General features: G+C 43.2%; 109 protein-coding genes (1 of these 109 running past the window's edge). 53 read left to right on the forward strand and 56 right to left on the reverse strand.

The genetic code is table 11. The annotated features are described in order from the left end of the window. The first annotated feature begins 33 nt into the window (after window positions 1-33). A complete protein-coding gene (locus tag VIC_RS15320) occupies window positions 34-453 on the forward strand; it encodes a RidA family protein (protein WP_006960918.1) in 420 nt (139 codons plus the stop codon). Window positions 454-516: 63 nt separating this feature from the next. On the opposite strand, the gene VIC_RS15325 is transcribed toward VIC_RS15320, so the two are convergent. The 4 genes from VIC_RS15325 to moeA form a co-directional block, all read right to left on the reverse strand. After that, window positions 517-1,347, reverse strand: coding sequence for a sulfurtransferase (locus VIC_RS15325; protein ID WP_413788336.1), 831 nt, complete (start codon window positions 1,345-1,347; stop codon window positions 517-519). Window positions 1,348-1,420: 73 nt separating this feature from the next. Beyond that, a complete protein-coding gene (locus VIC_RS26755; protein WP_039952088.1) occupies window positions 1,421-1,741 on the reverse strand; it encodes a hypothetical protein in 321 nt (106 codons plus the stop codon). A 301-nt stretch (window positions 1,742-2,042) separates the two neighbouring features. Continuing rightward, window positions 2,043-2,792 carry a molybdopterin-synthase adenylyltransferase MoeB gene (gene moeB, locus VIC_RS15335; RefSeq protein WP_006960920.1) on the reverse strand — a complete coding sequence of 250 codons (750 nt, stop codon included), beginning with the start codon at window positions 2,790-2,792 and terminating at the stop codon, window positions 2,043-2,045. 11 nt (window positions 2,793-2,803) lie between these two features. Next, window positions 2,804-4,039, reverse strand: a complete 1,236-nt coding sequence (gene moeA / locus VIC_RS15340; protein WP_006960921.1) for a molybdopterin molybdotransferase MoeA — start codon at window positions 4,037-4,039, stop codon at window positions 2,804-2,806. Between the two features lie 263 nt (window positions 4,040-4,302). Here moeA and folE point away from each other — a divergent pair, with 263 nt between their 5' ends. Together folE and dbpA are read left to right on the forward strand one after the other, a co-directional pair. Then, window positions 4,303-4,956, forward strand: coding sequence for a GTP cyclohydrolase I FolE (gene folE / locus VIC_RS15345; protein ID WP_006960922.1), 654 nt, complete (start codon window positions 4,303-4,305; stop codon window positions 4,954-4,956). A 112-nt stretch (window positions 4,957-5,068) separates the two neighbouring features. Next, on the forward strand, window positions 5,069-6,445 hold the full coding sequence (gene dbpA, locus VIC_RS15350) for an ATP-dependent RNA helicase DbpA (RefSeq protein WP_006960923.1): 1,377 nt from the start codon (window positions 5,069-5,071) through the stop codon (window positions 6,443-6,445). 51 nt (window positions 6,446-6,496) lie between these two features. Here dbpA and VIC_RS15355 read toward each other — a convergent pair whose 3' ends face one another. From VIC_RS15355 to VIC_RS15365, 3 genes are all read right to left on the reverse strand, one after another. Continuing rightward, window positions 6,497-7,234 carry a MipA/OmpV family protein gene (locus tag VIC_RS15355; RefSeq protein WP_006960924.1) on the reverse strand — a complete coding sequence of 246 codons (738 nt, stop codon included), beginning with the start codon at window positions 7,232-7,234 and terminating at the stop codon, window positions 6,497-6,499. Between the two features lie 161 nt (window positions 7,235-7,395). Then, window positions 7,396-8,532: a peptide-methionine (R)-S-oxide reductase MsrB gene (gene msrB / locus VIC_RS15360; protein WP_039952218.1), complete on the reverse strand. Its 1,137-nt coding sequence runs from the start codon at window positions 8,530-8,532 to the stop codon at window positions 7,396-7,398. A gap of 146 nt (window positions 8,533-8,678) precedes the next feature. Then, window positions 8,679-9,884 carry an aromatic amino acid transport family protein gene (locus VIC_RS15365; RefSeq protein ID WP_006960926.1) on the reverse strand — a complete coding sequence of 402 codons (1,206 nt, stop codon included), beginning with the start codon at window positions 9,882-9,884 and terminating at the stop codon, window positions 8,679-8,681. Between the two features lie 355 nt (window positions 9,885-10,239). Here VIC_RS15365 and VIC_RS27145 point away from each other — a divergent pair, with 355 nt between their 5' ends. From VIC_RS27145 to VIC_RS15395, 7 genes are all read left to right on the forward strand, one after another. Beyond that, on the forward strand, window positions 10,240-10,362 hold the full coding sequence (locus VIC_RS27145; RefSeq protein WP_006960927.1) for a hypothetical protein: 123 nt from the start codon (window positions 10,240-10,242) through the stop codon (window positions 10,360-10,362). Between the two features lie 102 nt (window positions 10,363-10,464). Beyond that, window positions 10,465-11,040, forward strand: coding sequence for an acyl carrier protein phosphodiesterase (locus VIC_RS15370; RefSeq protein ID WP_039952091.1), 576 nt, complete (start codon window positions 10,465-10,467; stop codon window positions 11,038-11,040). 36 nt (window positions 11,041-11,076) lie between these two features. After that, a complete protein-coding gene (locus tag VIC_RS15375; protein WP_006960929.1) occupies window positions 11,077-12,339 on the forward strand; it encodes a DEAD/DEAH box helicase in 1,263 nt (420 codons plus the stop codon). A 132-nt stretch (window positions 12,340-12,471) separates the two neighbouring features. Then, window positions 12,472-12,978 carry a GNAT family N-acetyltransferase gene (locus tag VIC_RS15380; RefSeq protein WP_006960930.1) on the forward strand — a complete coding sequence of 169 codons (507 nt, stop codon included), beginning with the start codon at window positions 12,472-12,474 and terminating at the stop codon, window positions 12,976-12,978. A gap of 10 nt (window positions 12,979-12,988) precedes the next feature. Further along, a complete protein-coding gene (locus VIC_RS15385) occupies window positions 12,989-13,384 on the forward strand; it encodes a GFA family protein (protein WP_006960931.1) in 396 nt (131 codons plus the stop codon). A 19-nt stretch (window positions 13,385-13,403) separates the two neighbouring features. Next, complete coding sequence (locus tag VIC_RS15390; protein ID WP_006960932.1) at window positions 13,404-13,817, forward strand: GFA family protein; 414 nt, start codon at window positions 13,404-13,406, stop codon at window positions 13,815-13,817. Between the two features lie 210 nt (window positions 13,818-14,027). Further along, window positions 14,028-14,801: a substrate-binding periplasmic protein gene (locus VIC_RS15395; RefSeq protein WP_006960933.1), complete on the forward strand. Its 774-nt coding sequence runs from the start codon at window positions 14,028-14,030 to the stop codon at window positions 14,799-14,801. Window positions 14,802-15,406: 605 nt separating this feature from the next. Here the strand turns inward: VIC_RS15395 and VIC_RS15400 are convergent. Beyond that, window positions 15,407-16,534, reverse strand: coding sequence for an acyl-CoA desaturase (locus tag VIC_RS15400; protein ID WP_006960935.1), 1,128 nt, complete (start codon window positions 16,532-16,534; stop codon window positions 15,407-15,409). 266 nt (window positions 16,535-16,800) lie between these two features. Here VIC_RS15400 and VIC_RS15405 point away from each other — a divergent pair, with 266 nt between their 5' ends. From VIC_RS15405 to VIC_RS15425, 5 genes are all read left to right on the forward strand, one after another. Beyond that, the gene (locus tag VIC_RS15405; protein WP_006960936.1) at window positions 16,801-17,361 is read left to right on the forward strand and encodes a GNAT family N-acetyltransferase; all 561 of its coding nucleotides are present in this window, start codon (window positions 16,801-16,803) and stop codon (window positions 17,359-17,361) included. 102 nt (window positions 17,362-17,463) lie between these two features. Further along, window positions 17,464-18,582, forward strand: a complete 1,119-nt coding sequence (locus VIC_RS15410; RefSeq protein ID WP_006960937.1) for an efflux RND transporter periplasmic adaptor subunit — start codon at window positions 17,464-17,466, stop codon at window positions 18,580-18,582. 10 nt (window positions 18,583-18,592) lie between these two features. Then, entirely contained in the window at window positions 18,593-21,745 is a 3,153-nt protein-coding gene (locus tag VIC_RS15415) for an efflux RND transporter permease subunit (protein ID WP_006960938.1), read from the forward strand. A gap of 60 nt (window positions 21,746-21,805) precedes the next feature. Continuing rightward, window positions 21,806-22,201 carry a VOC family protein gene (locus VIC_RS15420; protein WP_006960939.1) on the forward strand — a complete coding sequence of 132 codons (396 nt, stop codon included), beginning with the start codon at window positions 21,806-21,808 and terminating at the stop codon, window positions 22,199-22,201. Window positions 22,202-22,210: 9 nt separating this feature from the next. Continuing rightward, window positions 22,211-22,429, forward strand: coding sequence for a DUF7661 family protein (locus tag VIC_RS15425; RefSeq protein ID WP_006960940.1), 219 nt, complete (start codon window positions 22,211-22,213; stop codon window positions 22,427-22,429). A gap of 34 nt (window positions 22,430-22,463) precedes the next feature. Here the strand turns inward: VIC_RS15425 and VIC_RS15430 are convergent, their stop codons facing one another. After that, entirely contained in the window at window positions 22,464-23,771 is a 1,308-nt protein-coding gene (locus VIC_RS15430) for a D-serine ammonia-lyase (RefSeq protein WP_006960941.1), read from the reverse strand. Window positions 23,772-23,944: 173 nt separating this feature from the next. Here VIC_RS15430 and dsdC point away from each other — a divergent pair, with 173 nt between their 5' ends. After that, window positions 23,945-24,886, forward strand: a complete 942-nt coding sequence (dsdC, locus tag VIC_RS15435) for a DNA-binding transcriptional regulator DsdC (protein WP_006960942.1) — start codon at window positions 23,945-23,947, stop codon at window positions 24,884-24,886. 43 nt (window positions 24,887-24,929) lie between these two features. On the opposite strand, the gene VIC_RS15440 is transcribed toward dsdC, so the two are convergent. Further along, window positions 24,930-26,693, reverse strand: coding sequence for a methyl-accepting chemotaxis protein (locus VIC_RS15440; protein WP_031342383.1), 1,764 nt, complete (start codon window positions 26,691-26,693; stop codon window positions 24,930-24,932). A 139-nt stretch (window positions 26,694-26,832) separates the two neighbouring features. On the opposite strand from VIC_RS15440, the gene VIC_RS15445 reads away from it, so the two are divergent. Further along, a complete protein-coding gene (locus VIC_RS15445) occupies window positions 26,833-27,438 on the forward strand; it encodes a beta-phosphoglucomutase family hydrolase (RefSeq protein ID WP_006960944.1) in 606 nt (201 codons plus the stop codon). 36 nt (window positions 27,439-27,474) lie between these two features. Here VIC_RS15445 and VIC_RS15450 read toward each other — a convergent pair whose 3' ends face one another. Together VIC_RS15450 and VIC_RS15455 are read right to left on the reverse strand one after the other, a co-directional pair. Beyond that, on the reverse strand, window positions 27,475-28,779 hold the full coding sequence (locus VIC_RS15450; protein ID WP_006960945.1) for an inosine/guanosine kinase: 1,305 nt from the start codon (window positions 28,777-28,779) through the stop codon (window positions 27,475-27,477). A gap of 111 nt (window positions 28,780-28,890) precedes the next feature. Further along, entirely contained in the window at window positions 28,891-29,361 is a 471-nt protein-coding gene (locus tag VIC_RS15455; protein WP_039952093.1) for a CreA family protein, read from the reverse strand. Window positions 29,362-29,508: 147 nt separating this feature from the next. On the opposite strand from VIC_RS15455, the gene VIC_RS15460 reads away from it, so the two are divergent. After that, the gene (locus VIC_RS15460) at window positions 29,509-30,009 is read left to right on the forward strand and encodes a hypothetical protein (protein WP_006960947.1); all 501 of its coding nucleotides are present in this window, start codon (window positions 29,509-29,511) and stop codon (window positions 30,007-30,009) included. Between the two features lie 256 nt (window positions 30,010-30,265). Continuing rightward, a complete protein-coding gene (locus VIC_RS15465) occupies window positions 30,266-30,913 on the forward strand; it encodes an HAD-IA family hydrolase (RefSeq protein WP_006960948.1) in 648 nt (215 codons plus the stop codon). 3 nt (window positions 30,914-30,916) lie between these two features. Here VIC_RS15465 and VIC_RS15470 read toward each other — a convergent pair whose 3' ends face one another. The 4 genes from VIC_RS15470 to VIC_RS15485 all read right to left on the reverse strand — a co-directional run bounded on the left by VIC_RS15470 (window position 30,917) and on the right by VIC_RS15485 (window position 34,493). After that, window positions 30,917-31,114 (reverse strand): hypothetical protein, encoded by a 198-nt coding sequence (locus VIC_RS15470; RefSeq protein ID WP_006960949.1) that lies wholly within the window; start codon window positions 31,112-31,114, stop codon window positions 30,917-30,919. A gap of 277 nt (window positions 31,115-31,391) precedes the next feature. Continuing rightward, window positions 31,392-32,018: a bifunctional 4-hydroxy-2-oxoglutarate aldolase/2-dehydro-3-deoxy-phosphogluconate aldolase gene (locus VIC_RS15475; RefSeq protein ID WP_006960950.1), complete on the reverse strand. Its 627-nt coding sequence runs from the start codon at window positions 32,016-32,018 to the stop codon at window positions 31,392-31,394. Between the two features lie 12 nt (window positions 32,019-32,030). Continuing rightward, window positions 32,031-32,981 carry a sugar kinase gene (locus tag VIC_RS15480; RefSeq protein WP_006960951.1) on the reverse strand — a complete coding sequence of 317 codons (951 nt, stop codon included), beginning with the start codon at window positions 32,979-32,981 and terminating at the stop codon, window positions 32,031-32,033. A gap of 72 nt (window positions 32,982-33,053) precedes the next feature. Next, entirely contained in the window at window positions 33,054-34,493 is a 1,440-nt protein-coding gene (locus tag VIC_RS15485) for a PTS transporter subunit EIIC (protein ID WP_006960952.1), read from the reverse strand. Window positions 34,494-34,757: 264 nt separating this feature from the next. On the opposite strand from VIC_RS15485, the gene VIC_RS15490 reads away from it, so the two are divergent. Continuing rightward, the gene (locus VIC_RS15490; protein ID WP_006960953.1) at window positions 34,758-35,957 is read left to right on the forward strand and encodes an enolase C-terminal domain-like protein; all 1,200 of its coding nucleotides are present in this window, start codon (window positions 34,758-34,760) and stop codon (window positions 35,955-35,957) included. A gap of 13 nt (window positions 35,958-35,970) precedes the next feature. Here VIC_RS15490 and VIC_RS15495 read toward each other — a convergent pair whose 3' ends face one another. From VIC_RS15495 to torT, 3 genes are all read right to left on the reverse strand, one after another. Then, window positions 35,971-36,684, reverse strand: coding sequence for a GntR family transcriptional regulator (locus VIC_RS15495; protein ID WP_006960954.1), 714 nt, complete (start codon window positions 36,682-36,684; stop codon window positions 35,971-35,973). 112 nt (window positions 36,685-36,796) lie between these two features. Continuing rightward, window positions 36,797-37,252: a methylglyoxal synthase gene (locus VIC_RS15500; protein ID WP_006960955.1), complete on the reverse strand. Its 456-nt coding sequence runs from the start codon at window positions 37,250-37,252 to the stop codon at window positions 36,797-36,799. Between the two features lie 22 nt (window positions 37,253-37,274). Further along, window positions 37,275-38,276: a TMAO reductase system periplasmic protein TorT gene (gene torT / locus VIC_RS15505; protein ID WP_006960963.1), complete on the reverse strand. Its 1,002-nt coding sequence runs from the start codon at window positions 38,274-38,276 to the stop codon at window positions 37,275-37,277. 80 nt (window positions 38,277-38,356) lie between these two features. Here torT and torS point away from each other — a divergent pair, with 80 nt between their 5' ends. Further along, a complete protein-coding gene (gene torS, locus VIC_RS15510; protein WP_006960964.1) occupies window positions 38,357-41,233 on the forward strand; it encodes a TMAO reductase system sensor histidine kinase/response regulator TorS in 2,877 nt (958 codons plus the stop codon). 8 nt (window positions 41,234-41,241) lie between these two features. Further along, on the forward strand, window positions 41,242-41,766 hold the full coding sequence (locus tag VIC_RS15515; RefSeq protein ID WP_039952094.1) for a GNAT family N-acetyltransferase: 525 nt from the start codon (window positions 41,242-41,244) through the stop codon (window positions 41,764-41,766). A gap of 3 nt (window positions 41,767-41,769) precedes the next feature. Here the strand turns inward: VIC_RS15515 and VIC_RS15520 are convergent, their stop codons facing one another. Continuing rightward, window positions 41,770-42,399: a lysoplasmalogenase gene (locus VIC_RS15520; protein ID WP_006960966.1), complete on the reverse strand. Its 630-nt coding sequence runs from the start codon at window positions 42,397-42,399 to the stop codon at window positions 41,770-41,772. A 67-nt stretch (window positions 42,400-42,466) separates the two neighbouring features. Further along, the gene (locus VIC_RS15525) at window positions 42,467-43,615 is read right to left on the reverse strand and encodes an iron-containing alcohol dehydrogenase (RefSeq protein WP_006960967.1); all 1,149 of its coding nucleotides are present in this window, start codon (window positions 43,613-43,615) and stop codon (window positions 42,467-42,469) included. Between the two features lie 187 nt (window positions 43,616-43,802). On the opposite strand from VIC_RS15525, the gene VIC_RS15530 reads away from it, so the two are divergent. Then, window positions 43,803-44,690 (forward strand): AraC family transcriptional regulator, encoded by an 888-nt coding sequence (locus tag VIC_RS15530; protein WP_006960968.1) that lies wholly within the window; start codon window positions 43,803-43,805, stop codon window positions 44,688-44,690. A 186-nt stretch (window positions 44,691-44,876) separates the two neighbouring features. Here the strand turns inward: VIC_RS15530 and glgC are convergent, their stop codons facing one another. The 5 genes from glgC to fruB all read right to left on the reverse strand — a co-directional run bounded on the left by glgC (window position 44,877) and on the right by fruB (window position 52,228). Continuing rightward, window positions 44,877-46,094 (reverse strand): glucose-1-phosphate adenylyltransferase, encoded by a 1,218-nt coding sequence (glgC, locus tag VIC_RS15535; RefSeq protein WP_006960969.1) that lies wholly within the window; start codon window positions 46,092-46,094, stop codon window positions 44,877-44,879. A gap of 155 nt (window positions 46,095-46,249) precedes the next feature. Beyond that, on the reverse strand, window positions 46,250-48,151 hold the full coding sequence (locus tag VIC_RS15540; protein WP_039952095.1) for a sensor domain-containing diguanylate cyclase: 1,902 nt from the start codon (window positions 48,149-48,151) through the stop codon (window positions 46,250-46,252). A gap of 226 nt (window positions 48,152-48,377) precedes the next feature. Next, a complete protein-coding gene (gene fruA, locus VIC_RS15545; RefSeq protein ID WP_006960971.1) occupies window positions 48,378-50,114 on the reverse strand; it encodes a PTS fructose transporter subunit IIBC in 1,737 nt (578 codons plus the stop codon). Window positions 50,115-50,131: 17 nt separating this feature from the next. Continuing rightward, window positions 50,132-51,082, reverse strand: coding sequence for a 1-phosphofructokinase (pfkB, locus tag VIC_RS15550; protein ID WP_006960972.1), 951 nt, complete (start codon window positions 51,080-51,082; stop codon window positions 50,132-50,134). Window positions 51,083-51,091: 9 nt separating this feature from the next. After that, on the reverse strand, window positions 51,092-52,228 hold the full coding sequence (gene fruB, locus VIC_RS15555; protein ID WP_006960973.1) for a fused PTS fructose transporter subunit IIA/HPr protein: 1,137 nt from the start codon (window positions 52,226-52,228) through the stop codon (window positions 51,092-51,094). A 264-nt stretch (window positions 52,229-52,492) separates the two neighbouring features. Here fruB and cra point away from each other — a divergent pair, with 264 nt between their 5' ends. Continuing rightward, window positions 52,493-53,473, forward strand: coding sequence for a catabolite repressor/activator (gene cra, locus VIC_RS15560; RefSeq protein ID WP_006960974.1), 981 nt, complete (start codon window positions 52,493-52,495; stop codon window positions 53,471-53,473). Window positions 53,474-53,518: 45 nt separating this feature from the next. On the opposite strand, the gene VIC_RS15565 is transcribed toward cra, so the two are convergent. Both VIC_RS15565 and VIC_RS15570 read right to left on the reverse strand, forming a co-directional pair. After that, the gene (locus VIC_RS15565) at window positions 53,519-54,058 is read right to left on the reverse strand and encodes a hypothetical protein (protein WP_409459197.1); all 540 of its coding nucleotides are present in this window, start codon (window positions 54,056-54,058) and stop codon (window positions 53,519-53,521) included. Between the two features lie 76 nt (window positions 54,059-54,134). Beyond that, window positions 54,135-54,503: a YgiW/YdeI family stress tolerance OB fold protein gene (locus tag VIC_RS15570; protein ID WP_006960977.1), complete on the reverse strand. Its 369-nt coding sequence runs from the start codon at window positions 54,501-54,503 to the stop codon at window positions 54,135-54,137. Between the two features lie 170 nt (window positions 54,504-54,673). Here VIC_RS15570 and VIC_RS15575 point away from each other — a divergent pair, with 170 nt between their 5' ends. From VIC_RS15575 to modC, 4 genes are read left to right on the forward strand one after another with little or no spacing between them, the layout of a single operon-like run. Next, window positions 54,674-56,137 (forward strand): cobyric acid synthase, encoded by a 1,464-nt coding sequence (locus VIC_RS15575; protein WP_006960979.1) that lies wholly within the window; start codon window positions 54,674-54,676, stop codon window positions 56,135-56,137. A gap of 5 nt (window positions 56,138-56,142) precedes the next feature. After that, window positions 56,143-56,889: a molybdate ABC transporter substrate-binding protein gene (gene modA / locus VIC_RS15580; RefSeq protein ID WP_039952096.1), complete on the forward strand. Its 747-nt coding sequence runs from the start codon at window positions 56,143-56,145 to the stop codon at window positions 56,887-56,889. An 11-nt stretch (window positions 56,890-56,900) separates the two neighbouring features. Next, complete coding sequence (gene modB / locus VIC_RS15585; RefSeq protein WP_039952097.1) at window positions 56,901-57,593, forward strand: molybdate ABC transporter permease subunit; 693 nt, start codon at window positions 56,901-56,903, stop codon at window positions 57,591-57,593. Next, window positions 57,590-58,696, forward strand: coding sequence for a molybdenum ABC transporter ATP-binding protein ModC (modC, locus tag VIC_RS15590; protein ID WP_006960985.1), 1,107 nt, complete (start codon window positions 57,590-57,592; stop codon window positions 58,694-58,696). The genes modB and modC overlap by 4 nt, the downstream gene beginning before the upstream one ends. Before the next feature lie 39 nt (window positions 58,697-58,735). On the opposite strand, the gene VIC_RS15595 is transcribed toward modC, so the two are convergent. Then, window positions 58,736-59,173: a DUF3069 domain-containing protein gene (locus VIC_RS15595; RefSeq protein ID WP_006960986.1), complete on the reverse strand. Its 438-nt coding sequence runs from the start codon at window positions 59,171-59,173 to the stop codon at window positions 58,736-58,738. A 175-nt stretch (window positions 59,174-59,348) separates the two neighbouring features. Here VIC_RS15595 and VIC_RS15600 point away from each other — a divergent pair, with 175 nt between their 5' ends. After that, window positions 59,349-60,281: a GGDEF domain-containing response regulator gene (locus VIC_RS15600; protein WP_006960988.1), complete on the forward strand. Its 933-nt coding sequence runs from the start codon at window positions 59,349-59,351 to the stop codon at window positions 60,279-60,281. A gap of 67 nt (window positions 60,282-60,348) precedes the next feature. Here VIC_RS15600 and VIC_RS15605 read toward each other — a convergent pair whose 3' ends face one another. Further along, complete coding sequence (locus tag VIC_RS15605) at window positions 60,349-61,584, reverse strand: GGDEF domain-containing protein (RefSeq protein WP_006960990.1); 1,236 nt, start codon at window positions 61,582-61,584, stop codon at window positions 60,349-60,351. A gap of 221 nt (window positions 61,585-61,805) precedes the next feature. Between VIC_RS15605 and VIC_RS15610 the strand changes: the two genes are divergently transcribed. From VIC_RS15610 to VIC_RS15650, 10 genes are all read left to right on the forward strand, one after another. Beyond that, complete coding sequence (locus VIC_RS15610) at window positions 61,806-62,177, forward strand: late competence development ComFB family protein (RefSeq protein ID WP_006960991.1); 372 nt, start codon at window positions 61,806-61,808, stop codon at window positions 62,175-62,177. 11 nt (window positions 62,178-62,188) lie between these two features. Continuing rightward, on the forward strand, window positions 62,189-62,470 hold the full coding sequence (locus VIC_RS15615; RefSeq protein ID WP_006960992.1) for an HlyU family transcriptional regulator: 282 nt from the start codon (window positions 62,189-62,191) through the stop codon (window positions 62,468-62,470). 295 nt (window positions 62,471-62,765) lie between these two features. Continuing rightward, window positions 62,766-64,301, forward strand: a complete 1,536-nt coding sequence (gene pntA, locus VIC_RS15620; RefSeq protein ID WP_006960993.1) for a Re/Si-specific NAD(P)(+) transhydrogenase subunit alpha — start codon at window positions 62,766-62,768, stop codon at window positions 64,299-64,301. A 12-nt stretch (window positions 64,302-64,313) separates the two neighbouring features. Further along, a complete protein-coding gene (gene pntB / locus VIC_RS15625) occupies window positions 64,314-65,690 on the forward strand; it encodes a Re/Si-specific NAD(P)(+) transhydrogenase subunit beta (protein WP_006960994.1) in 1,377 nt (458 codons plus the stop codon). A 103-nt stretch (window positions 65,691-65,793) separates the two neighbouring features. Continuing rightward, window positions 65,794-67,293 (forward strand): sensor histidine kinase VxrA, encoded by a 1,500-nt coding sequence (vxrA, locus tag VIC_RS15630; protein ID WP_006960995.1) that lies wholly within the window; start codon window positions 65,794-65,796, stop codon window positions 67,291-67,293. Beyond that, entirely contained in the window at window positions 67,268-67,927 is a 660-nt protein-coding gene (gene vxrB, locus VIC_RS15635) for a response regulator transcription factor VxrB (RefSeq protein ID WP_006960996.1), read from the forward strand. Before vxrA ends, vxrB begins: the two co-directional genes overlap by 26 nt. Next, window positions 67,927-68,799, forward strand: a complete 873-nt coding sequence (locus VIC_RS15640) for a DUF2861 family protein (protein ID WP_006960997.1) — start codon at window positions 67,927-67,929, stop codon at window positions 68,797-68,799. Before vxrB ends, VIC_RS15640 begins: the two co-directional genes overlap by 1 nt. Window positions 68,800-68,858: 59 nt before the next feature. Beyond that, on the forward strand, window positions 68,859-70,073 hold the full coding sequence (locus VIC_RS15645) for a conjugal transfer protein TraF (RefSeq protein ID WP_019274601.1): 1,215 nt from the start codon (window positions 68,859-68,861) through the stop codon (window positions 70,071-70,073). A 66-nt stretch (window positions 70,074-70,139) separates the two neighbouring features. Then, window positions 70,140-70,289 carry a YoaH family protein gene (locus VIC_RS26335; RefSeq protein ID WP_006960999.1) on the forward strand — a complete coding sequence of 50 codons (150 nt, stop codon included), beginning with the start codon at window positions 70,140-70,142 and terminating at the stop codon, window positions 70,287-70,289. 554 nt (window positions 70,290-70,843) lie between these two features. After that, window positions 70,844-71,317: a GNAT family N-acetyltransferase gene (locus VIC_RS15650; RefSeq protein WP_050778631.1), complete on the forward strand. Its 474-nt coding sequence runs from the start codon at window positions 70,844-70,846 to the stop codon at window positions 71,315-71,317. Between the two features lie 34 nt (window positions 71,318-71,351). Here VIC_RS15650 and VIC_RS15655 read toward each other — a convergent pair whose 3' ends face one another. The 3 genes from VIC_RS15655 to VIC_RS15665 all read right to left on the reverse strand — a co-directional run bounded on the left by VIC_RS15655 (window position 71,352) and on the right by VIC_RS15665 (window position 72,909). Next, window positions 71,352-71,888: a hypothetical protein gene (locus VIC_RS15655; RefSeq protein WP_080555939.1), complete on the reverse strand. Its 537-nt coding sequence runs from the start codon at window positions 71,886-71,888 to the stop codon at window positions 71,352-71,354. A 331-nt stretch (window positions 71,889-72,219) separates the two neighbouring features. Next, a complete protein-coding gene (gene yciH / locus VIC_RS15660) occupies window positions 72,220-72,531 on the reverse strand; it encodes a stress response translation initiation inhibitor YciH (protein WP_006961002.1) in 312 nt (103 codons plus the stop codon). Between the two features lie 6 nt (window positions 72,532-72,537). Beyond that, window positions 72,538-72,909 (reverse strand): DUF3319 domain-containing protein, encoded by a 372-nt coding sequence (locus VIC_RS15665; protein ID WP_019277817.1) that lies wholly within the window; start codon window positions 72,907-72,909, stop codon window positions 72,538-72,540. A 99-nt stretch (window positions 72,910-73,008) separates the two neighbouring features. Between VIC_RS15665 and VIC_RS15670 the strand changes: the two genes are divergently transcribed. After that, window positions 73,009-73,965: a tyrosine-type recombinase/integrase gene (locus VIC_RS15670; RefSeq protein ID WP_006961004.1), complete on the forward strand. Its 957-nt coding sequence runs from the start codon at window positions 73,009-73,011 to the stop codon at window positions 73,963-73,965. Here the strand turns inward: VIC_RS15670 and VIC_RS15675 are convergent. Both VIC_RS15675 and VIC_RS15680 read right to left on the reverse strand, forming a co-directional pair. Continuing rightward, the gene (locus VIC_RS15675) at window positions 73,962-74,951 is read right to left on the reverse strand and encodes a D-alanine--D-alanine ligase (protein ID WP_006961005.1); all 990 of its coding nucleotides are present in this window, start codon (window positions 74,949-74,951) and stop codon (window positions 73,962-73,964) included. The genes VIC_RS15670 and VIC_RS15675 overlap by 4 nt on opposite strands. A 158-nt stretch (window positions 74,952-75,109) precedes the next feature. Continuing rightward, window positions 75,110-75,679, reverse strand: a complete 570-nt coding sequence (locus VIC_RS15680; protein ID WP_006961006.1) for an SPOR domain-containing protein — start codon at window positions 75,677-75,679, stop codon at window positions 75,110-75,112. A 219-nt stretch (window positions 75,680-75,898) separates the two neighbouring features. Here VIC_RS15680 and VIC_RS15685 point away from each other — a divergent pair, with 219 nt between their 5' ends. Further along, a complete protein-coding gene (locus tag VIC_RS15685; protein ID WP_006961007.1) occupies window positions 75,899-78,598 on the forward strand; it encodes a bifunctional acetate--CoA ligase family protein/GNAT family N-acetyltransferase in 2,700 nt (899 codons plus the stop codon). A gap of 19 nt (window positions 78,599-78,617) precedes the next feature. On the opposite strand, the gene VIC_RS15690 is transcribed toward VIC_RS15685, so the two are convergent. After that, the gene (locus VIC_RS15690; protein ID WP_006961008.1) at window positions 78,618-79,508 is read right to left on the reverse strand and encodes a LysR family transcriptional regulator; all 891 of its coding nucleotides are present in this window, start codon (window positions 79,506-79,508) and stop codon (window positions 78,618-78,620) included. A 257-nt stretch (window positions 79,509-79,765) separates the two neighbouring features. Between VIC_RS15690 and VIC_RS15695 the strand changes: the two genes are divergently transcribed. After that, window positions 79,766-81,895, forward strand: coding sequence for a TonB-dependent hemoglobin/transferrin/lactoferrin family receptor (locus VIC_RS15695; protein ID WP_006961009.1), 2,130 nt, complete (start codon window positions 79,766-79,768; stop codon window positions 81,893-81,895). Between the two features lie 453 nt (window positions 81,896-82,348). Here the strand turns inward: VIC_RS15695 and VIC_RS15700 are convergent, their stop codons facing one another. The 4 genes from VIC_RS15700 to VIC_RS15715 all read right to left on the reverse strand — a co-directional run bounded on the left by VIC_RS15700 (window position 82,349) and on the right by VIC_RS15715 (window position 85,072). Next, window positions 82,349-82,600, reverse strand: coding sequence for a hypothetical protein (locus tag VIC_RS15700; RefSeq protein WP_006961010.1), 252 nt, complete (start codon window positions 82,598-82,600; stop codon window positions 82,349-82,351). Continuing rightward, complete coding sequence (locus VIC_RS15705) at window positions 82,584-84,311, reverse strand: SgrR family transcriptional regulator (RefSeq protein WP_006961011.1); 1,728 nt, start codon at window positions 84,309-84,311, stop codon at window positions 82,584-82,586. The genes VIC_RS15700 and VIC_RS15705 overlap by 17 nt, the downstream gene beginning before the upstream one ends. Before the next feature lie 75 nt (window positions 84,312-84,386). Next, window positions 84,387-84,620 (reverse strand): DUF3389 domain-containing protein, encoded by a 234-nt coding sequence (locus VIC_RS15710; RefSeq protein ID WP_006961012.1) that lies wholly within the window; start codon window positions 84,618-84,620, stop codon window positions 84,387-84,389. Further along, window positions 84,620-85,072, reverse strand: a complete 453-nt coding sequence (locus VIC_RS15715; protein WP_006961013.1) for a hotdog fold thioesterase — start codon at window positions 85,070-85,072, stop codon at window positions 84,620-84,622. Before VIC_RS15715 ends, VIC_RS15710 begins: the two co-directional genes overlap by 1 nt. Window positions 85,073-85,156: 84 nt before the next feature. On the opposite strand from VIC_RS15715, the gene VIC_RS15720 reads away from it, so the two are divergent. Then, on the forward strand, window positions 85,157-85,945 hold the full coding sequence (locus tag VIC_RS15720; protein ID WP_006961014.1) for a M48 family metallopeptidase: 789 nt from the start codon (window positions 85,157-85,159) through the stop codon (window positions 85,943-85,945). A gap of 29 nt (window positions 85,946-85,974) precedes the next feature. Here VIC_RS15720 and VIC_RS15725 read toward each other — a convergent pair whose 3' ends face one another. Continuing rightward, window positions 85,975-87,057, reverse strand: a complete 1,083-nt coding sequence (locus tag VIC_RS15725) for a site-2 protease family protein (protein WP_006961015.1) — start codon at window positions 87,055-87,057, stop codon at window positions 85,975-85,977. Window positions 87,058-87,292: 235 nt separating this feature from the next. Here VIC_RS15725 and VIC_RS15730 point away from each other — a divergent pair, with 235 nt between their 5' ends. From VIC_RS15730 to VIC_RS15740, 3 genes are all read left to right on the forward strand, one after another. Then, a complete protein-coding gene (locus tag VIC_RS15730; RefSeq protein ID WP_006961016.1) occupies window positions 87,293-87,850 on the forward strand; it encodes a PhnA domain-containing protein in 558 nt (185 codons plus the stop codon). A 194-nt stretch (window positions 87,851-88,044) separates the two neighbouring features. Beyond that, window positions 88,045-89,151, forward strand: a complete 1,107-nt coding sequence (locus tag VIC_RS15735; protein WP_006961017.1) for an alpha/beta fold hydrolase — start codon at window positions 88,045-88,047, stop codon at window positions 89,149-89,151. Between the two features lie 254 nt (window positions 89,152-89,405). After that, complete coding sequence (locus VIC_RS15740) at window positions 89,406-89,990, forward strand: TfoX/Sxy family DNA transformation protein (RefSeq protein WP_006961018.1); 585 nt, start codon at window positions 89,406-89,408, stop codon at window positions 89,988-89,990. Window positions 89,991-90,136: 146 nt separating this feature from the next. Here VIC_RS15740 and VIC_RS15745 read toward each other — a convergent pair whose 3' ends face one another. After that, window positions 90,137-92,011, reverse strand: coding sequence for a methyl-accepting chemotaxis protein (locus VIC_RS15745; protein WP_006961019.1), 1,875 nt, complete (start codon window positions 92,009-92,011; stop codon window positions 90,137-90,139). 268 nt (window positions 92,012-92,279) lie between these two features. Between VIC_RS15745 and VIC_RS15750 the strand changes: the two genes are divergently transcribed. After that, the gene (locus VIC_RS15750) at window positions 92,280-94,175 is read left to right on the forward strand and encodes a response regulator (RefSeq protein ID WP_006961020.1); all 1,896 of its coding nucleotides are present in this window, start codon (window positions 92,280-92,282) and stop codon (window positions 94,173-94,175) included. On the opposite strand, the gene VIC_RS15755 is transcribed toward VIC_RS15750, so the two are convergent. The 3 genes from VIC_RS15755 to VIC_RS15765 form a co-directional block, all read right to left on the reverse strand. Beyond that, window positions 94,172-94,876, reverse strand: a complete 705-nt coding sequence (locus tag VIC_RS15755) for a response regulator transcription factor (RefSeq protein WP_006961021.1) — start codon at window positions 94,874-94,876, stop codon at window positions 94,172-94,174. The genes VIC_RS15750 and VIC_RS15755 overlap by 4 nt on opposite strands. Window positions 94,877-94,897: 21 nt before the next feature. After that, entirely contained in the window at window positions 94,898-95,224 is a 327-nt protein-coding gene (locus VIC_RS15760; RefSeq protein WP_039952100.1) for an Hpt domain-containing protein, read from the reverse strand. Between the two features lie 339 nt (window positions 95,225-95,563). After that, window positions 95,564-96,961: an RCC1 domain-containing protein gene (locus VIC_RS15765; protein ID WP_157622142.1), complete on the reverse strand. Its 1,398-nt coding sequence runs from the start codon at window positions 96,959-96,961 to the stop codon at window positions 95,564-95,566. Between the two features lie 392 nt (window positions 96,962-97,353). Here VIC_RS15765 and aroQ point away from each other — a divergent pair, with 392 nt between their 5' ends. Beyond that, window positions 97,354-97,884: a gamma subclass chorismate mutase AroQ gene (aroQ, locus tag VIC_RS15770; protein WP_039952102.1), complete on the forward strand. Its 531-nt coding sequence runs from the start codon at window positions 97,354-97,356 to the stop codon at window positions 97,882-97,884. A gap of 28 nt (window positions 97,885-97,912) precedes the next feature. Here aroQ and VIC_RS15775 read toward each other — a convergent pair whose 3' ends face one another. The 6 genes from VIC_RS15775 to VIC_RS15800 all read right to left on the reverse strand — a co-directional run bounded on the left by VIC_RS15775 (window position 97,913) and on the right by VIC_RS15800 (window position 105,808). Then, window positions 97,913-100,390, reverse strand: coding sequence for a bifunctional diguanylate cyclase/phosphodiesterase (locus VIC_RS15775; protein ID WP_006961024.1), 2,478 nt, complete (start codon window positions 100,388-100,390; stop codon window positions 97,913-97,915). A 75-nt stretch (window positions 100,391-100,465) separates the two neighbouring features. Then, window positions 100,466-101,257 (reverse strand): substrate-binding periplasmic protein, encoded by a 792-nt coding sequence (locus tag VIC_RS15780; RefSeq protein WP_006961025.1) that lies wholly within the window; start codon window positions 101,255-101,257, stop codon window positions 100,466-100,468. A gap of 93 nt (window positions 101,258-101,350) precedes the next feature. Continuing rightward, window positions 101,351-102,049 carry a DUF1223 domain-containing protein gene (locus tag VIC_RS15785; RefSeq protein WP_006961026.1) on the reverse strand — a complete coding sequence of 233 codons (699 nt, stop codon included), beginning with the start codon at window positions 102,047-102,049 and terminating at the stop codon, window positions 101,351-101,353. A 123-nt stretch (window positions 102,050-102,172) separates the two neighbouring features. Further along, window positions 102,173-102,361: a hypothetical protein gene (locus VIC_RS15790; RefSeq protein ID WP_006961027.1), complete on the reverse strand. Its 189-nt coding sequence runs from the start codon at window positions 102,359-102,361 to the stop codon at window positions 102,173-102,175. A gap of 286 nt (window positions 102,362-102,647) precedes the next feature. After that, on the reverse strand, window positions 102,648-103,607 hold the full coding sequence (locus tag VIC_RS15795) for a TerC/Alx family metal homeostasis membrane protein (RefSeq protein WP_006961028.1): 960 nt from the start codon (window positions 103,605-103,607) through the stop codon (window positions 102,648-102,650). 455 nt (window positions 103,608-104,062) lie between these two features. Next, window positions 104,063-105,808: a bifunctional metallophosphatase/5'-nucleotidase gene (locus tag VIC_RS15800; protein ID WP_006961029.1), complete on the reverse strand. Its 1,746-nt coding sequence runs from the start codon at window positions 105,806-105,808 to the stop codon at window positions 104,063-104,065. Window positions 105,809-106,041: 233 nt separating this feature from the next. Here VIC_RS15800 and VIC_RS15805 point away from each other — a divergent pair, with 233 nt between their 5' ends. After that, entirely contained in the window at window positions 106,042-107,673 is a 1,632-nt protein-coding gene (locus VIC_RS15805; protein WP_006961030.1) for an ATP-dependent endonuclease, read from the forward strand. A gap of 80 nt (window positions 107,674-107,753) precedes the next feature. Here the strand turns inward: VIC_RS15805 and VIC_RS15810 are convergent, their stop codons facing one another. Together VIC_RS15810 and VIC_RS15815 are read right to left on the reverse strand one after the other, a co-directional pair. After that, entirely contained in the window at window positions 107,754-108,239 is a 486-nt protein-coding gene (locus tag VIC_RS15810) for a DUF1097 domain-containing protein (protein ID WP_006961031.1), read from the reverse strand. 164 nt (window positions 108,240-108,403) lie between these two features. Further along, entirely contained in the window at window positions 108,404-109,309 is a 906-nt protein-coding gene (locus VIC_RS15815; RefSeq protein ID WP_006961032.1) for a LysR substrate-binding domain-containing protein, read from the reverse strand. Window positions 109,310-109,534: 225 nt separating this feature from the next. On the opposite strand from VIC_RS15815, the gene focA reads away from it, so the two are divergent. Beyond that, window positions 109,535-110,989, forward strand: a complete 1,455-nt coding sequence (gene focA / locus VIC_RS15820) for a formate transporter FocA (protein ID WP_006961033.1) — start codon at window positions 109,535-109,537, stop codon at window positions 110,987-110,989. Between the two features lie 86 nt (window positions 110,990-111,075). On the opposite strand, the gene VIC_RS15825 is transcribed toward focA, so the two are convergent. From VIC_RS15825 to VIC_RS15835, 3 genes are all read right to left on the reverse strand, one after another. Next, the gene (locus VIC_RS15825; RefSeq protein ID WP_039952104.1) at window positions 111,076-111,645 is read right to left on the reverse strand and encodes a YceI family protein; all 570 of its coding nucleotides are present in this window, start codon (window positions 111,643-111,645) and stop codon (window positions 111,076-111,078) included. Further along, window positions 111,642-112,181: a cytochrome b gene (locus VIC_RS15830; RefSeq protein ID WP_006961035.1), complete on the reverse strand. Its 540-nt coding sequence runs from the start codon at window positions 112,179-112,181 to the stop codon at window positions 111,642-111,644. Before VIC_RS15830 ends, VIC_RS15825 begins: the two co-directional genes overlap by 4 nt. Before the next feature lie 162 nt (window positions 112,182-112,343). Further along, window positions 112,344-112,592, reverse strand: coding sequence for a DUF2164 domain-containing protein (locus tag VIC_RS15835; RefSeq protein WP_006961036.1), 249 nt, complete (start codon window positions 112,590-112,592; stop codon window positions 112,344-112,346). Between the two features lie 102 nt (window positions 112,593-112,694). Between VIC_RS15835 and VIC_RS15840 the strand changes: the two genes are divergently transcribed. From VIC_RS15840 to dcuC, 3 genes are all read left to right on the forward strand, one after another. Next, the gene (locus tag VIC_RS15840) at window positions 112,695-113,330 is read left to right on the forward strand and encodes a hypothetical protein (protein ID WP_006961037.1); all 636 of its coding nucleotides are present in this window, start codon (window positions 112,695-112,697) and stop codon (window positions 113,328-113,330) included. A 91-nt stretch (window positions 113,331-113,421) separates the two neighbouring features. After that, window positions 113,422-114,210, forward strand: coding sequence for a lipase family protein (locus VIC_RS15845; RefSeq protein WP_031342936.1), 789 nt, complete (start codon window positions 113,422-113,424; stop codon window positions 114,208-114,210). 410 nt (window positions 114,211-114,620) lie between these two features. Then, window positions 114,621-115,343: the 5' portion of an anaerobic C4-dicarboxylate transporter DcuC gene (gene dcuC / locus VIC_RS15850; protein ID WP_006961040.1), read on the forward strand. 645 nt of this gene lie beyond the right edge of the window; only the first 723 of its 1,368 coding nucleotides appear in the window; its start codon is at window positions 114,621-114,623; its stop codon lies beyond the right edge, outside the window.

Here is a 115,343-nt window from a genome sequence, read left to right on the forward strand (position 1 = left end):
GCCTAAAATTGTGATGTTATCTAAGGAAGTCTAATGAATATTATCTGGAGCCCTGCAACGGTTCCACCGCCAGCGGCTAACTACCACCAATGTGCGATGATTCCATCAGGTTCGACACGACTTCATATTGCAGGGCAATTGGGTATCAATGAGCTTATCGAAGTACCGGAGAGTGCTGAGGATCAGATTGTACTGGCTTGGCAAAATGTACGTGGAGTGTTGCAAGCCAATAGAATGGACATACAGGACCTGATTAGCGTTCGGATTTACATGGTAAATCGTGAAGATCTTGAAGGTTATCAGAGAGCTAAGGAGCGCATTCCATTTGATGTTGGCGCTTTACCTACGACGTTTTTATTCGTAAATGGCCTGTTTGACAAAAATTGGAAAGTAGAGATAGAAGCTGAAGCGGCCAAACGCTTTCAAGGCAGCGACATACTGAGGCATTTTTGATTATATGTTCAGTAGAAAAAAGAAAAGGCAGCCGTTATTGGCTGCCTTTGTGGGAAACAACCTTTAGCTGATGGGTAAACTGTCGTCTGCGCCCCATTCGGTCCAAGAACCGTCATACACTGACAAGTTTTGATATCCGGAAAGTTGTGCAGCGAGAAGAACAATAGCCGCCGTCACCCCTGAACCACAGCTGAAAATGTGTTGAGATTTATTGCTATCCATTGAGCTTTCCAAAATCGACTTTAGATCGCTAGCAGGTTTGAGCTTGTGACCTTCCATCAATTCAGCGAATGGCTGGCATACTGAATTTGGAATGTGGCCAGCTCGCACGCCTGGTCTTGGCTCGGCGACTTCTGCATTGAAACGAGCATGAGAGCGTGCATCAACGGTTTGATTAGACGCATTCTCGATTTGGTTAAGTACGTATTGCGCATCAACAAAGAAAGAAGGGTCGAGTTTGCCGTTAAAGTTACCTTCAGTATCGGCCTTTTTGTAAGAAGTGACAGTGTCATATCCAGCTAGCTTCCACTCGGTCAGGCCACCATTCAAGATATAGACCTCTTTATGTCCCATTGCTCTTAGCATCCACCATGCACGCGGAGAGGCAAAAGTTCCGCTGTTGTCGTAGACCACAATAATGGAATCTTGATTGAGTCCAATGCTTTTTGCTAGCTGGTTGAAGCGTTCTTCTGAAGGCATCATATGAGGAAGCGAAGCGTCAGGATCGCAAAATACAGAGTCGTAATCAAAGCGAATAGTATTTGGAATTAAGTTCTCATTGTCTTTTTCCGGCTCTGATGGGATCTGAAATTCAATGCTTGTATCTAGTACAACCAACTTTCCCGTTTGTTGTAGTTCAGTGAGCTCTTTTGGAGTGATCAACGGTGACATAATACTTCCTTATATAAGTTTATGAATTTTATGCAACTAATTTACAACAGGGCTGTAGAGGTCACAACAGAGACAGTTAATGTTTATTTGTATAGGTGTTGCACTGTATATAGCGATAGCTGATAGCGTCAGAAAAGAGTGAGGATTTCTTGTCAAGTTCCACGATGGAATTGGCAGGGCATTCAGTTTGAGGCGGGATGCTAATCATAGTTTGGTCACCATCGCTAAATTCAATATTCAGAAAGCGTCTGTTTCCATCAAGTGACTGGGTGAGAGTTTGAGTTAAGACGAGCGCTTGAACTCTAGTGGTTTGCTTTGGCTTGTTGAGCGCTATCAGTCCAAGCAGGACCAGTGATAAGAGGAGCAGGGCGGCCAGAAATATTTTGGGGTTGTTCATGGGGTCTGTTGACCTTTTGCGGTTAAATTTTGTTCGAGATAAAAGCGTTTTAGTCGCGGCGAGAGGTTTGTCGCCTAGTGACCTAAGCAAAACACCTCTCAACAAAGAGTAAAACGCTTTTAGCCGAACCCTCTGGGCAGCGTTTGTGGTTCCTTTCTACTGCGTTATCGGCTTATCAGGTAGGGCAACTACATTTCAAACCCTCTGCCTTGTATAAAGAACCCACAAACTGCTGCAAAAATCAGCTCAAAAGGTCAACAGATCCTAATAACCTTTGTACTCCTGACCGTTTATGGTGAGTTTAGCTACAAACGGGGCAATTCGGCATTTTCATCAGATTCATTTCTCGCCATGACATGGTTATCGCATCGAGGATCAAAACCTTACCTTCTTTCGCCTGTCCATAATTGGCGATAACTTTGATGGCTTCCATGGCTTGTACCGCGCCGATGATGCCGACAACTGGCGCCATGACTCCGGCTTCAACACAGCTTAATGCTGCTGAGCCAAATAGCGAGCTTAAACACTGGTAGCAAGGTTGTGCTTTATCCTGATAAGTGAAGACACTGACTTGGCCTTCCATTCTGATCGCTGCACCAGAAACAAGCGGTGTTTTTAACTCATAGCAGAGGCGGTTAAGCTGATTTCGAGTCTCTACGTTATCCGATGCGTCGAGCACTAGCGTATGCTGCTCAATTTCTGTTTTTAAATCCTCATCACTCAAACGTTGATCTATCGTTCGCACTTCTAGGTGAGGGTTCAGTTGTTGCAGAGATTCAGACGCAGAGAGGACTTTCTTCTTACCAACGTCAGCATCATAATGAAGTACTTGGCGTTGCAGATTAGACAGTTCGACAACGTCATCATCAATTAAGGTCAGAGAGCCGACCCCCGCTGTTGCAAGGTATTGGCTTGACGCACAGCCAAGGCCACCAGCACCAAGAATCAAAATAGAGCTTTGCTTTAGTGCTTCTTGGCCATCAAAATCAAATTGCTTCAATATGATTTGACGGTTGTAGCGAAGCATCTCTTGATCGGAAAGGATCTCCAATGTGCTCACTCCTAATAGAGGGTTGAATTGAACAACTGGATATTCACGGTTTCACCGACTTCAACACGGCCTCGCTCACGTTCCAAAACGACAAAACAATTTGCCAAGCTCATAGAGCGGAAAGCCCCAGAACTTTGGTTTCCTGTCGTTTCTACAACAAACTTGCCATCTTCAATGGTGTAAACACCGCGTTGGTAATCTGTGCGTCCTGGCGCTTTCTTAAATGCAGTTCGAGTTGTGGCCGGTATAGACTCAGGCGCTTTCCACTCAGCGTGTCCAGCGAGTTTCGCTAACATTGGCTGAACCAAAACGTACATTGTAAGTACTGCTGAAACAGGGTTACCTGGAAGTCCACAGAACCAAGCGGTCGATAACTTACCAAATGCAAATGGCTTACCCGGCTTGATGGCAAGCTTCCAGAAGCCGATTTGGCCGAGTTCTTCCAATATATCTTTGGTGTAGTCAGCTTCACCGACACTCACACCACCCGATGTCACAACGACGTCAGCTAAAGTCTGCGCTTTTTCAAACGTTGCTTTTAGTTCTTCCGGGCAATCAGGAATAATACCGAGATCGACAGGTTCGCAGCCGAAGTTTTCAATCAGAGGTTTTATGCCGTAACGATTACTGTCGTATATCTGGCCAGCTTCGAGAGGCTCACCAAGAGGCTTCAGCTCATCACCTGTTGAGAAGAAGGCAACGCGAGGCTTACGAACGACAGTGACATGACTGATGCCCAAAGTAGCAATCATCGGGATATCTCGAGCGGTAAGGCGTGCACCTTTGGGCAGCACGACATCATCTTTGCAAATGTCATCACCTGTAGGGCGAATGTTATTCTGCGGCTTCACATCGGTCTGATTGAACTGCACGCCTTGTTCTGTCTGCTCAGTGTTTTCCTGCATGATGACGGCATCACAGCCTTCAGGAATTTGAGCGCCAGTCATAATGCGAACGCATGTACCTTTGGGCCATTCGCCCTCAAAAGGTTGGCCTGCAAAAGATTTACCCGCCAAAGGCAGAACATTATTGTTGGTTAAATCGGCAATACGAATCGCGTATCCGTCCATTGCTGAGTTATCAAAAGGCGGAACGAAAATAGGGGAAAGTATATCTTCAGCAAGAACATAGCCAATGGCTTCGGCAAGAGGCAGTTGTAAGGTGGTTTGGATTGGTTTAATTGGCGACAGCATTTGTTCCATCGCATCTTCGATTGGCATCAAGCCAGGAGCATCACAGCAACCCATAATAGTGTCCTAAATCGTTATTATATTAGCTTTTAATAAAAATCACTTTATCACAGAAATCGTAGCCAGAATAATGACCACGGATAAAATATGGGTGTAATTATTCAAAAATCCGAGTATCCTTGTCAGCCATCCGAAAGGGGTAAATCCCTTTATTTACGGGTATGTTAAGTTGCTCAGTGGTGAGCCAAGAGTTTGTCTGTGGCCTCAATCAAATCAAGTGGTTGAAGTTTAAATGGCAAGGTTATGTAAGAGGAAGTGGAATGTCAGGTCTTAGCGAATCCGCGAAGTTGGTAAAAGATGCGCTAGAAAGCCGCGGTTTGGAGACACCAATGTCACCGAACCAAATCAGTCGAGAAGAGAAAAAAGAAAAGATTCAGCATCACATGCGTGAAATTCTTTCTCTACTTGAGCTGGACCTTACCGATGACAGTCTTGAAGAAACGCCGCATCGTATTGCGAAGATGTACGTTGACGAGATTTTCTCTGGCCTTGATTACGCCAACTTCCCAAAAATTACGGTGATTGAAAACAAGATGGATGTGAGTGAAATGGTGCGCGTAAAAGGCATAACGCTGACAAGCACTTGTGAGCATCACCTAGTAACGATTGATGGCCGTGCGACTGTGGCGTATATTCCTCGCGGAAAAATCATTGGCTTGTCTAAGATTAACCGCATCGTCCGTTTCTTCGCGCAGCGCCCTCAAGTGCAAGAGCGCATGACTCAACAAATTCTAGTCGCATTACAAACTCTCTTAGAGTCTGATGATGTTGCAGTAACCATTGATGCCACTCACTATTGCGTGAAATCTCGTGGAGTGATGGATGCAACAAGCGAAACCACCACCACTGCGTTAGGTGGTATTTTTAAGAGCAACCCGGCTACGCGCCACGAGTTCCTACACGGAATTCGTTAGAGCAGCCGATACGCTTTACGGATTATTCAAAACCGCTTCCTTGTTGAAGCGGTTTTTACTTTTTAACTGCTTACGGATCTACATTCGTTAGCCATCCTTGAAGGATACACTTGTGACAACCTCATTTAAGAGCCTGAATCTTAGAAGTGAACTGATAGAGACACTGAACAGCCTTAACTACACGGAAATGACGCCGATACAACAACAGGCGTTGCCGATTGTTCTTGAAGGTAAAGACGTGATTGGACAGGGCAAGACAGGATCGGGTAAAACAGCGGCGTTTACACTTGGGTTACTAAGTAATTTGAGCGTTAAACGCTTCCGTGTTCAGACCTTGGTACTGTGTCCAACTCGCGAGCTCGCCGATCAGGTAGCGAAAGAGGTTCGTACGCTGGCAAGAGGTATTCACAACATCAAAGTGCTCACGTTGTGTGGTGGCATGCCGATGGGGCCTCAAATTGGCTCGTTAGAGCATGGCGCGCATATCTTGGTGGGTACGCCTGGGCGTATTTTGGATCACCTTTCTAAAGGTCGTATCAATCTAGCTGAGATGAACACTTTGGTTCTGGATGAAGCTGATCGAATGTTGGAAATGGGCTTTGAAGAGGCTATTGACGCCATCATTGACGAAGCACCTCAAGACAGACAAACCTTATTGTTTAGTGCGACGTTCCCGAAAAACATTGAGTCATTAGCATCTAAAGTGATGCGTGATCCTCAAATGATCAAAGTGGAATCAACGCATCAGACAACCACCATCGAGCAGCGATTCTACAAGTTAAACGCAACAGAAGAGCGTGATGATGCTCTGGAAGCGCTATTATTGACACACAAACCTGAGTCGTCAGTTGTGTTCTGTAATACCAAGAAAGAAGTCCAGAAGGTGACCGATGAGCTAAGCCACCGTGGGTTCAGCGTTGTTGAGATTCATGGTGATATGGAGCAGCGTGAACGCGAACAGGCATTAACCATGTTTGCTAACAAAAGTGTCTCGATTCTTGTAGCGACCGACGTTGCTGCACGTGGCCTTGATGTAGATAACCTAGATGCGGTGTTCAATTTTGAATTGTCACGTGACCCTGAAGTGCACGTCCACCGAATTGGCCGTACTGGTCGTGCAGGTTCTAAAGGTGTTGCGTTCAGCTTCTACAGTGAGAAAGAAGAATATCGTGTCGCACGTATTGATGAATACATGGATATCGCTATCTCTCCAGCTGTACTACCAGAAAAACCAGTTGAGAGACCTTTCTACCCTAAGATGCAGACGATTCAAATCCTTGGCGGTAAGAAGCAGAAAGTTCGTGCTGGAGACATATTAGGTGCTCTAACGAAACAGGCTGGGCTGGATGGTAAGAAAATCGGCAAGATCAACATTCTTCCAATGGTTTCGTATGTGGCTGTTGAACACGAGATTGTAAAGCCAGCATTGAAGCAGCTTCAAAACGGTAAAATGAAAGGGCGTAACTTTAAAGCTCGTGTGATGAAGTAACGCTCCCACTAATTCTTTTAAAGCCTCCGCACCGGAGGCTTTTTTCGTTTGCTACTCCGTAAATTTGTAAGTAACCCCAAGGCTTACAGACCAGCCGAGATCTCTTTGAATTAACGGGCTGTCCGAGTCATGATGTTCCAACTCAAACTTTGCGAGCGTTAACCAATCTGGAGTTATGCTGTAGATGCCAATCAGACCTGTTTGATAAACCCAACTGCTACCAGAGCTGTATGTGTTCAGACCTGACGCAGCGGATTCTTGAGCTGAGATATCATAGAGATGCTGCGAGAGCTTTTTATCGCGAAAATCGACTTCAACGTAAGGTGTTAGCGTAAATTGCTCAAAAGGGAGATCAAGGGTTCGTCCTAAATGCAGTTGAATTTCGTATCCATCATGTTCGTTAGTTACATCATGTAAGTAAGTGAGCCGCGCGCCGACGGTACCTATGGTTATACCTAGGTCACCGTTACCATCGCGTTCGTTTATCCCGTTGGGAATATCATCAAAATCATCCGAAACTTCAGCGAATCGCCACTGACCTGAAATCCCTACATACGGGAGAACAGAGATGTTCACTAGGCTACCATCAACGAATCCGTACTCGCCGTTGTAAAAAAGGTTGGGTTCAAGGGAAAGTGAGCCACCACCATTGTCAGAGTACACCGACTGGCCATAGGCGCCACTCGCGCCGATAAAGCCGAAATCATAATATTGTTCTTGGGCTGACGCGCTAAAAGCGGTTAATGCTGCACATACGGCAAGTAGGGTGGTCGTTTGCTGTAAGTTCATAAAGGTTCTCCTTATCCACACAAAAGAAGAACGAACTTTTGATGATTGCGTTGCAGCAACGATTAGAGAAAAAGCGCATAAGATATGCATTTAGTGACGATATAAGAAAGAAAAGCCAACCCTTTGTTTAGGTTGGCTTTGGTCTCGACTGTTTGGATGGATTAACTGTCGAATAGATACATGTACTCACCGTAGCCTTGTTCTTCCAGTTCCTCGACCGGAATAAACCTCATGGCAGCTGAATTCATGCAATAGCGCAGGCCCGTTGGTGCGGGACCATCTTTAAAAACGTGGCCCAAGTGAGAGTCAGCAAATCGACTTCTAACTTCTGTTCTTGGGTAGACCAAATGGAAATCCGTTTTAGTAACGATGTACGCCTCATTAATAGGTTTGGTAAAACTAGGCCATCCTGTCCCCGACTTGTACTTATCAGTAGAAGAAAACAGAGGCTCACCCGACACGATGTCTACGTAAATGCCGTGTTGTTTGTTATCCCAATACTCGTTGCTGAAAGCTCGCTCGGTTCCTTCTTCCTGAGTAACGTAATACTGGAGATCCGTTAACTTAGCTTTAATCTGTTTTTCAGAAGGCTTGCTGTAAGGTTTTACGTTTGAAACGGCCTTGTGATCATCAATCAGCTGGCGCAGTGTCTTAGGATTCTTTTCTCGATCATCACCAAAAATGTCATCCAGGTACTGATCGCGGCCTGATGCGTAACGATAGTAGTTGTAACGGATCTTGTTACGTTTGTAGTAATCCTGATGATAGTTCTCTGCTGGCCAGAACTTGGTGAACTGAATCAGCTCGGTTTTGAGCGGCTTTTTGAAAATTCCAAGCGCTTCGATTTCTGCCATAAAGTTTTCTGCGATCTGCTTTTGCTCATCGTTATGGTAGAAAATTGCAGGGCGGTACTGAGGACCACGGTCAACAAAGGATCCTTTGTTGTCTGTTGGGTCTATATGACGGAAGAATTGGTCAAGGACTTGTTCGTAACTCACGGCTTCTGGGTCATATTTTACTTCGATCACTTCAATATGACCGGACTTACCAGATGAGACCTGCTTGTAGGTCGGGTTTTCTAGCTCGCCACCAGCATAACCAGAAACGACATCGATAACACCATGCAGTTTTTCCAAGTCGGATTCTGTACACCAGAAGCAGCCACCCGCTAATGTAGCGACCTGGTAGTCGCCGTAAGCCGAGCTTCTTGTTACGTCGCTATTTGCTGTGCCAAAAAACGACGCTAGTACGGCTGTTAGGGCAATAGCGGAAAACACTATCTTCGACTTCACTTTCATATCAACCTCTTCGATTGCTTTGTCTTTGATTAATAAGAAAGGCAAGTCGTAAGAAAAATTGCATTAGATCTCATTTTTCTAGAGATTTTTGGTTTAGAAAGTAAAAAGGGCAGCTTTCAAGCTGCCCTTTAAGTGAAGAAGTGAAATTAGCCTAGTGACGGCAAAACGCCCATAGTGATGAGCAGCTGGGCCGCGATGATTACAAAGCCAACTGTACCGCTGATCATCAAGCCTGCTGTACCACCAAACACTTGGTAGCCACCTTGAGTTTCCTCAGCAACACGAGCTTTCTTCACCATCATAATAGGCAGGAATATGGCTAGAATCGCTAGCGCAATCGCTGCGTATCCAAGAGCCATAATAAAGCCCTGTGGGTAGAACAGTGCGAAGCCCATTGGCGGGACAAAGGTAATAGCACCAACGACGATGCGGCTAGAAGCGGCTTTCTTCTTGTTGAAGCTATCGCCTAGGAATTCAAACAAACCCAAACTCACGCCTAAGAAAGAAGTCAGCAGTGCTAAGTCAGCAAAAACACCGATTGTCTGACCAAGGCCTGACTGGTGAACTTTGGTCGAAAGCGTGGAAATTAGCCCGCTTAGACCTTGGTTATCAACCAACGCATCCTGGCTTACCACACCTAGGGTTACAACTTGCCAGAAAACATAAATGATCAAAGGGATAGAGGAGCCAACAATAATTGCTTTACGTAGAGATGGTGTATTGCCATCTAGGTAGTTCACGATAGCAGGGATACTGCCGTGGAATCCGAAAGACGTAAAGATGACCGGAATAGCTGCGACGACAAGGCCTTGTTCAACAGGCATGCTCAGCAGGTACGACTCAGTCACATTCGGTGCAAGGAACGTTAGAACCATCGCCATCGCGATAAGTTTGATAGCGAATAGTACACGATTCACTTTGTCGACCGTACCAGTGCCGATGGTCACCACAGCGGCTACAACTATCGTAAAGATGACTGTTGAGGTCATTCCCGAGATTTCGACACCAGTAAATTGCGAAATTCGCTCACCGAACTGTGCACCACCGCCGGCGATGTACGCAGCACAAAGTGAGTAGAACAAAAACAACATAGAAAAGCTGGCAACCCATTTGCCTTTTTTCCCTAGAAATTGCTTGGCGAGAGTATGCAATGTTGCACTCGCGTCTGCGTGTTGGTGGAGTTCAACCATCAGTAGAGCGGTATACGCCATTAGTGCCCAAAGCGCGACCATGATGATGAGTGAAGTAGTGAAGCCAATTCCGGCAGAAGCAAGAGGTAGAGCGAGCATACCTGCACCGATAGTAGTGCCGGCGATGATCAAAGTACTACCCAGAACCTTTGATTTAGTCATGTATATATTTCTTTACGGTTTTTGTTTGATTTGGATTTTATAGCTGGAATAAATGCATATTCCGATGCAAAAAATCTACTATTTGGGCATTTTGTGGAATTAAAACGATAATTTCAAGCTAAATGTACATATAAATAACCATTAGTGTATTTAATTGTTTACGATTGGTCCGATTTTAGATGAGATTCAGTAATGCAAACGTTTACTTGCGATAAAAATCATATCGCATTGATTATTTACTTTGTTCTTTCAAAAAACTGTCATATAAGTGGTTTAAAAAGGAGCAATAGACCTTATATTCATGTTGAGACTTGAAAACAGGTCTATAAAGTTGTTTGTAATTAAGGAGGTCAGAATGAGTGACCAAACATTGAACGAAGAATGCCTTGAATTGCTAGATGCTATGGAGATTGGTTTTGAACTGTCAGATTATGAACAGTCAATCGAAGAGCTAGCAGAAGAAATCTTCAATAAATAATCGTTCGTTGAAATCAACAATCACGTTGATACCAGAAAGAGCCAGTGCAAATGCGCTGGCTTTGTGCTTTTATGAAACTAATGTTTTGTACTAGTTAGCACTATGAATTACCTCGCCCACCTTCACATAGCACAGCACTGCGAATCGAGCATGCTGGGAAATTTACTCGGGGACTTTGTAAAAGGTAACCCTGAACACCAATATTCAGCCGATATCGTCCAAGGAATAAAGCTGCATCGGTTTGTCGACAGTACGATCGACAGCCATGCACTGATGTTACAAGCCAGAGAATACTTTCCCGGAAAGAGTCGGCGTTTTTCAGGAATAGCATTGGATATGTTCTGGGATCACTGTCTGGCGTCTGAGTGGCGAAAGTACCATGCCACTAGCTTGCGAGATTTTTGTCTTGATGCCGAAAGTAAAGTCCTTGCTGAATACCCAGAAACACTTCCCGAGCGTTTTACGGCTGTCAGCGGGGCGATGTGGAAAGGTCGGTGGCTGGAATCTTATAAGGAAATTGAGAATATCGAGTACGCGCTGCAAAGAATGTCGACTCGTTCGCCAAGAATGGGGGAGCTATCGCGTTGTTTTTATACGTTAGAGCAGCGTTATCAACCATTGAAAGAAATATTCCATACCTTGTACCCAGAGATACTAAACGCTGCGAAAAGATTCTGATAGAATCGGCGACCCTGTTTCATTCGGAAAGTTACCATGTCTTCATTTCAACATCTGGGCCTGTCTCAAGCACTTGCATCTACTGTAGAAAAATTAGGTTTTGACACGCCAACGCCTATTCAGGAGCAAGCCATTCCTCACGTACTTGAAGGAAAAGATGTGCTGGCGGGAGCTCAGACAGGAACAGGGAAAACTGCTGCCTTTGGCTTGCCACTACTCAACAAGCTACTTGATCAGGAAGCGTCGAGAGATCCTCAATCAAATGATGTCTTAGCCTTGGTGGTCGTTCCTACACGTGAGTTGGCGCAGCAAGTTTTTGACAGCTTAACGGCTTATGCGAGTGCGGCTGAGATTAAAATTGTGACCGCTTATGGCGGTACCAGTATGAATGTTCAGACACAAAATCTGAGGCAGGGTTGTGACGTATTGATCGCCACACCAGGACGTTTACTGGATCACCTCTACTGCAAAAATATCAACCTTAGAAAAACCAGCTATTTGGTACTGGATGAAGCCGATCGCATGTTAGATATGGGATTCATGCCAGATATCCAACGCATATTGAAAAAGCTCAACCCTGAGCGTCAGACTCTGTTTTTCTCGGCGACATTTGATAAGCGTATTAAGACTATTGCTCATAAATTGATGAATGAGCCAGTCGAGGTTCAGGTAACGCCATCAAATAGTACAGCTGAGAAGGTTAAACAGATGGTTTATCCTGTCGACAAAAAGCGTAAAGCTGAACTTCTTGCCTATTTAATTGGTTCACGAAACTGGCAGCAGGTGCTCGTGTTCACGAAGACTAAGCAGGGCAGCGATGCGCTTGCGAAAGAGCTTAAACTTGACGGAATCAAAGCTGCGTCGATCAATGGGGATAAAAGCCAAGGTGCACGTCAGAAAGCATTAGACGATTTTAAATCGGGCACAATTAGGGCATTGATTGCAACCGATGTAGCGGCGAGAGGGTTGGATATTAATCAGCTAGAGCAAGTGGTTAACTTTGATATGCCTTACAAAGCCGAAGACTATGTTCATCGTATTGGTCGTACTGGTCGAGCTGGTCAGGAAGGTCTGGCGGTATCGCTGATGAGTAAAGACGAAGAATACTTGCTTGAAGCGATAGAGCGGCTTCTTGATGCGCGTTTACCACAAGAGTGGCTACAGGGCTTTGAACCAAGTATTGAAGAGCCAACTGAAAATGAACGCGAGCGTGGTGGAAGACGAAAAAGCCGCTCTTCGGAAAAACGAAAGATGAAAGCGAAGCTCAAGATTCATGCGAACAGAGGCAAGAAGAAGTAGTTAGCCAAATTATTAAGAGCCGCAGAGATGCGGCTTTTTTTATGCCTGATTAACAAATCATCAATATAAACATAGGATTAACTGCTTTTGAGCGATATATTGATCGTGGGCATTATTCATAAAGGACTTGATATGCAGCTTGAGTTACTCAAAGAAGGTGATGCTGAGAAACTTCTTGAGTTTGAGATTCAAAACAGAGAATGGTTTGAAGCCAATATTCCCCCGCGTGAGACAGATTTCTATTCACTCGAAGGTGTAAAAGAACACATTCAGGTATTCCTACTGGAGTTTGCCGCGAAAACTTTGGTTCCAATGTTAATCGTTGACGAGAGCGGATCCATTCTTGGCCGCGTAAATGTATCTAACATTAGCCGTCGCAGGAAAATTGCCCATATTGGCTATCGAGTTGGGAAGTCCTTCACCAACCGTGGTGTTGCGAAGTTTGCCGTCTCCAACATTATTCGAGTTGTTGAAAAAATGGGCGTTGAAAAGTTGGTAGCTTACGCATCTACTGAAAACTTGGCGTCACAGAAGGTATTAACTGCTAACGGATTTCGGCCAATGAAGGTAGTAAACAATTACGCGGAAATGCACGGAAAGCTGATTGACTGTATTGAGTATCAATTACGAATCAATTGAGGAGCAATGGATGATTAAGCAAGTAGGTACTACACAAATCAAAGAATACCACAAGGCAACTTGCCACTGTGGAAGTGTTGAATTGGAGCTGCACCTTCCACACGGGATCGATAAACCCAGGCGGTGCGACTGTTCGATTTGCCGAAGAAAAGGTGCTATTGTCGCTTCGGTAAAACTGGATGGAATTCGTATACTTAAAGGCCAAGAGTTGCTTAAGCTTTACCAATTTAATACAGGAACGGCTAAGCACTACTTTTGCTCTGAATGCGGTATTTACACGCACCACCAACGACGCTCAGACCCAACGGAATATGGCTACAATGTAGGGTGTTTAGAAGGGGTAAATCCTTTTGATTTGGGTGACGTTGTCACTAATGATGGTGTCAATCATCCAGCAGATCGTTGAGTCTCAGTAAGGAGTTATCATGGAATTTCCAATCAAAGCGTCTTGCCAGTGTGGGCAGCTTTCCTATCAACTCAAAGCTGCACCTTTAAAAGTCATTGCATGCCACTGTCAAGAATGTCAGAAATTGTCGACTAGCCCGTATAGCGTAACAGCTATTGTTAAGACTGAAGATATTGAATTTCAGGGGAAGTTGAATGAGTGGCAGCGTATAGCGGAAAGTGGCAATAAAAACTTTGCTAAATTCTGTGGCGACTGTGGCAACCGTGTTTATCATTACAATCCAGATGACACGGCAACCATTAAGCTTAAACTCAAGCCTGCAGGGGTTGAGTATAGCGCCCTCTTTGAGCCACAAATGCATGTTTGGCTGAGTGAGAAGCAAAGCTGGGTCGAAATACCAAAAGACATCCCATGCTTTGATAAGCAACCTTAAGAAGAGGAGCCTGTAGGCTCCTTTTTTGCTGCGAAACACTTGGCTTTTTATATTGATTATAAAGTCATTAAAAGCAAAGGGTTGGGTTGTTTTTTTGAACAGGAAGCCTTTTCTGCCTAGCTTCAGCCGCCTTGACTTAGTCATTTCATGCACTATTACTTACCGATAGCACCACGTAATGCTGATGGAACAGTATTTGGAGTTATCACTATGAAAAAAACCTTAACTTTGCTTTGTGCGGTTATGGCCTCGACTTCGGTCTTTGCAGCAAGCGATGTCACTGTTTACGGTGACGATTCATACCCTCCTTATTCCTACGTTGAAAGCGGTAGAGTAACGGGGATTTACACCGTTATCTTGGAACGTATTTTTTCTAAAATGCCAGACTACAGTGTGACCATCAAAGGAGTACCTTGGAAACGAGGCTTGTCCGAAGTAGAAGGCGGTAAAATTTTTGCCCTTTATCCACCGTATAAACGCCCTGATCAACGTCCTTACATGGAATACGACATGCCAATACTCGATGAAAAACTGGTTGTGGTTTGTCAGAAGTCAGTATTAAGTAGCCCAAAACCTAATTGGCCTGGAGACTACATGGGCTTAACGATAGGTAACAATGCTGGGTTTTCTGCAGGTGGCGATGAGTTCAGAGCGGCAGTCAAAGCCGGAAAGATCAAACTGAATGAAACGAAAGGCACACCTAAAAATCTGCTCAAATTGATCGCTGGGCGTGTTGACTGCTATATGAATGATGCACTTTCCATTCAATGGGAGCTTAAAAAGCTTCAAAATGAAGGCAAGTACGATGGTCAAAGCGTTGTAGAGGGTGCCACCATCAGTTCAGAGCAGGGTTTCTTAGGCTTTGCGACCAATGGCGGGAAATTCCCATTTAAAGATGATTTCAAAGCGCAATATCATAAAATTTTGTCTGAAATGAAAGAAAGCGGAGAAGTTGATCAGATAGTGAACGACTTTATTAAATAAGCGACTATTGACATAATAATAAAACGGAAGCAACAAGCTTCCGTTTTTCTTTTCCGATAAAATCTATTGTATGTATTTTGACCGCTTGAGAAACAAATAATCATTTAGGTATATTCAGAAAGAGAGATAATGCATTGATTTGTTAAATGCGTGTCACCTTGTAATATTCAGTAAATCTCATTTCGCTAACAAAAATGACATAAGCTGTGATTGTTGTATAAGTAAAGTTCAATAAATATCAATGATATATGCAACGAGGAGAGGTGAAAGCGCACAGTGATATTTTCTTCTCAAAACGAGTGATTTATTTCTATAATCTATCCCATTTTTAAGACACGCTGTTTATAATACTCATCAACTATTTATAATTGATGAATAAAAGCGCTGGGCAAAAGCGTTATTTATTGTGTGTAAAATATGAGCGCTAAGCATTTGTTGGTAACGACAGTGGTTCTGTCTATTTGCAGTAGTATTTTATGGTGGTGTGTTTATCAGCTCGCTAGCCAAGCGTAGTACAGCTTTCGACAAATAAGGATCCCGAATGGAACACTGGCGATTTTCGGTGTTACAAATGAAAAAGCCACCTAATCAGGTGGCTTTGATGTTTATGCGTAGCGGGCGACGAGTAATTCCCAGCTCCGTCGTTGCGCTTTGAAGTCTTGCTTCATCTGCTGGTAACGGACTTTTAGAACGGAATGCTCATACTTCTTTGCTAAATCACTTTTCTTGCTCTCAAGGACTTCTTTCTTCAGTGCGTAATAGTCTGACATCTTACTCATCAGCACATCGAACTCCTTGTTTAACGTTTCATTAAGCAATGATGCATTTGGAAGCTTACTGACATTCTGAGAGGCTTTCGCTAAGGCTTGCTTTGCCATCGCTTTTTCAATCTTCATCTTTGGAGTCACACGTAGCTTTTTCGTTAGCCCAAGCCACGAACAAGATTTGATCAACCACTTAGTTGGATCGTATTGCCACCAGTGAATACCGTTACGGTAATCGTTCTCAAAGATATGATGGTAGTTGTGGTAACCCTCACCAAAAGTGAATACTGCTAGGACGGCATTGTCACGCGCTGTATTTTTATCAGTGTAAGGTTGAGAACCCCAGATATGGGCAAGCGAGTTGATAAAAAATGTCGAATGGTGACTCAATACTAAACGAACCACACACACCATAAGTAGCATTCCCCAGATGTCTTGGTAAATCACACCAAGCAGTAGTGGTACGCCAATGTTCATCAAAATGGCTAGTAGCAAGTAGTGCTTATGTTGCCACATAACAATTTTGTCTTTCTGCAGATCGCGGCAGTTGCCGTAATCTGAATAAGTCGCAGGGTTGTAGTGTCTTAGCATCCAACCAATGTGGGAGAACCAGAAACCACGCTTCGCAGAATAAGGGTCCTTATCATTGTTATCGACATGCTTGTGATGAACACGGTGATCAGAGCTCCAGTGCAACGCACTATTTTGCAGAGCGAATGCACCGCCAAGAGCAAAAAGTAATCTTAAAGACCAATGAGCATCGTATGTTTTGTGGGACCACAGGCGGTGATAGCCCGCTGTGATTGAAAGGTTACAAAAAGAAAAGGTGATCAGCAGCCAAAGCCAATGCTCTGCCTCGTATCCGAATTCAAAGCCATACCAAGGAGCAACGACAACAGCCACGATAAAACTAGAGAGAAAAAGCGTAACATTTAGCCATATTAGCGGTGGCTTTTCCTTTACAGACATTTCAATTATCCATTCAGCTAACAGTTGTGCGCCAGAATATCAGCGTACATGTGTAAGTCAAATGAAAGTTAAGTGTCGTGTGAGCTCAATGAAGGATTAATTTGTTAGAACTTATAAACCGAATGCTCAATAAGAATCATTGCGAGGAAATCGAAGTAGCCGTGGCAAATAATGTTGGATTTTCTCTAGTATGATTGGCTTTTAGTTAAATGTTTTATAGTATGAAGAGATAAACAATCCTTACAGGAAGTAATAAGGAACTATAAATGGAATTAAAAGTAGCTGAATATAGCGACTACGAACGTATAGCCTCTCTACACACTCAAAGCTGGAAGAAATTCTATCAAGGCTTACTTGCCGCTGACTATCTTAAGCACGATGTTCAGGATGAACGACTAGCCATTTGGCAAACACGATTGATCAACCCTCCTTTTAATCAGCACGTTCTTTTGCTTGAAGAAGGTGGTCTGTTGTGTGGCTTTATCTGCGCTTTTGGCAATCACGACTTCGAAAAGGGCACCATCATCGATGCTTTACACATTGACGAGGCCTATCGTGGTAGAGGGTTGGGCGTCAAGCTAATTGCTGAAATGGCAAAGTGGATTGCACAGCATTTCCCCGACAATGGCGTATATTTGGAAGTAATTAAAGATAACCAGCAAGCGGTGAAGTTCTATGATCACATCGGTGGTCAACTTTTGCAGGAGCGAATGTGGAAAGCACCTTGCGGCAGTCAGGTTCCTGAATTGGTTTACGCTTGGAAATCTGGCGCTGATCTGCTCAAACGTATTAGCATTCACACTCAGACAGAAGTCGTAACAGATTGATACACTTAAGTCCGTTCTTCTGATAATTCTCGGACAATACCCACAAGATCGTTAGGTAGTTTGGCGTCAGCCTCTTTCTCAATTTACCTAACGGTCTATTTAATGAAAAAAACGTTATTATTCACCGCGTTATCTGGCGCGTTATTTCTTTCAGGATGTGGAGAGCAAAGTCAGGGACAGAAGAACATACCAGCGTCACTCGTTGTCGCTGAACAAGCCATCGTTATTCCTCATCAACAGAGTAAGTCTTACATTGGACGCGTTGAAGCTGTTGAAGACACGAACATCACCGCTCAGGTCACCGGTTATCTAAAATCGCGACATTTCGAAGAAGGACAGATGGTCGAGAAAGGCCAACTTCTATTCACTATCGAGCCTTCGTCTTTTGAAGCTCAAGTTGCCAGCGCTAAAGCGACATTAGCACAAGCGAAAGCCGAGCTGAAAAAAGCAGAGCTCGATTTCGAACGTGGCAAAAACTTGCTTCCTAAAGGTAGCATTTCTCAATCTGAATTCGACAATCTCAATGCTGCATTACTCGGAGCTCAAGCACAAGTTGAAGCAGGTAATGCTCAACTTAACCTAGCTGAAGTCAACTTATCTTACACCCAAATTCGCGCGCCTTTTGCAGGACGAATCAGTGAAAGCAAGCTGAGCACAGGTGATCTTGTCTCTCCTCAGTCAGGCGTTCTCACCACGTTGGTTAGCTTAGATCCTGTACATACCAGTTTCAGTGTCAGTGAGCGAGAGCGATTAGAAATGGGCATCGACAGAATTAAGGGAGATGGTTCAGCCGGTTCCGTAGAAGTTCAGGTTGTATTAGAAAACGGTCAGCCCTTTGAACATCTGGGGCGTCTCGACTTTCTTGGTAATCGCATAGATTTGAATACAGGCACCATAGCCATGCGTGCAGAAGTACCCAACCCAGAGTACCGACTGCTTCCAGGTCAGCATATTCGCGTTGAACTGAGGGAGAAGCAGTCTACTGACGTTGTCGTTATTCCTCGTCGCGCAGTTCAGACCGATCTGGAAGGTAACTTTGTCATGATCGTTGCCGAAGGCAATATCGCAGAGCGCCGTAATGTCGAATTAGGGCGTCAGATTGAAGAAGGCATCATTGTAACTAGTGGTGTGAACTCTGACGAGCAGGTCATCACGCAGGGACTGCAACGAGTGAGAAATGGTGTTCCAGTACGTTTCAACGAAAAAACAGACGTTGAGTAAAGGAGCTTAAATGTTAAGTCGTTTCTTTATCCAGCGCCCTAAGTTTGCGCTGGTCATCTCCATTATATTAACGCTTGCAGGGGCAATTTCACTTGCCGTTTTACCTGTGGCAGAGTATCCAAGAATCAGTCCTCCTTCTGTCAGTGTTTCCGCTTTTTATACTGGTGCGAGTGCAGAAGCGGTCGAACAGGCCATTGCTGACCCCATAGAAACGTCCGTCAACGGTGTCGAAGATATGATCTATATGTCGTCGAAAAGCGCCAATGATGGATCTTACAACCTAAATGTAACGTTTGACGTTGGTACCGATCCTGATATGGCTCAGGTCAACGTACAAAACCGAGTGGCTCAGATTGAGTCTAAACTTCCACAAGAAGTTCGTATGGTAGGCGTCACGGTCAAAAAACGTTCTCCGGACCTACTGATGGTTCTGAACTTCTATTCACCAAACGGGAAGTATAACGACCAGTTCCTCATTAACTACGTAAACCTGAATCTGAAAGACCAGCTGGCTCGTGTTAAGGGCATCAGTGAAGTAAACGTGCTGGGTGGCGGTGAGTTCGCGATGCGCGTCTGGCTTGATCCTGAAAAGATGGCGAACCTAAACCTGACAACCAGCGATGTTCATTCTGCCCTTGCGGAGCAGAACGTTCAGGTAGCGGCGGGGCGTGTGGGCTCAGCTCCATACAGCAGTGCGCAGGAAGTTCAGTTTAACCTTGTCACTAAAGGCAGGCTAGAAAGTGTCGATGAATTTGAAAACGTTGTACTTCGTGCTAACAGCGATGGCTCGACCATTTACCTCAAAGATGTTGCCCGCGTTGAACTAGGTAAGAAGTTTTACGACGGAACGGGTAAATTCCGAAGCCAAGATGCCTCTATCGTGACATTGTCACTTCAATCTGGCGCTAATGCGTTGGAAAGTGGTAAAGAAGTGATGGAACTGCTTGAAGATCTCAGTGTGAATTTCCCTGAAGGCCTGGCTTATGAAACTAGCTATGACACAACGGTCTTTGTTGCTGAATCCATTAAGGGCGTTGTTAAAACACTGGTAGAAGCGATATTGCTGGTTATTGCGGTCACCTATCTTTTCCTTGGTAGTGCCCGTGCGACGCTGATTCCTGTTATAGCTATCCCGGTATCTTTGATTGGTACATTTGCTTTCATGCAGCTGACCGGTTTTACGATAAATACAGTGACGCTGTTTGGTTTGATACTGGCAATTGGTATCGTGGTGGATGACGCTATTCTTGTCATCGAGAACGTCGATACGACAATGGCCAAAGATCCTTCGATAAGTCCGCGCAAAGCAACTCTGATTGCAATGAAAGAAGTGACGGGGCCTATCATTACCTCGACTCTGGTGCTACTTGCAGTGTTCTTGCCTGTTGCGATGTTGCCTGGGATCACTGGCATCATGTATCGCCAGTTTGCATTGACGATCTGTATTTCTGTGGTCATCTCGTCTATCAACGCCTTAACGCTTTCACCAGCACTTTGTTCGTTAGTGCTGAAGCAAGGAGGTGGAAACACCGCACGTTGGTTCAAGGCGTTTAACGGAGGGCTTGAGCGCGTCACGAATCGCTATGGCCAAGTGGCGGGATATTTGGTTAAGAAATCCCTGTTGCTAGTCGTATTCTTCGTTGTCGCTGTGGCGGCGGTGAGTTTTTTCGCAAAAACAACTTCTACAGCTTTTGTACCTCAAGAAGATAAAGGCATCTTGCTGGTTAACGTCCAATTACCTGACTCTGCGTCTTTATCACGTACAGAAGCAACGACTGCCCAACTGGCTAAGATGATTGAGCAAGAGCCGGGTATTGATGGCATCACAGTAGCAAATGGCTATTCGCTTCTAACCGGCGCGGCTTCGTCGAATGGTGCGACTCTATTTATCAAACTCCATGACTGGGAAACCCGAAACGGATTTGAAGGAGAACACTCAGCATCGGCGATTGCCAACCGAATCAACGGTCGGTCGATGATGCAACTGCCCCAAGCTGTCGTATTCGCGATGGGCCCTCCAGCTGTTCCAGGTATGGGCGCCGCATCGGGTTTCGAGTTTGTACTGGAAGATACATTGGGCCGAAGCCGTAGCGATTTAGCTGTAGTGATGAATCAAGTCATCGAAGAAGCGAACAAGCAACCGGAAATTGCCCGTAGCTTTAGTACGTTCCGAGCGAACGTGCCTCACTACTATGTCGATATTGATCGTGAGAAAGCGCAGCAGTTAGGCATACCACTATCTAGCATCTTCCAAACGCTACAGGGTAACTTGGGCTCCTTGTACGTCAACGACTTTACCATGTTTGGTAAGAACTTCCGTGTAACAATGCAGGCTGATGCTGAACATCGCACCGGAATGGAAGATCTTGAACGTTTCCATGTGCGTTCGTCGGCAGGAGAGATGATTCCCCTCAGTACTTTGGTTAGTTACGAACAGATCTTCGAACCTGACGTAGCTTGGCGATACAATATGTACCGCAGTGCAATTATTCAGGGGCAGCCTGCACCTGGCTATTCAAGTGGTGATGCGCTCGAAGCAATGGAGCGTGTAGCTGCAGAAATATTGCCGCAAGGTTATCAGTATGAATGGACTGGTATGGCATATCAGGAAGTGCTTGCAGGCAACCAAGCGATTTTCGCTTTCGCCTTGGCATTAATATTTATCTACCTGTTCATGGTAGCGCAGTATGAAAGTTGGAGTATTCCACTAGCGATCATTCTTGTAGTTCCGATAGCAACATTGGGCTCATTTTTAGCCTTGAACCTAACAGGAACGCCACTCAACTTGTACGCGCAGATTGGTTTAGTGCTCTTGATAGCTCTCGCAGCCAAGAACGCGATCCTCATTGTTGAGTTTGCGAAAGTTGAGCGTGAGGATAAAGATGCCGCTATTAATGATGCCGCTGTAAAAGGGGGTAAGCTGCGCTTCCGTGCCGTAAATATGACTTCTTGGTCGTTTATTTTGGGTATCTTCCCATTGATATTTGCAGCAGGAGCTGGGCACGTAAGCCAGAACTCATTGGGTATTTCACTGATTGGCGGTTTACTGTGTGTGCTACTTGCAGGAACATTCCTGATTCCTGGCTTCTACGCACTGGTGCAGCGTCAACGTGAGAAAATTCATGGCGGTAGCACTAAACTGATTCCGTTAGATGACGACTAATCGAACTTAATGCGATAATCCCCTCAGCTCTTTAAGCGAGGGGATTTTTTCTAGGACGATATGAAAAGTCAGAAAATTGGTTACATGGCATTGGTGGTGGATGAGTATGATGAAGCCATCGAGTTTTATACTAAAAGGCTTGGTTTTGAGTTAGTTGAAGACACAAATCTAGGCGTAGGTAAGCGGTGGGTCTTGGTTTCTCCACCTGGTTCCGACGGTAGCTGTTTGCTGTTGGCTAAAGCAAGCAATGAAAAGCAACTTTCTAGGGTTGGGAATCAAACGGGTGGGCGAGTCTTCCTATTTCTTCATACCGATGACTTCTGGCGCGACTACAAGGATATGCAGAAAAATGGCATAGAGTTTTGCGAGGAGCCACGAGTAGAAGAATACGGCACTGTCGTTGTGTTTAAAGACCTATATGGAAACAAATGGGATCTTCTTCAATTGAAGAAGTAGGGAGAGGTAATGCGAATTCTATTTGACGTTTTTGGAACCAAGATGTCCGTTGAACGTCGTAATGATGAGTGGATTCTGTATCGAGAATCTGAAACAGGAATGCGAGTAAAAATTTACGACGTTTATATTCCTTCAGAGCTAGCTGAGAATGAGCTGCTCACGTTTCTTGACGACATGTACCATGAACATGCAACCGCTACCCAGACCAAAGTGCTTCGGCTCAAGTAAAAAGCTCTGTTTAACAGAGCTTTTTATGGGTAGTTTATTTAGCCAGATATTTGTCCATTTCCTCAGTCGGCACCATTCCGCCTCCCGTTGCCCAGACCAGATGAGTCGAGTTTTCAAGCTGTTTGTCGGAAAGGTCAAGCCGAGTTAAATATTCTTTATCTTCTGAGACGATAACCGGCCCTTTCATCCCAGCCAATGCAGAGGGCTCAAGCTTAATGTCTTCTGTCTGGTTCAGCCTTCTAAGGTGGGAAAACAAGGTTTCATCTGAAACCGTGTAATAGCCGTCGATCATGCGCTCCATCGCTCTACCTACAAAGCCAGATGCTCTACCAACTGCCAAACCGTCCGCTGCCGTGAAATTATCCAGCCCAATTTCCTGAACTGAAATTTCATCATGTAAGCCGGTATGGACACCTAACATCATGCAAGGTGAGTGTGTGGGCTCGGCAAAAAGACAATGTACGTGATCCCCAAATGCTAGTTTCAGTCCAAAAGCAACACCTCCCGGACCGCCTCCTACGCCACAAGGTAGGTAAACAAACAGGGGGTGGTCTTCATCAACCTGGATGTTCATTTCTTCAAACTGCGCTTTGACCCTCTCGCCAGCAACCGAATATCCGAGAAAAAGTGTTTTTGAGTTTTCATCATCAATAAAAAAGCAGTTCGGGTCTTGTTCTGCTTCAAGGCGCCCCTGCTCAACGGCAACACCATAATCACTATCATATTCTTGAACGATGACACCATGCTCCCGGAGTTTGGCTTTTTTCCACTCCCTAGCATCGGATGACATATGTACAGTGACGTTAAACCCAAGTTTTGCGCTCATAATACCAATGGATAATCCAAGATTACCCGTTGACCCAACTGCGATGCTAAATTGGGAGAAGAACGTTCTTAGCTCAGGAGTATTGAGCTTTTGATAGTTGTCGGCTTTGTTTAACAGCCCATGTTCAAACGCAATTTTTTCCGCGTGGGTCAGAACTTCATAAATCCCACCACGCGCTTTAATAGAACCGGAAATAGGTAGTTGACTGTCCATCTTAAGTAGCAACTGGCCCGCAATTTTGGTGTCGTATTCGGCCTCTAAAGCTGATTTCATCGAAGAAATCTCACAAATTGGTGATTCAATGATGCCTTTGCTGGCTTTGGTCTGAGGGAATACGTGTGCCACAAATGGTGCAAAACGGTTTAAGCGTGAGGACGCATCATCGACATCTGATTTATCCAATCCTACGTACGGAAGGGCAATTTCAGTCGTTGTAACGGAAGGATTGAACCAACTCGTTTCTTTTAGCTTAGTGAGCGTATCAATTAGTGGGTACTGCTCTATAAGATGGCGCATAATCTGTTATTGGCTTAAGAGTGATGGTTTGATTAAACCTTTGTTCAACAAGACTAGCAAATGATCAATAATCACTTATGGTTGAATTTATTTCACTCAAAATAAGAAAGAGTTATCGGTTTAGTTAGTTTAAGATAAAATTATTCACTTTAAGCAAAGCCAACATTAACAGAATGAAGATTGATACAAGCACGCGCATCAATACCCAATTGAACGGAATTCAGCTTTCTAAGCTTTATACATTCGAAGTCGCCGCACGTTTGGGCTCTTTCGCTTTGGCTGCGCATGAGCTTTGTTTAACACCTAGTGCAGTCTCTCATCAGATAAGCAAATTGGAGAATGAGCTAAAGCTTCAGTTGTTTGAACGTCAGCATCGTAAGGTCACGCTGACTGCTGATGGTGAGCAATTATTTACGTCTGTGACGTTAGCCTTGTCTCAATTGAATAGCAGTATTGAACAGGTAAAAAGTGGTCATATTTCGGGTGGTTTGACTATTTATGCTAGACCTTCCTTTGCACATGACTGGTTGGCTCCAAGGTTGCACGATTTCTGCGAACAGTACCCGTCAATCGACATCAAACTAATCACGGGAAACGACACGCTTGATTTAAATCGGCATGGTATTGATCTCGCTATCTACTATAGCAATGTGACCCCAGACGCCAGTTGGAGCTTAAAGCTAAATGAAGAGCATGTGATCCCAGTTTGCTCGCCACATTATGCTAATCAATACGCTCTAAACGATGAGACTCGTGATCTCTCACATTGCACGCTATTGCATGACAATCAGGCATGGCACATTCACTCTCAGCTCGATGAATGGAAATATTGGCATGAACATTACGCTGAGTTTGATATACAAAATTGTCGGTCAGTCGGATTTGATCAGTCGACTCTTGCAGTAAGTGCAGCAAAACATGGGGCAGGGATTGCGATGGGGAGATGGAGTTTGGTGAAGGAAGACATAGAGCGAGGAGACCTTGTGATGCCTTTTCCTAACCGATTGATTAAATCAGGTTATTATTATTACCTTATTGGAGTGCAAAGAACGATATCTGCCAAGCAGAAGTGTTTTGCGGATTGGATCTCCCGCCAGCTACAAATATGCAAATAAAAAAGCGCTTTGTTTAAAAGCGCTTTTTACCTGTTGTCTAATTCTACTTTGATGTTTGGAATTCTGCTACGGCTTGGTCCATCTCACTCGCTTGCAAAGAAACTTTGTCGACTTCATTCAGGCAGTTTTGAGCAGAGTGCATGTTCCCTTCGGAGATGCTATTAAGCTCTGTAATCGACTCACTTACTTGGTTCATAACGATGCCTTGCTCTTCAATCGCAGAAGCTATTCTTTCCGAGTTAGCTTGAATATTGGTCATGTCAGTAATGATCTGACCTAAGCTTTCATCCAATGTTTCTGAAGCTCCTAGTGTTTGTTGTCCTTGCTCGTTACATTGATCTATATTGGTCACAACTGTTGCCATTTGGGTCTGGATAGCGGTGACGACTTTTGTAATTTCTTCAGTAGATTGATGTGTTCTACTTGCAAGCGCGCGAACCTCGTCGGCAACAACCGCAAAGCCTCGTCCTTGTTCACCAGCACGCGCCGCCTCGATAGCAGCATTAAGCGCTAATAAGTTGGTTTGCTCTGCAATACCTTGGATGATATTAACCGCATCACCAATTTTATCTACATGATCGTTTAAGGAGCTGATTGAACCTTGGCTATCAGACAGAATCGACGATAACTGGCCGATGTTTTTAACCGTTTCTTCTACAACTTCTCGGCCATGTTGAGCGTTGACAGAAGCCTGTTGAACGCCTTCGACCGCCACTGCAGTGCTTTCTGAAATTTCATTAATGGTCGATACCATTTCTTGTACAGAAGTCGCCATTGTCGATGTGTGATCAGCTTGTACGTGGAACTGCTCAATAACACTCTGTAACTCGTTGTGCATACTTTGAGTACTTTGTGAAAGTTCAGAAGACTTGGATTGCGTACCAGAAATAAGTGCTTCTAGTTTGTCCAGTAATCGGTTGAAGTAATTACCAATGGATACGAGTTCATTTTTTCCTGAAAGTTGAGAGCGAAGGGCAACATTATTTGAGCGAGCGATTTCCTGAATTATGGAAAGTAGGGCTGCGACTTGTAGGTTAATCGAACGAGAAATTTGGAAGATAAAGCCGAGAATAAACACCACGACAGCAATACTGACGCCTTGTTTGATTAACGTTAGCTCTTTTCTGGTAATTTCACTTTGTTCATCGAGTGCTGCTGCGAATGTTTTAAACTGTGTTTCTACTGCATGGGACAACCCGCGAGCATCTCCGAGTAAACCTTCGTTATATTTGAGACCGATAGTTTTCTTCTGAGCAACAACTTGATTAGCTGCAGCGATTAACTGGCTCGCATTGCCCGGTAATAATTGGGCTTGGACTTCACCCTTAGCAACGTTTTTGTCGAATTCGAACAGGTTAACTAATTGTTCGCTGGATAGTGAAGGTTTGAGTTCTTTCAATTCTGTGTTGTATTTTCCAAGGAGCTTCTCTTCTGGTTTTAGTCCAAGTGCATCAAAAGCATTAACGAGGTTGGTAAACCCACTTTGATACTTCAAGATATCTTGCCTGACCTGGGAGCTTGAAGGCAGATCATTATCATCCAAAACAGGAGCTAGTTCAGACTCGAGATCAAGAAAGATATCCATATTCTTGTTGAACTTATCAAGGTACTTCATGTCCTTCCTAAGAAGGAAATCCTTTTCATTTCTCCTTAGATTAAGAAGGCGAATTTCCAGCTTCGCTACAAGTAGATTAGCGTTATTAAGTTGATTGGTGGTTTGGGCGAAATGAGAGGTTGTTAAGAGTAATGATACAACCCCTAAAATGGCGACTGCACCTAATGAATACAGTTTATTCTTGATATTCATGAGACTACCTGAGTTAATTGAGCGGTTAGTTTTATTTACTTCTTTTTGAAGAGTAGTTGCTATTTATAGATATATCAATTGATCTGGTCTGGCCAGAAAAATATGGATACTAACAATGTTAAAGGTGGGAAATATCAGAATGTTGAAACAATTGGAGCGATATCAAGGTTTAATCTTTGATATGGACGGAACCTTAATAGATACCATGCCGTCACACCTAAAAGCATGGGAGATAACGGCCACTGAATTTGGATTTCCTTTTACACAAGAATGGCTTCATAGCTTAGGTGGTATGCCAAGCTATAAAATAGCGGCGGAAGTCAATAAGAAGCATGGTTTAGCACTGGACCCTATGGCTGTTTCTGCTTTCAAGATGAAGGCGTTCAGTGAGCTGGAGAATTTTGGATTACCTATTGAGTCTACTAACGAAGTTCTCGAGCATTTTTATGGTAAAAAGAAAATCGCGGTAGGAACGGGGAGCCAACGCGAAAGCGCAATGCGGTTACTGTCAGAAAGCCAAATCCTCGATAAGCTGGATACTGTCGTGACGGCGACAGATGTTAAACACCACAAACCGAATCCAGATACGTTTTTGATTGCAGCTCAAGAGCTTAACTTATTGCCAAGTGAATGCGTGGTTTTTGAAGATACAGAGCTAGGTAAACAAGCCGCACACGCAGCGAAAATGGACTGCGTCATGGTAGAAAGCAGTGGGTTGGTTTTCTATCCGTGCCCACAAGAATAAGGAAAGAGCCGCATAAATGCGGCTCTTTTTCGTTTGTTATCTGTCCCAATACGTTTCTTCGAGGCTGTCTTCACGTTCAGGCAGTGCACGTGTTAAACGAGGTGAATGCTGGGTCAACACTTCGTAGCTTACGCGGTTCGCGTACTTACAGATCTGAGACAAAGAAGAATATGTCAGATAAGGCTGATCATGCTTCGATGAGTTTGGCACGTTTACTTGGTGGTGGCTATTAGCCGCCATATCATGTAAAAGTGCCGACAGTGCCGCGTCTCCAGCGCCGTTGGTATTCTTGATTTCTAGTGGTCCACCTAGGTATGGGCCAATATGAGAATATACTTTTACAGGTTTCGCACAGTCGCTTTTACGCATCGCTCGGCTAAATTCGTACTTATTGAACTCTGGAATGTTACCTGGTAGTAGAGGGAGCTCAGTGGTACGCTTGACGGAATCTTCTGTATAGCCCGCCATATATAAACCTACTGGGCCAGACGTACACAATACAAGATCAACCCATTCCAGTGCTTTATCTGCTGCAAGGAGAGGATCTTTTTCACCGGTGAGGGCTTCACCTTCTTCTTCGTTCATTGCAACGATAGAAATGTTTTCTTTAATGTAGTTTTGCCACCATTCCGCATTGCCTTCAATGACCCACTTTGTACCAAGAGTCAGTACAACAGGTACGTTTTTAGATTTAGCAATTTCGATCGCTCGCGCAACGGCTTGCGGCATTGGATCTTCTGGGTTACCACGCATCAGGTATGAAGACACAACTAAAGCGGATGCTTTATCAAATACGTCTTCAGGAATACTATCCGGACGCAGTTTGTTCATGTGACCTTCATTAATAGCAAACGTGCGCTCGCCATTTTCTGATATTAGTGTGTAACAGCGACCGATAGAGCCTTCTACCATTTGGAGATGGTTTAGGTTCATACGAGAAGAAGTACGGCATAGATAGCGGTATGCAAAAGAGCCTACTTCAATATTCTTAGACATTACGCCCAGCAACACAGATTTGCTGTCAGCTAATACTGAGTAGTTGTGAAGTGTGTTACCAATCGTATCACCAGGGTATTGGTGAGTAATGAGTTCACGCTTTACCAGCTCTTCATACAATGCGTCCGCTTTGCTCTCTTCTAAGACCAGAGAATGTCCCTTACTCAAGTCGTACTTAGCTAGGAAGTCATCGTCTACGCGAGCTTCGATATCAACAATTGTTTGGCCAACGCCGACAATGATAGGTCGGTAAAGCTTTGGAGTTTGCTTCATTTGGTTGACAAGTGGATCACGAGCGTGAGTAGGGAAGTAGTGCTTAGATTTGCGCTGTCCAGGAAACTTCATTTTTAGAATGGGGTTGGAAATTTTCGCGCATCATATCACATCAATGTAAGATTGCTTTCATTTTTATTACATAAAAAAGAGCCAAACTGGTACGTTTGGCTCTTTTTTCAACTACTTTTCAGCGGTATGGATGCCATAGGCTTTAGTACCCCATAGTGGCACCGTCGAAAGGCTGTGTTTGAAGCTACCCGATGTCTCTTTAGTAGAATAAGACAGGTACATCAGAGTTTGGTTTTCCGAGTCGAAAATCCGACGAACTTTCATACTTTTAAAGAAAATACTTTTAGACTTTTTAAATACAACTTCGCCATTTTTTGACTTATCAATTGCCGCGATCATTTCCGGTGTGATTTCACCCGTTTGACGACAAGAAATAGAGCTATCACTTGGGTCTGCCAAGCTGAAGTCAGCCTCAATGGAAGCGATATGGCATGTAACCCCCGTAACAACGGGATCTTTGAGGTGATTGAGCTTGATGTCTTTCATGGTGAATAAACCCAGGCTGACATCGCCAACTTCGTTATTGTCACAGGCGGTTAAGCCGAGAGCTAAAAGAGATATGGTCGCAACTTTCCTTAACATGGTGTTATTTGTCCCAATGATGAAATTCCGTTAGTCAATTGAGCTAGTTTGACACAGAAATCGCCAGATATCCTTAAAATACTTGAGACATCAGATCGTTATCGCTAAGCTTCACGGTAATCCCGTTAGAAAGCAGCGTTTACTGATATGAGCAATAGTGCGATTTCGATTGTTGAAACTAAAAACCAATGGCTAAGCCAGCATATTGATGTTGAGTTTCCAACTAAAGAAAGCTTAGCGGGTCGACAGCTATATTTAGCGAAAAGCCAAGATAGTCAGTTTGAAAGATTGGTAGGCCTTCCTGAGCCAAGTACAATATTTTCAGAGCAAGACATCTTTAAAGTCGATTTTCATCGCCTCACCGTCATGTTCTCTCTGCTTCAGTCTAAAAGGTGGGAAGAACAGAATGAGCAAGAGTTAATCGTTGAGTTTTTAAGTCAGATAATTTTCTCTGAACCTTGTGATCTTTATGTCGGTTTTCAAAATGGAGAACCGTCCGCCGCTGCAATCATTACTAAAAATGGCAAAGAGCTCTTAGTTTCTGACGTTGTCAACTTATCTGGTAACAACGATGAGTTTGTAGCTTCCTTGTTAACGCATTCAACGTTAGAAGCAACAAATTGCGAAGCGATATATATTGAGTCTTAACTTCACTTTCCTGTAGCCTCTAGTGTTTTCTAAAAATCTATAATAGCTAACCAGTGTTGCGCCATCTCGCCTAGTCCAGTTCTGAAGCTATTTATGTCATTAGTATTAAATTCATGTAATTAGGGCATAAATTAGTGACAAGCTCGGGGTTTTTACCATGAATTAAGTTACATTTATTTGAAGTGTTAACCCCATCATTTCAATCTCTATAGCGTGGAATAGTATTTTACTTAGTACGTTAAGAAAGGAAGGCGGAATGGGTAAACCTCAAACTCAATGTGTGATATTTGATTGCGACGGTACTCTAGTCGATAGCGAACGGTTGTGCTGTCAGGCTTTATGCGATGTCTTTAATCGTTATGATGTCCACCTGTCGTTAGATATGGCGATAGAGCACTTTGAGGGAGGTAAGCTTGCCGATATTCTTACCGATATGCGAGACCGGCTTGGTCTTTCAGTTTCTCTTGATGAACTTGAGCCAGTTTACCGCGAAGTGCTCGAGCAACTGTTTGAAGCTCACTTGAAGCCAATGGACGGCGTGTTTGATGTCATTAAATACCTTGAAGCAAGGGGAATCGAGTATTGCGTTGCGTCTAATGGCCCAAAAAACAAAATAGAAAAAACATTACGAATCACCGGATTACTGCCTTACTTCAAAGGCAAAATTTTCTCAGCATTTGATACCAATAGTTGGAAACCTGAACCTGATTTAGTGAAGTACAGTGCAATGAATATGGGCTTTACACTTAACGAATGCATCTATGTAGACGATACACCAAAAGGTCTCGAAGCGGGAGTTCGCGCTGGTGTTAAAACCGTCCATTTAGTTGGTCTTAACGATAAAATACATTCGGAAAAAGTTGTGAGGATTAAAGGTCTGAGAGATCTAGAAGCTCTAATCTAACCGTTAAATTGCATATTGATTAACACTGATGTGTTTGGTCAATTTTGGAGTCACAATAGGCTGTGTGACTACTACCTGCTTAATATCTTCGAAAAATGTACCACATTGAGCACATAACATACTGTCTGTTTCTGACAGAAGGTATTCCTCACTACCACATAGCGGGCAACACAGTACTTGTTCGTCTTGGTTTGATTCCATGAATGCTCCCGCAGCAAAAAGGACCAAAATTCTGAGCCCTATTAAGTCTTTTTAGTTATTGTTAATCAGCTTAATAGCTAGATTATCTGTATGCAATGCTATTCTAGTTGAACAATCTCTTGAATATGCTCGGTTTAAGAGATTTTCATTAACTATGAGAGTGAATTCATAAAATTGACCGCGTTGGTCAGCGAATATGGGTAGAACAGGGTTGAAGCTATAGGTATTTGGAAATGGCACGCTCCATAATTGGAGCGTGCAAATGAGTATCAATGCTCTATTTAACTAATTGAACTGCCTCACGTGTAAGTCTGGCGAGCTCATCCCAGTTTTTCTCTTCAACAAGCTTTTTGTCGACCATCCATGTACCACCACAAGCTAAGACCCTTGGAATCGAAAGATAGTCTTGGATATTGTTAGTATTAATACCACCTGTAGGCATAAGGCTTACATCAGAATACGGAGCAAGCAAAGCTTTCACCATGTTCACGCCACCTGAAGCTTCCGCTGGGAAAAACTTCAGTGTCGTAAGGCCCATTTCTAGAGCCGCTTCAATGGTACTTGGGTTATTTACACCCGGTATAATATCGATTCCAATTTCCTGGCAAGCCTTTACGGTATTAGGATTAAATCCTGGTGAGACAATAAAAGTTGCACCTGCTTCCTTAGCGGCAATAGCCTGTTCTCTATTTAATACGGTGCCTGCGCCGATCAGCATCTCGGGTTGAGATTCTCTTAGTAAACGTATTGCTTCAATAGCGGCGTCTGATCGAAACGTAATTTCAGCTGCTGGTAACCCGTTGTCTGCCAGTACTTTTCCTAGAGGGACAATATCTTTTGCATCTTCAATAGCGATTACTGGAATGACTTTGAGTTTTTTTAATTGTTCGTTGATAAGTGACATCGTTTTACCTTATTAAATGAGTGCGAGCTGGGTGTGCTTAGGGTCAATAATAGCTCCCCGATGCTGGATAACAATGCTCGCCAATTTGTTACCCATTTTACATGCTTGTTCTAATTTTGAACCATTTAAATAAGCCGCTAAGAACGCGCCATTGAATGAGTCGCCTGCTGACGTTGTATCAACAACATTCTTAACTGGTGTAGTTGTGATACTCTGGGTTTTCTTACCGTTTTGAGACAAAAGACAGCCTTCGCTCCCAAGTTTTACGACTACGTTTTTAATGCCTTGATCTTTTAATCGCATCATTGTTTCTTCAGAGTTTTTGTCGCCCCACAGAGCTTGTTCATCTTCATAAGTAACAATCGCCGTATCGGTAATAGAATACATCGCGTTATAAGCTGACATTACTGATTGGTTTTGGTCATTTGGCCAAAGTGCAGGGCGGAAATTACTGTCAAAACATAATTCAACGCCCTTTACTTTCAACTCCTTGAGTAAGCAGAGTAATTTATGCCTGTCTTGCTCCGGTAGTATCGCAAGTGTTATACCACTGATATATACCATGTCGACATCAACAAGCTGCGACGCGATAGATTCAAAGTGAGGGTGCTGAATCAGCCAACGCGCCGCAGAGTCATTACGCCAATACATAAATGTACGTTCGCCTTCTTCGTCTAGTTGGATCAAGTAAAGGCCGGGTGTTTTGTTTTCACAGGTCAACACATACTCAGTATTAATCCCTTCTTTCTTCCATGCGTCTACCATACCTTGGCTGATGGAATCGGTACCTACAGCGGTAACGTAAGATACTTTCGCCGATTCGCCTGATGTAAAAGCTCTCTGAGCGCGATTTAGATAGATAGCTGTGTTAAGCGTATCTCCACCATAGGCTTGTTGCATGTTTCCAAATGGTGATCCGTTAAGCTCAATCATACATTCCCCGATAATGGCGATATGTTTCATGTAGGAGTCCTCATATTGAGATAAAGAAAGCCGCAAGTGAGGGACAAGCGGCTTGTTTTCAGGAGATAACGCTTATTTAGCTTCTATTTTCACGAATGCCATCGTTAACGCAAAAGACAGAATAAACACGCCACATACACCGAGAATGGCTTGGATGAAGTTCTGTGTTCCGCCAGACAAGTATGCCGGAAGACTGAAAACAGACGACAAGATATAGCTAGTTAGGTGGGTATCAAGAGTTACTGATATTGCACCAAAGATGCCAGCAGCTAAGCTCGCCATAAACAGGGCCTTAGTATAATTCGTCAATACACCAAACAGAGCTGGCTCGGTGATACCAAGAATAGCGGTTACCCCGGAACTAGCTGTAATTGAAGAGTTTTCTTTAGAAACGAACTTACGCTGCTTGTACCACACCGCAAACGTAGCACCAGCAATAGCAAGGTTACCAAGACACATGATCGGCATGAGCAGGTCTTTACCATAAAGTGCGAAGTTGTTTAAGCTGATTGGCGTCATGCTATGGTGGATACCAAATACTATGGTAATTGGACGCGTAATCCCAAAAACAAAGCCAGTTAAAGTCGGTGAAATTTCTAGTAATGAACTCACGATCCACCCAGCTCCATTGCTCAACCAAATACCTAGAGGTCCAACAAAAGAGAGTGTGAGTGTTGATGTGATAGCAAACGCTAATAGGGGGGTGATAACAGGCTTAGCCGCTGATGGAACAATACTGTCAACAAGTGGTGTAACTTTTGAAAGCAACCATACTGCCAAGATCACAGGAACTATCGCTCCGCCATAGTTTAGCAATTCAATAGGGACAGCCCCTAAAACCGTTAATTCAGCTGGTATGTTTGCTTCTTTTAACGCAGCGGCTTTTTCTATTAGCTTCGGTGACAGCATTGCAGCTGCCACAGCAACAGCGATGTATTCGTTAACACGAAACATTTTCGCGGCCGAGAAAGAGACCAAAATAGGTAGAAAGAAGAATACGGCTACAGAAATAGATCGAAAGAAGAAAACGGTATCGGAGTTTTCTGAGATCACCTCAGTCGCTATAAGGCCTGAAAGTAAACCCATAAGCATACCAGCCCCCGCAATTGCAGGAACAATCGGACCAAAGATGCCTGCTACTATACGCATTGCGCCTTGGAAAAGTTTGCCATCTTCTTTAGTAGAACCAGCGCTATTAGAGTCCGAACTAGGTTGGCTTGTGGGAAGGGCTTTAAACCATTTCTCAACGTCTACGCCAATAATAACCTGAACTTGGCCTTGCTTAATTACTACGCCTTTGACGCCTTGCAGCGACTTCAGTGTGTTTTCCTTCACTAGAGACTCGTCTTTTAGCTTAAAACGCAGGCGAGTCATACAGTGTGTAGAATCAGTTATGTTGGTTGTTCCACCAAGGGATTCAATCAGATACTGTACTTTCTCTTTGATACTACTCGTTTTATTAGGGCCAATATTGCTTGGATCTAATGCACCTACAGATTCATCTATCTTCATATACGACTACCGCTATTAATTAATCTACTTGATTGGGACTCATACTATAGATATTAGTCTGTCTTCCAAATGGCTGAAACTGAGAGTTTTGTCACAATTAAAGTCAAGTTGAATCAAATTCTAATTATTTTTTCCAATTGGTCTGTTTTTCATTGAAAACTATAACAATTAACGAACCAATTATTTTTTTAATAATATTAGGGCTTGAAAACGAAAAATTTAAATTGTTATATAAGGAAAATTCTGAGTAAGAGTCGTTTAATCGTGAACACAACAATTATCACTGATGTAGAATGCATCATTACAAAACCAGATAGACATAATTTAATTACCGTTATAGTTCATACTAATAATGGTACAGTAGGTTATGGGTGTGCAACATTTCAGCAACGTCCTTTAGCTGTTAAGACTATGGTTGATGAATATTTAAAACCATTACTTATAGGTAAAGATGCTAACAATATTGAAGACTTGTGGCAGATGATGATGGTAAATGCATATTGGCGGAATGGCCCTGTGATTAATAACGCGGTATCAGGAGTTGATATGGCCTTATGGGACATTAAAGCCAAGCAAGCAAAAATGCCACTTCACCAATTGTTCGGTGGAAAATCACGTGATGCGATTGCGGTGTACACACATGCAACCAGTGACTCTATGGAAGGTTTATACGAGTCGATCGATAACTATTTGAAACAGGGTTATCGACACATACGTTGCCAGTTAGGCTTTTATGGCGGTGTTCCTGAGGCATTACATACCACACAAAACCCAACTGTTGGTTCATACTATGATCAAGACCAATACGTAGAGAACACTGTCACCATGTTTAAATTACTTCGTGAAAAATATGGAAACCAATTCCATATTCTTCATGATGTGCACGAACGATTATTTCCCAACCAAGCGGTTCAGTTTGCTAAAGACGTAGAAAAATACAAACCCTATTTTATAGAAGATATCCTTCCACCTAATCAAACCGAATGGCTGGATAATATCCGTAGCCAAACATCAGTTTCTCTTGGCCTAGGCGAGTTATTTAACAATCCTGAAGAGTGGAAATCTCTAATTATTAATCGTCGGATAGATTTTATTCGCTGCCACGTATCTCAAATTGGTGGTATTACTCCAGCGTTGAAACTTGGTCACCTATGTCAGACATTTGGAGTAAGGATTGCGTGGCACTGCCCGCCAGACATGACACCTATAGGCGCTGCAGTCAATACGCATCTAAACGTTCATCTACACAATGCTGCTATTCAGGAACATGTCGAATATAAAGAAAATACGCGCAAAGTTTTTCCTGGTGCGAGTGAACCTAAAAATGGCTACCTTTATGCATCTGAGTTGAGCGGCATAGGCGTTGAAATCGATACAGAAGTTGCTGCCGATTTCCCAGTGACTTATAGGCCCCATGAGTGGACGCAGAGCCGTCTACCAGATGGTACTATCCACACACCTTAAAAAAATAGCCGCTTTAGCGGCTATTTTTTTCTCTAAATTCAATGTCTTCAGTATTGAAAGGGGTATGGTAAGTACATTGGTAATCGATATCGATAACATTGCTGACAATAAACACTTCACCGGACTTTAAAAAACCGCGATTGGTAATGTTCATTGCAGCAGTGGATCGTTTACAGCCAAATAGTTTGGCGTCCTCAGCAGAGATGTTTATCGCTCGATAAGTGGTGAGATACTTTTCAATCTTTAGCCCAAGCTCTATGGCATGCTTTTGTAGAGAATGTTCTACAATCTCATCACTCATTTTGGGGAACATTTTCACAGGTATTTTAGTTTCTTCAATCTGAGTGACTTTACCATCAATTAACCTTAGCCTTTTTAAATTCCATATATAATCATTGTCATCAAGTAGAAATGCTTGTTTTTCTTGGCTGTCGGTTAATCTTTTGTTTATCTTTATTTTCTTATAAGAAATTTCATTGAAACGTTTTTCAGTAATAGAGTTATATATTAGCGGGCTGCTGTCCAAGTTTTTGTATATGTAAATTCCTGAACCAGATTTTATATATATAATACCAATTGATTGAAGCTTTTCTAAAGCCTTTCTAATGGTAAATCTAGATACGTTATAAGATTCAGATAATTCTCTTTCAGTAGGTAATTTCTCGGATATTAATTTTTGAGAAATTTTACTAATAATATCTTGAACAACAAATTCATATTTCTTCATCGATTACATTTCCGGAATATGAAGCCAACGAATACTGTTAATTTTAACACAACTGGGCAGGCTTTTATTTGAGTGGGAGGACTTAATGATACAAAGCCCTCCTAAGAAAACTTTATGTTCGATCTGCAAGATAAGCTTCGTAATCTGGGATTTCGATGTCGACTTCGGATTCAATTAAGTCAGACTCGATTAGGAAGTTTGCCGTTGCGCGGTTAGTGGCGACTGGGATGTTCCATACACTGGCGATACGGAGTAGGGCTTTTACATCAGGGTCATGCGGTACAGCATTGAGTGGATCCCAGAAGAAGATAAGCATATCGATTTTTCCTTCCGAAATCAGAGCGCCAAGTTGTTGGTCACCGCCCATCGGTCCGGAAATCATGCTCTTTATCGCTAGGCCTGTTTCTTTACTCAGCATGGAGCCTGTTGTGCCGGTCGCGTACAGAAAATGGCGCTGAAGCTTTTCTTTGTGCTCAGTAACCCAGCGAAGTAGCTCTGGTTTACAGTTGTCATGCGCAACAAGAGCAACATGTTTGTGTGCAGGCATAGTGCGAGTTGTTTTCTGCATTCTAGATTGTTCCCTAATATTTCTAATTATTTACGTAAAATGTTGGTCGATACTCTGATGGAGACAAAGAATCCGATATCACCTGAGGTTTTAAGTTTTCAGGTGTCAATGCCTCAATGATTGGAGCTTCACTTTTCTCGTAAGGTTCACCTTTCAGATAGCTTACCGCTTGTTTTACAGATAATCGACCTTGTTTAACCATTTTGTCAGTAGGCGCAAATTCTACGCGATTTCTCAGCAGGCCGCGGTAAACGCCGTGACTGAGGTAAGTTGAAATTAGTCCTATCTGATCCGTTTTTCCTGCTGTCCTTAATTCGCTGATCGCCGCTTCAATCGCTACAGCACTGCCAACTATATAATCTAGGTCTTCACGCTCGATTGATTGCTGTACAAGGTTTCGCTGAAGCTCTTTGTCATTATCTGCCCAGTAGGTTTCAACAATCTGAATATCACTGTCTTCAATAGCACTGAGAAAGCCACGGATAACAGGCTTAGTTCCACCACTAGAATCCGGACCTGGGAGTAAAACAATATTTTTAGTCCCAGAACCTCGGGGGTGTTTATCCTTCAAATACTGCCCCGTGTAATAACCCATCCAATACCAATCGACGCCAACTTCGCCTTTGAGCTGTTCTCTTGAATGGCTACCCAAAATCAGTTCATTAACACTCGCAAAAACAGGAATATCAACTGCGAATTGGCGCAAATTGTTCATGTATAGATCAGGGGCGACTGTGCCCAAGATAATGGCGTCCGCTTTCCATCGCTGGCAGTTCTGAAGTTGTTCTTTTTGTTTAATCTGATTTGGGTATCCGCCGGCTTCAAACACTTTTAAATCAACCCCTAGCTTTTTAGCCTCGTCTACCATGCCATAGTTAACAGAAAGCCAATAAGAGTCTTTAAGGTGGGGGTAAAGCGCGCACAGTCTTAGAGGTGCTTCAGCGGCAGACAAAGAAGTCGGTAAGAAGGAGTATACCGCAATGGCCATTACAAACAGTCGTTTTAGGGAGAAAGCTGGAAGCATGATGTATATCGTTGGTATTCGTTACATAAACACTGCAAAATATAGCGTATTCCCACAGTGCAAAGAAGTGTATTTACTTAATGTTACTTGCTAAAGCCAGTATTGGTCGGAAGTTGTTGTTTGCTTTTCTCGCAATGGCGCTGTTAGTACTCATTTCCGCGTTGATTGGTGTGTTCGGCTTCTCCTCGGTCGCCAAGACCGAAAGGAATGTTGTGAATTCCGCAATCCCTTCAATGATTGAAGCTAGACAAGTGTCTGAACTGAGTTCACGAATCATAGCTTCTGTGCAAACTCTCTCAAATTCTAAATCCGAACTTCAGCGCCAAAAGGCGGGTAAAGAGTTGTTTTCTCAGCTGGAAAGTTTACTTCAACATATCAAACAGCTCGGTTCAGATTCTTTTGATTCCAAACTATTAAGCACACTGGAAGCTGACGTTCAAACCGTAATCGATACTTTGGTCGAGCTGGGTATCGTTGTAGAGAAGAAACTGGTTCTTGAAAAAGAATTAAGCACGCGGACAGTGGAACTTCGTGAGCAAGCATCTGAACTAGAAGAGTTGACGCGTACGCAGGTTTCCAATACTAGTACTATTGCCATTGCGAATGTCACCCATATTTACGATTTGATAGAAAATGCCCAAACGTCCCAAGCATACCAAGCTTTAGACACGCTCGTTGAAGTGGATTTAGATCTAGCAGAAAGGCTGCACGAATTACACTTACTTGCATTTAAAATGCTTAACCACATTGAAGAAGCGCGCACAATTTCGGATATCGATCGTATCCATACGGTTAGAGAAGAGTTTGTCAGTAACCTTGAGATCATGAAACGCCGAGTGCGAGCGGTAGAAGATCCAACACGTTCGATACAAATGGCTGAACTATTAACGCAATTGGAAAAAGGTGAGGTCGTCTTTGACGTTTTGCATCAACGCTACCAAAACGAACGAGCATCACAACAGCTAATGCAGGACACACTGATACAATTTTCAGCTTTGAATACGACCGTAAACAAATTGGTCGATGATTCAAACCAAGCTACGACACGAGCAGTGGACAAGCTCAAAACGACATTAAATTATGCTCAACTCAGTCTGACGATCATTACGGTATTGGGTATGCTGATCGTCATTTTGATCGTTTGGAAAGTGGTTTATGTATCTGTACTTAAACGCTTAGCAGAATATTCGTCGGCTTTGTCGTCTATTGCGCAGGGGCAACTGAATGTCGATATCACAGTGAAAGGCAATGATGAATTAGCCCATATGGGCCAAGCTATCATTACAGCAAGAAACACGGCTCAATCATTAAAAGTGGTCGCAGAAAGTGAAGCAAAAGCGAAGCGAGAGTTGCAAGAGCATAAAGAACATCTTGAAGAGCTTGTTACAGAGCGTACCCACCAATTGCAAGATACTAACAAACGCCTAAATCACGAAGTACTCAACCATGCGAAAGCGCGCCGACAAGCAGAGCAAGCGAGCCGAGCAAAAACTGCGTTCTTAGCAACAATGAGCCATGAAATTCGCACACCAATGAACGGGGTGCTTGGTACAGCTAGATTGCTTAAAGAGACTGGGTTGAACTCGAAACAAGGCCATTTTGTGGATGTGATCAATCGTAGCGGTACCACATTACTTGCGATCCTGAATGATGTGCTTGATTATTCGAAGATTGAAGCGGGCCACCTAGAAATACGGCCAGTGGACTTCAACCTTTTTGACATGGTGAAAGACGTTCAGCAGTTGCTTGATGGCAGAGCTAAAGAAAAAAACATCGAAATCAGTACCTTGATAGAAAGCGATGTCAGTCAGTTTTTATATGGTGACGTAACTCGTATTAGCCAAGTGTTAACCAATCTAGTCGGCAATGCTGTTAAATTTACAGAGCAAGGCCACGTTGATATTTACGTAACCTATGATCCTGGCCAAGACGGTCAGGTGTTGTTCGAAGTTTCTGATACTGGCATAGGTATCAGTCAGGAAGAGCAAGAGACTTTGTTCGATGCGTTTACTCAGGCTTCTGGTGGTATGAGTAGCAAAGGTGGCACGGGCCTTGGTCTCGCTATTAGCAAACGTATTGTCGAAGCCATGGGAGGATTCCTGCAGCTCGAATCTGAAGTAGGACAGGGGAGCCGATTCAGTTTTAGTGTTCCTTTGTCCCAAGGCAGCAAGGTTCAATCTAAAGATCTTAATGTTGGCTCAACGCTAAAAGCGAAAGTACTGCTGGTGGAAGATAACCCAGTTAATTGCCTAGTAGCGGAAGGATTTTTAGAAAGTCTAGGTCACGAAGTCACGACGGCGAATGATGGCAATTCCGCTGAGGAGATTTATTCTCAGCATGATTTTGATATCGCTTTGCTTGATATCAACCTCCCTGACTGCAATGGCGTAGAGCTGTTAGATAAATTGAAACGAATTAAAAGTGACAATGTCACTCCAGTGATTGCAATTTCAGCTCACGTTTACGATGAAGAAGTGCAAAGCTACCTTGCTGCAGGGTTCGATGGCTACCTGCCTAAACCTTTAGATAAAGATGCACTTTGTCATATGATTAACTCCAGTCTGCAAGGTCACTCGCTGTTACTTGAGCAATCGGATCTTGCGCCAAGTTACCCGCCCGTGACCTCACGCATCATCGATATAAGCGTTGTCAGTAAAGATTCTCTCATTCTTGGGAACGAAAAAATGAAAGAAATCATCACCCTGTTTGATAAGAGTGCTGACGAAACATTGAATCTTATGCAAACAGCCGCTGAGCAAGATGACCCGAATCAAATAAAACAACTCGCACACAAGTTGAAAGGTTCAGCAGGAAGCTTGGGTCTGCTAGCATTGTTTGACGCTTGTTTGGGTATAGAGAAATCTCAGCAGCCAGTTAGTGATTATTTGGCGGATAAAGATCAGCTTTTATCGCTGATAGAAAGCTCAAAACAAGCGTTGAATCAATTGGTTGACTAGGTAGAACTATGATAGAAATTTCATCTCCTCGACTTTCGATGCGTCAGATTACAGAAACAGATTGGCCACTTTTCTTACGCTTACACCAAGAAGAAGAAGTGATTCGTTACGCGTTTGACCAACCTGAACTTGATGACATTCGCCAACGATTTGAATCGAGATTACCTGTGTGGGAGTGGGGAAGCGGACATTGGCTATGCCTTGTTATTAGAGATAGCCAAAACAATCAGCCCATAGGCGTAACAGGTTTGTGCATTGAAGATGAATCTGATGATTCTGTAGAAATAGGCTATTTACTGCTTCCAGAGTTTCATGGAAAAGGTATAGGGACAGAGTCTTTACTGGCATTAATCGCTCACGTAAAGAGCTCTCTACCTGCGGTAAAGAATATTAACGCTATCGTGACTGATGGTAACGTAGCTTCGTGCAAAGTGCTTGAAAAGGCAGGATTTGAGTTAGTAGAAAGGGAAGAAAACGCGTATCGAATTGGTGGCAAACTCTATGATGATTTGATTTATCGTTTCCACTTATAATTCTTAAGCTCTGTAGGCAACGACAGATAATGTCAGCAACAATTGTGCGGTGTAGTAGGTAATCATAATCACATGACGCGAGAAAGCTGAACTGGATCGGAATCGGTCTACGGCTAACACAATGTCTGAGGTTATAAAAATCAACGCGCCCATGACAGCAAACGCTGCTGACTGTGCATGATCCACTCGCCAATACTCAATCGCAGCCCAAGCCATCCCGAGAATACCTAATGAATAGAAGGCTACAGGAAGCTTCATGTTTCCGAGCGTGGGGAGCAGTAGTAAGAAAACAATAATACCAACCGATAAAAGTAGTAGTGGTAGCCACCAATTTATCAATCCATCGAGTTGAGTATAAAAAGCGAGAGAGTAGATAAAGTGTACCAGTAGGAAAACCGTTAACCCTTGGACAAATCTATCTTTCGGTTGCATGAGTAGTAGGTCGCCAACAACAGAAACAAGTAATCCTACTGCCATCCATAAAGCGTATTGACCAACCACCTCATACAGTGAGATTGACACAATAGCCATGAGTAAAATTGGTAAAGTTTTGGTGGCATAAAACAGCCACCGAGGGCCACGCTCAATACTCCAGACATGTACAGCACACAGTGTTAGGATCAGCAGCCACATTTCTCTTTTCACCCATATAAAAAAAGCAGCAATATTGCTGCTTTTTAGCGTACTAACAGGGTGTTAACTAAGCAATAGCCTGAGTCAATATTTCGCGGCTTTCCTTTAGAGTGATCGCTTGATTTTCACCTAATGCTTTCATGCCATGAAGTTCTAACTGACTCACTACCGAGTCAATCGCGCTTTGTTTATCACTGCCATGCTCAGTTAACTGTGTTGAGACTGTCATTGTCTGGTAGAAACTTTCTATTGCATCGATGGTACGCTCGGCTAGGTCATCCCCCAGTTCTAGACCAAATACATTCACGCCCATTTGTTCCAGTTTGGCACGTTTGTGAACCAATTGGTTGCGAAGAAGAGAAGGCTGTACGATGGCCAGAGAGCGAGCGTGGTCCACACCCCAAAGCGCAGTCAGCTCGTGGCCGATCATGTGAGTCGCCCAGTCTTGCGGTACACCGCTGCCGATGAGACCATTCAGAGCCTGGTTTGCTGACCACATTAGATTTGCACGCCATGCGTCATCGTCACGATTGTCAAAGTCTTCACCGAGCTTCTTAAGAGTGCGAAGTAGAGTCTCTGCATATCCATCTTGAACCATTGCGCCATGTTTTGTAGTCAGGTATTGCTCACATACGTGTACCCAAGCATCAACAATACCGTTGATTAGTTGCTTTTCAGGCAGAGTCTTCATCACATCCGGGTCCATAACCGCAAATTTTGGCTGTACAAATGGGCTAAGGAACGCGAGCTTATCCTGCGTTTCAGCTTTTGTAATCACAGCACCCATATTGGATTCGGAGCCAGTTGCTGGAAGTGTTAATACTGCGCCAAGTGGTGTTGCTTCAGAAACTTGATGCTTGCCCGTTAGGATATCCCAGCCGTCACCATCATACTTGGCAGCCGCCGCAATGTATTTAGAGCCATCAATAACAGAACCGCCACCAACAGCAAGGATGAAGTTAATGCCTTGCTCTTTAACAATCGCGACCGCTTTATCAAGTGTTTCTTTTGTTGGGTTTGGTTCAACGCCTGAAAACTCAACCCATTGATGACCGTTCAGTGCCTCAGAAACCTGATCATAAACGCCGTTACGTTTAATAGAACCTCCGCCGTAAATGACAAGAACTTTATCTTGCGGTTGAATCGATGATTGAATGGCACTGATTTGACCTTGACCAAACAGAATCTGGGTAGGGTTAGCGTAAGTAAATTGCATTGTCATTCCTCTTGCTTCAGTTGAACGCCTGATAGGGCAGACTGATCTTGTGTCCCGAGCTTGGAAACACTTCATTGTTTGAATGCATAATAGTACTGAAAAGTCGTTTTAAAAATATCGAATCCTCTGTTTATGTTGCCTATTCCTACTTTTTGTATATTCTTATTGAAAATTGACAGGAGGTGATATGACACTCGCCCGATTAATGCAGCAGTATGTTGATACCCATAATCTGAATGACCTCGAAGGGGTAAGAAAGACCGATCTTGATGGAGTTTGGTTTTATCGCAGTAGCACTGGAAACACTCGCCAGCCTTTTATTTATCAGTCTGGTGTGATTGTGTTGGGGCAAGGAAACAAGATTATTCATATTGGCAGTGAGCCGGTAAAGTATGGGCCAAATGACTACTTAGTCGTTGGTGTGCCTATGCCTTTAGAGTGTGAGGCGTTCCCAACAAATGGCGAGCCGCTTCTTGGGTTAACTGTCGATATTGACCCTCAGATGTTACATCGTCACGTTAATAAGCTTGAATCACTTGGATATGCTCCTCACAAAGAGCAACCACATTACACCTGTGGTTTGCGTTCTGTCAGTATGGAAGATTCTATGCTGGATACCTGCAAACGAATCATGCGCGCGTTGTGTAATCCAATTGAGCTATCACTGTTAGGTGAATCTCTCAAAGAAGAGTTGGCCTATCGTGCCTTGACTAGTAGTGAAGGGCATGTGTTGTTTGATTTAGCCCACCATGAAGGTCAATATGCTCGCGTCGCCAAAGCTTTGGATAAAGTCCATAGAAGCTATAGCGAAACACTCTCTGTACAACACCTTGCTGAAGAGGCCAACATGAGTATGTCTGCCTTCCACAGCGCTTTTCGTCAGATCACACTTGAATCACCTATTCAGTACATTAAAAAGGTGCGTTTAAACAAAGCGAAAGAACTCATCCAGCTAGAAGGTAAGAAAGTGAATGATGCAGCAAGACTAGTTGGTTATAACAGTGTTTCTCAATTCTCGCGTGAGTACAAAAGACACTTTAATGAAACACCGACAGGATTAAAGCTGGTGAGTTGAAAACACAAAAGAGGAAAAGGACAGTTAAATAATTACTGTTTTTTTATCAAACCAGTAACAGCATAATTCCTCGAGTAAACAAAACAACATACAAGTTTTTGATTTACATACCCCTATAGGAGATCTAGTCAGTCTCTTAAATCAGCCCTCTTAAACTCGATGAGATTAAGAGGGCTATTTTTTAACTTAAGAAAATTGATAGTTCTCAGGAACAACGACAACACCTTTTTCCGAAACATGGAACCGTTTGGCGTCTTCAATTTTGTTAATTCCAATTTGAGTGTATGGTGGAACCTTAACGTGTTTATCAATAATACAGTTGACTAACTGGCTTCCTTCTCCAACTTCAACATCATCAAAAAGAATACTGTCGACCACAGTAGCGCTGTCGTTAATTCGAACATTGGGTGATACCACGGAATGCTGAACAGACCCACCCGAATTAATTACGCCATTCGCAATGATTGAATTAATAAAAATCCCTTCATTTCCAGTTGCAGAAGAAACAGTGCGGGCAGGAGGGCATTGCGCTTCATAAGTTCTTACTGCCCAATCAGGCTGATAAAGGTTCATGGGCGGAACCGGCTCAAGCAAATCCATATTGGCTTCATAAAACGAATCTAGTGTTCCAACGTCTCGCCAGTAGCAATCTTTCGCTACTCGACCTTTATCATTACAAAAATCGTAAGCGTAAACCGACTCTGTCTTGATAAGTTTAGGAATAATGTCTTTACCAAAGTCATGACTTGAGTCAGGACATTCAGCATCGTCATCGAGTGCGGCTCTTAATACATCCATATCAAAGATGTAGATTCCCATGGATGCCAAACTGCGATCAGGTTTGCCAGGAATCGATGGTGGGTCGAGAGGCTTTTCAACAAATGAAGTAATTAGGCCGTTGTCATCAGTATCCATGACACCAAATTGAGTGGCCTCATCACGGCTTACATCCATGCAAGCGATGGTGAGCTTGGCATTATTTTGCTTATGTTCTTCGAGCATTGCAGCGTAATCCATTCGATAGATGTGATCGCCAGACAAAACAACAACATACTTTGCATCACTGCGGGAAAGTAGCCATAAATTGTGGTAGATGGCATCGGCAGTACCTTCATACCATTTACCGCCTCCTCTCATTTGCGGCGGAACTACAGAAATGAACTCGCCAAGTTCCGGATTGAATATCGACCAACCATCACGTAAATGCTTTTGAAGTGAGTGGGATTTGTATTGGGTAAGAACGAGAATTTTTCTAAGGCCGGAGTGTAGGCAATTGGTGAGTGTAAAATCTATGATTCGATACTTGCCTCCAAATGGAACGGCTGGCTTTGCTCTATCGTCAGTCAAAGGGCTCAATCTCGAACCCATCCCACCTGCTAGGACTACCGCTAGTGTATCTTGCATGCCTTTCTCCCTGAAATAGTGCGTTTATGTGCTTTCAGAAAGACTACTTCAAGTTTCAAGCCAATATTCAACTTGTTGAGTTTTCGCGCTCTGCCAACGATTCGTATTAAAAAAATGCACCACCCATTGCACCAACAAAATGCATTGCACCAAAGTTAGGCAACAGTACCCATCTCTTCAGAGTCAAGAATCGATACACAATTTCTACCCAATGACTTAGATTCATACAATGCCACGTCAGCACGCTTGTAGGTATTTTCGACAGAACCATCCATATCAGTTACCCCAACACTGACCGTAATTTGCTCGTCGTGTTGAAGCGATACCGATGTGCGCAGGCGGTTTGTGACGATTTCCGCTTCTTGAATGCGAGTGTGGGGCATAATGATCGCAAACTCTTCGCCACCGATTCGTGCAATGAAGTCTGTTTCTCGAAGATGATCACTTAAGACTGTTCCGACAGATTTAATAATTTTATCGCCTTCATCGTGACCCAATCTATCATTTACACGCTTGAAGTGGTCGATATCGACAATAGCAAAACAAGTAGGTTCAGCATGGCTATAGCGCTTACTTTTTGCACATTGCGCCGCCATTTCTTGATCAAACTTACGTCTATTCCATAAACCAGTCATAGAGTCTTTCTCACTCATCTCTCTCAGGCGATTTTCGAGTTCTTTACGGTGAGAGATGTCGACAAAAGAGGCAACATAAAACTGAATTACCCCATTGTTGTCGGTCACTGTCTGAATACGCAGTATCTCGGTAATATGAGAACCATCGCGACGCTTGTTAACGACTTCGCCTTCCCACAAGCCTTCTTTTTCTAAAATCTTCCACATATTAATGTAGAACTCTTGTTCATGTTTATTAGCAGCAAAGAAAGAAGGCTGCTTTCCTTTGACCTCTTCAAAGGTATAACCACTGACTCGAGTAAACTCTTCATTCGTCTTAATAATTCGGTTCTGACGATCGGTGATCAGCATAGCTGACATACCATTCATTGCAGCACGGGCAATTTGGCTTTCCAGACTATTTTTGGTGTGATTGTAATTCCACGTAACAAAACTGAACGCGATGAGTAAAATGATCATGTATACAGAAGCGGCTTGAATTGAGAGTTCAGTCTTACGCTCAAGGTAAAGCTGAGCCGCGTCGTACTGAGAGACTTCAGCGACGAGGATAAAGTGCAGTGGTCTATCAAGGGTATTGAGTTCTGCTTTAACGTAAGATAACCATTTGCCTTGTTCAAATAGGGTCCCATGCTCATTGAATTGAAGTTGGCGCCACAACTTAGGGTAGAGCTTACTTAATTTAAACTCTGAGTTTTCTTTCGCAATGTGGCCCATTATGTTTGTCATGTTTTTAGCCATGACGTAATAGCCATCAGAATTGAAGACATCCGGTAAATCGTCATTCACTTTGTTATACGCTAAGCGTTGATACAAATAGTCAAAGTCAAGATTTGCAATAAAGTAGCCACGACGCTCTGAATGAATGTCGATGGGGACGATTACCCTTAAACTGGGTGTAAGCGGCTGGGCAATTTGATTATTTTCTCGCTCTAAATCAATACCAAAAGTTCCGACCGTATTTACAGGCAGGTTTTGAGCGAACTTGAAATAATCCCGATGGAATTTGTTTTGTAAGAACTCTTCAGGAACAACAACACTCGCGCGTTGACCATGATTAATTCGCACCAACTCTTGGCCATGGTTGTCCAAATAGCGAAGTTGCGAAAAGTAGCCTTGAGTACGGGCTACTAACAGCCAAAAGTCCTGTAATGCCCCGCGATTCATATCGTTTGGCTCCAACACCGCACGATGGAAGATGCCATTACTCGAAAGGAATTTTACGGATTTAAGAATTTTAGAAGAGTGCGATTTTAATTCAGAGCGCGCATATTCTAGTTTTGTTTGTGTCAGGCGATCGACTTGTTGACGAGCATCTTCTTCGACCTTAGAAAGCTCGTTCGCAAAATAAAGTGTTGGCACGAAGGCTAGGGTGATGAATACAAGCATGAACTGCAGGAGAATGCGGGAATTTATCTTGAACATTTCGCCCCAATGACGCCACAAATTTACTTAATAATACTGTGAATAATTATATGAGCTTTTATTGATTTTACTGTGAGCAGTGTGGAATATCCCACGATATTGATTCAGATGCTGGGCAATATGATGCATTGATTAATGGTAAGTATTTAAAAATTCGGGAATAAAAAAGCCCTACTCAATGAGTAGGGCTTGAGCCAAGTCGATTGGGGGAGACTGGCTTACAAGTTTAAGCGGCAGCGGTTTCTGCTTTACCTTGATTTGAACGATTCTTCAAAAATGCATAACCAAAGCCAGTGAGTGCAGTACCTGCCGTAATGGCAACTAGATACATCAGAACAGGAGTTATAGCGTTAGGAATAAGCAATACAAACAAACCACCATGAGGAGCCATCAGTTTTGCGCCAAACAACATTGAAAGGGCACCTGTTAATGCGCCACCTGCCATACAGGCTGGGATAACACGCATCGGATCTTTCGCTGCAAAAGGAATAGCGCCTTCAGAGATAAAGCAAAGCCCTAATACGAAGGAAGCTTTACCTGCTTCACGTTCACTCGGCTCAAACTTATCTCGCGCTAAGAATGTGGCCAGCCCCATACCCAAGGCAGGTACCATACCAGCCGCCATGATCGCTGCCATAGGAGCGTAAGTTTGAGATGCAAGCAAGCCAACACCAAACGTGTACGCGGCTTTGTTTATCGGACCACCAAGGTCAAAACACATCATTGCACCTAAGATAACGCCAAGTAGTACCGCGTTAGCAGAACCCATGTTATTCAAGAACTCTGTCATCGCAGCCATAATGCCAGAAACCGGACCACCAACGATGTAGATCATTACTAGGCCAGTGAACAAACTTGCAACAAAAGGAATGATCAGAATCGGCTTCAGTGCTTCCATCGATTGAGGAAGTTGGACTTTGTCGGCGATGAGCTTCGCTGAGTAACCAGCAATAAAACCAGCTGCGATCCCGCCAAGGAAGCCGGCACCCGTTGAACTGGCAAGCATGCCACCAATTAAGCCTGGTGCAAGACCTGGGCGATCGGCAATTGAGAATGCAATAAAACCAGCAAGCACTGGAATCATCAGAGCAAAGGCAGAACCTCCACCAATGGTCATGAGCGCCGCGGCAAGCGTACCTTCTTCTTTAAATGCTTCAATACCAAATACGAATGAAAGCGCGATGATCAAACCGCCAGCAACAACGACAGGCAACATATGCGAAACACCTGTCATCAGATGCTTATAGACACCTTTTTTCTCTTCAACTGTCGCAGACTCGCCAGAACCTGTATGCTGGTAAATAGTGGCTTCAGAGAAGGCTTTATTTAGCTCTTGCTCAGTCTTTTTAAGTGCTGGCCCCGTCTTAGTGCGGTACATAGGTTTGCCATTGAAGCGATCAAGTGGCACTTCAATATCCGCAGCGATGATAACCAGATCAGCGTCAGAAATGTCAGCCTCAGTCAGTTGGTTTTTCGCACCGACTGAGCCGCGAGTTTCGACTTTGATTTGGTGGCCCTGACGTTTAGCTTCATCTTCTAGTGCTTCGGCAGCCATGAAGGTGTGAGCCACGCCTGTAGGGCAGGCAGTAATAGCGACAATCTTCTTAGTGGAAACGTTTGTAGACAATGCTACAGACTGAACACTCTCAACATTTAACTCGGTTGCATTGCTAACCGCGTGTTGAAGAAAATCCGCCGGGTTTTCGGTGACTTCATTGATAGAGGCTTGATACACCTTTTTACCAACAAAACGCGACGTGTCGACAGGAGTATTGGTTGCAATGACCACTACATCTGCTTTAGCAATATCTTCCGCGTTTAGTGTGTAACCAGCTAATACGCTGGACTGGCATTCTATTTTGGCGCTGAACTTGAGTTGATTAGCGGCTTTTTCTAAAAGCCCGGCAGCTATGATGCTATTTGCAACCCCGCTAGGGCAAGCTGTAATAATTGCAATATTCATAATCTCGACCTTTGTCCTTAAGCTTTCTGATCAGAGAGCAGGTTGATTTTGATTTGTTCTTGTAGGGTATGTACTTGTTTAATATCTGGGACGCCAACGCCGACTTGGCTCACAGCCAAGGCTGAAAGTGCGGTAGCGAAAGACAAGAGTTCAGTTTTCGTCATCGATTTCATGTGGCCCCAGCACAAACCGGCAACCAGCGTATCGCCTGCACCCACGGTGCTGACGACGTCCATTCTAGGCGGCTGAGCTTGAATCCATTGATTCTGGTTTAACCACATTACGCCTTCAGCGCCCATGGAAACGACCACGTTTTCTATTCCGCGCTGACTTAGGTTTTCAGCAACTTCCTGACACTCAAAGGCAGAAGTTAATGTTTTTCCAGCATAGTCAGACAGCTCTTCATCATTAGGCTTAATCAACCAAGGGGCGGATTCGATACCAGCTTTTAGCGCCTCTCGGCTCGAATCAAACAAGACTTTTTTGCCTTTTTTCTCAAGGAAGGAAACCCATGAAGCGCAACGCTGTGGAGTGACGCCTTTTGGCAGACTTCCTGCCAGCACAAAGTAGTCGTGGTGCTCAGCAAGTTCTTCTAGTTTGGCTTCAAATTGACTCAGTGCCGCTTCGTCGATGCTGATACCTGGAAAATTGATGTCACTTACGCTGCCATTCTCTTCGACAAGTTTGACGTTGATACGTGTAGCACCGCAGACTCTAATGAACTGGTCATTAGCGCCCATCTCTTCAAACAGCTGACAGAACATTTCCTGATTGTCTTTGCCAAGAAAGCCAGTCACTGTAACTTCTGCACCTAAATCGGATAGCACTCTAGCAACGTTTACACCTTTGCCTGCGGCGTGGAGTGAACTCTGATTAACTAAGCTAACGGAACCCTGTTTAAGAGTTGATAAACTGCCTGTAAGGTCAAGTGCCGGATTCAACGTGATGGTAACGACTTTGTTCGTCATAATGATTCCTTAGCTCTCGCCCAGGCCAGCGTCGATGGCTGCACCAATAGACGCAAGAGCTTGCTGTGCATCTGCACCATCCGCAGTAAACTGAAGTTGATGACCCTTTTTGACACCTAAAGCGATCACCTTCATCAAGCTTTTAGCGTTAACCGTAGAACCATCACCATCAAGGTTGGCAACTTTGATGGTTGATTCGAATTTTTTGGCTTCAGCGACAAGCATTGCGCCAGGTCTTGCATGCAAGCCATGGGCATTTCGAATAACAAAGACAGCGCTGTTATCGCTCCCTTCACTGGAAGGGAGCTCGGTTTCATTTGACTTAAATAAGTTGAGCAATTGATCTGTCGTCGCGTCGGTGAGTACGTTTTGCTTACCTTCGAAAACAATTTGGCTAAGAGTATCCAACTGGGATTTATGACTATCGTTACACGCAGCAAACGCGATAAGTGCTTTGACTTCTTTGCCTTCATACTCACAATGGTTGGCTGTTGAAACAAAAGCCATTCCAGTGCGCATAACGGCTTTATCTGAACTTGCGAGCCAAACTCCACGGCCAAGATGGGTTGGGGCAGTAGTGACTAGGCTGGCAACAAACTCGCTATCAGCACAACCAGTATTTTTGAGCAATCCACCCGCAACTGCTGACATCTGAACCATATCGCTGGCAGGGAAGTTGAGTTGAATGAGAGACGGATCAAAATCAATCTCCAATTGCGTTTCTCCATTCAGAAGCGCAATAATTTCATCTTCAGTTTTTGCTTGTTTAAGCTTGGCTTCAATGCCATCTGCAGATAGCACTTTTGTGAGTTGCTTCAATATCCCCAAGTGCTCATCAGACTTGGCGGCGATTCCAATCGCAACGTAAGCAGTGTTGCCATCCCCCCAATCAACACCTTCAGGAAAGTGGGCAATAGACACGCCCGTTGTTTTAACCAATGCACGGGTATCGGTAGTACCGTGAGGAATAGCAATACCGTTGCCTAGGAAAGTAGAGTTTTGGTTTTCTCTGTTCAGCATACCCTCGACGTAGCCATTCTCGACCAAACCCTTACTCGTCAGTGCTTCAGCAAGAAATGTAATTGCACTTTTCTTATCAGAGAAAGATTGCTGCAGCGAAATATCTTTTGTTGTTAACTTGAGCATAAGCGCCTCAATTCGTTTATTTATCCAATTCAGTAGCATTCAATGCATAGCTGAATCGTTTCAGCAAATTATTAAAAAAATTCAGCAAACCAAAAACAATAGATTTTCATTTGCTGTGTTATTCAAAATTCGAATCGTTATCAAATTTTCAATTTTGCTGAATCCTTTCAGCTTTTATGCTGAATCGTTTCAGTTTATAATGCAAATATTGTCAGGATCATCATTAAGGATTTTTGATCCAATGCACAGAATATGTAGGTTCATATGACACTAGATGAAATAGCCAAACTGGCTGGAGTATCCAAAACGACCGCCAGTTATGTCATCAACGGCAAGGCGCAAAAGTATCGAATCAGTGAGAAAACACAGAAGAAGGTGATGGCAGTTGTAGATGAGCACAATTACCGTCCTGATCTTGCTGCAAGTACTTTGAGAGCGGGGCAGAGCCGTTCGTTTGGTTTAATTATTCCTGACTTAGAAAACACCAGTTATGCTCGGTTAGCCAAACTGCTAGAACAGAACTCCCGCGCGGCCGGATACCAAATATTGATTGCATGCTCGGATGATGAGCCCTCAACAGAAAAAAGCGTTGTTCAAGCTTTAGTAAGCCGCAAAGTTGATGCGCTTTTTGTTGCGAGTGCCATTCCTGAAGCCAGTGACTTTTATCGAGATTTACAAAAGAAAGGCACACCCGTTATCGCAATTGACCGTCCGTTGGATGATGAACACTTTTCTTGTGTCATCAGTGAAGATTTTGGCGCGGCATTTGAACTTACGTCCTCAATAATTAGTGACGGCGTAACTAAAGTGGGTCTAATCGGTGCTTTGCCTGAACTAAACATTTCCCGAGAGCGTGAGCTTGGCTTTCGTTCAGTTGCACAGAGAGGTGACTTAGAAACGGTAGTGGGTTATGGCGAACACTTCAATAGAGAAGATGGCCGCAAAGTGTTGGAAGGTTGGATCGCTGATGGAAATCTTCCTCAAGCAATCATCACGACATCATACACCTTGCTAGAGGGTGTACTTGACGTTTTATTGGATAAGCCTGAAGTAATGGAACAAGTTAAGTTATCCACCTTTGGTGACAATCGCCTGCTGGACTTCTTACCTGTTAAAATCAACTCATTACCTCAACAGTTTGAGCTAATAGCCGATAGTGCTCTCGCACTGGCACTAAATGCAACGGCTAAGCGTTATCAACCAGGTGTTGAGCTTGTGCCTAGAAAGATTATTGTCAGGCAATAAAAAGCCCGGCTACTCGCTGGGCTTTGGGAATTGAAAGTCGTGGTGTTAGTACTGGAAGCGTACTGACATAGTAATCTGAGGACCATATAGGCCATTGTTACGTGTTTCAGCAGATAGTGACAGTTGCTCCGTTGAGTGGAAGCGTACACCTGCATGGAACACAGAGCTGTCATCATTGCGGCCAATTCTACCTGTTGCCTCAATCTGATCGGCAAGCCACATGCGGAAGCCAATGTTTACTTCTGCCACAGTATCTGTTTCACCGCCTGCTTCCTCAGTAAATTTCGTCTGATGTACAAGTAATTGACCATAAACGTCAGCAAACTGACTAATTGGTCCATTAAAGCCGATACCACCTGCCAAATCGTAGTCGTTGTCGAACTGCGTGTCTGCTCTCAGAATAAAGTGAGAGTTATCAGTGAAGAGTGTGCTGAATTCAACGCCGCTCATTTCAGGGTTCACCGCTGTACGCACTTCAAAGAAATTATAATTAAAGTTGTTCGCATTTGCCGCGCCAGCGAAACCAGCACAAATTAGCGCACTGGTTAGGATGATCTTTTTCAAGGGTAGTACTCCGACTAGCATCAAGTTTTTGACTATAAAAAAGGCTTGCAATAAGCAAGCCAAATATTAACGCAGTGGGAGTTAAATTACTTTATCTTTAAAGTAGTTGAATACGATCAACTTCAATTTCTGGAGTATTTCCGCCTTCAAACTCACCGAAGATACGCAGGTTTGTTGTTGCATCTATGGCTTGGTTCAGGTGGATATCATCATCAATCTCGATTTGAATTTCGCTCTTACCATCAGAAAACACAAAGGTGTCTCCTTTAATTTGGCGTACGATGTTGCCATCAATAACAACATTCTTCTCAGTAAACATGTTGCTCTCAGCAATTAGGGAATCGACTGTTGTCAGGTCAACGGGGCCATTAAACTGGATGCCTGACGCCGATTGGCCTTCTTTTGCGAATACTAGAGTAGGTGAAAGTACTAGAGCAGCAGCGGTAGCCAAAATAACTTTTTTCATGATGTTTCCTTTTTAGACAGGTTTCGTTGTTGATGGTGCTATTAAGCCATAGCTATTTTGAATAACCTCTGAGGAGAGTATTCATATTCGATTCATTTATTGAGTCAACAAACCTAAAGAGGCTATGATTAGACAATACTCAGTAAAAAGACTCGAAAAATTAATAGATTATGCAACCAGCATTACAAGCATTGATGGTTCAGGGCACGACATCCGATGCCGGAAAAAGTGTATTAGTGGCAGCTTTATGCCGTGTATTGGCCAGAAAAGGAGTCAGAGTTGCACCTTTCAAGCCCCAAAATATGGCGCTCAACAGTGCGGTCACATCAGATGGCGGTGAAATTGGTCGTGCTCAAGCAGTACAAGCCAGTGCCGCGAATGTTGAAACTTCAGTACATATGAATCCAGTCCTACTCAAACCCAATTCGGATACTGGGGCTCAGGTAATCCTGCAAGGCAAAGCTCTCAGTAACATGGAAGCTGTGGGATATCAAAACTACAAGCAAATTGCTTTACCTACCGTGCTTGAGTCTTTTTCAATACTCCAAGAGCAATTTGAATCTGTCATGATTGAGGGAGCCGGTAGTCCAGCGGAAATTAACTTACGTGAAAATGACATTGCGAATATGGGGTTTGCTGAAGAGGCAGATGTTCCCGTCATCATCATTGCTGATATTGACCGCGGGGGTGTTTTTGCGCATTTGGTTGGCACCCTAGATTTACTTTCGCCATCAGAGCAAAACCGAGTGATTGGTTTCGTTATTAATCGATTTCGCGGCGACATATCGTTGCTTCAGTCAGGGTTAGATTGGCTTGAAGAAAAAACAGGCAAGCCAGTCCTTGGCGTTTTGCCTTATCTTCACGGCTTTGACCTTGAAGCAGAGGATGCCATAAATAATCAACAAAATACTGGTGAGTCGGTCAAGCTAAACGTCGTCGTCCCCGTACTCACCAGAATCAGCAATCACACCGATTTTGATGTGCTAAGGCAAAATCCAGACATTAACTTTCGCTATGTAGGTAAAGGTCAAAAGCTTGATAAAGCAGATTTGATAATTCTACCAGGCACCAAATCCGTGAGAGCCGATCTCGACTATTTACGAAGCCAAGGTTGGGATAAAGATATCGCCCGACACTTAAGATTAGGTGGAAAGGTGATAGGAATTTGTGGCGGGTACCAGATGTTAGGACGTCATATTAGCGATCCTTTAGGCGTAGAAAGCGTTGCTGGTGAATCACAAGGCCTCGATTATTTACCTGTTTCCACAGAGTTAACCAAAGAAAAAGCACTGACAATCGTATCCGGAGTGCTGGAGTTGAATAATCAAACTGCACCAGTGAAAGGGTATGAAATTCATGTCGGTAGAACATTAGGGAATGGCAGTTCTCCAGTCTCCTTAGAATCCGGTTCAGCAGATGGTGCTATCAGTGACTGTAATCAAATCTTTGGGACTTATTTACATGGTATTTTGGATACCCCACAAGCGTTAGCATTGATTTGTCAGTGGGCGGGGGCGGAAAGTATTGCTTCTATTGACCATCAACAGAATCAAGAAAATGCAATCAACCGAATAGCCGATGCTGTCGAACAACACATGAAGCTAGACTTAATCTGGCCGGAACTTTATACCTGATATCGATGAAATTATTTACTCAGCGACTCTTTTGCACCTTTTTGACTTTCATTTTCTCTGCGACAGTTCATGCCTCAGTGAACGTTTATGCTGCGTCGTCCATGACTAATGTGATTAAAGCATTAGCTGAGAAATACCAAGCAGAAACAGGCGTAAAAGTTACGCCCGTTTTCGCAGGTTCTTCTTCTCTTGCACGGCAAATATTGAGTGGGGCGCCTGCTGATCTCTATATATCAGCCAATACTAAATGGAGTGATTATCTAGTTCAACAAGGAGTAATTAATGGTGACGCTGTCACATATATTGCTCATAATCAGTTAGTCGTGATCTCACCGAAGGCCGATGCAGCACCACTGGAGTTAGAGAGCCTAGAACAATGGTCAAAACGCTTGTCAGGTCAAAGACTAGCGATTGGTCAAACCAATTCCGTGCCTGCAGGAGTGTATGCCAAAGAAGCCCTTGAGTCGCTTGGCTTATGGGGTGGTTTAAATGGGCAACTCGCCCCCGTCAACAATGTAAGAGTTGCACTTACTTTAGTTGAACGTGGCGAAACACCACTTGGGATTGTTTATAAGACGGACGCGCTAGTGAGTGATAAAGTAAAAGTCATTGGTACGTTTCCGGCTTCGAGCCACACGGCTATTACGTACCCCATGGCAGAGCTGAACGACAAGCAAACTACCAAGGACTTTGCTGCCTTTATAGAAAGCGCCCAAGCTCAGGCAGTGTTTAAACAAAACGGATTTAACTAGGATTATCTTCATTGCTTTCTGATTACGAATATCAGGCGCTAATGCTTAGCCTGAAAGTAGCGTTTTATACTATCTGTTGGCTGATTCCTATCGGGATCGGATTTGGTTGGTTGCTGGCTAAAAAGCAGTTTATCGGTAAAAGCTGGCTCGACAGTTTAATTCACCTTCCTTTGGTACTTCCTCCTGTTGTTATAGGTTATTTACTCCTCATTTCAATGGGACGCCAAGGTTTTATTGGCCAATGGTTGTATGAATATTTCGGATTGGTCTTCTCTTTTAGCTGGAAAGGGGCTGTACTTGCGTGCGTGATCGTTGCTCTACCTTTGATGGTTCGCTCAATTCGCCTCAGCTTAGAGAGTGTGGATCCTAAACTTGAGCAAGCAGCCGCGACCCTTGGTGCCTCTCCGCTTAAAATATTCTTTACTATCACATTACCGCTGACAATTCCCGGAATCATCACAGGGACGATGCTTTCATTCGCACGTAGCCTCGGGGAGTTCGGAGCAACAATCAGCTTTGTGTCGAATATTCCGGGTGAAACGCAGACAATCCCCTTGGCGATGTTTACTTTTATTGAAACTCCCGGAGCAGAGCTCGAAACGATGCGTTTATGCATTATCTCCATTGTCATTGCCTTAGCCTCATTACTTGGCTCAGAAGTCCTGACTCGTCATTGTGCTAGAAGACTGGGGACACAGCGATGAGTGATATTCGAATTCAGTTTAAACAAACATTAGGCGAGCAGAAGTTTGATATCGATGTTTCAGTGCCAGAAAAAGGCATTACCGCAATTTTTGGTCGTTCCGGAGCAGGTAAAACTTCACTTATAGACGTGATTGCAGGCTTGAGAACACCTGATCAAGGTGAGATTACTGTCTCAGGAAAAACTCTTTATAGCTCGCAATCAAAAATAAACGTTGCTGCCCATAAACGCCGGGTAGGTTACGTTTTTCAGGAATCGAGGTTATTCCCACATTATCGGGTCAAAGGCAATCTTGTGTATGGTGTGCGTGAATTGGATCAACAGCATTTTGACAAGGTAATCAAATTATTGGCGTTAGAACCTCTTCTTAAACGATACCCGATACAGCTATCCGGGGGAGAGAAACAACGCGTAGCAATCGGTCGAGCACTACTTTCTAAACCAGAAATACTCTTGATGGATGAACCTCTGGCATCTCTAGATATTCCGCGTAAGCGCGAAGTATTGCCATTTTTAGAGCAGCTTGCCAGTGAGATTGAAATTCCTATCATTTATGTTTCGCATAGCCTCAATGAAGTTGTACGCTTGGCAAACCACATTGTTGTTATCGATGATGGCAAAGTGGTAACTTCAGGTAACCTAGAAGATGTTTGGTCATCTAGAGCTATGAGGCCATGGCAATCCTTCTCGGACCAAAGTTCATTGTTTGAAGGCACTGTTGTTCAACACAACACAAACTATGCTCTGTCTAAAGTGAAACTGGCGGATAATGTGTGTATTTGGGTGCAGCGTTTAGAAATTGCGCCAGAAGCGAAAGTGAGACTGCAGGTGAGAGCGAGTGATGTGTCGATCGCCTTGGATAAGCCTAAAAAGAGTTCAATTCGGAATATTCTCAAAGCGAAGATTGCTCAAATTCAAAGCCATTCTCAAGGCACAAATCGACAGAGCGTATCGGTTAAATTAGAACTCAGTGAAAACTGCTATTTATGGGCGACGATCACCGCTTGGGCTAAGGACGAGCTGGAACTCCAAGAAGGGATGGTAGTCTTTGCCCAGATTAAAGGGGTAAGTGTGACACAAAGAGATGTGGTATTGAGCCATTAAAAAACGCCGCGTAATGCGGCGTTTTTTTTGTTAATTGACTTATTTTACAAATACATCAGTAAAGTCACGCTTTAGCACAGGGTCACGACGTGCTTTCTTAATCTGCTTAACCATATCTTTCACACAGTTGTGAAGAACTTGATCTAGTAGCTGTGCGCGGTATTCTTCTTTCTGCTCATCAGTCATATCTTCAGGTAGTTTAAGCGTAGGAAACTCTTCCATTACATTAATACCTGCAAACGCCTGACTTACAGAGATAAGAGCATGGAACTGCTCAAAGTTATCAAGAACATTTTGAGCACTCTTTGGCAGCTCATCCCAAGCTTCTCGAACGGCTTCCTCTGACACTTCATGAATAGAAGTTACCATGAAGTGCATTGCTTCAGGAACGCCATCAAATTCAATCACTTGACGAAGTTCTGCTGAAACAGTCGAAAGGTCGACTTTAGGTTGTTCTGTTTGATTAGCGTCAGACATTAGTTTTATCTCATAAATTGTACGTGTTTAACGGCGCTATCCTAAAAAATCCTCATTAAATGTCAACCATAGTGGAGGAATTGTCGCCCTTAGAGTATTCTTTTCTATAACCAGCTGATTTTTAGGCCAGTTTACATACAAAAAGGTAGAACAAGTGGAACTATCTGGATCTTCGATGAAAATTCTTCTAGTCGATGACGTGCAAATGGAGCGCATGCAGTTGGCTATTCGTTTAAAGCAGCTGGGCCATACCGTAGAAATGGCAGCTTCCGGTGAACAAGCTCTAGAAATGTATCCCTCATTTGAGCCTGAACTTATCTTACTCGATATTTCCATGCCTGAAATGGATGGTTTTGAAGTATCTCAGCGAATCCGTGCTAACTACAAAGAATGGATACCAATCATTTTCCTTAGTAGCCACGATGAACCTGCCATGATAGCTCATGCAATTGAAGCAGGCGGTGACGATTACCTTACTAAACCGGTAGATAAGCTTGTTCTTTCCTCTAAGCTTATTGCAATGCAACGAATTGCATTTATGCGTCGTGAGCTCAACCAAAAAACTGCCGAGTTGGCAAAAGCTAATAAAGAGTTAGAAAAACTCGCGAGTGAAGATGGACTTACAAAAGTTAAAAATCGCCGCTACATTGATGAAAAATTAAAAGAGATGATTGCGGTTCATGGTCGCCATGGATTGCCTTTAAGTTTAATACTACTCGATGTCGACCACTTTAAGTTATACAACGACAACTATGGTCACATAGAAGGGGATAAATGCCTTGTTGAAATTGCCCAGTCCCTCACATCACTGTTTTCTCGAAGCGGAGAAATAGTAGGTCGTTATGGTGGCGAAGAGTTTGTCGTAGTGCTAGGGCACACCGATGCTGAACATGCAAAGAAGCACGCCATGCGAGTTCAATCAACACTAGAAGCTCTCGCTATCAAACACGAGTATAGCTCCACAGCAGAATATGTGACGGTGTCACAGGGTGTGTGTGGTTTTAACCCTACTGGAAAAGAGACACCTGACGAAATGTACTCGAAAGCTGACGAGGGGCTCTATCGCTCTAAAAGTGAAGGCCGAAATCGCTTTACGTACATAGATTGACCATCTGTTATAGACTATAAAAAAGGTTCAGCTTATAGGCTGAACCTTTTTTTATTTTTACCAGAAGTCAGGCCGATTCAATACGGTTACGCCCAGCACGCTTTGCTTTATATAAAGCGGCGTCAGCGCACTTCATGACCTCAGAAACACTATCAGCATTCTCATGGTCAGCCACACCAATACTAATCGTTACATTTACATGATCGTGTGAGTTAGATTTACGACGTTTTTTAGCGCCAGATTTATCGTCTTTTGGTCGAGACTTCTCATTGCGAACCACCATTTCATATTCTTCAATCGAAGAACGCAAGAGCTCAAGGTGATCTAGGGCCTCATCGACGTCTTTGTTCTTAAACAACACCGTGAACTCTTCGCCGCCGTAACGGTAGACTTTAGCTCGGCCACCGACTCTCTGCATTTTACTGGCGACAAGCTTCAGAACATCGTCACCAGTTTCATGTCCGTAAGTGTCATTAAATGATTTGAAGTGATCAATGTCGAGCATTGCTATTGTGTAACGTTTTCCTAAATGACGCAGATCTGACTCTAACGCGAGTCGCCCTGGTATATCTGTCAACCGATCTTTAAATGCGAGCTCATAACTTGCCGAAAGCATATAAATCAGTAACAAGAACCCAGAGAGGGTAAACATGGTGCTGGAAACATACTGAACGTGGAAAAATGTAAACGTCACGGAAGAGAGTGTGATCGCAGAATACACGACCACATCAATAATACGATTAACCCGAAGAACAACAATCGCACTCAACAATATTGCACCAACCGAATACAAAACGAGAATTAACGGCAGTCGCGAAACGCTGGGCTCAGAGTAAAGAAATGTCTCGTCGAAATTTTGGAATCCGCCTTCATAAAAGTAGGCAAGAATAAGGTAACACCAAATAGCAATAAGTGACAATGTCACAATATAGACAATGAACGCTCGGCTTAAAACACCTCTTTCCTTGTATGGATAGACTAATGCACAAGCAATAGGGACTACAAATGCAAGCAGAGAAAGCTCAAGAAGGGTTGAGCCAGTAGAGAGCGAGCTTTGCAGATATTCTTGTATGTACCAATAAACAACAAGCATGGTCAGCGCAACCATAGCAATACGACATTGTTTAAACGCGTGACCTAAGCCAATGACACAGAAGAATAAAAAATAAGGGAGATTAGAAGTAATACCTAAGTTTGCTTGCGTTAGATTGATGACATTGTTCATACCAAAGCCGATCATTGCTAACAGCAGCACCGGAAACGTCAAACGAAACCAATTTGTTGTCACCAAAGAAAACGACATCTATCTAGCCTAGCCTTATTAATTAACTTCTTAATATACAAGTCTTAGAATACTTTGATTTGATGATTTTCCAAGCTTTTTACTAAACTAATGAATGAAAAGTGAGTGTTAGTATGAACAATGGTCAAAAAGTGATGAGAAAGCACCCTTAAATCGATTTTGTGTTTTATAGTTAACTGATACTCATAAGAAAAGTCTGAATCTTAAAGGAGTTAAGATTTATGCAAATTAGTGTTGATGTTCACAACTACATGGAGACCCTTGTAGGTCAGGTGTTAGCTGACAGTCAGTACACTGATAGGTTTGATCATGAACAGCTCGCAGATTTAGCCTGCTTAGCACTAAGTCAGCTCAGACCTGTTTATATCCGCCACGATATCGACTTTCTGTCTGCGTTATCCGAAGATCGCTTGGTTGTCCTTAAAAGATACTCAGAGACTGCTGTCGAAGCGGCTCTGACAATGATAGTTGACGATAGAAGAAGAAATCGTAAAGATGAAGTTCCTATCATGTTCAGCAAACCACGATTCGATGACGATACAGAACTCGAATGGTTTGAAAAACCTCTGGTTATGAATAAACAAATTACCTAAAGGAGTACTAGGTGGGACTATTTTCTCGTTTGTTTGGTGGCGGTAGTAAAGAGCAAGCTAAAATCGAAGTTGAACCGGTGGAATACAAGGGTTTTCTTATCTATCAAGAGGCCCAGCCGGAAGGTGGGCAATATCGCATTGCTGGCCGGATAACAAAAGAATTAGAAGGGCAAACTCAAGAACATAGGTTTATCCGTTCAGATGTACTGGCATCCGAGTCCGATGCTAATGAATTCATGCTAAAAAAAGCACAAATGTTCATCGATCAGATGGGTGATAATATTTTTAGTTAGTCTTTTCCTAGTTGACGAGCGTCATAAATTTAAGAGCCATTAGTCGTTATGCTGATGGCTCTTTTATTTTGTGTATTGCATCTATTTGTTTGATTTAATGACAATTAATGGTAACTGGTACGACCTCTCATTTTAAAATGAAAGCGTTGTTTCATTACCTCGTAATACTCGAAGTGCTTCATTACCAACGGTTATATGTAATGATATTTTGTATTTTTGTTACAAAGTGCTTGAAGTTAATGAAACCGTTAGATAAAAACAATTAATCATTGTTGCCAGTAGTCAAGGAATAGCTATGCAAATTGGTGTGCCAAAAGAAATACTCGCGGGTGAAACGCGAGTGGCTGCCTCGCCCAAGTCGGTAGAGCAGCTGTTAAAGTTAGGATTCGATGTAAATGTCGAATCTAGTGCAGGGGAACTTGCAAGTTTTGATGATTCTTCTTTTCAATCATCAGGTGCAAGCATTGTTACCAAGGAAGAGGTGTGGCAGTCAGACCTCATTCTTAAAGTCAACGCACCAAGTGACGATGAAATCGCTCTAATTAAAGAAGGAGCAACACTAGTTAGCTTCATCTGGCCAGCTCAAAACCCAGAGTTAATGGAAAAGCTATCCAGTAAGAACATCAATGTTATGGCGATGGACTCTGTTCCACGCATCTCGCGTGCGCAAGCTCTCGATGCTCTTTCTTCAATGGCAAATATCGCAGGTTATCGCGCTGTTGTAGAAGCAGCTCACGAGTTTGGTCGTTTCTTTACGGGTCAGATCACAGCTGCGGGTAAGGTTCCACCAGCGAAAGTTTTGGTTGCGGGGGCTGGTGTTGCAGGCCTTGCAGCAATCGGGGCTGCTGGTAGCTTAGGCGCAATAGTTCGAGCATTTGACGTTCGACCTGAGGTTAAAGAGCAAGTCCAATCTATGGGTGCCGAGTTCCTTGAAGTCGATTTCAAAGAAGACTCTGGCGCAGGTGATGGCTACGCGAAAGAAATGTCTGATGAGTTCAACAAGAAAGCGGAAGAGCTTTACGCTGAACAGGCCAAAGACGTTGATATCATCATTACGACTGCACTCATCCCTGGTCGTCCAGCTCCTAAGCTGATCACCAAAGAGATGGTGGATAGCATGAAAGCGGGTAGTGTAGTTGTCGATCTTGCTGCTGCCAATGGCGGTAACTGCGAATACACTCAAGCAGACAAAGTCATTACAACTGCGAATGGCGTTAAGATCGTCGGTTACACCGATATGGTTGGTCGCCTTCCAACTCAATCTTCACAGCTTTACGCAACTAACTTAGTCAACTTGTTGAAACTGCTATGTAAAGAAAAAGATGGCAACATTGACATCGATTTCGAAGATGTCGTATTACGTGGCGTGACCGTTATTAAAGAAGGTGAAGTCACTTGGCCTGCACCACCAATTAAAGTATCGGCTCAGCCTGAGCAAAAACCAGCAGAACCAGTAAAAGCAGAAGAAAAAGTCGAAGAACCCGTTTCTCCGGTTAAGAAACTGGCTGCTCTAGCGGTTGGTGTTGGTGCATTTGCATGGATAGCTTCCGTTGCTCCAGCAGCATTTCTTTCTCACTTTACCGTCTTCGTTCTAGCATGTGTTGTAGGCTACTACGTAGTCTGGAACGTTACCCATGCGCTCCACACTCCTCTTATGTCTGTAACTAATGCAATCTCAGGCATTATCGTGGTAGGTGCGCTGCTACAGATTGGGCAGGGCAATGGTGTGGTTTCCTTCCTGGCGTTTATCGCTGTTTTAATTGCAAGCATAAATATATTTGGTGGCTTTACTGTTACCAAACGCATGCTTGAAATGTTCCGTAAAGATTAAGGAGTAACGAGAATGTCTGCAGGATTAGTACAAGCAGCTTATATTGTTGCTGCATTATTCTTTATTTTAAGTCTGGCTGGTTTATCTAAGCAGGAATCTGCCAAGTCTGGTAACTATTACGGCATCGCCGGTATGACGATCGCTTTGATCGCAACGATCTTTGGCCCTGAATCTCAAGGTTTTGTTTGGATCGTTATCGCAATGGCGATTGGTGGCACTATTGGTATCCACTACGCGAAGAAAGTGGAAATGACCGAAATGCCTGAATTGGTCGCTATTCTTCACAGTTTTGTGGGTATGGCAGCCGTGCTTGTTGGTTACAACAGCTATCTAGATGCACCAGAAGCGGCAACCCACGCTGAGCATGTAATTCATCTCGTTGAAGTCTTCCTCGGCGTATTCATCGGTGCAGTTACCTTTACAGGTTCTGTTGTCGCATTTGGTAAGCTACGCGGTATCGTTTCTTCGTCACCTTTGAATCTTCCACACAAACACAAGCTAAATCTAGCAGCCGTTGTTGTTTCTACATTGCTGATGCTACATTTCGTCAATGCCGACGGAAGCATGTTTGCGCTTATTGTGATGACATTGATTGCATTTGCATTTGGCTACCACCTAGTGGCATCAATTGGTGGTGCGGATATGCCAGTCGTCGTATCAATGCTTAACTCTTACTCAGGTTGGGCAGCCGCAGCAGCTGGTTTCATGCTTGCAAACGATCTACTCATCGTTACAGGTGCTTTGGTTGGTTCTTCCGGTGCGATCCTTTCGTACATCATGTGTAAAGCAATGAACCGTTCCTTTGTTAGTGTTATCGCAGGCGGCTTTGGTCAGGAAATTTCAATTTCGAGTGATGTAGACCATGGTGAGCACCGCGAATCAACGGCAGATGAAGTCGCTGACATGCTGAAAAACTCTAAGTCAGTCATCATCACACCAGGATACGGCATGGCTGTGGCTCAAGCGCAGTACCCAGTGCACGAAATCACTGAGAAGTTAAGAGCGAAAGGCGTTGAAGTACGATTCGGTATTCACCCTGTCGCGGGTCGACTACCAGGGCACATGAACGTGCTGTTGGCAGAGGCAAAAGTGCCTTACGATATCGTTCTAGAAATGGATGAGATCAACGAAGACTTTGAAGAAACTGATACAGTTCTGGTCATCGGTGCGAACGATACTGTTAACCCAGCAGCGCAAGAAGATCCAAACAGCCCAATTGCGGGTATGCCCGTACTAGAAGTTTGGAATGCGAAGAACGTAGTGGTATTTAAACGTTCAATGAACACGGGTTACGCTGGAGTTCAAAACCCATTATTCTTCAAAGACAATACGCAGATGCTATTTGGCGATGCGAAAGAGAGTGTAGACGCTATTTCGAAAGCCCTGTAACATGATTTAACTAAGTAAGAAGCCAGCAATTGCTGGCTTCTTTTGTTTTCTGAGTAGCATTATTGACACCAATATTACATTTGAAATTTATATTTTTGCGATAATGCTTTACTCTAAATCTAACCTACTGATTTATAGATTTTTTGCATTGATAAAAACGGCTTTCAATATATTAACAGTATGTACGGCAATCTTTAGCTTCAGTGCTAGCGCAAATTCGCTGCCGGAGCGAATCGATAAGTTTGTTGATTCGTTTAGCAAGGACCAATTCAGTGCATCTTACGATATTCGTATTATGCAGTCGGATTACCCGACTCGTTTAATTACGCCAGATTCAATGCTGCCTCAGACGTCGTCATATCCATTGCGTGATATTCAACGTCTTTATCAACTTGCACAAAACTGTACCGGAAAACTGCCTCTCAGCCCCTTAATTACTGAACCTCTCGTATTTACGAGAGCCGTGTGTAAAGGGACAAAACTGAGTGAGAAGTGGTTTGCCCGCAGTGGATTAATTCATCCGGGCGGCGGTACTTATGCAAAGCGTTATGTAACTCTGCACCCTGAAAGGCAGGAACAGCTGCAGCAGTACATGCATATAAAAGAGCGTCCGTTGGCACCAAGAGCCACATTGCTTGGTCGCCTACAACGCATGAACGAAGAAACGATTCTCGCCTTGCTTTCGGGTTCAAGCATGTTTCTTGAACAAGGTGAAATGTGGCTTCGCCAAAATGACAGTTACTTAGTATTTCCAGAGAGTGTATGGAAAACAAATGCAGACGATGCAGGGCTAAGCGTTCAGTTAAAAAGTGAATCAAACAGCTGTTTCGTACAACGAGGCAACCTGTGTTGGGACGTAGAGGACCACTCCCAGATATTGAGAATCAGCATGGTGGTGCTGGTAATAGCCAATATTTTGCTGGTACTCGGTTGGTCTGTATATCGCTGGAACACCAAAAGACAAGAGATGAAGAGCAGAATGTTGATTCTTCAGATACTCACACATGAACTTAGGACCCCGATCGCGAGTCTATCTTTAACAGTGGAAGGATTTCGCCGTGAATTCGAGAAACTTCCGGAGTCTGTTTATGACGAGTTCAGAAGGCTGTGTGAAGACTCTCGTCGTTTAAGACAGCTGGCAGAAGCCAGCAAAGACTATCTACAGTCAGACAATAAGCCACTGGCGACGGAATGGGTACCGTCCGTCAAAGAGTGGTTAGAGTTTAAAGTAGAAGAAGAATTTCATGGAAAGATTGAGTTTACGATCAATGGAGACGTAGCAGCAAAGCTCAATGTCTATTGGTTGGGAACTTGTATCGATAACCTGATCCGCAATGCCACAAAATACGGCGTTGCCCCGATAGTGCTGGATGTCAGCACTGATAACAATTTGATTACCGTTAAGGTTATAGACCAAGGCGAGCTCACTCAAAAAGATTGGCGACAATTACGTAAGCCTTTTGTTAGCAAAGCTGGTCTTGGTTTAGGCTTAACTATCGTTGAATCTATGGTTGGAAGAATGGGCGGAAAAATGTCCCTTATAGGTCCACCTACAACGTTTATATTGGAGATACCTTGTGAAACAGACACTGCTTCTTGTTGAAGACGACAAAAATCTGGCCGATGGCCTGTTAGTAAGCCTGGAACAAGCAGGATATGAGTGTTTTCACGCTGAAATGATTGCTGATGTAGAGCAATATTGGGAAAAGGCTGACTTAGTAATTCTTGACCGTCAGTTACCAGATGGTGACTCAGTGGAGCACCTAGTTGGATGGAAAGCGATTAAAGATGTGCCTGTCATTCTGCTAACGGCGCTAGTAACAGTCAAAGACAAGGTAACAGGCCTTGATGCGGGAGCGAATGATTACCTGACAAAACCATTTGCTGAAGCAGAGCTGTTCGCCCGTATTCGTGCTCAGCTACGCGCACCTGAATCTGATGCGCAGGATGACAGCAAGGTCAAAACTCAGCACCTTGTTATCGATAAAGCCACTCGTGAAGTCTTCTACAAAGACGAATCGATTACTTTAACAAGAACCGAGTTTGACTTGTTACTGTTTTTGGCAAGTAACCTCGGACGAGTCTTTACCCGTGACGAACTACTCGATCACGTATGGGGCTATAACCATTTCCCAACAACCCGTACCGTTGATACTCACGTGCTTCAACTCCGTCAGAAGTTACCTGGGCTTGAGATTGAAACGCTACGTGGCGTTGGTTACAAAATGAAAGCCTGATGAAAATCAAAGCCTTACTAATAGGCGTGCTACTCAGCACGCCTGCTACAGCCGCTAACATTCCTTGGTTTGAGAGTAATTCACCTCTTACACAAGCTCACAGGTACCTGCTCAATGATGATTTACCGGCGATGTTTTCGTCGTTGGTAGAAGTTTGGCAGCAGGAAAAGAATAGGGCGATCTCACCTCATTTAAACGAACTATTTCAGCAATCTCTGCAAGTTGATTGCGGCAAGGGCCTAGATTCAAAACCACTTCCTGATTGGATCAAGGGAGTGACTGTGCGTGCTATAGAAACACAAAGTCCTGGTCGAGATTCCTACCGAGCACTTATCGAAGTTGCCTCCCGAAAAGATGTTGCTGATATTTCCTTAACCCGTTGGGTACAAAAAAGTATTTCGACAGACAATTCATTTGCCGCACTTGCGGAAACTGACGACGAAGTAAAATCATACGTCAAACGCTATAACCTCAATAGCAAGATTCCAATGGGTTTATACCGGCTAGATGTAACGGCGAAAGACCAAACATCTTGGAGCTCTTGGTTAGTCTTTGGAGAACCGAAAGCCAAAGTAACTATACGTTGGCAGTCTAAAGATCAATGGCGAGTTGAACGCAACGCATTGTTAAACTCTCATTGTCCACTACCTAAACTCGACACGGCACTTTATGACTACGTTGATGGCCAATATAACAAAGTGTGGGGTGCAACCTATGAATCTGATTATCCAACTGCATTAGAGCCCAATCCCGTCGATCCTGGCCGATACGTTTTAGCAGTTTCGATGACCCACCAAAGATGGCAAGGCCCAATAATTGTTGAACAGTCCCAAATAATTAGTAAAACATACGACGTTTCTATAGAGGAATAATTAAAGTTAGGACACAATAGGGCGATATAAACACAAGGGATCAAAAAGTTTATATCGATATGAAAAATTCAATAAAAATCTTATCGTTGTCTATCGCGTTGGCTTCCACAAGCTCATACGCAGCCACCTATGCAATCGAAGCACGAGGCGACGCAATGGGTGGAGTTGGGGTTGTTTCTGCAAACTTCTTAACAGCGCCTTTTTACAACCCGGCAATTACAGCGATTTATCGACGCAATGACGATGTAGGGATGATCATTCCTTCATTTGGCTTAGCTTACAATGATGAGCACGAGATGGTTGATGGCTTAGATCAAGCCGCAGACATTATTAACAGTGCAGTAAGCAGCAGTAGTATCTCTTCAGAAGATGCGGCACGTCTGCAAACCACTCTTGATGGTTTAGAAAATGATATTGCGAAACTCGAAATAGGTGGCGTAGTCGCTTTTGCTATTCCAAACAGTTTTATTGCAGCCAATCTTTTCGGCAAAGCTTATGCCGAGTCATTTGCTCAAACCGATATCTACACCGGTGCTAATACAGGTAACAGTGACTTAAACACCGCTGTTAACGCAGAGCTCAGCGCAGTCAACGCTGTTGCTATTGGGGTAACTGAAGTTGGCATTTCTTTGGCCAAGTATCAAACCTTCCTCGGCCAACACATTTCATTCGGCGTCTCTCCAAAAATACAGCGCGTATACACCTATGTTTATAGCGCGAACCTAAATAATTACGATATCAAAGACGTACGAGACAATGGCACTGGCGAAACCATGTTCAACATGGATGCTGGTTTCCTTTGGTTCCACGGACCTTTACGCGTTGGTGTGTCAGCGATGAACTTAGTTTCTCGCGATATCATGACGCAGGAACTTCCGGCTCAAACTCTTACATCAAGTATTGATGGAAGTCAGTCTAGAACTATTCCTGCAACTTCTTACGCCTATCAGATGAAACCACAATACACAGTTGGTGTCGGGCTAGTCGCGGATTACGCAACATTAAGCGTCGATTACGATATCAATGAAGACGAACGCTACACGAACTTCAATGATAATACTCAATATGTCAGAGTCGGCGGTGAAATCGATATTATGCGTCAACTTAAGTTAAGGGCAGGGTGGCGACGTAATCTCGCCTACGACAATCTAGACGACACAATCACTGCTGGTATTGGCTTATCACCGTTAAACCTTTTCCAGATGGATATTGGTGCAAGTTATACCAACGAGAATTCAATGGGCGCTTATATAAACTTCTTGGGAAGTTACTAGAAGCTCTGGCGATACGCATTGAATCGTAATATAGTCGGCTCCTAATTTTTGTTAGGAGCCTTTTTTATGCTAGATGATTTTCCGCCTCTTTCTCATGAGGAACAACAGAAAGCTGTCGAAAAAATCCAAGAACTGATGGCGCAGGGAATAAGCACCGCGGAAGCCATTAAAATCGTCGCAGAGGAAATCAGGAAGAAAACCTCCCAGAACGACTAATGAAAATGAATCGAGAATAAGAGAGCAGGAGACTGCTCTTTTTTTATGTCTGAAGCAAATATTTCGCCTAAATGCATCACTTAATTCTCAACAAAAAACAAGATCGAAAGCCAGCCACAAACAAAACAAAAGAGTAGGAAGTTAAACATTTTCCTTGATATACAACCACTTATGACAGAGTTATATCCTTGCCAAATAAAGACTTAAAAGTTAGATGTAATTATATTACAGGACTTTGTAGTATGTCTGTAAGCGCTCACTATGATGCCAGATATTATTTTGTTTGGTGATACTGTCACAAGGGAGTGAATTGTGAATTAGATATGTGAAAGTTAACGATCAAGCAATGCAGAACTACCATTTGTACTCTGTAAGTAACAGTGTTTGTAGCTAGTAAGCTTTTACGTTGCCTTAATCAACCAAGGTACATTCAATATCTAGTATTGTGACAATGTCACATGTTGTTGCTCAGATATGTTTAATGGAGAGTTGTAATCTCTTTCAATTGTTGATTTGATGGTTCCGATTAGATTTCAAATTTCGAAGGTAAAGTTTTGGCTATCTACATTAAGAAAGCGGGAGTGGAATACTCTAAATCAATTAGTGAGCTTATTACGCCACTTACGGACAAATATGTTTGCCCAACATGCGAAGAGTCATTTCGAACTGTACTGTTAGATTCGATGGCACCGGATAAGATCCGTGAATACCAAGAAAGCGATTATCGATATCACGTCGCTGAAAAAAGCGATGGTACTATAGTCGGAGTGATCGGCATGCGTGAAGAAACACACCTCTACCATTTGTTTGTCTCTGACGACTATCAAGGCCAGGGGCTATCGCGAAAATTATGGAAAACCGCTATGTCAGATGCAAAAACAAGAGTCGAAGTAACGTCTTTTACTGTTAACTCAGCAGTTAATGCCGAACATGTTTATCTGAATTTTGGCTTCAAACGTATTAACGGTGTAAGAAACCGCGGCGGCATGGTGGACATTCCAATGAAACTCACTCTTGAGTCAAATTAGCCAGATCAAATAAGGTGTCCAATGACCCCAGAATCTATAACTTCATTTCGACCGTTGTAGACTCTACGATCACTTCATTTTCGTATCGCTTTAAAGGGCTCATCACAGAGTTGTGATTGTAGATAGCGCGGTATTGAGCAAGCTTCTTTCTTAAGGGCACGTAAATCAAATGGTTATTAACGCTCTCGACTTGAAAACCCAATAACAAGTTCAGCTCATAAGAAATTGAGTATTTGCCATTTTCCAATGGGACTAGTTTGAACCAAGAGTTACAATCGACTGCCTGTTGATTGATCTCATTAATAACGCCTTGACTCAGGTTTTCATATTCACCGTTATTTTCACAAAGGCGGAACCTCATTTCTATTGGCTCAGCATCAACGTTCAATACAATTTTTCTATCGACTTCATCTTTACGCGTATAAGTAAAGCTTATCTTTTTTCCTTTTGCGTTTGGCTCGCCAATCACATGCTCATACTCAACATTCTCTATGAAATTTGGTTGTAGTTGAGGAGTGTTGCTACAGCCTACAAAAAGAAGCGTAACGAATATAGTGAGGAGCTTTTTCACAGAGAAACCATTAGAACAACTTAGAAACTAGGACGCATTCTCTCATAAGTGCATTGCTTCATACTAGTTTTAGACACTAAATCAATAATATTGAATAGGTGAGATTTATTGGCCATGTGTCTGAATATCAAACTCTAACAACGTACATATTGCTTACACCATTAGTGCGCATTATGTAGGTTATGTTAAATAATATACACAAAATAGAAAGCGCCTGTTTGAGCGCTCTCTTCTGTTATCTGGTAATTCTCAAATTCAACATAATTGGATTTACCATAAAATACCTAATAATCAGTTAGTTTAATCAAAGATTATCCAAACTGTTATTAGATCAGCCACCGGCTAGTTTTACAGTAAGGCCTTTCTTTTCAAGGTGCGCTTTAATTTTGTCTCGAGCGTCACCTTGTATTTCTATATTGCCATCTTTCACTGAGCCACCACATCCACAAACCTTTTTTAGCTCAGCAGCAAGTAATTTAAGCGGCGCGTCATCAAGATCTAACCCAGAAACAATACAAACACCTTTGCCTTTTCGACCTTTAGTTTGGCGTTGGATACGCACGATCCCATCACCTTTAGGTCTCTGGGCTTTTTCTTCTTCAGGTTTAATACGACCAACATCTGTGGAATAAACAAGACTCATGAATAACTACTTCTTCTGTTCGGCTTTTTGCTTAGCCAGCAAGTATGCCTCTATATGCTTCTGAATGGCAAGCTTTCCACCTTTAATTAACTTGCCATTGAAGAAACAATACCAAGTGTTAACTTCACCGGTATCATTTTTAATGGTATAGCCATGAAAGTTTTCTTGTGATGGAGAACCCTCAGCCTGTTTTTTATTGCCTAAAGAACCAAACTCTTTTGGATCTATAATAGTGGCAGTATCACAAAACCAATCAATGCTCTTTTTTACTGCAGGCATACTTCCAGATAAAACATGATTTTTAATCTGAACTTGCCATACGTCGGTAGAACTTCCAGCAGTTTTTAGGGTGAACCCTCGATATGTCGCAGCAGCCATAATATTTTTTATTCTATTAATCAGTTAATTTAATAATAATTGTATATTGCCCTTAATCAAGTATCCTGAATAAGGATAATATCGTTATAGTGCGCTTCGATGAAAAAAAACATTAGAGCAATCACAGATTTAGCTACAAGAAATCGATTCATTAGACAGTTTACTCAATGTGTGACCATAGACACAATGAACTCACTGACAGGCAGTCAGTATTCGAATAACTCTTTGTTAGCATTAACAAAAGACTGGAATCTTTTCTCCGAGTATTGCCAGAAGAAATCTGTTAATGCTCTACCCGCTTCTACCGCTGCCGTGCGCTTGTTTCTTGAAAGGGAATCAAGGCAAAGAAAATATTCCACCTTAAGGCGTTACGTGGTAACAATATCACTTGTGCATAGAGTGCTAGAAATGAGTGACCCAACCGCACACTCTTCCGTCCAACAATCTCTAGCCGCATTAAGGATTGAAAAGTCTGGTGACGCCCATCCTACTGTCCCGTTTGAACGAAAGCATCTTGAAGCGTTGACCCAAAAACTGGATAACAAGCCTTCTTTAAAGGTAGTTCGAGATCTTGCGATTTATCATCTTATGTTCGAATGTATGCTGAAACGTAGTGAGCTTAAAAAGATGTCACCAGCCGACATCGAGAAAAATAGTGAAGGTTTAACAGTTCACGTCGGTTGCTCTAGCTACCCGCTTTCCCAGCATGGCCAAAAGTATTTATTGCGATGGCTAAGCAAACTTCCCGTTCAAAATCCTTACTTATTCAGTGCGATAGATAAGCATGGGAATATTGGTGTTGAACCATTGAATGATTCTTCCATTTATAGAATTTTGCGTGCTGCGAGCGACAAACTAAAACTAAACGTTAAGTTTTCTGGTCAATCGTTAAGAGTTGGCGCAGTAAAAGAATTGTCTCGTAAGGGAGTGAAAGCCATTGATATTCAGCATTATGGTCGATGGCTTAGCCCTGCGATGCCTTATCAGTATTTGGGAAATAAGGTCACCGCAGAAACTGAAATGATGGTGTTTAAACGCTTTAAGCCGTGGTATTAAAGTGAGCTCTTGACGCAATCAGCAAGAAATTCTGAGAACTTTAGCCCACTATGCTCAACCATTTTCGGGAACATCGAAATTGGTGTCATTCCTGGGAAGGTGTTCACTTCATTCAAGTACACATTTCCTTCTGGAGTTAAAAAGAAATCAATTCGAGACAAGTGACGTAGTCTCATTTGTTTGAACACTTTCTCAGAAGCTTGTTGGATAATAAGTCGTTGATCGTCTGTAAGATTCGACGCTTCAACATCTGTTGTCGAATGACTATCTGCACTGTATTTCTCTTCGTATGAATAGAACGTGTCTTCTGGAGCTTTAATTTCTCCCGGTGGCGTCACATGCAATTGGCCTTTATATTCATACGCTGCAACCTCTAACTCGCGGGGCTTTACTGCTTTTTCGACTAAGACTTGATCTGAATATCCAAACGCATCATTGATTGCTTTTTGCAGTTGATCTTTTTCTGTCACTTTATAGCAGCCAACAGAAGAACCCTGTCTTGCTGCTTTAACGAATACACTTCCCCACTGCTCGAACGCTGCTAAGCTTTGATCATATGCCTGCTTATTATTCTCTGACAAAAAGATATAAGGCGTATTTGGAATGGAAAGTGCGTCGTACCAGAGTTTGGACGTGATTTTGTTAAAGCTATTCGTACTTGCTTCAGGTCCACAGCCTAAATAAGGAATGCCTGTAAGTTCGAGCATCGATTGGATATCACCAGTTTCCCCCGGAAAGCCATGAATACATGGAACAACAAAATCCAATTTTGTTGCATTTACTTCAGAGTTCAAGGTTCCAGCGTTTGTATCGAGATAAACCAGTTGCTCACCTTGATACCAACCTTCAGGTTTCATTTCTACTCGAATCACCTCAAAGTCAGGTGTTAGCTCAAGTTGGGATTGTACGAAATCTGCTGAAACGAGCGACACTTCATGCTCAGCGGAACCGCCACCACAAAGTAGTAAAATTGTTGTATTCGCCATTAAGGATCTTTCCGTGAAATAACAGAGGGATTAGTAGAGTTAATCATAATAAAAACTCGGCAAGGATTCATCGATTTAACCGAATTATGACCGTTCTGACAGTTTGTTTGATTGATTAATACGCATTAAAAAAGGGGCTGATGCCCCTTTTTATGAAATTAGTTAAGCTTATTCAGCGTTGGGAACTCGGAGTTCTTAATCGCATCAATACTCTTAACGAAAGGTTTCATGTCTTGTAGCTCGCCTGGCAGTTTAGAAATGGCTTTCTTCGCATCAGCGCGAGTGGCGTAGTCACCGTAAAGGACTGTGTACCACTTTGTGCCGTTGACGACTTTATAGTTTTCCCACACTGGCTCGCCATCACGTGGTAGTTTACGTGCAAACTGGTCCACTTTGGTTTGGCTACCAACCGCAACAACCTGAATCGTGAAACCATAACGTGGGTTCATCGCTTTTTGTTTTGCTGTTGGAGGGATAATCGCGACTGCTGGCTTAGCCTTCTTCTGAGGTTGCATAGTAGTCATTTGCTTCTCAGCCATCGGCCTTACAGTTTTAACCGCTTCTTCCGTGACGCCGTTGGTAACGCCTTGCTCTGAAACAATCGGCTTTTCTACTGCCGCTGTTTTGTAATCCTCACGATAGCTTTCAGAGGACACGTCAGTTACGTAATCACTCGATACACACGCTGAAAGCACCACTGATAAGCCAACTATTGCGATTTTTTTCATGAATTCTTCAAATGCCTTTTGTAGAAATTACTGTAAATCATGCCGTTAGATAGGATTAGAATCAACCCAACATTCTAATTATATATCAATACACTGTGACACATGGCACAAAGTCGGAGTCACGTCAGGTGATCTGATTAAAACAACGCCTATTTAACTCTGAATTCGTTTAAGTGCTTGGTTAATATTAGCTTAAACGCTGAATGTCGGAGTGTAGAAATGAATAGTCTAAGCCACTTGCTTAAACCAAAGTCAGTCGCTGTTGTTGGAGCTTCGACCAGAACGATGCGAGCAGGCAATATCGTTATGAAGAATCTTCTTCAAGGCGGATTCGAAGGTGCGATTATGCCCGTCACCCCACGTTATAGTTCAGTGTGTGGCGTTCTTGCTTATAAAGATATCGCGTCTCTTCCAATTACACCCGATGTCGCTATTTTATGTACAAACGCGAGCCGGAATTTAGAGCTCTTCAAACAACTCGCGGATAAAAGAGTTAAAACGGTTATCGTGTTATCAGCGGATATGCACTTAGCGACCGATGAAGGCATCAGTATTCAAGATGCCTGTCTTACCATCGCTCAGCAGTCAGGTATTCGGATATTGGGTCCAAATAGCCTTGGCATTATTCTCCCCTGGCTCAACTTTAACGCGTCTTTCTCACCAGTAACGGCACAGCAAGGAAAGATAGCCTTCATCTCTCAATCGGCAGCTATGTGCACGACGATCTTAGATTGGGCGAACGACAAAAACATTGGCTTTTCAGCTTTTATCTCTCTAGGTAACGCTTCCGATATCGACTTCGCGGACTTACTCGATTATCTAAGCACTGACTCCCACACTGAAGCCATATTGCTCTACGTAGATACGATTAAAGACGCCAGACGATTTATGTCTGCAGCTCGTGCCGCCTCACGAAATCGTCGAATTCTAGTGTTAAAGGGGGGAAAAACCTCCGCAGGTAGATTGGCCGCTCAAGCACATACCGGCGGTGACGATACGCTCGACATTATCTATGACTCCGCAATTCGCCGTACAGGCATGCTAAGAGTAAACAATTCCCATGAATTGTTTGCTGCAGTAGAAACACTCACCCACTCAGTTCCGCTTCGGGGTGAACGTTTAGCGATCATTACTAATGGCGGTGGCCCTGCAATCATGGCAGTTGATACATTGTTAGTCCGCGGTGGCAAATTAGCGGCGCTGCCCGATGACGTCGTGGACAAACTGAGCAATGTGCTCCCTTCAAGTTGGAGTTATAACAACCCTATCGATCTGGTAGGTGATGCAGGACATCAGCGCTACATCGACACACTAAACATTTTAATGGACAGTGACTGTGCAGATGCCATTCTGATCATGCACAGCCCCTCAGCGATTGCACACTCAGAGCAAACGGCCTTAGCGATTGTGGAAGCAATTAAAGGGCATCCTAGACATAAGCGATTTAATATTCTGACCAACTGGTCAGGTGAACTCACCGCGAGACCTGCTCGTCAGATATTTACTCAAGCTGGCATTCCTACCTACCGAACACCGGAAAGTGCTGTCGTCGCGTTCATGCACTTAGTTGAGTACCGGAGAAACCAGAAGCAGTTGATGGAGACTCCAACTACAGCGGAACCAGTGCACGTTGGTGAATTAAACGAAGCCAAAAAGTGGATAGATGAAAAGCTACTGGATAAAGATACAGTAGCTTTGGATACTCACCAAATTGGCCACTTTCTTAAGCATTTTGATTTTAATGTCCTACCGACATGGATAGCTTCTGACGCTAGTGAAGCAGTTCATGTTGCTGAACAAATCGGATACCCCGTTGCTGTTAAGCTACGTTCCCCTGACATTGCTCATAAGTCAGATGTGCAAGGTGTAATGCTAAATCTACGTAACAGCCAAGAGGTCGCGAGTGCTTCTCAAGCTATACTCGATAGGACTAAGCTCTCTTACCCTTCAGCTCATATACACGGCTTGTTAGTACAGGGCATGGCGAAACTTGCCGGCGGCGAAGAAATTCGAATCAAGGTTAAAACCGATGAAACATTTGGCCCCGTCATTTTGATTGGGCAAGGTGGCTCGGAATGGGATGAGTCGATTGACGCAGCTTCAGCGTTGCCTCCACTTAACATGACGCTCGCACGCTATTTGATCGTTAGGGCCATTAAGAGCGGTAAGATACGCCCGCAGAAACTGCCCGTTCCGATGGATATTCAAGGACTCTCAGAATTATTAGTTCGAATTTCCCAGATGGTGGTAGATTGCCCTCAAGTACATGAACTGGATATCCATCCAGTACTTGCGATTGGAGATAGTTTTACGATCCTAGACGCAGATTTAGTGCTCAAAGAATACCAAGGTGATGCCCAGAAACGCTTAGCCATTCGTCCTTACCCTGTTGAGTATGAAGAAAAGATAGAATTGAGAGATGGCGACACGATCTTAATGCGCCCTATTCTTCCCGAAGATGAGCCTGGTCATGCAGACTTCATCAACAATGTCTCTAAGGAAGATTTATACAAACGATTCTTTAGCGATGTCGGAGAGTTTAATCATGAGGCTTTGGCGAACCTAACACAAATTGATTACGACCGTGAAATGGCGTTTGTCGCGGTGGCTAATTATGATTCAGAACCTAAAATCATCGGTGTATCGCGCGCATTGATTAACCCAGAAAATACGGATGCTGAATTCGCAATATTGATTCGCTCGGACTTGAAAGGGAAAGGGCTGGGTAAAATTTTGATGAACAAAATCATCGCCTATTGCCGACACAAAGGCACGAAGCAAATATCTGGAATGACAATGCCAACCAACAGAGGAATGTTGATGCTGGCTCAGAAGCTCGGTTTTAAGCTGGATGTGCAGTTCGAGGATGGCGTTGCTGACATGGTTTTACCATTAAATGAACCGGTGGATCGTGGGTGATCCACCAGCTTCAACAGGATCACTCTTTAAGTGGCCAATTCTTTTTTAGGTATTTGATACACCAAGATTTTGCTTCACCCATCTGATTGCGTTTCCAAGCCAGAATGATATCTATTTCAAATTCTTCAGTATCTGAGATTTGAGCTAACGACCCTTTCTCTATTAATTCTTGGGCAACCGATTTCGGCAATGTTCCGATTCCCAAACCTGACTGCAGGGCATCAACCTTAGCCGACAAATTTGTTACAGTCAGTCTCGGTTGTCTCTGGAGGATATTTACACTAATTGCTGGCTGCTCTCTCGCCGTATCGGCAATTGCAATAACTCGATACTTGGCTCTGGCCTCTTCGTCAAACGGCCCATTTCGCTTGTGGACGTAATGGTTCGGTTCCGCAACCCAAATCATTTTCATCGAACCAATCGATTCAGCTTTGACATCAAGCGATAACGTTTCCGGTTTTGGGCAAACCAATAGATCTGCCCTACCTTCATCGAGTGATTCCCAACAACCCGCTAGGATTTCTTCTTGTAGTCGGATCCGTGTTGAGCTGACATTCCCTAGAGCATCAACCATAGGGAAAAAGTTCTGAACAGGCACAATACCATCGAAAGCGAGTGTGATATCGAGCTCCCAACCATTAGCGAGAACGCTAGCATCATTAACCAGTTTTTCTGTTGCAGACAAAATGACTCGCCCTCTTTCAAGAATCAGTTTTCCTGCTTCTGTAAAAGTGGCTTTATGGCCAGAGCGGTCAAAGATCATGATATCGAGATCTTGCTCAAGCTTTTGAATCTGATAGCTTAATGACGATGGCGCCCGATCGAGCTCATTAGCTGCTGCCGCGAAACTTCCTCTGCGATCTATCGCATCAAGGATATGCATCGCCTCTAGTGTTATTGGACTTTGCAATATTATTCTTCCTATTAATACACTCAATGAATAACGTGATTTAAATCACACCATCGACACGTAAGTCGAACCTTTACAATTGTTAACAGAATGTTCATCTGTTTGTATTTTAAAGATTTATCTCTAATTGAAACGCAGATCGGTAAAAAAGCCATCAATTACCAATAATGCGAACGATAGTAATTATCATTTAGATCCTATAGAGTTCTTTGCGTTCAAACATAAGCCTAATTATGGATTTAAAGGTAATTACAACAATGTATAAAAAATCATTATTGTCAGCTTCTATTGTACTCGCCCTAGCGCCGAGTGTGCATGCTGAAGAGTATGCACTATTTGATGAAGTAGTGGTATCCGCTTCACGTACAGAACAGCAACTTGAAGATGTTGCTGGATCGGTATCTGTTGTTACAGATAAGCAAATTGACAAAAATCTAGCTTCTAACGTTGATGACGTACTGAAATACACACCGGGTGTTGACGTCATTTCTGATGGACGAATGGGTATTCAGCAGATAAACATTCGAGGTATGGAAGGTAACCGAGTTAATATTTTAGTCGATGGTGTAGCCCAACCGTACCTTTATGACCAATCTTATACATTCATCTCTTCAGGTCGTATTGCGTTAGACACAGATATGATTAAAGCGGTCGAAATCGTTAAAGGTTCAGCTTCAAGCTTATACGGCTCAGATGGTATTGGCGGTATTGTTGCGTTCCAAACTAAAGACCCAAGCGATTTCCTAGGTGAAGGAGATGGGTTTGGAGGGCAAGTAAAATTAGGCTTTGCTTCTCGTAATGATTCTTTCACTGAAAATGTTGTTCTAGCTAATCGTAGTGGTGATTTAGAAACACTCGTCGCATATACTCGCAACGATGCAGGCTTGACAGACAATTTTGCTAATGGTGACTATCAGGATTACTCACCAAAAGACTTAGACTCTAAAGCCGACAATGTTTTGGCTAAGGTTCAGTATCAAATAGATACCGCCAACAGAATAGAGTTTACTGGTGAGTTCATTAACGAGAATAGTAAAGGTGACATCCAACATTCGTCATTCCCTACATTCAACAGTGATGATACTACCGAACGTTCACGCTTAAGCCTTAAACATATTTGGGAAGGCAGCACGAAACTTGCCGACTCGGTAACATCGCAGGTTACGTGGCTATCTCACGAACAGAACAATGTTACTGACCGTGTTGGAACTTCGTTTGGTAGCGCTGTAAATGAAATAAAAGACTATTCTTACGAAGATAAAGGCATTCAAGCAGATTTGCAGGTAAATAAATACCTATCACTTGAATCTTCCGAGCACTTCTTTACGTACGGTCTGGCTTATACCAATAAAGATATTACCAACTACAACAAAATCATTGATCGCTCTAACAATGACCAAACATCGGTATACTTTTATCAACCTGATGCGACCGAAACCAGAATTGGATTGTTCGTTCAAGATCAGATTTCACTCCTTGAAGATAAGTTAGTTGTAACCCCTGGTTTACGTTGGGACAGATTTGAAACTAAGCCTGATAGCTCCACTGAAGGTATACCTTCAGGACAAACTTACGAGACAAACACAAGTTCAGCGCTTACCGCACGTCTAGGAACAGTTTATTCTTTGGATGACGAGTCTAAAGTCTTTGCTCAAGTAAGCCAGGGGCATAGAGCCCCTACGTTTGAAGAGTTGTATTACTCAATGCCAGGTCATGGTTACACAAACGTACCAAATCCTAACCTAGAAGCAGAAGAAAGTATTACGTACGAAACAGGTTACCGTTATACAAACGACTTCTCTCGTTCAGAAATTGCGGTTTTCTATAGTGATTACAAGAACTTCATTGACGTCATAGACATTGGCTCTGGCTCATCTGAGTATCAGCACCAAAACGTTGGTAAAGCGACAATTAAAGGCATTGAGTTCTCAAGCCGTATTGCTATCAGTGAAGTGTTCGAACTACCTAAGGGCATCTCTACTAACTTTGCCGCTAGCTACACTGAAGGTGAAGATGGTGAGAACAAGCCGCTTAATTCAGTAAATCCGTGGAATGCTGTCGCGTCATTGGATTACGATGCACCTAGCCAGACATGGGGTACAAGTATTGCAATGAACTACTACGCAGAGAAAAAGCTATCTGATATTAATGTTGATCCTGATAACAGTACTCGTACTCCTGATGAAGTCGGTACGCCTAGCGCAACCGTTATTGACCTAACTGCATACTACCGCCCTATTCAAGATCTCACGCTAAGAGCAGGTCTTTTCAATATTACTGATAAAGAATATTGGAAATGGAGCGACGTTAGAGGCGAAGGTGCGCTGCATGCGGATGACACTCAAGCAGGTCGCAACTGGGCAATTACTGCTAAGTACGAATTCTGATAAATCCAACACACTGTCTATAATTCAAAGCCAGCTTTATGCTGGCTTTTTTTGACCTTTCAACCAAAGATAGCTAAACGCAAAAAACAAAAAAGCCCCCGAATCTGGGAGCTTTCATAGTTCATTCAAAAAAAGATAACAAAAATGTTATGAATGAAACGGTAATTATTTTGAGCTTGTCATCTCTTTCTTAACCATTACAGCTGACGTGATGATGAAAGCGATGATGAGACCTAGCTCCATTGATAACCCCTATTGTTTGCAAAGTTGATAGACTGGACTAATTTTTGAACAGCGACATTCTAACACTTTTAAAATTCAATGATAGCTCTTAACGATATTTTTACGATTTTTATCGACTAAGATCAAAATCGGTGCGCCTAGCCTCATTTTCAACAGAATTCCCAGTCAATATTACTGTTAATTTTGTTAAAAGATTATGCTAAATCAGCCCTACTTCATAGTGACTTTTCCGCCAATAATTTTGTATGCGGGAGCACCTCTAATCAATGCTTCTCTCGCAAATTCACGACCACATTCAGGACAATGGCACGCCAGTTTTGTGTAATCTTCGACAATACGCTCTTTAAAACACTTCACCAGTGCCCCTTTACCACCCTTTCGGTATTTGAAGAGCTGAGATTTGCACTTGGAGCAATAGATATCGACGGTTTTACTGGGTTGCTTCTTATTCGGCTTTGCCATTTAACACCTCTGAATCTTCGCTTAGCTTCTCTGGTTTCAGCCAAACCTGACTAAAATCAAACCAACCGAGCGCATTACATTTTGCGTTTTGCAGCGAGCCACATTGGTCTTTACTGATTCCCAACCAGCAATGAAACATAGGAATGATCTGCATTTTTTCTACAAGAGATTTTCCTAAGTCTTTTGCTGGGAAAACGCTATTTTCTTCTGCTTGCCAAACCTCAACAAGGCTAGACCAATATTTAAAGTCTTCAGGCTTACTCAACTGCTCAATATCGCTATAGTTAAGTAGCCAGCCAGCTAAGCCATCTTCGCGATTGTTAGCAATACCCATCGGTTTGACCCAAATATCAACATCATCAATATCCGGTAGAGTGATGTCATACTTAATAAGCTCAACTTCTAGGTTATCTTGCTTCAATAACGACTCAATACACTTTACCAATGTTGGAAACATTGGGTGTTGTCCGTGGTATGCGATCGTTACTTTTCGGTAGGAAGGCGGTGACGTATAGTGCCCTTGCCTAGTATGGTGATACCAGCCTGGCTTCAGCCCATGTGCAGGTAGCACACCTAATTCCACTATCTTTTCCTGAGGAAGTTCCTGATATAGATTCAGGGATCCAAGGCGGTGACTGAAGTAATTCGCCCATTCGTCAGATTTCGCTAACCCACTACTACGGTTGAGCAACAAATAGGTACAGCCTGGGTCAAGCTCAACTTCATCACTGTAGGTTCCTGTTTCAGGTTTAATTGGATTCGTCATACTCGGAAATACCATTGATGAATGAATATCATCAATTACCCAGACTTCTACACGGTCCATTAGAGGCCTGAAACCAAAATAGCCATCAAAAGCTTGCAAAACAAGCCTTTTGTCATCATTTTGAATTACTTTGTAAGGCCCTGTTCCAACCGGGTTTATGTCGTAATCTTCCGCTCTGGAGTTCTCTGGTAATAGGACTTTAGCATCAGATTCAGACAATAATAGTGGTAAGTGGAAGTTATTCTTTTTAAGAATCACATCAACAACGCAACGGCCTGGGCTAACCACATCTTCTATATGTGAGTACAGGTTTTTGCTCTTTAGTGCGAGTAGTGAGTTAACAACCATGTCCGTTGTTAGGAGGTCGCCGTTGTGAAAACGGACATTTGGTCTGAGGTAGAACCGCCAATGCTGAGGAGAGAGCATCTCCCATGTGTGGGCAAGATCAGGACAGAGCTTCTCACTGTCATCAAGGCGAGTCAGCCCACTAAAGATTTGACGAGCAATATGCTGCTCTGAACGACGAACTGGCTTTTCAGGATTGAGCATGGATAGCGGGCGATAGTATGGCAATCGTAAGACTTGTTGCCCTTCTAGCTGCTGCACGCCCAAATAACTTTCAACTACTTGCGCAAGTTTCGCAGAGTCTTGGTCCAGTACTTTAAGCGCTTGGCCAATTTTCCCTTCTTCAAGATATCGCCTAGCGAGGTTTTCGCTGACATCAGTACGACTGCGTTTGAAGTTAAGTTGAGAAAGCTTCCCTCGCCCCGGAGAAGGATGCCATTCGATCCACCCTTCCTCTTCCATTTTGTTGAGTACGATGCGTGCGTTACGTCTAGTACAAAACAGAATCTCGGTAATTTCTTCAAGTTGAACACCACAATCTTTGCCATTGTAGTGTTCAAATAAGGTTTCAAATTGAACACGAAGTCTGGGGCTACTCATAAAGAGGAAATCTCAAATATATATGACCAGACTAAGTTTCCTTATTTATATCGAAGAAGCAAGTACGTTTTAGGGTTATTGAATATCGATCCCGATTTCGTTTGCGATTTTGAGCAGTTGTTGTTCGTTATCAAGCTTGATAGACCATTTGGTCTCAGAGCCATTGGCAGCAATAACGTTAGCACCTCGACCGATAAGTTGAATTGCATCCACCTGAGCCTGCAATGTGATCATGTGTTCTGTAGCAACTTTCACCACAATTTCATGAGACGTGACGATGATTTTTCCGCTTTTAAATTCAACAACCATTATTGGTTAGCCTTAAGAGATTGTTTAGCGTTGCGTTTCTTCTTTACTGCAATGGTAAGACGACTGGTACACACTAATCTTTCTCGCTCATCAGTAATATTGATTTGCCATACTTGCGTAGAGATACCGAGATGAATCGGCTCCGCTCGGCCTATGACCTGGCCCTCTCGCATTGAGCGAATGTGGTTGGCATTAATGTCCAGCCCGACGCAATAGGCATCATCTTCAACACAAAAGTTTGCCGCAACAGAACCTAAGGTTTCAGCCAACACTACCGAAGCACCGCCATGCAGCATTCCCAACGGCTGGTGGGTGAAATGACAGACTGGCATTGTGGCTTCAATGAAATCTTCGCCAACTTTGCTATAAATGATCTTTAAGTGATCTATCAAAGTATTTTCAGATGTCGCATTCAGACGTTCAAGGTCAATAGGTCGTTTCCAGATAGTCATATAAGTACTCGTGATGATTCGTTACAAAGCATTGTAACCTAATGGTATGATTAGAAAAATAATAAGAGTGAAACGGAGCGTTCCATGCATAACTGGTTGAAATATACAGCCTTAGCTACCGTTGTAGGGTTAGCGGCCTGCACCTCATCGCCAACAGGACGAAATCAATTGCTGCTTTTTTCTGATCAAGACATGAGTGCTCTCGGCGCCCAGTCTTTTGAACAAATGAAGCAGCAGCAAAAAATAAGCAAAGACAAAAAGATAAACGCATATGTCCAGTGTGTCGCGAAAGCCGTCACGCAGCAAGTTCCTCAACAACCAGAGTTTAAAGATTGGGAAGTTGTGGTTTTTGATAGTGACCAAGTCAATGCTTTTGCACTGCCTGGAGGTAAAATTGGCGTTTATACTGGGCTGCTCAAAGTCGCGAAGAATGAAGACCAACTCGCGACTGTCATTGGTCACGAAATTGCACACGTTCTCGCTGACCATAGTAACGAGCGTCTGTCTCAGTCCCAGTTAGCCAACGCCGGATTACAAATCACCAGTGTGGCTTTGGGTTCTTCTGAGTACGCTCAATACCAAGGTGCGACAATGGCTGCTTTAGGACTTGGACTGCAATATGGTGTTTTACTGCCCTATGGCCGCACTCAAGAATCTGAGGCAGACTTGGTGGGGTTAGAGATCATGGCAAAAGCGGGCTTTGATCCAAACGAGAGTATCAGCTTGTGGCAGAACATGGCGAAGGCCTCTGGAGGAAAACAGCCGCCAGAATTATTGTCGACCCACCCTTCTCATGGGACTCGCATTCACGACTTGTCAGAAAAAATAAAATCACTACCGCACTACAACGTGAAAAAACCAAACTGTTCTTAAAAAAATGGGGAGCAACGTGCTCCCCATTTTTATGTTCCCAGAATCATCAGTGGTAAACGCAGCAACTGGTCACCAGTTCCGGCAAAATACCAGATGATGCCAATTAAACCTGCGACTAACGACAGATACCAAACAGCAGCAACAACCTGACCATAACGATCTAGCGGTAATAGGTGGCTGTGATGTCGACCACGCCATTCAATAACAATTTCTAGCGTACCCATGATAAGCAGAAAGCCGAACAGTGTAAGGCCTAAAGAATAGCTCAGCGCAACACCACCTAGTGCGGCAGCTGTACAAAGGGTTATCCCCATAAGGCTGTTCATAGAAAAGCTGATGCTCTTCAAAACATGGCCACCATCAAGAGGCAATATGGGGAGCAAGTTGAAAAGATTTAAGAATGCATTAAACACCGCTAAACCGGCGAAGAACATCTCTCCTGTTATCCAATACAGAACAACTAGAATCAACGATAGTACAAATCCAAACATTGGCCCCATAATCGAGATCACTACGTCTTGCCAACGCGTGTTGATCTTCTCGTCACTCAACGCTAAACCGCCAAGAAAAGGTACTAAGTAGATACCTTTGGTTTTCATTCCAAAGTACTTCATTGCTTTAACGTGGCCGTACTCATGGAAAACTAGGCAAGCAATCAACGCTAAGGCAAACTGAAATGAAAATAACCATGAATACGCTGCGAGGCTCGCAGAAGCCAACACCACCTTGATCAATTTTGCGCTCTTAAGAGCTTTCATTCCAAGTGACAATAAGCCAATTAGGCTAAATCTTTTCTCTGGTTCCGGTGGAGTAAAAGGTGTCTGCTTTTCTATATCTTTGGTGTTACGGCTCCCTTGAATCACAAGCTGCTCATTCAATGTCGCTTTATACTCAATCATGAACGGTTGCCATTCTAGAGATGTCTCAAGCCGACAATTCAGCTCTTCTTCACCATTGAGGAGTTTAAATTCGTGCGCAGACTCTTTGCCACGCTCTGAATCCGCGTTAAGTTGGGAGACTAATTGGTTGTCCCAAAAGAGTTGTTGCCACCCAGCAAGGGAGCCTTCCAAGCGTAGAGGCTTACCTAAAAAATCAATAGAAAGCAGTTCCAATGTGTGTCCTAAATATTTGTTATATAAACGCCGCTCATTATGCCGATTGTTATAAAAATGGTAAAGAATAGGGATTAAGATAGTGACAATGTCACACATATAAGATAACTATTGCGGGAATAATCCGCTAAATCAAGGCGGTTCGTACTCTACAAAGCCAATACCCCTTTATTTTCGATGGATAAAGTGGATAATAGCGCCCTTGATTTAATACCTATTTATATGTGAGCCCATTATGTCTTCAGAAGCGACCATGCTAGAACGTTGCCAATCTAAGTGTGAATTGTGCAGTGCTGAATCTCAGCTAACCGCCTACGCCGTTCCACCACACAGCCATGTGACTGTGGATCACGCTATTATGGTTTGCGACACATGTCTTGGTGAAATTGACGAGCCTAAAGACATCAACCACTGGCGTTGTTTGAACGATAGCATGTGGAGCCAAGTTCCAGGTGTGCAAGTCACAGCATGGCGCCAGCTAACGCGCTTAAACAGCGAAAGCTGGGCACAAGATGCGCTAGACATGATGTACATGGAAGAAGAGCAAATGAACTGGGCCATGATTGGTATGTCTGCAGATGACAAACCACTTGATTGCAACGGCGTTGAACTGAAAAAAGGTGACGACGTAACGGTAATCAAAGACCTGCCAGTACGTGGTACTAACCAAGTCATCAAGCAAGGTACGGTCATCCGCGGTATCAGCATTGGCGACGATCCGAAACTAGTCTCTGGTAAAGCGAACGGCGGTCAATCTATGTACGTTATCGCTGAATACTGCCGTAAGAAGTAGTTATAAATTGGTGATTTTTCTAAGGGCGCTATTCAGCGCCCTTTTTAATGCGCTTAAATTTCACACCAAATTTTCTAATTAAAGTCTAATTCATAATGATTAACTGTTAATCAACCAATATGAAGCCATACACTTATGCTTCGGCTGTTTAAGATTCAGCATTTCTCACGTCTAGAGATAACATAAAGTTGGCTATGAAAAGTATAAAACTCTTGCTCATATTGGTGAGTCTCTTCTCTTCGCACGTTGCTTTCAGTAACGAGTTCTATTCAGAAAAACATCATGGCAATGTTCAGTTCTACTCTTTGGGAGATTTTGAGCTAGAAAGTGACCAGATTTTGCGTGATGCACAACTTGCGTACACAACGCACGGTCGTCTCAATAAAGATAAAGACAACGCGATACTTGTCACGACCTGGTACGGCGCAACGAATAAGGTAATGGACGATGTTTACATCGGGCCGGACAAAGCGTTAAACCCAGATAAATACTTTATCGTTGTGGTCAATCAATTGGGTAACGGCTTATCGACATCACCTAACAACTCCAAAACACAGCCTGACGGTACATTTCCCAAGTTAAGCATTAGCGATGACGTGTGGGCACAGCATCAGCTCTTGTCTGACAAATTTGGCATCAAACAACTCGCTTTAGTCGTGGGTGGCTCCATGGGAGCACAACAAGTTTGGGAATGGGCGGTTCGTTACCCAGACATGGTTCAGAGAGCGGCTCCAATAGCGGGCACAGCAACCAACTCTGCAATGGCTTCACTCATTTCTGCAACACTAGAAGATGCGATCATCTCTGATCCTGCGTTCAGCGAGGGTGATTATGATGACTATAGAAATGTGAATGATGGTTTGAGTAGACATGCTGATTTATGGTCAGTGTTTGGATTTAGCGAAGACTTCTATGACCAGCAGCTATACAAAAAGTTAGGCTTTCAGAGCGTAGACAGCTTTCTCGATGGCGCTACAAGACGCTCATTCACATCAATGGAGCCTAACGTTCTCCTTTCTATGATTGATAAATGGCAGAGTCATGACGTAACACTCCCGGGAAAATCTCTCGAACAAACACTCCATGGTATCCGCGCCCTCACCTACATTATGTCAATCGATACTGACGGCGTTTTCCCACCACACGAACTGAAGAAGCTTCAGACAATAACGCCGAACAGTACCTACAAAGAACTTAAAACACCTTATGGGCATTTTGCGCTTGCCGGTTTAGACAATCACTTTGTTGAACAAGTTGATGAGAACCTAAGTGAGCTTTTGAATTTATCAGCCAAGAAATAACGCTGAAACATGGGTGAAACAAATCTCACAGGGTGATGCATTAGTCTGCGAACGTCGCATAGCATAGGTGCGACACCTATCCGCCTTACGGATAAACCAACATTTAATCTCTACTCTCTCGTAGATCGGTTAGCCCCAACTTCGGTTGGGGCCTTTTTTATCGTCATTCATAAAAGCGATACACGTTTAAAACACAACATTCCGCGCGTTTATCTAGTTTAGTGGTACGACTAACGAAGAACACCGCACTATTTATGTATTTAGATTCCATCCTTAACACGCTTCGCCCTATTGGAGAAATCACAACAACACCTATGTTTGGTGGATTCGGACTGTTTAAGGACAAAGTTATGTTTGCTCTCATTCATAAAGAACATATTTACTTTCGCTTTGACGACGCATCACAACATACCTTCGAGCCTGAAGCGCTAATACGATTCACTTATAAAAAGTCTGGTTCAATAACAAATACTCAGTACTTTACGCATGAGAGTTTCAAGTCCAACACAGCGCTTGTCTTGGAACATGCTCAAAACGCTTTAATCAGAGCTGAGCAACGTCAACAGAGCTCCAGAGTAAGCTTTAATGAGCAACGTATTAAAGACTTACCCAATATGACTTACAACATGGAGATCATGCTGAAAAAGTCAGGTGTAGATAGCGTCACAGCATTAAAGCGACTCGGGGCTTTGCAATCTTTTGTAAGGCTGAAAAAACGATTCCCAGAAGTCGGTGATAAAGCAGTTTTATCAATTCAAGGAGCCATTTCCGGTCAGCACAGCGCGGTATTGGCAAAGTCAGAACGTTCCAAGCTTTTAAGACTGGTTAAAACCATATAAAACAGAGGAAAATCTATAACTCGTTTGTTTTCGTAAGTTTGTTCACCATTCTTTCGAAGTTGAAGCAGTGCCTGATAGCTAAGAATTTCACTGGCCCCTCACTTTCTGGAGGGGCTTTTTGTGCGTTAATGAAAAATTGCACTCACCTAGTTCACATTAAAAAATGATAGGGTGTTTTTGAGATTGTTCACCTGAACAGAGATCGCCGTGTTTTCGCTTTTTACTTGCTGTGAGCTCACCGAGCTGTGTTTTACCGTCTCGTTAATACCATTAATTCTGTAAGAGATATCTTCCGTAACACAGCGCTGCTCTTCAGATGCAGCAGAAACAATCGAGTTCATGTCTGATATTTGTGTTGCCTGATGTTTAATCGCATCAAACGCTTGCGATAACTGTCCCATCATCTTGCTCGACTTATCAACGAGATCAACCGTCGAAGTCATATATTGATCAGCACATTGTGATTGTTCCTGTAACTTAGTAATGATGTCCTGTATATCGACAGTTGAAGACTGAGTTCGTTGCGCTAATGAACGTACTTCATCTGCAACAACTGCAAACCCGCGACCGTGCTCTCCTGCCCTTGCAGCTTCAATAGCCGCGTTTAGAGCCAATAAATTGGTTTGCTCAGAGATAGAATTGATCACTTCAACAACCGAGCTGATCTCTTCACAATGGTTACGCAAACCATTGACTATCGCAGCAGCAGAATCCATAGCCTGATTCACTTCCAGATGAACGGCATCTGTTTGTGACAGAAGTTCAGCACCACTGCTCACTACATTGAGTGTAGAGCGTGCAATTTCATCTGCGTTTGCTGCATTCTCAGATACTTCCATCGCAGCAATTGAAAGTTGCTTAGTTGCTGTCGCGACTTGCTCCACATCCGTAAATCCGGTTTCGGCACTTTTTACAGATGAGTCAACCAGTGTTTCAATTTTGCTCTGATTCGCAACTAACGAATGCATCTGATCTGAGGAACTCGAAACAATACCGGACACACTCGATTGAAGAGATATAAGCGACTGTTGAATATGATCGAGTTCATTGTTCGCTTTTCTCATCTCTAAAGGTTCAAAGCGCCCCTCCGCCATATTGGTAATGGTATGAACGATATTAGGTAAGTTACCCAGAGAGCGTTTAACAACCCAATACAAAGCGATCATTAGCAATATGCTGATGACGGCAAATATTAAGACTAAACCGTAGAGCATGTTTTTATGGATCGCCTCAGTGCCAGTCTGATTACTCCACACAAATAGGTCGTAGGTATCATTCAGCGCCTGTTTGGTAACGGTATATGGGATGTCTTCTTCAGGCGTGTGATAGAAATAAGGCGTATCACTAAGCTGATTAAAGTCAGGCCTTACGGTGTAAATATTTTTGTTGACCCACCCAAGATCCACCGTTCCTTGATCTGCCAAAACAATTTCACCCTGTTTAGTTGTTATGGCGTACTCAAGCTTAAAGTCTGGCATTAGGTCAGATAGAGAAACATCAATACCCAAAACACCAACCAACTTTTGATCGCGTACTATCGGTGCTGAAACTGACATAACGCGCTTACCAGTGTTACTAATATAAGGCATAGAGACATAACTACTAAAACCTCGCTCAGCAATAGCCAGATACCAGTCGCGTTTCATGCTGATTACGTTAAAATCTTTAACCCAACCTCTAGATAGTGCGCTAAATGGTGTTCCATTAAGGTCAGCAAAGTAAACGTCAATGAAGGCTTTATTAGTTTGTCGTACTTCTTCTAAAGCAGCTAAGGCTTGCTGCTGGTCGAACGCTTTATCCTCACCATAATAAGGAAGTAACGCTGCAAATTGCTTCGTGAGCACTTCTGTAGCATTTAAATTCTTGGAAAAAGTACTTACAACAATGTCAGATGTCGCATCCTTACTGGTTTGAATGTTCTTCCATTTCCAATCTTGTAAGTAATAATTCGCCACTCCACTCGCGACAAGTAGAACAGCAAACAAAACGGTTAAAAAAACCAATGATATCTTTTTCAGCATCTATTTTTACCCTAGTTTATTACTTCGATTGAATGAGCTCCTCTGCTTTAAAGGAGCCTAATTCGAAGAAGACTGGGATATTAGTTCAAAAATGCAGCACTCTTTGTTTCAGTTGCGTTTCATTGATGAATTAGCAACCAACCGCTGTTTATTTGTTGTTTGACAGCCAATATATTCATTAAAAACAACAAATTGATAAACCTTCCGCGCAATACTAGAATCAATTTGATTGCGTATTTTCAATGATTTAGTAAGAGATTTTGCAACAATGTACTCCAGCAGACGTTACATAGACCTTTTTGGCACAGCTTTAAAAGTTCAAATCATCGTCCTTGTCGTTCTTGTCATCGTGCTTTCTTGGCTGAATATCAAAGTAACGTCACTCAACAATGATCAAAGTGCTCTCTTAGATTACGAGTTTTGTACTTACAAAATAGATAAAGCATTGACGCAATTCGTCTTCTCCAGAAGCAAAATCAGTGATGCAAATATTCAGGAGTACATTGAATTAAGTGCAGAAAGGACTGCGTGTGTCGAAGGGCTATTGCAGTTATTGCGTTTATCTGCGGCGGATCTTAGCGACTACGAAGGGGTTGTTCTTCAGTACCTTGAAGACTTCAACACTGAGCAAGCCTATCTGATTAGCTTGGGCAAAGCTTATTCTGGCAAACGGATGAATGAGGTTCTCACGAAACACTGGCCTAAGGAAAAAGACAAGCTTTCTTACCATAGAAGCAGGCACGACACGTTTTATAACGTGAGGTTCACGTTGGAAGTGGAAGCCCAACAGGTTCAAACCATCTTTTTCTCCCTCTCCATCATTGTAATTATGTTGTTCATTGCGATTTGTTTCACCGTATTTGTCTTCTTCAAATACATTAACAAAGAGGTAATTCACCCACTACACTTCGCATCTAACGCGCTGCCGACAAATTTGGATGGAGAGAGCTCGACAGCGACATCGCTTTCGCAGGTAGAGTCAAAATCTTTAGAGTGTAACCTCCTCTTTTCTGCCATTGATAAATACTCAGAAAAAGTCGATAAGTTAAAAACGGATGCGGTAGAAACGGCGGAGAAAAAAACACGCTTTGTGAACTTTTTGAGCCACGAGATTCGCACACCGCTTAACGCCATCATTGGTAACTTGGATCTCGCTGATCAAGACAAAACGTTCGACCAAGCAGCGCTTGAAGACGTCATTACTGCATCTAGACTGCTCGACGACATCATTAACAACATCCTCGATTTTGCGGCTTTAGAAATTAATTCCATTACTCCCCAGCCTAAATATCACAGCTTACAGCACATTCTGGATTCGGTTTTACACACACTGAGCTATCTAGAGAACGAGCATAAAATCCAAAGCCATCTTGTCGTTGCTGACAACGTTCCTAGCAACTTATTTGTCGATCGCTTTTTGTTGTCGCAGGTAATGATAAACATCATTAGCAATATCATTAAACACAGTGAAACCGCCATTTATCGCATTAAGATCACTCAAAAAAATGGAAGTCTGAGACTTAGATTTATCGATAACGGCAAAGGCATCAGTAAAGCGTTGCTTCCAAGACTCTTTGATGAATTCGCACAGAGTGAACGTCATCAAGGTACATCTGGGTTGGGAATGAAAATCGTCAAGGAGTCAGTGCTGCTGCTTGAGGGGAAAATTCATATTTGGAGTAAAACGTCCTTTGGTACTGTTTTCCAAGTCGATATTCCCTTGTTACAGGATTCGGATAATGTAATCCAAGATCCTACCGATGCTCAGGCTACATCTGAGCTTCCAGCTACTAGGATGAAAATACTGGTCGCCGAGGATTTTGAACTCAACGTAAAACTGATGAAAAGAATTGCTAAGAAGCACCACCTGACAATGGATTTTGCCAGCAATGGGCGTGAGGTTCTTGATAAGTTAAATGATCAATCGTATGACCTAGTATTGATGGACATTCAGATGCCAGTATTGGATGGCATTGAAGCGACCAAGTTAATACGAAGAGATCAGCGTTTTGCGCACATCCCCATTTACGCCCTGACCGCAGACTCTGATCTTGTACAACAAGAGGTGTGCACCGATGCTGGGATGAATGGGTACATCACTAAACCCATTAAAGCCGATAAGTTGTTTACTCTATTAGCGGAGTTAGAAAAGAATTCTAGTTAATCATTAAAATTGAGTTGGTAGCCCTTGCCGCGAATCGTGCTAATCGACAGCGACTTTTTAAACGCGGAGTCGAGTTTCTTGCGAAGTCGAAACACGGAAAGGTCCATGCTTCTTGACCAACCATCGTAGGCGTAACCTTTAGTAATAAATGACAACTCATCACGAGAAACGGCCCGATTGGAGTTGATGGCCAGATAGTAGATGATGCTCATCTCTTTTAGCGTCAGTTCAAGCAAAGTGCTCTCGTGAGTAACCGTGTTTGCCCCTTTGTCGAAACTGAAGCCGTTTATGCTCAGTTCAGTTTCTTCGGATTCAGTGTCAGAAAGATCATCGTCTTCTTCAAATTTAAGGTGCTTCTTCATTCTCGCGTAAAGCACCTTAACCCCTCTCTCCTTTTGAATAAAATCGTCAGCCCCGAGATTAAGACTGAGTAGCTCGATCTCTTCATCACGACGCGCGGTATAAATAACAATGGGACTATTGACCACAGACTTCAACTCTTTGAAATGATCCAAAGAAAAACCCGATGGTAAAGAAAGATCAAGGATAACAAGGTCAATATTGTTCTCTACCGCTTTATTGAATGCAGAACCGACATCGAATGCCTGATGAACGATGACATCCCTGCACTCGAGGTACTTCTTAATTAACCTCGATGTAAAAATATCGTCTTCGACCAGTAATACAGATTTATAAGGCATTGGTTTTTCCGCGTCTTGTTATTAATATTCTGATTTTATGAGTAAAATGTATGTTGCCAGCATTGTATTGAATTGTTCTGCAATGAGACTCGAGCTACTGGTATTACGTTGTAAACGCTTTAATGTGGCTGCTAACGTATCAAACCCCATCACACCACAACTTCCGGAAATCTTGTGAATAGCAGAATCCAAATGGCTTTTTGAGTCCGAGTCTCTGATCAGAGTGTTTGCATGAACGGACAATTCCTCAATTAAACCCAACGCGTCATCCACATCTCCGTCGCATAACTCTTGAATAAAATAGAGGGTTTCTTGCTGAAGAATTAACCGTTCATTTTCAGGTATCATGTAAGTCCCAAAGTTTTCATCGCAGGTTAAGTAGGCATTTGTGTCGTATGAGTATAACTTGCGGGCCGGCGCTCAACGTCAAATCAAGGTCATCGTTCATTTGGATCAAGCACTTAGTGGAACAATCTACAACCATTAAGCCGTATTCAGAAGTTACCTTACTGAGCATGAAACGACTTAATGAGTTTAGATCATACTTTTTACTATTTTAACGAATGTTTCAATTTGGTTTCGTTGCTGGCAAAAATTCAATTTGATTGGAATGAAAGTCTCATGAACTGTTTGGGCATAAAAAACGCCCTTAATTAAAAGGGCGTTAGTAAGAATAAAGCGGGTAGTTTACCAACTATCGATATGAACCTGATTCCCACCATGCGACGATGCACCCCAGACTTTAATAGAGCCATCGCTTAGCACAGCGGCGAATGCTTGGTCATTACTGACAACCTGTTTAGCATTCTTAATGTCTAGGGCATCCACTTCGGCTTGCTTTCCACCATATTGAGTGTGTCCCCATACTCTAACGGAGCCATCTTCCAATAGGGCCGCAAATGCGCTGGAGTTACTTACAATTTGTCGTACTTTGGCGTCTCCGATTCTGGCGTTAACTTCCTGCTGATTTCCGCCGTAATAGTTGTTTCCCCATACACGTACCGAACCATTTTCTAGCAGTGCGGCAAATGCCCAGTGGTTGGCGCTAATTTGCTTTGGTTTAGCAAATCCAAGTGCATTAACTTCTTCCTGATTTCCACCGTGGAATTTATCTCCCCACACTTTCACCTTTCCATCCGATAGTAAGGCACCAAAAACCTTGCTATTGCTGAAGATGCGCTTTGCATCGCGTATCTCCAAGCTATCTAATCGTTGCTGGTTTCCGCCATATTTGTCATCCCCCCAAACGTTGACCATTCCATCTTTTGACAACGCCGCAAATGCCGCGTGATTACCGACAATACTCACGACATGTCCCATGTCGAGCAAGTTCACATCAGCTTGATGCCCACCTTTTTCGCGGTCACCCCAAACTTTTACTGAACCATTTCGCAGTAAAGCGGCAAAAGCCCCTGGTGTTGATACAACGTCATAAACATTATTGATGTTAAGCGCATCGACCTGCGACTGGTTCCCCCCTCGCAACGTGTCACCCCAAACTGATATGCTGCCGTCGGTTTTAAGAGCCGCAAATGCTGCGCTTGTACTGACGACCTTGCTAACATTGCGAAGATTTATCGTGGAGAAGGCTTGTTGATCACCGCCAAATCTGTTGTCTCCCCAAACACGTACTGAACCATCTTCCATTAACGCAGCGAACGCTTTGTCATTGCTGACTATCTCTTTTGCATTAACGATATTAAGCGCTTTTACTTCATCCTGACTTCCACCAAAGCGTCCATCACCCCACACTTTAACCGAGCCATCCTCAAGCAAAGCAGCAAAAGCACGCCCATTAGAGACAAGGTTCTCAACATTGTCTAAAGCAAGAGAATCAACGGAAAATTGGTCACCACCATTGTTTGCGTTACCCCAAGCCTTAACCGATCCGTCCTGCATTATTGCAGCAAATGTATCCTTACCAGACGTAATTGATACGATAGGAGCGCTTTCGTTCACACCATGATCCTGAGACTCCCCGTTTGAAGTCAGAATTTCTGCACTTTCTTGATTACACCCAACAACCCCAGCTAATGATGTAACGATCAATGCCATTCCACCCACTCGCTTTAACGCCCGTCCCATAGTGCCGAACCCAATAAACGTTAAGTTTGGAGCCCTACGGTGATTAGCTCTTATTGTTGCCGCGTTGCGGTACAAACAATGAGTTAATGGTTCTCTCTTGCTATGTTTCATCGACAGTAATTCCTTTGCACTACCTTTTACAGCGATCTTTTCGCCACCTCCATTCAACATAATTAATCGTATGCAATAGGTTGTTTCACTAATGTATCAAAGCCTTATACGCTTAATACATTTGAGAAACATTCGCCGTAGTTAGCGATGAAATACTGTGGATTCAAACACTTGTAGGTTACGTAACTCGGCCCTTTACTTTCTATTGGATACTGGATTTATGCACCTATATTTATATGCTATTTTCACAACTCTACACTTAACATCAGGAACTTATTTCAATGCGACTTTTACCCCTCCTACTCACCAGCGCAGTCATGTCTTTTCAAGTCTTCGCCGCCCCTACAAAAACAGATATTTTCTCAACCATTGATCATCGCCTCAGTTACATGGAGGACGTCGCACTGCACAAAGCAAACAATGGTATAGCGGTAGAAGATAAGAAAAGAGACGCCGTTGTCATTGAGTCTGCTAGCGTAGCGGCAGAAAAAGAAGGCTTAGACAAACAAAGTGTTGAAGCATTTTTTGCCGCTCAGATTTCCGCAGCAAAGGCGATTCAGTTCCGATACCGAGCTGATTTATTGACCGCACAAGAAACGCGTACCCCAAGAGATCTTAAGACAGTTATTCGCCCTGAACTAATCAAGCTTGGCCAAGAGATTACGGCGGGAATTGCGGAGTACCTAGATGAAGGCGGCGAATTTAAACAAAGTGACTGGCCAACATTTCAAGCAGCGATTAACGAAAGATATTTGACAGACGTCGATAAGAAAGCGCTCTTTGATGCATTGGTGCTCATTAAAACTCAATAACTTATTACTAGGAGGCTATGCGCCTCCTTTACGCTCGCTCTCGCTGAGCGTATTTATCGCATAGCTGATTGAAGGTCAGGGGTTTATCGAAATAGTAGCCTTGAAGCACCTGGCAGCCCATTTGATTTAGCAACTCCGCCTGACGTTTGGTCTCCACCCCTTCTGCCACTACATTAAGCTGATTAGAGTGCCCCATCGCTATGATGGTATTAGCTAAGCTGTCCAAATAGTTATCATCGTTGATATCGCGGATGAACTGTCGATCAATTTTGATCTCCGATATTGGAAGTTCATTAACGTAACGGAGAGAACAATAACCCGTCCCAAAATCATCAAGAGAAACACCAAACCCTTCCGCACTCAGGTTCGTTAATATGTTTTTGACTCTGTCCGTATCTTCAATGACAACATTCTCTGTAATTTCAAAAATAACCAGATGATTGTTCAACTCGTTTGAATTGAGAATGTCTTTGGCTTTTGATTCAAAATCTTTATGAAGAAGCTGCAGTGGAGAGATATTAATCGCAACGCCAACTTGGCTTTGATTCAATCGATTGAACAAGACGATATCTTTACAGGCCTGCTTCATCACAAAGTCGCCAATCTCGATAATCAATCCCGTTTTTTCAGCGACATCTATAAACTGGTCCGGAGAAACATAACCAAATTCCGGTGAATGCCAACGACATAATGCCTCAACTCCAATGATCTCGCCGTTAGCAGCATTAATTTTAGGTTGGTAATGAACGCTGATTTCTTCTCTCGCCAAAGCAAAACTTAACTGCTCTTCTAGCGCAAACTGATATTCCAATATGTCGCTGATTCCTTTAGTGAAAAGCTGAATTTGACCTTTTGTTTTTTCTTTGGAAGTGTAAAGAGCAACATCAGAGTGAGATAACAATTCGGAAGAATTGGCGCCATGCTCAGGAAAAATTGCGATACCAATACTGCAGCTGGTGGATAACTGAATACCATGAAATAGAATAGGAACGGCTATAGCCTCTTGAATCCTTTCAGCTCTGAGATTTGCTTCTTCCACTTCAACAATAGGAAAACCAAAAACAAACTCGTCCCCACCAAAGCGAACCAATATCTCATCATCACGTTTGAGTTTCGAGAATGTCGCACTCACAGCTTTAAGCAACTCATCTCCAGCGTGGTGACCATATTTATCATTGATCCTTTTAAAGTCATCCAAATCAACGAATAAGACTGCGTATTTCGACTTATCTGTTTTGCATTTCTCGATGCAGCTGTCCAATTGCGCGTCCAGTCGGCTACGGTTAGGAATACCTGTCAACGAATCGATGTGGGCCAACCTTTCCAATTGCATGCTGCTTATCTCAAGCTGCTTAATATCCTCTTCGATTCTTTGCTGATAGTCATCAAAGCGCCTTTTGACCAATTTGCTGGCCCAAAACGACAAAGTGACAAGAAGCGACATTAATCCAACTAGAATAAGAATCACGCGAAGGAGGTCTTCTGAATGGGCTTGTTTTAGCTTAACCACTTGCGGACTCAAAACGCGTTCAACATGCTCAGTAAAAAAACCCGTTCCAATAATCCATCCCCATTCCGGTAATACCTGAACATAACTAACTTTATTTGAATTGAAGATGCCTTCTGGGGTATAGGGGCTTTGGTATTCCACAAATCCTGACAAGTTGCCATTTAATGTTGTTCTAATTGTTTCAAGGAGTTCAGGCTCAGGATCTCCAATTCGGTCAGGGTCTTTATGCGCTAGTGTCACGCCTTTCATATCCATTACAAATACGTAGTTATCTTCTCCAAATCTTAATGCTGTCAGCCATTCTAGGAGCCTAAGCTTTATCTCATCCTCGACGTCAGAAACGTACTCACCAGTCCCGATAAACCAGTCAAAAGGTTCAAATTCCTTACCAAATCCAATCTTTTCAAACTCAACATCACCTTGTCCGGGTTTCTTATACCACCATTGGTAAAAGGCTTCGCCATTAGTTGATTGTCGGATGAGATCGATATGTTCTTTTAATATCAATGTTCCCTTGCTGTCTTTAGCGTCGATTTTGGACGTTCCTTCAATATGAGGAAGCAATCCATGCATAACGCTCGTACCTTCCATAGAAAATATAAAGAAGTAGCCACGACCTTCATTAAACCTCACATCTCTCAATGCTTCAGATATTAAGGATTGAAGTTCTTCTTCTGCGTAATTGGGAAAAGAGCGATACAAACCGCTGGCGATGCCATGCGCTTCATAAATTCGCTCTCGAATATCGGATTTTAATACATCGACTGCTTGAGAGGCTTCGAAAAGCAAATGTTGATGGATATTTTGCAATTGGCGTTTTGATTGATCGCGCTGGCTCTCTATAAAGTCTTGTCGAAAGCCATCCAACAACGCATCAATTTTTCTTTGTTCCTCTCCGACAAAAATCAAAGTTATGGCTAACATTACCGTCATAGTGAGTGTCACCGGTAATATTTTTATACTTCGTAACAGCCATAATTCTGAATCATTTGTCATAGACGAGCCCTGTAACCATAACCACAACCCTCTAATTATAGCTTTTGATTGTTAAGAGCTTTTCGTAATACAAGGTCACTTGTCGCCCGGTATCGCATATTTGAGCTTTCCTTCACTCTTAAGCATTTCAAAATACTTCCCAGACTCTCTCATTTTTTCAAAACCTCGCTCACATTGATTAAGAATCTCCTGTGCATTGGGAAAAGAGCGGGAAACCATGAGATGAAGCGAAGTTCCGGGAAATGGGTCGGGTAAGATACCGAAGAGATGCTGTGAATCTGGAAAAAGTTTAGCAATCCATTTCCAACCAGATTCTGGATCAGCTGGGAGATAATCAATTCGGCCTTTTTGTAACATTTGAAATGCTTTTTCTTCTGTTTGAGCTAGCACATACTCGTGCCCCTGCTCATCAAATTTTTCTTTAATGTAATAACCGAGATAAGTACCGATACGGTAGGACATTAGTTCTCCAAGACTGACAGAGTCAACCTTAGGAACAAGTGGTCGATAATAAAAAATTCTAGGCGGGTTTGCCGATTGAGTTATTGAAACAGAGAAGTCAGCAAATTCCTTTCTCGTTTTTGTGACAGCATAAGGAAAAGCGGCGAAAGCAGAGCCATGTTTCACCATAGTTTCAGCCCTTAACCAAGGGACATACGCTACTTCAATGTTCGTCTCCTCGCTTTGGCACATTTCAATAACGAGATCGACAAAAAAACCTTTACCTTCTTCTTTTGATGCATCTAAAACATATGGAGGCCAAACATCAGTAACAAAAGTTACCGTCTTCGCATATGTTTGACTGGTAAAAAATGCGAGCAGTACAAATAGACTTGGCAATTTAATTGCGTCTCTTAAAGTGCCCATATTAATGCCCTGCTAACAAAACCATTAATATGCTTCTAGTACAAAAGTGATAACACTTCAAGCGTGACAGCGTCACATTAAATCGGGTAATCTCTATTCAATTTTTCCTGCTACAGTCTGAATTCTCTCAAAACTGCCTGGTTTTGTTACCCAAGCAACCACAGCATCAATGTCATTCAGTTCATTCGTCAATTCAAAATGCCAAGTTCCAGTCGTGGAGCGACTTTGCTGACGTTCCTTAGCGATAAAATCGTGTTCAAGTGACTTCCCTCTGTTTTCTCCGGCCTTCACTATGGTGGTTCGATTGTTAGCAAGAAACACAATCGTCGCGTCGAGATGTCCAGATTTGTCGAAGTTAAGAATGAATTTATTTCCTTTGCGACTAAGTGTCAGTCTCTCTGCGTTTCTAGGCTCTAAAGCTGGTAGCTCGCGGTTAACCCAATTGAAGAAGCCGCGCCATTCTTTACCATCAACAATAAATCCTGGCGTATAGACGCTACCCACGACATCATATGCACGATAAAGACGCTGAAGTTGGGAGTATTCAGGTTTAGCAAAGTCGTCTTGCCAGCCAAGGTAATCCCAATAATCGACGTGATAAGCCACTGGGATAATTTCCTTCCATAGTCGATCACTTTCTTCAAACGTCGATAAATACTTGTCCGCAGGTGGGCAACTGGAACACCCTTCTGACGTAAATAACTCTATAACTTGAGCAGGTTGACCTTCGTGTGACCAGATTTGTCCACTAGAGAGGGTTGAGGCGACGGATATCGCTAATAATGTGTTCATAGACAGATCCTCTGATGTACTACTGACTATGACCGACCTAATGCTGACTCTATTTCATTAAAATAAAACAAAAAAAGCGCCAGCATTTCTGCTGGCGCTTAACAGTCTGTAAATGTACGTCTATTAGCGATATAGACCGATATCCTTTTGGATGTGACCAGACATGTCACTTGCGTAGTAAGCGCGAGGTGTATTGTCTGTGAAAAGAATATCTAGTAGGTGTGCAATCAATCCTTTGAAAGTAACCGAGTAGGTTTTTTTGTCCATAGAGATTGGAGCGTTGATAGTTCCGATGTGCATTGCCTGTGCCATGATTGCCTCTCTATAAATCGTGTAATTCGTTTCGTTGAGGGGATATTAAGCAATAAATTACTGTTCAAAAAATGACAAATTTTGCTTTTTGGCATTAGTTTTTCTAATAAAACAAACCATTAACATGACGATTTAAAAAAAATGCAACCAAAGCTAGATATAGTGCTTATTTATCCACTTTGATTGCATTTACTATTTATTGACCACTCAGAAATACGCCTCAAGTCACAAATATTTTACAACCTTACACATATTCAAGCTGGTAATTTGTCTCGATTAAATTAGTTTATTTATCGATACTTACTTCAACTTCTGATACCAATCTCTTTTGTTTGACCACCGATGCCACAACTGCAATAGACATAGTAATCAGTAATACAGCTAATGACAGCGGAGTGGGTATCTCCCAAGGTGACCCAACTAGCATCATCTTAATGCCAATGAAAATCATGATGAAGGACAATGCTGGTTTAAGGTAGATAAACTTATCCATCATGCCTTGGAGAACAAAGTACAAAGAGCGAAGGCCCAGCAAGGCGAATACGTTCGCCGCAAGTACAAGAAACGGCTCTTGCGTAACAGCAAAGATGGCAGGAATGGAATCAAGTGCAAACATGACATCCATAAATGCAATCACACCAATTACAATCGCCATCGGTGTTAACACTCGTTTGCCCTGCTCCACAACCATCAGTGCGTTACCACGAAAATCATCCGTTACGTTCGCCCACTTCCTTATTAGCTTTTCAGGCAAGGGATTCACCTCATCTTCTCCTTTATCCCTTGCCAACTGTACGCCCGTCCAAATGAGGAACAGAGCAAAGACATAAAGAATCCAATGGTACTGAGCAAGCAATTGAGCACCCACTGCAATCATGATGGCACGCAAGACAAGCGCACCAATCACACCCCAGAGTAATGCTCGTGGACGTAAGTGTTCTGGTACTAAGTACTGATGGAAGATGATGGCAAACACGAACAAGTTATCAACGCTCAGTGACTTTTCTAGCAGATAGCCGGTTATGAATGATATGGTCGCTTTTTCAGCGCTGTAATTGCTTGCTGGGGCATAGATATCCCAAAAGAAATAAATGCTGGCAGCGAAGATGAACGCGATCAAAAACCAAAATAGGCTCCACACTGCCGCTTTCTTGATACTAATTTTGCCGCCACGGGTTTGCCATATATCTAAAGCCACCATAGATAGCGTTAGCAAACCAAAACCGAGATAAGTAGATAGGGTCATTGTTCCTCCTGAGCGGAGGGATCTGAACATTTTTTGACGATCCCACCGCAAACAAACCAATCCAATGTGTAATTACATTGGTAACTTGATTGCGTTGGTCTCGTCGAAATGTGTGCCGCGTAAAGACGACAACATTTATACTTACCGGATAGAACTGAGTCTAACGAGATGACGATAAGTAAACTAGAGGCGACTACTCCCCAAACAGATCGGATTGTATTCTGGTGTTTGGAGCACGTCTATAACTAAAATCAAAAAAAGGAGCCGACTTGGCTCCTTTTTTACATTAAGCGGAAAATTTACCGCCAGGTTATACTCCCCCAACAGGGATAAAGTATACCAGTGCAGACCAAACGCCTACCCAGCTAATCACGACAGCAACGTCGATCCAGTCTCTACTCCACATAGATTCCCCCAGAGTAACATTCATTTACTCAATTAACTCGGGGAATAAATTAGCAACCTTTATGCCACCACGTTTGCACGCACTGCTGTGGTCTATTCAAAGTATCGGGCAAGTCTGTCAGCAACTCGATAAAACAGTCGGCCATGGATGTCGTTGTAACAACGCCTTCATCTAGCATGTTCAGCATCGCCTCATACCCTTCTTTCCCTTTCATGGTATAGGCTGACGACGTCCCAACATAGTACTTTTCATCATCGACTTTTTGCCAACCAACATCAGAATTAAAGATTTCCAGACCAAGGATCCGGCTACCGATTGGCGCTTCAGGCGCGTATTCAAAGTTCAAGTTAAATGTATATGGATAGGAACCATCGCCAGTCCCTACTACGCCATTATTAGTGGCATTGTTGATTGCCCCTTCGAGTGCAGCGGCAATGTCCTTCCCTTTGAGTTGGTAAACACCAATCGGTACGGCAAACGGCAATAGTTTTCCAGCAATGTCAGCAACGGAAACATTTCCGACATTGAGTGAGTTTCGAACACCACCAGCGTTATGAATAGCAAACTCAGCATTGTGACCAAGCTTTTTCATAGAGTGAACAAAAGATTCCGCTACTAATGGCGCTAACTCACTGGCTCCTACCTCATCAGGGATTCGGACATGTCTCAGTGACTTGTTAGCGTGTGCGATTACGTTACGTTGTAGCGTTCTAACGCGAGAAACATACTTTTCATTGAGTAAAGTCTGTACTTCTTTGTCTTTCTTACACACTAGAACGTTCGGGTGGTTATCAATAAACTGACGAGCGGTGTGATAAGGCAGCTCATTAGTTGTTTCACTCATACTAGCATCTAGGAACACCCTTCGGCCTAGCAAGAGCTCATTCTTTCCGTTGAACTTAACGGTCTCACCTTGCTCGTTAAAATCGATGTCACAATGGCCCATGCTTAACGCGTGGTATCCCGCCTGTACAACATGAGTCCCATTGACTTTGATGCCGTAATCATCATCTTTTTTAAGTCCGAGATCACTGAAATCACCTTGTAAACGGTGGCTATGACCACCAACAATGACACTGATTCCATCCACTTTTGCCGCCATATCTAGGTCAGCATCGTAGCCCATGTGGCTCAATAGAATGATTTTATTGATACCTTGCTTTCGAATCTGCTCTACCGTGCGAGTTGCTGTTTCTATCGCATTTACGAACGGCGTATCTAGGTCTGGGTTTGAAATGTCTGCCATTTTATCCAGTGCCAAGGAAAAGATAGCGATGGGTTCACCGTCTACCTCTTTTACTATCCACTGAGCGGACTGAGTGTCAGGGACATAAGAATGGACACGCGGCTTATCTCTTAAAGTCAGTTCTTTATCCTGACTTTCTTTCGATAGGTCCCAGTTGCCGGCAAGCAAAGGGAATTCAATTTGTTCTACAAATTTCGCAACAGGCAGGTTACCCATATCCAATTCATGGTTACCTAAGGCCATCGCATCTATATTGAGCGCATTGAGCATGGTCGCGTTCGCTTCCCCCTTAAACAGGGAGAAATACAAAGTGCCCTGAAAACAATCTCCTGCGTGGAGGAACACCATTTGGCGATTGTCAGATAGTGATTCTTCGAGCTGTTTTTTACGTGTCGCTATACGCGCAAAGCCCCCAGCACTCACATACGGAGTAAGGGTTTCGCCTTCTACATTAATCGTAAGCTGTAGCGACGTTGGTTCAAAATAAGAATGGGTATCGTTAATGTGCGCAAGCCTAATCTTAGCCGCTTTATTGTTTTTATATTTCATATTTTCTTCTCTCATATTCGGCTACATCGTATCCCATCCTTTATGACAAATTCATTAACTTTCACACTTTTATTGCATACGTCGTTCTTTATACATTGACTAAGTTGAGCAAGATCGCTTGTTGTTGATAATAGATTACACCGAGCAAGCACAAACTTTGTGAGGTAAGCTTCTGCTTATTAGAGGTTTTTCTATTATGCTTTAGGTAACAATAGCTCAAACGGAGTCACTTCATGCTGCTAGAGCGGATTGAAATTTCCGGCTTTCGTGGGATCAAACGGCTATCCATCGCTTTTGACGAGCTCACGACCCTAATTGGTGAAAACACCTGGGGTAAATCTTCGCTGTTAGATGCCCTATCGGTCGCCTTGCCTCCTGAAGGCGTACCTTATCAATTTGAGATGACTGACTTTCATGTCGACTACTCAATTGCACACCCTCAAACTCAGCACCTACAAATTGTGATTAGCCTGATTTCTAACGATAAAAACGAAATAAACTCTGGGCGCTATCGCAAAATTAAACCGGTCTGGATTCAAGATGACCAAGGCACTAATAAGATCATTTATCGCTTAAGCGCCAGCCGTGACGGCTATGATGTCACCACACGATACGCTTTTCTCGATCGTGAAGGTAACCCACTTCCCTTACATCATTCAGAAAAGTTAGCGCAGGAGCTCATGACACTTCATCCTGTCATTCGCCTTAAAGACTCACGTCGCTTTGAGCGCCCAATCGGTAGTTTGGGTGATACCAATGACCGCATCGAGAAACGAATCAACAATACCTGCCGACGCTTGATGGCGATTCCTGGGCATGTAAACAAAGGCGAAATGAAAAGTAGCCTGAGCTCTATGAATGTATTGGTTGATCACTACTTTTCATTTAAGTCCAATACACGCAAGAACCTTCGTAAGCAAAGAGATGGTATCTTTTTCAGTGGCTCCCCAAACAACAAAAGCATCTCTCAAGTTGTAGAGGAAACGAAAAGCAAACAAACTCGACTTCTGTTTATGGGCTTACTCAATGCTTACCTCCAAGCTAAAGGCCCAAACAAGCTTCGCCGCTGTGCCAGACCATTGCTTATTCTCGAAGATCCTGAAGGCCGATTACACCCAACGCACCTTGCTCGTGCTTGGAGCCTACTTCAGCTTCTCCCAATGCAAAAGATACTCACCACTAATAGTGGAGATCTTCTTGGTCAGGTGCCACTTAACAGTATTCGTCGTTTAGTCCGGCAATCGGATCGAACCATCACGACCTATCTTCCAGCACACGGGTTCAGTAAAGATGAACTGAGACGAATCGGATTTCATATTCGCTTTCATCGTTCTGGAGCATTGTTTGCTCGATGCTGGCTATTGGTTGAAGGTGAAACGGAAGTCTGGCTTTTTAATGAGCTCGCTAACCAATGCGGATACAACTTAGCCGCTGAAGGCGTGCAAATTATCGAGTTTGCACAATCAGGATTGAAGTCACTGGTTAAGATCGCCAAAGCATTTGGCATCGATTGGCATGTAGTAACTGATGGTGATGCCGCAGGTAAAAAGTACGCGGCAGCCGTTCGTGCTCAGCTAGGGAATGATCAGGAGCGTCATCGTCTTACCGAGTTACCAGATCGAGATATTGAACATTACCTCTATAACAATGGCTTCGAACCCTTCTTTAAAGACATGGTGCGTATTCCACTCGACCACCCGATTCCGGCAAAGAAAGTGGTGACCAGAGTACTCAAGAAATTCGCCAAACCTGACTTGGCATTGGCGATTGTTTCTCATTGTGAAGACAGAGGAATGGATTGCATACCAATACTGCTTAGATGGACGTTGAAGCGCGTAGTAACAATGGCTAACGGCAACACATGAAAAAAGCGGCCTTGGCTACTTTAGGTAGTCAAGGCCGCGTATCAAACATCAAACGATACTAATCAATCGGGGGTTCACAATCACGAACGAGTTGGTAACTCTCTGGTAGATTGTGTTTGAGATGACTTCTGATGCAGCCATAAGCCGCTTGCTTTCATCAAGTAACCAAACACGCCACCTAAAATCAACGAAGGTACAACAAGCTGCCAGTTACCATCTGCTGCGAAAGTCGCGCAAGAACCAATAAAAGTACCCGGTATATACCCAAGCCAGTTTTGCTTAGCCTGAATACACATCATAAATGCCACGATAGCAGTGATCACATAACCCAGAATTTCTAATGAAGCGTATTGAGAAGCGTGGATGATCACCATCGCCCAAAATACACCTGTCATGTTGGTGACTAAACTTTCAGCCAGACCTTTAAGGCCACTGGTTGGAGACGCAAAATAGCTGGTGCAACCTAAGAAGCCAGCCCATGACAATAAGCCTAATGAGATGGCAATCCACCCCCATAGACCTGAAAGAATTCCCGTAGTTAATGAAATCGCGACAAGTGTGCTCATACCGCCTCGCTAAGTGTGCTTATACACACATCAAAAGTACAAGACGGCATGTTAAGGGTTAAGTAAAAGAAACAAAACGATCTTGATCACAATGAATAAGCAACAAAATGAAATATTAACAACATTTTGTGACGCAAACGTTATTTCAACAGATATTGAAAATATTAAAGTACCGAAGGCTTACCTTTCATCATTCTCAATCCCTCTCGTTTAATACACTCAACGAGGGGGTTTTCCACCATGTCAGCCCGCCATATAAACGATAATGTCCGCTCCATACTCAGTTCAGGGACGTTGAGCGCGACCAACTGCCCGTTCTCAATAAAACGTTCAACGTCAAGATACGGTAAACATGTCAGGTACTGGCCATGTTCCACCATACTACGCAATACGGGGACGTGCTCGTATTCACGCCAAACGTCTAAATCCTCAATTAAATGGTGAATGGAGCTATCAAAAATCTTGCGAGTACCACTACCGTGCTCTCTCAAAACCCACCTTGCCTGCTCTAGCTGTGCAAGGCTCACTGTTTCATGCCTTGCGAAAGGATGATGCGCGGCGGCAACAACGGTTAAATGGTCACGGCACCAGACTTCCTGATGAAGTCGGTTATCATCGCAACGCCCTTCAATGATACCCAGATCATATTTGTAGTCTAAGACGCCTTGCATCACGCTATCGGTACTTTTGACTTTAAGAGAGATCCGCATCTCAGGAAATGAGTTATCAATAATACTGATGAGGTCTGGAACCAAATGTTCCGCAGGTGTTTGACTTGCACCGAGTTTGATGTGGCCACTCAATAGATGCTGTTCGTAAAAGCCCATCTCTATTTGTTGTGCATCCTGTAACAACCGCTTGGCTTTTGGCCTTAACCACATCCCCCAATGCGTTAACGCCATCTGCTTACCTTGGCGTTCGAACAGCGGTCGCCCTAGCATTTTTTCAAGCTGAGCCAGTGACATACTGGTTGCCGACTGCGTTAATGCCAGCTTATCTGCGGCCATACTAACACTCCCCATATCTGCGACTGCATCAAATACGGCAAGTTGTTTAAGAGAATATCTCATTAAGCTTCAATCCTTTGCTCAGAGAATAACAACGACTAAAAACGCTTATAAATAAGCAAGTTGTTTCATTTTACGTTGCTCTCAGTCCATATCAACAATTTTGATAAGGTTTTTAAATATTATCAATTTTACGTGTATTCCTGGACACCATAACCTGAATGGGCAGTGAGACATTTTCACTGTAATAACAGGAGGTAATCATGACTAATAAATTCGGGGGCGACGATGACACAACAAGCTCAGACGAATAATCTCTACTTCTCACCCAGTGAGATGATGGCAGAAGCGGAAAAATTCGCACTCAGTAAAGCCAATAAAACCAGCGGTATGACTTTGGGATTAGCAGTAATGGCTGGAGCCTTTATTGGGCTGGCTTTTCTGTTCTACATTACTGTCACCACAGGCAACGCAGAATCAGGCTGGGGGCTAAGCAGACTAGCAGGCGGATTAGCGTTCAGCATGGGGCTAATTCTCATCGTTATCTGTGGTGGCGAGCTCTTTACTAGCTCAGTTCTGTCCAGCATTTCATGGGCGAACAAGCAAATCAGTTTCAGTAAAATGCTATCAATTTGGGGCAAGGTGTATATCGGCAACTTTGTTGGGGCAATGTTACTTCTGTTGATAGTATCCGCTGCGGGCTTATACCAAATGGACCATGGTCAATGGGGGCTAAACGCTCTCAACATTGCTCAACATAAATTGCACCACTCAACAGTCGAAGCTTTCTCACTCGGCGTGCTGTGTAACTTATTAGTGTGTCTCGCTATCTGGCTCACATTCAGTAGTGCCAATGCAATGACTAAGGCGGTGATGACCATCATGCCCGTAGCGATGTTTGTGTCCAGCGGGTTCGAACACTGCGTCGCAAACATGTTCATGGTACCGCTTGGTATCGTTATTCAAAACTTCGCGCCTGAGGCCTTTTGGAGTCAAGTAGGCGCGACCTCTGATCAATACAGTGATCTCAACATTTATCAATTTATTACTGCAAACCTCATCCCAGTAACCTTGGGCAATATCGTCGGCGGTGCAGTATTAGTCGGCCTTGCCAATTGGAGTATCTACCGCAGACCACAACTCAAAGCCGCATCCATTTCCAGTATTACTACAAGCACTAACATTACGTCAGCTAAGGAAACCACCATGAACAACCTATTATTCGTTAAAGACATTATGAACAATGATCCGATCACTTTAACACCTGAAATGACCACTCCCGCGGCCATTGACACTTTGCTAGATAATCATGTGGTAAGTGCACCAGTTGTAGATGCAGAAGAACGCTTGATCGGTTTCTTTTCCGTTCACGATGTCATGGTCGATTTATGGTGTCAGGACTATATCCCGGTTGAAGGTCAAAAAGTCGTGGACTTGATGTCGAGAGATGTTATCGCTATCAGCGTGAACGACAAATTAATTGATGTCGCGGAGTTTCTTTGTATCGACAAAGAGCAACTATACCCAACAACCAGCATTGGAATAGCCACAACGTTTACATCACTCTCACTTGAGGAACGAGCGAAAAGCATTAAGGTTCACAAACCTCATGTGTTACCTATTCTAGACAATGGAAAGTTTGTAGGAGCAGTAACAAGAAAAGATGTACTGAGGGCATTGCGCACCGTCTACGGTGACAGGGTAGCTATCGTAGACAACAGCACACAGCTTGAATCAGCCTAGCGCATTTTGGTCAGGAAATAAGTCGCTTGATCAAAAAGCCCCCGACGCAAGTTGGGGGCTCTTTTGTTGTTAAGCAGTAAATTGGATTACTTCTTAATACCTTCTACATGAAGTTCCATATCAACGTAGCTAGATGCACCCATAACTGGAATATTGAAGTCTGCAAGCTCCAGGCGAGTAGAACCCAAGAAACCAGCGCGCTCACCACCCCAAGGGTCTTTACCAGCTCCAATGAACTCAGCATCAATAGTAATCGGCTTAGTAACACCGTGTAGGTTTAAGTCACCGTTGACTTCAAGTTTGCCGTTTCCTTTATCGACAACACTTGTGCTTGTGAATGTAGCAGTAGAGAACTTCGACGCGTTAATAAAGTCTCCGCTGCGGATATGCTTATCACGCTCAGCGTGGTTTGAGTCCAAGCTCGTAGTATCAATTGTTACTTCTACTTTAGATGCACTAATGTTTTCAGGGTCGTAAGAAAAGTCACCTTCAAATGTGTTAAAACGACCTTTGATAAAACTGTAGCCTAAGTGACTTACTTTGAAGTTAACAGATGCGTGAGCACCTTTGTTGTCAATTACGTAGTCCGCTGCGCTTGCACCAAATGGCAATGCCATTGCCATAGCTAGTCCGGTAGCAAATAACGTTTTTTTCATTTCGAAGCTCCTATCATCTTGCGTAGCGTGTTGTCTTTGTTAATCACGTGATGTTTGATCGCAGCCAAAGCATGAACGGCTGCCATTAAAATAAGTGCCCAGGCGGCGTAAAAGTGAATCTCACCAGAAAGATCAGCTTGATTCTCAAATAAAGCGCCAAGCCCAGGAACAGTAAACCAGTTGAAGACGTCAATACCTCTGCCATCTTCGGTAGAAATAAGGTAACCGGAAGCAAAAAGTACAATCAAAACAAGGTACATAGCTAAGTGAACTACCTTTGCGCCGAGAATTTCATACGCTTTACCTTCAACTTTTGGAGAAGGTGTTGTGTGCTTCCAAACAAAGCGAAATAGCGTCAGAGCAGCAAGTAAGATACCCACTGATTTGTGCCAATGCGGAGCGGTTTTATACCATTCACTGTAATAAGTCAGGTCAACCATCCATAGCCCCACAGCAAACATGCCGATAATGACAATTGCTGATATCCAATGGATTCCCCGCGCTACAGGGTTGTAATTCTTTACTTCTGATCTCATTGCGCCAATTCCAAATGTTGAATACTTCTCTTTTTCAACGAGACTATCGTCTCCCCTATTTCTATAACAGATTATTTACCATTCTTTACATTCGGGAAACGGAGCGAATTTGATTAAGTCATTCAAAATTTTTGAAGGAACTTTTTCATCACCTTTAATAACTTAATACTCACTGACTTGTTCAATCTCATAAATCTCGTCAGCAATATCCGTCATCTTTCGCTGCATAACCGTCTGTGCATCGGCTAGCCCCTTGTTATAGAATGCAGGACCAAATGCTTCTATTATGAAGTCCAACATAAACTCCGCATCAAACTGACCAATTTCTATATTTAGCTCATCTTCCAAATATCGCAATAAAGCAGATGACATCGCTTGTTTTTGTTGTGATGTAAATTCAATCTTGGACATAAACCCTTAACCATACTCAATATTTTTCGGACTAAGTGTAACTAAATAATACTTTCACATGCTAATCTTCATTGTGTAAATATCGACTTGTGGAGAGAAGTCTTGCTATTAGATGTGCTAATTCAGAGTGTGAATGAATTTCAGGCAGACTGTATGAAGCTGTGTGAAAAACATTATCCGACGATTCACAACAAAGGAATGAATGAGCACCATCTGAGCTTGGCATTTTCTCGACGTCTATCCCGAACGTTGACCGAATTCGGCCACCACTGCGAATACGTAGCGCTAGAATCCCACTCAAATACGGAACAACCTCATCACTATAGAGTGACATCCGACGCTGGCACGGTTTGGATACTTTCTTCACATTTATTGAGTGCAGGAAGCAACTGTCGGCAAAAATTATTTAAAGCCGTAACAAACTGGCAAGAAGAATACGCTTTCGCTATTCAGCCCAATGATCTTCTGTTATTAATCAGCGATCATTGGATTTCTCGAAATAAGCAGAGCCGAGAGCTACTCCACTGGTGGACTGGGCAATTACCTGATGAAATAGACCAATATAAGTTACAAGGGATCAGCTTATATGAAAGTGAGTCGCAACTCGCTTGTTCGTTAGAGCACCACTTTGGCTTAAGCCCCTATTTTGTTAAGTTCACCCACCCTCTTAGACGTTCAACGGATCAGCAGTTGGTTCGCAAATATATTCAGCTCTACTCTGTCGTGCAGTTGAGCTAACCAACCTCACTCACTGGCACTGATTGTAGTGTCATCGCAATTTCACGTTCTTCGACCATACTCAAACAATGATTCGGTGCGTGAGCTAAGTGTGAAGAAACTAAAACGTTATCAATATGAACGTTACGCCGTTTTATGCAATCTGGCGTACTCTAGAGTCCTCAAACAGACACGATATGGTTTTGCACCTAACGGACAACGCGTTATTGCCAATCGATTTGGAAAACCCATGATGCGCGTGCTCTGGTCCAACGACAGTGAAGAAGTCATTGTGGTTATCAAAGGTTCCCACAATCCTTGGGACTGGATACTCAACCTTGCGTTGTGGAAACGAAGGTGCAAGCAACTTAATCTCAACTACGCCATTCATGCGGGCTACCACTACCTGATATTTCAAGAGAGTCTCCCACTGCATAAGAATGACAAGCTTGGTGCTAGCGTCTATGAGCAACTTTCTTCTGTCCTAGTCCCGCTCATTGAGCAGGGAAAACGTCTAACCTTTACCGGTCATTCTTCGGGAGGAGCGATAGGATGTGTGCTTGCGGATGCGTTTGAAAAACAATTTCCAAAATCCATCAAGCGCGTCGTCACCTTTGGTCAACCATCTATTGGTGGATACGGATTTAAAAGTCACTATAAGCTCAGTCATAAAACGTATCGTATTTGCTGCGATCTCGATATTGTGACTTTTCTCCCTCCTTTACCTTTGTTTTACTGGCATGTCGGCAAGGTGCTTTGGCTCTATAATGGTCGTATTTATGAGAACACACCGACTTTGATGCGACTGGGCCGATCAATCGGATCCTGGCTAATTCGCCCGTTTTCATACCACTTAATGACCAAATATATTCGTAACAAAGATTTCTTTGACGAAAGATAGGACGGATAGCTCCTTACTTTGCAAGATATTAAAGTCTGGGAGATTGCATTAGGTGTTTGCGTTGTTAGAAGCAATTTATCTCACATAAGTAGAATGAAATAGTTTGTGCCTCCTCTCTGGTGCCAAGTACAACTGAGTGCTTTTATTGGCATTGCTACGCGCTTATTTAAGCCCATTATTTGATATTTTTATCATTTTTAAACATCCTCATATGTCTTTCAAACTATTAATAACATCTAAAACACCAATCCATTACAACATTATTCGCCAATATTAATGAGTCAATCCATTTATTGTTCTAGATCATCAGAAGTTTAACTAGCACTCGTGCTACAGCATAGTTTTATGTACATTCCTTGTCATAGTTTGAAACAGTTTTTATATAATTTTCATATCTTAAGGTGATATCTATGCTGGAGCTCTTCATTGGGTTAGTCGTCACTGTGGCGGTCGGCTATTTCATTGTTAAAGGTTACAAACCTGCGGGTGTACTTTTAACAGCAGGTGTTTTACTACTTATTCTTACAGGCCTCATTGGCCACACGGTTCTACCATCAAAAATAACCTCGACTGGCAATATGTTTACAGATGCCCTGGAGTACGTGAAATACATGCTCCAATATCGTGGTGGCGGTTTGGGTATGCAAATCATGTTGCTTTGTGGTTTTGCGTCTTACATGACACATATCGGTGCTAATAACGTCGTTGTTAAACAATTTTCTAAGCCTCTTTCTGTCATCAAATCACCTTACGTTCTGCTGGTTGCGGCTTATATCGTTGCGTGTCTCATGTCACTAGCAGTAAGTTCTGCCACTGGTTTGGGCGTTCTGTTGATGGCAACTCTATTCCCTATGATGGCGGCAATGGGTATCTCACGCCCAGCAGCAGTAGCGGTGTGTGCGTCACCAGCCGCGATCATTCTTTCCCCAACTTCGGGCGATGTAGTTATTGCTGCAGAAAAGTCAGGATTGGATTTGGATGTGTTTGCCGTTCAAACCGTTCTACCAGTGTCTATTTGCGCCATTATCGTCATGGCGGCAGCAGCTTTCTTTTGGAACAAATATCTGGATAAGAAAGATAACTCACCAATGGAACGCGTTGACGTTTCTGAAATCGAAGTTAATTCCCCGGCG

It is taken from the genome of Vibrio coralliilyticus ATCC BAA-450, from assembly GCF_000176135.1.
Taxonomy (GTDB): Bacteria; Pseudomonadota; Gammaproteobacteria; order Enterobacterales; family Vibrionaceae; genus Vibrio; species Vibrio coralliilyticus.

Bases quoted from the DNA above. Each gene is read 5' to 3' on its own strand.
- VIC_RS15745 (WP_006961019.1), bottom strand. From the start codon at position 92,011: ATGCTGAAAAAGATATCATTGGTTTTTTTAACCGTTTTGTTTGCTGTT.
- VIC_RS15530 (WP_006960968.1), top strand. From the start codon at position 43,803: ATGACACTCGCCCGATTAATGCAGCAGTATGTTGATACCCATAATCTG.
- cra (WP_006960974.1), top strand. From the start codon at position 52,493: ATGACACTAGATGAAATAGCCAAACTGGCTGGAGTATCCAAAACGACC.
- folE (WP_006960922.1), top strand. From the start codon at position 4,303: ATGTCAGGTCTTAGCGAATCCGCGAAGTTGGTAAAAGATGCGCTAGAA.
- VIC_RS15740 (WP_006961018.1), top strand. From the start codon at position 89,406: ATGTATTTAGATTCCATCCTTAACACGCTTCGCCCTATTGGAGAAATC.
- VIC_RS15825 (WP_039952104.1), bottom strand. From the start codon at position 111,645: ATGAAAAAAACGTTATTTGCTACCGGACTAGCTATGGCAATGGCATTG.
- pntA (WP_006960993.1), top strand. From the start codon at position 62,766: ATGCAAATTGGTGTGCCAAAAGAAATACTCGCGGGTGAAACGCGAGTG.
- VIC_RS15790 (WP_006961027.1), bottom strand. From the start codon at position 102,361: ATGGCACAGGCAATGCACATCGGAACTATCAACGCTCCAATCTCTATG.
- VIC_RS15525 (WP_006960967.1), bottom strand. From the start codon at position 43,615: ATGCAATTTACTTACGCTAACCCTACCCAGATTCTGTTTGGTCAAGGT.
- torS (WP_006960964.1), top strand. From the start codon at position 38,357: ATGTTACTTGCTAAAGCCAGTATTGGTCGGAAGTTGTTGTTTGCTTTT.
- VIC_RS15520 (WP_006960966.1), bottom strand. From the start codon at position 42,399: ATGTGGCTGCTGATCCTAACACTGTGTGCTGTACATGTCTGGAGTATT.
- fruA (WP_006960971.1), bottom strand. From the start codon at position 50,114: ATGAATATTGCAATTATTACAGCTTGCCCTAGCGGGGTTGCAAATAGC.
- VIC_RS15480 (WP_006960951.1), bottom strand. From the start codon at position 32,981: ATGAAACATATCGCCATTATCGGGGAATGTATGATTGAGCTTAACGGA.
- VIC_RS15645 (WP_019274601.1), top strand. From the start codon at position 68,859: ATGAAAAATTCAATAAAAATCTTATCGTTGTCTATCGCGTTGGCTTCC.
- VIC_RS15495 (WP_006960954.1), bottom strand. From the start codon at position 36,684: ATGAAGAAATATGAATTTGTTGTTCAAGATATTATTAGTAAAATTTCT.
- VIC_RS15355 (WP_006960924.1), bottom strand. From the start codon at position 7,234: ATGAACTTACAGCAAACGACCACCCTACTTGCCGTATGTGCAGCATTA.
- aroQ (WP_039952102.1), top strand. From the start codon at position 97,354: ATGCGACTTTTACCCCTCCTACTCACCAGCGCAGTCATGTCTTTTCAA.
- VIC_RS15680 (WP_006961006.1), bottom strand. From the start codon at position 75,679: ATGAAAAAAATCGCAATAGTTGGCTTATCAGTGGTGCTTTCAGCGTGT.
- VIC_RS15685 (WP_006961007.1), top strand. From the start codon at position 75,899: ATGAATAGTCTAAGCCACTTGCTTAAACCAAAGTCAGTCGCTGTTGTT.
- VIC_RS15465 (WP_006960948.1), top strand. From the start codon at position 30,266: ATGGGTAAACCTCAAACTCAATGTGTGATATTTGATTGCGACGGTACT.
- VIC_RS15400 (WP_006960935.1), bottom strand. From the start codon at position 16,534: ATGTCTGTAAAGGAAAAGCCACCGCTAATATGGCTAAATGTTACGCTT.
- VIC_RS15735 (WP_006961017.1), top strand. From the start codon at position 88,045: ATGAAAAGTATAAAACTCTTGCTCATATTGGTGAGTCTCTTCTCTTCG.
- VIC_RS15565 (WP_409459197.1), bottom strand. From the start codon at position 54,058: ATGCTAGTCGGAGTACTACCCTTGAAAAAGATCATCCTAACCAGTGCG.
- VIC_RS15440 (WP_031342383.1), bottom strand. From the start codon at position 26,693: ATGAATATCAAGAATAAACTGTATTCATTAGGTGCAGTCGCCATTTTA.
- VIC_RS15515 (WP_039952094.1), top strand. From the start codon at position 41,242: ATGATAGAAATTTCATCTCCTCGACTTTCGATGCGTCAGATTACAGAA.
- VIC_RS15835 (WP_006961036.1), bottom strand. From the start codon at position 112,592: ATGTCCAAGATTGAATTTACATCACAACAAAAACAAGCGATGTCATCT.
- VIC_RS15665 (WP_019277817.1), bottom strand. From the start codon at position 72,909: ATGGCTGCTGCGACATATCGAGGGTTCACCCTAAAAACTGCTGGAAGT.
- VIC_RS15540 (WP_039952095.1), bottom strand. From the start codon at position 48,151: ATGTTCAAGATAAATTCCCGCATTCTCCTGCAGTTCATGCTTGTATTC.
- VIC_RS15700 (WP_006961010.1), bottom strand. From the start codon at position 82,600: ATGGCAAAGCCGAATAAGAAGCAACCCAGTAAAACCGTCGATATCTAT.
- VIC_RS15755 (WP_006961021.1), bottom strand. From the start codon at position 94,876: ATGCCTTATAAATCTGTATTACTGGTCGAAGACGATATTTTTACATCG.
- VIC_RS15715 (WP_006961013.1), bottom strand. From the start codon at position 85,072: ATGACTATCTGGAAACGACCTATTGACCTTGAACGTCTGAATGCGACA.
- VIC_RS15570 (WP_006960977.1), bottom strand. From the start codon at position 54,503: ATGAAAAAAGTTATTTTGGCTACCGCTGCTGCTCTAGTACTTTCACCT.
- dsdC (WP_006960942.1), top strand. From the start codon at position 23,945: ATGAAGATTGATACAAGCACGCGCATCAATACCCAATTGAACGGAATT.
- VIC_RS15575 (WP_006960979.1), top strand. From the start codon at position 54,674: ATGCAACCAGCATTACAAGCATTGATGGTTCAGGGCACGACATCCGAT.
- VIC_RS15595 (WP_006960986.1), bottom strand. From the start codon at position 59,173: ATGTCTGACGCTAATCAAACAGAACAACCTAAAGTCGACCTTTCGACT.
- VIC_RS15765 (WP_157622142.1), bottom strand. From the start codon at position 96,961: ATGGGACGGGCGTTAAAGCGAGTGGGTGGAATGGCATTGATCGTTACA.
- VIC_RS15470 (WP_006960949.1), bottom strand. From the start codon at position 31,114: ATGGAATCAAACCAAGACGAACAAGTACTGTGTTGCCCGCTATGTGGT.
- VIC_RS15805 (WP_006961030.1), top strand. From the start codon at position 106,042: ATGCTGCTAGAGCGGATTGAAATTTCCGGCTTTCGTGGGATCAAACGG.
- yciH (WP_006961002.1), bottom strand. From the start codon at position 72,531: ATGAGTCTTGTTTATTCCACAGATGTTGGTCGTATTAAACCTGAAGAA.
- VIC_RS15445 (WP_006960944.1), top strand. From the start codon at position 26,833: ATGTTGAAACAATTGGAGCGATATCAAGGTTTAATCTTTGATATGGAC.
- VIC_RS15450 (WP_006960945.1), bottom strand. From the start codon at position 28,779: ATGAAGTTTCCTGGACAGCGCAAATCTAAGCACTACTTCCCTACTCAC.
- VIC_RS15815 (WP_006961032.1), bottom strand. From the start codon at position 109,309: ATGAGATATTCTCTTAAACAACTTGCCGTATTTGATGCAGTCGCAGAT.
- VIC_RS15485 (WP_006960952.1), bottom strand. From the start codon at position 34,493: ATGAAGATAGATGAATCTGTAGGTGCATTAGATCCAAGCAATATTGGC.
- pntB (WP_006960994.1), top strand. From the start codon at position 64,314: ATGTCTGCAGGATTAGTACAAGCAGCTTATATTGTTGCTGCATTATTC.
- moeA (WP_006960921.1), bottom strand. From the start codon at position 4,039: ATGGGTTGCTGTGATGCTCCTGGCTTGATGCCAATCGAAGATGCGATG.
- vxrA (WP_006960995.1), top strand. From the start codon at position 65,794: ATGCTTTACTCTAAATCTAACCTACTGATTTATAGATTTTTTGCATTG.
- VIC_RS26755 (WP_039952088.1), bottom strand. From the start codon at position 1,741: ATGAACAACCCCAAAATATTTCTGGCCGCCCTGCTCCTCTTATCACTG.
- VIC_RS15380 (WP_006960930.1), top strand. From the start codon at position 12,472: ATGCAGCTTGAGTTACTCAAAGAAGGTGATGCTGAGAAACTTCTTGAG.
- VIC_RS15760 (WP_039952100.1), bottom strand. From the start codon at position 95,224: ATGATACCTGAAAATGAACGGTTAATTCTTCAGCAAGAAACCCTCTAT.
- VIC_RS15475 (WP_006960950.1), bottom strand. From the start codon at position 32,018: ATGTCACTTATCAACGAACAATTAAAAAAACTCAAAGTCATTCCAGTA.
- VIC_RS15600 (WP_006960988.1), top strand. From the start codon at position 59,349: ATGAAAATTCTTCTAGTCGATGACGTGCAAATGGAGCGCATGCAGTTG.
- VIC_RS15365 (WP_006960926.1), bottom strand. From the start codon at position 9,884: ATGACTAAATCAAAGGTTCTGGGTAGTACTTTGATCATCGCCGGCACT.
- VIC_RS15720 (WP_006961014.1), top strand. From the start codon at position 85,157: ATGCATAACTGGTTGAAATATACAGCCTTAGCTACCGTTGTAGGGTTA.
- VIC_RS15370 (WP_039952091.1), top strand. From the start codon at position 10,465: ATGAATTACCTCGCCCACCTTCACATAGCACAGCACTGCGAATCGAGC.
- fruB (WP_006960973.1), bottom strand. From the start codon at position 52,228: ATGCTCAAGTTAACAACAAAAGATATTTCGCTGCAGCAATCTTTCTCT.
- VIC_RS15430 (WP_006960941.1), bottom strand. From the start codon at position 23,771: ATGCGCCATCTTATAGAGCAGTACCCACTAATTGATACGCTCACTAAG.
- VIC_RS15410 (WP_006960937.1), top strand. From the start codon at position 17,464: ATGAAAAAAACGTTATTATTCACCGCGTTATCTGGCGCGTTATTTCTT.
- focA (WP_006961033.1), top strand. From the start codon at position 109,535: ATGACACAACAAGCTCAGACGAATAATCTCTACTTCTCACCCAGTGAG.
- VIC_RS15780 (WP_006961025.1), bottom strand. From the start codon at position 101,257: ATGGGCACTTTAAGAGACGCAATTAAATTGCCAAGTCTATTTGTACTG.
- VIC_RS15710 (WP_006961012.1), bottom strand. From the start codon at position 84,620: ATGGTTGTTGAATTTAAAAGCGGAAAAATCATCGTCACGTCTCATGAA.
- VIC_RS15455 (WP_039952093.1), bottom strand. From the start codon at position 29,361: ATGTTAAGGAAAGTTGCGACCATATCTCTTTTAGCTCTCGGCTTAACC.
- VIC_RS15795 (WP_006961028.1), bottom strand. From the start codon at position 103,607: ATGACCCTATCTACTTATCTCGGTTTTGGTTTGCTAACGCTATCTATG.
- VIC_RS15695 (WP_006961009.1), top strand. From the start codon at position 79,766: ATGTATAAAAAATCATTATTGTCAGCTTCTATTGTACTCGCCCTAGCG.
- VIC_RS15500 (WP_006960955.1), bottom strand. From the start codon at position 37,252: ATGCAGAAAACAACTCGCACTATGCCTGCACACAAACATGTTGCTCTT.
- VIC_RS15610 (WP_006960991.1), top strand. From the start codon at position 61,806: ATGCAAATTAGTGTTGATGTTCACAACTACATGGAGACCCTTGTAGGT.
- msrB (WP_039952218.1), bottom strand. From the start codon at position 8,532: ATGAAAGTGAAGTCGAAGATAGTGTTTTCCGCTATTGCCCTAACAGCC.
- VIC_RS15415 (WP_006960938.1), top strand. From the start codon at position 18,593: ATGTTAAGTCGTTTCTTTATCCAGCGCCCTAAGTTTGCGCTGGTCATC.
- modA (WP_039952096.1), top strand. From the start codon at position 56,143: ATGAAATTATTTACTCAGCGACTCTTTTGCACCTTTTTGACTTTCATT.
- pfkB (WP_006960972.1), bottom strand. From the start codon at position 51,082: ATGACGAACAAAGTCGTTACCATCACGTTGAATCCGGCACTTGACCTT.
- glgC (WP_006960969.1), bottom strand. From the start codon at position 46,094: ATGCAAGATACACTAGCGGTAGTCCTAGCAGGTGGGATGGGTTCGAGA.
- VIC_RS15800 (WP_006961029.1), bottom strand. From the start codon at position 105,808: ATGAAATATAAAAACAATAAAGCGGCTAAGATTAGGCTTGCGCACATT.
- VIC_RS15460 (WP_006960947.1), top strand. From the start codon at position 29,509: ATGAGCAATAGTGCGATTTCGATTGTTGAAACTAAAAACCAATGGCTA.
- VIC_RS15640 (WP_006960997.1), top strand. From the start codon at position 67,927: ATGAAAATCAAAGCCTTACTAATAGGCGTGCTACTCAGCACGCCTGCT.
- VIC_RS15785 (WP_006961026.1), bottom strand. From the start codon at position 102,049: ATGAACACATTATTAGCGATATCCGTCGCCTCAACCCTCTCTAGTGGA.
- modC (WP_006960985.1), top strand. From the start codon at position 57,590: ATGAGTGATATTCGAATTCAGTTTAAACAAACATTAGGCGAGCAGAAG.
- VIC_RS15385 (WP_006960931.1), top strand. From the start codon at position 12,989: ATGATTAAGCAAGTAGGTACTACACAAATCAAAGAATACCACAAGGCA.
- VIC_RS26335 (WP_006960999.1), top strand. From the start codon at position 70,140: ATGCTAGATGATTTTCCGCCTCTTTCTCATGAGGAACAACAGAAAGCT.
- VIC_RS15425 (WP_006960940.1), top strand. From the start codon at position 22,211: ATGCGAATTCTATTTGACGTTTTTGGAACCAAGATGTCCGTTGAACGT.
- VIC_RS15420 (WP_006960939.1), top strand. From the start codon at position 21,806: ATGAAAAGTCAGAAAATTGGTTACATGGCATTGGTGGTGGATGAGTAT.
- VIC_RS15730 (WP_006961016.1), top strand. From the start codon at position 87,293: ATGTCTTCAGAAGCGACCATGCTAGAACGTTGCCAATCTAAGTGTGAA.
- VIC_RS15375 (WP_006960929.1), top strand. From the start codon at position 11,077: ATGTCTTCATTTCAACATCTGGGCCTGTCTCAAGCACTTGCATCTACT.
- VIC_RS15670 (WP_006961004.1), top strand. From the start codon at position 73,009: ATGAAAAAAAACATTAGAGCAATCACAGATTTAGCTACAAGAAATCGA.
- VIC_RS27145 (WP_006960927.1), top strand. From the start codon at position 10,240: ATGAGTGACCAAACATTGAACGAAGAATGCCTTGAATTGCTAGATGCT.
- VIC_RS15405 (WP_006960936.1), top strand. From the start codon at position 16,801: ATGGAATTAAAAGTAGCTGAATATAGCGACTACGAACGTATAGCCTCT.
- torT (WP_006960963.1), bottom strand. From the start codon at position 38,276: ATGCTTCCAGCTTTCTCCCTAAAACGACTGTTTGTAATGGCCATTGCG.
- VIC_RS15395 (WP_006960933.1), top strand. From the start codon at position 14,028: ATGAAAAAAACCTTAACTTTGCTTTGTGCGGTTATGGCCTCGACTTCG.
- VIC_RS15320 (WP_006960918.1), top strand. From the start codon at position 34: ATGAATATTATCTGGAGCCCTGCAACGGTTCCACCGCCAGCGGCTAAC.
- VIC_RS15810 (WP_006961031.1), bottom strand. From the start codon at position 108,239: ATGAGCACACTTGTCGCGATTTCATTAACTACGGGAATTCTTTCAGGT.
- VIC_RS15605 (WP_006960990.1), bottom strand. From the start codon at position 61,584: ATGTCGTTTTCTTTGGTGACAACAAATTGGTTTCGTTTGACGTTTCCG.
- VIC_RS15390 (WP_006960932.1), top strand. From the start codon at position 13,404: ATGGAATTTCCAATCAAAGCGTCTTGCCAGTGTGGGCAGCTTTCCTAT.
- VIC_RS15830 (WP_006961035.1), bottom strand. From the start codon at position 112,181: ATGAGATCAGAAGTAAAGAATTACAACCCTGTAGCGCGGGGAATCCAT.
- VIC_RS15775 (WP_006961024.1), bottom strand. From the start codon at position 100,390: ATGACAAATGATTCAGAATTATGGCTGTTACGAAGTATAAAAATATTA.
- VIC_RS15675 (WP_006961005.1), bottom strand. From the start codon at position 74,951: ATGGCGAATACAACAATTTTACTACTTTGTGGTGGCGGTTCCGCTGAG.
- VIC_RS15750 (WP_006961020.1), top strand. From the start codon at position 92,280: ATGTACTCCAGCAGACGTTACATAGACCTTTTTGGCACAGCTTTAAAA.
- VIC_RS15705 (WP_006961011.1), bottom strand. From the start codon at position 84,311: ATGAGTAGCCCCAGACTTCGTGTTCAATTTGAAACCTTATTTGAACAC.